The 115343-nt window shown below is 42.6% G+C and carries 107 protein-coding genes and 1 pseudogene (2 of these 108 cut by a window edge); 92 read left to right on the plus strand and 16 right to left on the minus strand.

Annotated elements, in window-relative coordinates:
• The 5 genes from OW255_RS04680 to argH all read left to right on the plus strand — a co-directional run.
• Positions 1–735, plus strand: partial view of a sirohydrochlorin cobaltochelatase gene (locus OW255_RS04680; RefSeq protein WP_268115788.1) — the 3' portion only. 63 nt of this gene lie to the left of the window's left edge; only the last 735 of its 798 coding nucleotides appear in the window; the start codon falls outside the window, past its left edge; the stop codon is at positions 733–735.
• A complete protein-coding gene (locus OW255_RS04685) occupies positions 732–1733 on the plus strand; it encodes an FAD:protein FMN transferase (RefSeq protein ID WP_268115789.1) in 1002 nt (333 codons plus the stop codon). The genes OW255_RS04680 and OW255_RS04685 overlap by 4 nt, the downstream gene beginning before the upstream one ends.
• Before the next feature lie 67 nt (positions 1734–1800).
• Positions 1801–2226, plus strand: a complete 426-nt coding sequence (locus tag OW255_RS04690) for a GtrA family protein (RefSeq protein WP_268115790.1) — start codon at positions 1801–1803, stop codon at positions 2224–2226.
• 15 nt (positions 2227–2241) lie between these two features.
• Entirely contained in the window at positions 2242–5145 is a 2904-nt protein-coding gene (locus OW255_RS04695) for a YfhO family protein (RefSeq protein ID WP_268115791.1), read from the plus strand.
• Positions 5146–5168: 23 nt separating this feature from the next.
• A complete protein-coding gene (argH, locus tag OW255_RS04700; RefSeq protein ID WP_268115792.1) occupies positions 5169–6542 on the plus strand; it encodes an argininosuccinate lyase in 1374 nt (457 codons plus the stop codon).
• 350 nt (positions 6543–6892) lie between these two features.
• Here argH and sdaAA read toward each other — a convergent pair whose 3' ends face one another.
• The 3 genes from sdaAA to OW255_RS04715 are packed head-to-tail and all read right to left on the minus strand — an operon-like array spanning position 6893 to position 9311.
• Positions 6893–7771 (minus strand): L-serine ammonia-lyase, iron-sulfur-dependent, subunit alpha, encoded by an 879-nt coding sequence (gene sdaAA, locus OW255_RS04705; RefSeq protein ID WP_268115793.1) that lies wholly within the window; start codon positions 7769–7771, stop codon positions 6893–6895.
• Between the two features lie 52 nt (positions 7772–7823).
• Positions 7824–8483 (minus strand): L-serine ammonia-lyase, iron-sulfur-dependent subunit beta, encoded by a 660-nt coding sequence (gene sdaAB / locus OW255_RS04710; protein ID WP_268115794.1) that lies wholly within the window; start codon positions 8481–8483, stop codon positions 7824–7826.
• 30 nt (positions 8484–8513) lie between these two features.
• Positions 8514–9311, minus strand: coding sequence for a histidinol-phosphatase HisJ family protein (locus tag OW255_RS04715; RefSeq protein ID WP_268115796.1), 798 nt, complete (start codon positions 9309–9311; stop codon positions 8514–8516).
• A 422-nt stretch (positions 9312–9733) separates the two neighbouring features.
• Between OW255_RS04715 and gap the strand changes: the two genes are divergently transcribed.
• The 11 genes from gap (at position 9734) to holA (ending at position 24507) form a co-directional block, all read left to right on the plus strand.
• Positions 9734–10765: a type I glyceraldehyde-3-phosphate dehydrogenase gene (gap, locus tag OW255_RS04720; RefSeq protein ID WP_026890611.1), complete on the plus strand. Its 1032-nt coding sequence runs from the start codon at positions 9734–9736 to the stop codon at positions 10763–10765.
• Between the two features lie 93 nt (positions 10766–10858).
• Positions 10859–12070 (plus strand): phosphoglycerate kinase, encoded by a 1212-nt coding sequence (locus tag OW255_RS04725; RefSeq protein ID WP_024837056.1) that lies wholly within the window; start codon positions 10859–10861, stop codon positions 12068–12070.
• A 65-nt stretch (positions 12071–12135) separates the two neighbouring features.
• On the plus strand, positions 12136–12888 hold the full coding sequence (gene tpiA, locus OW255_RS04730; protein ID WP_024837055.1) for a triose-phosphate isomerase: 753 nt from the start codon (positions 12136–12138) through the stop codon (positions 12886–12888).
• A 95-nt stretch (positions 12889–12983) separates the two neighbouring features.
• Positions 12984–14522 carry a 2,3-bisphosphoglycerate-independent phosphoglycerate mutase gene (gene gpmI / locus OW255_RS04735; protein ID WP_268115799.1) on the plus strand — a complete coding sequence of 513 codons (1539 nt, stop codon included), beginning with the start codon at positions 12984–12986 and terminating at the stop codon, positions 14520–14522.
• Between the two features lie 150 nt (positions 14523–14672).
• Positions 14673–15917, plus strand: coding sequence for a hypothetical protein (locus OW255_RS04740; RefSeq protein ID WP_268115801.1), 1245 nt, complete (start codon positions 14673–14675; stop codon positions 15915–15917).
• A gap of 8 nt (positions 15918–15925) precedes the next feature.
• Positions 15926–17707, plus strand: coding sequence for an ABC transporter ATP-binding protein (locus OW255_RS04745; protein WP_024837052.1), 1782 nt, complete (start codon positions 15926–15928; stop codon positions 17705–17707).
• Between the two features lie 12 nt (positions 17708–17719).
• Positions 17720–18586: a DegV family protein gene (locus tag OW255_RS04750; RefSeq protein WP_024837051.1), complete on the plus strand. Its 867-nt coding sequence runs from the start codon at positions 17720–17722 to the stop codon at positions 18584–18586.
• Between the two features lie 28 nt (positions 18587–18614).
• The gene (locus OW255_RS04755; RefSeq protein WP_026890604.1) at positions 18615–20057 is read left to right on the plus strand and encodes a sensor histidine kinase; all 1443 of its coding nucleotides are present in this window, start codon (positions 18615–18617) and stop codon (positions 20055–20057) included.
• A 16-nt stretch (positions 20058–20073) separates the two neighbouring features.
• On the plus strand, positions 20074–21078 hold the full coding sequence (locus OW255_RS04760; protein ID WP_268115802.1) for a GerMN domain-containing protein: 1005 nt from the start codon (positions 20074–20076) through the stop codon (positions 21076–21078).
• A gap of 53 nt (positions 21079–21131) precedes the next feature.
• Positions 21132–23492: a DNA internalization-related competence protein ComEC/Rec2 gene (locus OW255_RS04765; RefSeq protein ID WP_268115803.1), complete on the plus strand. Its 2361-nt coding sequence runs from the start codon at positions 21132–21134 to the stop codon at positions 23490–23492.
• A 43-nt stretch (positions 23493–23535) separates the two neighbouring features.
• Positions 23536–24507, plus strand: coding sequence for a DNA polymerase III subunit delta (holA, locus tag OW255_RS04770; RefSeq protein WP_268116574.1), 972 nt, complete (start codon positions 23536–23538; stop codon positions 24505–24507).
• Between the two features lie 147 nt (positions 24508–24654).
• Here holA and OW255_RS04775 read toward each other — a convergent pair whose 3' ends face one another.
• The 3 genes from OW255_RS04775 to OW255_RS04785 are packed head-to-tail and all read right to left on the minus strand — an operon-like array spanning position 24655 to position 25878.
• Complete coding sequence (locus OW255_RS04775; protein ID WP_024837046.1) at positions 24655–24855, minus strand: DUF6774 domain-containing protein; 201 nt, start codon at positions 24853–24855, stop codon at positions 24655–24657.
• Positions 24856–24914: 59 nt separating this feature from the next.
• Entirely contained in the window at positions 24915–25370 is a 456-nt protein-coding gene (locus tag OW255_RS04780) for an ImmA/IrrE family metallo-endopeptidase (protein ID WP_024837045.1), read from the minus strand.
• Between the two features lie 25 nt (positions 25371–25395).
• Complete coding sequence (locus OW255_RS04785) at positions 25396–25878, minus strand: helix-turn-helix domain-containing protein (protein WP_024837044.1); 483 nt, start codon at positions 25876–25878, stop codon at positions 25396–25398.
• A 136-nt stretch (positions 25879–26014) separates the two neighbouring features.
• On the opposite strand from OW255_RS04785, the gene OW255_RS04790 reads away from it, so the two are divergent.
• The 19 genes from OW255_RS04790 to OW255_RS04880 all read left to right on the plus strand — a co-directional run bounded on the left by OW255_RS04790 (position 26015) and on the right by OW255_RS04880 (position 40185).
• Positions 26015–26245, plus strand: coding sequence for a hypothetical protein (locus tag OW255_RS04790; protein ID WP_026890599.1), 231 nt, complete (start codon positions 26015–26017; stop codon positions 26243–26245).
• Positions 26246–26309: 64 nt separating this feature from the next.
• On the plus strand, positions 26310–26723 hold the full coding sequence (locus tag OW255_RS04795) for a phage tail terminator family protein (RefSeq protein WP_268115805.1): 414 nt from the start codon (positions 26310–26312) through the stop codon (positions 26721–26723).
• Positions 26724–26736: 13 nt separating this feature from the next.
• A complete protein-coding gene (locus tag OW255_RS04800) occupies positions 26737–26934 on the plus strand; it encodes a hypothetical protein (protein WP_024837041.1) in 198 nt (65 codons plus the stop codon).
• The gene (locus tag OW255_RS04805) at positions 26928–28226 is read left to right on the plus strand and encodes a phage tail sheath family protein (protein ID WP_268115806.1); all 1299 of its coding nucleotides are present in this window, start codon (positions 26928–26930) and stop codon (positions 28224–28226) included. Before OW255_RS04800 ends, OW255_RS04805 begins: the two co-directional genes overlap by 7 nt.
• Positions 28227–28243: 17 nt before the next feature.
• Complete coding sequence (locus tag OW255_RS04810) at positions 28244–28717, plus strand: phage tail tube protein (protein ID WP_024837039.1); 474 nt, start codon at positions 28244–28246, stop codon at positions 28715–28717.
• 21 nt (positions 28718–28738) lie between these two features.
• Positions 28739–29167 (plus strand): phage tail assembly chaperone, encoded by a 429-nt coding sequence (locus tag OW255_RS04815; RefSeq protein WP_024837038.1) that lies wholly within the window; start codon positions 28739–28741, stop codon positions 29165–29167.
• A gap of 14 nt (positions 29168–29181) precedes the next feature.
• Positions 29182–29349, plus strand: a complete 168-nt coding sequence (locus tag OW255_RS04820; RefSeq protein ID WP_166429795.1) for a hypothetical protein — start codon at positions 29182–29184, stop codon at positions 29347–29349.
• A 59-nt stretch (positions 29350–29408) separates the two neighbouring features.
• Positions 29409–31922 carry a phage tail tape measure protein gene (locus tag OW255_RS04825; protein ID WP_268115807.1) on the plus strand — a complete coding sequence of 838 codons (2514 nt, stop codon included), beginning with the start codon at positions 29409–29411 and terminating at the stop codon, positions 31920–31922.
• A complete protein-coding gene (locus tag OW255_RS04830; RefSeq protein ID WP_268115808.1) occupies positions 31922–32587 on the plus strand; it encodes a LysM peptidoglycan-binding domain-containing protein in 666 nt (221 codons plus the stop codon). Before OW255_RS04825 ends, OW255_RS04830 begins: the two co-directional genes overlap by 1 nt.
• A gap of 14 nt (positions 32588–32601) precedes the next feature.
• Entirely contained in the window at positions 32602–33558 is a 957-nt protein-coding gene (locus tag OW255_RS04835) for an XkdQ/YqbQ family protein (protein ID WP_268115809.1), read from the plus strand.
• On the plus strand, positions 33551–33865 hold the full coding sequence (locus OW255_RS04840) for a DUF2577 domain-containing protein (RefSeq protein ID WP_024837034.1): 315 nt from the start codon (positions 33551–33553) through the stop codon (positions 33863–33865). Before OW255_RS04835 ends, OW255_RS04840 begins: the two co-directional genes overlap by 8 nt.
• Positions 33866–33880: 15 nt before the next feature.
• Complete coding sequence (locus OW255_RS04845; protein WP_024837033.1) at positions 33881–34282, plus strand: DUF2634 domain-containing protein; 402 nt, start codon at positions 33881–33883, stop codon at positions 34280–34282.
• Positions 34282–35361, plus strand: coding sequence for a baseplate J/gp47 family protein (locus OW255_RS04850; RefSeq protein WP_268115810.1), 1080 nt, complete (start codon positions 34282–34284; stop codon positions 35359–35361). Before OW255_RS04845 ends, OW255_RS04850 begins: the two co-directional genes overlap by 1 nt.
• A complete protein-coding gene (locus OW255_RS04855) occupies positions 35345–35899 on the plus strand; it encodes a putative phage tail protein (protein ID WP_024837031.1) in 555 nt (184 codons plus the stop codon). Before OW255_RS04850 ends, OW255_RS04855 begins: the two co-directional genes overlap by 17 nt.
• Positions 35889–38042 carry a hypothetical protein gene (locus OW255_RS04860; RefSeq protein ID WP_268115812.1) on the plus strand — a complete coding sequence of 718 codons (2154 nt, stop codon included), beginning with the start codon at positions 35889–35891 and terminating at the stop codon, positions 38040–38042. The genes OW255_RS04855 and OW255_RS04860 overlap by 11 nt, the downstream gene beginning before the upstream one ends.
• Before the next feature lie 463 nt (positions 38043–38505).
• Positions 38506–38655, plus strand: a complete 150-nt coding sequence (locus OW255_RS04865) for an XkdX family protein (RefSeq protein ID WP_268115813.1) — start codon at positions 38506–38508, stop codon at positions 38653–38655.
• Between the two features lie 4 nt (positions 38656–38659).
• A complete protein-coding gene (locus tag OW255_RS04870; RefSeq protein ID WP_268115814.1) occupies positions 38660–39079 on the plus strand; it encodes a phage holin family protein in 420 nt (139 codons plus the stop codon).
• 142 nt (positions 39080–39221) lie between these two features.
• Positions 39222–39350 carry a hypothetical protein gene (locus OW255_RS04875; protein ID WP_268115815.1) on the plus strand — a complete coding sequence of 43 codons (129 nt, stop codon included), beginning with the start codon at positions 39222–39224 and terminating at the stop codon, positions 39348–39350.
• A 1-nt stretch (position 39351) separates the two neighbouring features.
• A complete protein-coding gene (locus tag OW255_RS04880) occupies positions 39352–40185 on the plus strand; it encodes a peptidoglycan recognition protein family protein (protein ID WP_268115816.1) in 834 nt (277 codons plus the stop codon).
• Between the two features lie 339 nt (positions 40186–40524).
• Here the strand turns inward: OW255_RS04880 and rpsT are convergent, their stop codons facing one another.
• Positions 40525–40788 carry a 30S ribosomal protein S20 gene (rpsT, locus tag OW255_RS04885; RefSeq protein WP_024837027.1) on the minus strand — a complete coding sequence of 88 codons (264 nt, stop codon included), beginning with the start codon at positions 40786–40788 and terminating at the stop codon, positions 40525–40527.
• 177 nt (positions 40789–40965) lie between these two features.
• On the opposite strand from rpsT, the gene gpr reads away from it, so the two are divergent.
• The 4 genes from gpr (at position 40966) to hemW (ending at position 47114) form a co-directional block, all read left to right on the plus strand.
• Positions 40966–41943, plus strand: coding sequence for a GPR endopeptidase (gene gpr, locus OW255_RS04890; protein ID WP_024837026.1), 978 nt, complete (start codon positions 40966–40968; stop codon positions 41941–41943).
• Positions 41944–41998: 55 nt separating this feature from the next.
• The gene (locus OW255_RS04895) at positions 41999–43408 is read left to right on the plus strand and encodes a stage II sporulation protein P (protein ID WP_268115817.1); all 1410 of its coding nucleotides are present in this window, start codon (positions 41999–42001) and stop codon (positions 43406–43408) included.
• 687 nt (positions 43409–44095) lie between these two features.
• Positions 44096–45910 (plus strand): translation elongation factor 4, encoded by a 1815-nt coding sequence (lepA, locus tag OW255_RS04900; protein WP_024837024.1) that lies wholly within the window; start codon positions 44096–44098, stop codon positions 45908–45910.
• A complete protein-coding gene (gene hemW / locus OW255_RS04905; RefSeq protein WP_268115818.1) occupies positions 45900–47114 on the plus strand; it encodes a radical SAM family heme chaperone HemW in 1215 nt (404 codons plus the stop codon). The genes lepA and hemW overlap by 11 nt, the downstream gene beginning before the upstream one ends.
• Positions 47115–47558: 444 nt before the next feature.
• Here hemW and OW255_RS04910 read toward each other — a convergent pair whose 3' ends face one another.
• Positions 47559–48269, minus strand: coding sequence for a 3D domain-containing protein (locus OW255_RS04910; protein WP_268115819.1), 711 nt, complete (start codon positions 48267–48269; stop codon positions 47559–47561).
• A 229-nt stretch (positions 48270–48498) separates the two neighbouring features.
• Entirely contained in the window at positions 48499–49056 is a 558-nt protein-coding gene (locus tag OW255_RS04915) for a 3D domain-containing protein (protein WP_268115820.1), read from the minus strand.
• Positions 49057–49333: 277 nt separating this feature from the next.
• Between OW255_RS04915 and hrcA the strand changes: the two genes are divergently transcribed.
• The 10 genes from hrcA to thiI all read left to right on the plus strand — a co-directional run bounded on the left by hrcA (position 49334) and on the right by thiI (position 60171).
• A complete protein-coding gene (gene hrcA / locus OW255_RS04920) occupies positions 49334–50383 on the plus strand; it encodes a heat-inducible transcriptional repressor HrcA (RefSeq protein ID WP_024837020.1) in 1050 nt (349 codons plus the stop codon).
• A 44-nt stretch (positions 50384–50427) separates the two neighbouring features.
• Positions 50428–51036, plus strand: coding sequence for a nucleotide exchange factor GrpE (gene grpE / locus OW255_RS04925; protein ID WP_416861717.1), 609 nt, complete (start codon positions 50428–50430; stop codon positions 51034–51036).
• 63 nt (positions 51037–51099) lie between these two features.
• Entirely contained in the window at positions 51100–52950 is a 1851-nt protein-coding gene (gene dnaK, locus OW255_RS04930) for a molecular chaperone DnaK (protein ID WP_024837018.1), read from the plus strand.
• A gap of 176 nt (positions 52951–53126) precedes the next feature.
• Positions 53127–54266, plus strand: a complete 1140-nt coding sequence (dnaJ, locus tag OW255_RS04935) for a molecular chaperone DnaJ (RefSeq protein ID WP_024837017.1) — start codon at positions 53127–53129, stop codon at positions 54264–54266.
• A gap of 36 nt (positions 54267–54302) precedes the next feature.
• A complete protein-coding gene (locus OW255_RS04940) occupies positions 54303–54863 on the plus strand; it encodes a glucan-binding protein (RefSeq protein ID WP_268115821.1) in 561 nt (186 codons plus the stop codon).
• Positions 54864–55275: 412 nt separating this feature from the next.
• On the plus strand, positions 55276–56019 hold the full coding sequence (locus OW255_RS04945) for a sulfite exporter TauE/SafE family protein (RefSeq protein WP_268115822.1): 744 nt from the start codon (positions 55276–55278) through the stop codon (positions 56017–56019).
• A gap of 12 nt (positions 56020–56031) precedes the next feature.
• The gene (gene prmA, locus OW255_RS04950) at positions 56032–56994 is read left to right on the plus strand and encodes a 50S ribosomal protein L11 methyltransferase (RefSeq protein WP_268115823.1); all 963 of its coding nucleotides are present in this window, start codon (positions 56032–56034) and stop codon (positions 56992–56994) included.
• Positions 56995–57007: 13 nt separating this feature from the next.
• A complete protein-coding gene (locus OW255_RS04955) occupies positions 57008–57745 on the plus strand; it encodes a 16S rRNA (uracil(1498)-N(3))-methyltransferase (protein ID WP_268115824.1) in 738 nt (245 codons plus the stop codon).
• Positions 57746–57800: 55 nt separating this feature from the next.
• The gene (locus tag OW255_RS04960) at positions 57801–58955 is read left to right on the plus strand and encodes a cysteine desulfurase family protein (protein WP_268115825.1); all 1155 of its coding nucleotides are present in this window, start codon (positions 57801–57803) and stop codon (positions 58953–58955) included.
• A gap of 37 nt (positions 58956–58992) precedes the next feature.
• Positions 58993–60171: a tRNA uracil 4-sulfurtransferase ThiI gene (gene thiI, locus OW255_RS04965; RefSeq protein WP_268115826.1), complete on the plus strand. Its 1179-nt coding sequence runs from the start codon at positions 58993–58995 to the stop codon at positions 60169–60171.
• 195 nt (positions 60172–60366) lie between these two features.
• On the opposite strand, the gene OW255_RS04970 is transcribed toward thiI, so the two are convergent.
• Positions 60367–60600 (minus strand): HPr family phosphocarrier protein, encoded by a 234-nt coding sequence (locus OW255_RS04970; protein ID WP_024837010.1) that lies wholly within the window; start codon positions 60598–60600, stop codon positions 60367–60369.
• A 147-nt stretch (positions 60601–60747) separates the two neighbouring features.
• Between OW255_RS04970 and mtaB the strand changes: the two genes are divergently transcribed.
• From mtaB to OW255_RS05115, 29 genes are all read left to right on the plus strand, one after another.
• Positions 60748–62079, plus strand: a complete 1332-nt coding sequence (gene mtaB / locus OW255_RS04975) for a tRNA (N(6)-L-threonylcarbamoyladenosine(37)-C(2))-methylthiotransferase MtaB (protein ID WP_268115829.1) — start codon at positions 60748–60750, stop codon at positions 62077–62079.
• A 67-nt stretch (positions 62080–62146) separates the two neighbouring features.
• Entirely contained in the window at positions 62147–62407 is a 261-nt protein-coding gene (locus tag OW255_RS04980; RefSeq protein WP_024837008.1) for an IreB family regulatory phosphoprotein, read from the plus strand.
• A gap of 127 nt (positions 62408–62534) precedes the next feature.
• Positions 62535–62969: a Holliday junction resolvase RuvX gene (gene ruvX, locus OW255_RS04985; RefSeq protein WP_024837007.1), complete on the plus strand. Its 435-nt coding sequence runs from the start codon at positions 62535–62537 to the stop codon at positions 62967–62969.
• Complete coding sequence (locus OW255_RS04990) at positions 62966–63247, plus strand: DUF1292 domain-containing protein (protein WP_024837006.1); 282 nt, start codon at positions 62966–62968, stop codon at positions 63245–63247. Before ruvX ends, OW255_RS04990 begins: the two co-directional genes overlap by 4 nt.
• A gap of 86 nt (positions 63248–63333) precedes the next feature.
• The gene (locus OW255_RS04995) at positions 63334–63462 is read left to right on the plus strand and encodes a hypothetical protein (RefSeq protein ID WP_268115832.1); all 129 of its coding nucleotides are present in this window, start codon (positions 63334–63336) and stop codon (positions 63460–63462) included.
• Positions 63463–63480: 18 nt separating this feature from the next.
• Entirely contained in the window at positions 63481–63669 is a 189-nt protein-coding gene (locus OW255_RS05000) for a hypothetical protein (RefSeq protein ID WP_024837005.1), read from the plus strand.
• Between the two features lie 18 nt (positions 63670–63687).
• Positions 63688–65355: a ribonuclease J gene (locus OW255_RS05005; protein ID WP_024837004.1), complete on the plus strand. Its 1668-nt coding sequence runs from the start codon at positions 63688–63690 to the stop codon at positions 65353–65355.
• A 49-nt stretch (positions 65356–65404) separates the two neighbouring features.
• Complete coding sequence (locus tag OW255_RS05010) at positions 65405–65809, plus strand: endolytic transglycosylase MltG (protein ID WP_024837003.1); 405 nt, start codon at positions 65405–65407, stop codon at positions 65807–65809.
• Positions 65796–66437 (plus strand): O-methyltransferase, encoded by a 642-nt coding sequence (locus tag OW255_RS05015; protein ID WP_024837002.1) that lies wholly within the window; start codon positions 65796–65798, stop codon positions 66435–66437. Before OW255_RS05010 ends, OW255_RS05015 begins: the two co-directional genes overlap by 14 nt.
• Positions 66438–66458: 21 nt before the next feature.
• Positions 66459–67688, plus strand: a complete 1230-nt coding sequence (locus OW255_RS05020) for a peptidase U32 family protein (protein WP_268115833.1) — start codon at positions 66459–66461, stop codon at positions 67686–67688.
• A gap of 180 nt (positions 67689–67868) precedes the next feature.
• The gene (locus OW255_RS05025) at positions 67869–68690 is read left to right on the plus strand and encodes a YdcF family protein (RefSeq protein ID WP_268115834.1); all 822 of its coding nucleotides are present in this window, start codon (positions 67869–67871) and stop codon (positions 68688–68690) included.
• 34 nt (positions 68691–68724) lie between these two features.
• Positions 68725–71649 carry an insulinase family protein gene (locus OW255_RS05030; RefSeq protein ID WP_268115835.1) on the plus strand — a complete coding sequence of 975 codons (2925 nt, stop codon included), beginning with the start codon at positions 68725–68727 and terminating at the stop codon, positions 71647–71649.
• Between the two features lie 16 nt (positions 71650–71665).
• Positions 71666–72571, plus strand: coding sequence for a GTPase Era (era, locus tag OW255_RS05035; RefSeq protein ID WP_268115837.1), 906 nt, complete (start codon positions 71666–71668; stop codon positions 72569–72571).
• A gap of 41 nt (positions 72572–72612) precedes the next feature.
• Entirely contained in the window at positions 72613–73233 is a 621-nt protein-coding gene (gene recO / locus OW255_RS05040; RefSeq protein ID WP_416861718.1) for a DNA repair protein RecO, read from the plus strand.
• 204 nt (positions 73234–73437) lie between these two features.
• Positions 73438–74061 (plus strand): hypothetical protein, encoded by a 624-nt coding sequence (locus tag OW255_RS05045; protein WP_024836995.1) that lies wholly within the window; start codon positions 73438–73440, stop codon positions 74059–74061.
• Between the two features lie 14 nt (positions 74062–74075).
• On the plus strand, positions 74076–75464 hold the full coding sequence (locus tag OW255_RS05050; protein WP_268115840.1) for a glycine--tRNA ligase: 1389 nt from the start codon (positions 74076–74078) through the stop codon (positions 75462–75464).
• 79 nt (positions 75465–75543) lie between these two features.
• Positions 75544–76431: a MurR/RpiR family transcriptional regulator gene (locus tag OW255_RS05055; RefSeq protein WP_024836993.1), complete on the plus strand. Its 888-nt coding sequence runs from the start codon at positions 75544–75546 to the stop codon at positions 76429–76431.
• Between the two features lie 151 nt (positions 76432–76582).
• Entirely contained in the window at positions 76583–78499 is a 1917-nt protein-coding gene (locus OW255_RS05060) for a beta-glucoside-specific PTS transporter subunit IIABC (RefSeq protein ID WP_268115841.1), read from the plus strand.
• Positions 78500–78510: 11 nt separating this feature from the next.
• Positions 78511–79917 carry a 6-phospho-beta-glucosidase gene (gene ascB / locus OW255_RS05065; RefSeq protein WP_268115842.1) on the plus strand — a complete coding sequence of 469 codons (1407 nt, stop codon included), beginning with the start codon at positions 78511–78513 and terminating at the stop codon, positions 79915–79917.
• A gap of 240 nt (positions 79918–80157) precedes the next feature.
• Positions 80158–80853: a FadR/GntR family transcriptional regulator gene (locus tag OW255_RS05070; protein ID WP_024836990.1), complete on the plus strand. Its 696-nt coding sequence runs from the start codon at positions 80158–80160 to the stop codon at positions 80851–80853.
• Between the two features lie 366 nt (positions 80854–81219).
• Positions 81220–82233: a sugar ABC transporter substrate-binding protein gene (locus OW255_RS05075; protein WP_268115843.1), complete on the plus strand. Its 1014-nt coding sequence runs from the start codon at positions 81220–81222 to the stop codon at positions 82231–82233.
• A 49-nt stretch (positions 82234–82282) separates the two neighbouring features.
• On the plus strand, positions 82283–83791 hold the full coding sequence (locus tag OW255_RS05080) for a sugar ABC transporter ATP-binding protein (protein WP_268115845.1): 1509 nt from the start codon (positions 82283–82285) through the stop codon (positions 83789–83791).
• Positions 83785–84792 carry an ABC transporter permease gene (locus OW255_RS05085; protein WP_024836987.1) on the plus strand — a complete coding sequence of 336 codons (1008 nt, stop codon included), beginning with the start codon at positions 83785–83787 and terminating at the stop codon, positions 84790–84792. The genes OW255_RS05080 and OW255_RS05085 overlap by 7 nt, the downstream gene beginning before the upstream one ends.
• A gap of 33 nt (positions 84793–84825) precedes the next feature.
• Positions 84826–85638: a transketolase gene (locus OW255_RS05090; protein WP_268116575.1), complete on the plus strand. Its 813-nt coding sequence runs from the start codon at positions 84826–84828 to the stop codon at positions 85636–85638.
• Between the two features lie 3 nt (positions 85639–85641).
• Entirely contained in the window at positions 85642–86577 is a 936-nt protein-coding gene (locus tag OW255_RS05095) for a transketolase family protein (protein ID WP_268115846.1), read from the plus strand.
• Entirely contained in the window at positions 86574–87212 is a 639-nt protein-coding gene (locus tag OW255_RS05100; protein ID WP_024836984.1) for an RpiB/LacA/LacB family sugar-phosphate isomerase, read from the plus strand. Before OW255_RS05095 ends, OW255_RS05100 begins: the two co-directional genes overlap by 4 nt.
• 10 nt (positions 87213–87222) lie before the next feature.
• Entirely contained in the window at positions 87223–87597 is a 375-nt protein-coding gene (locus tag OW255_RS05105) for a VOC family protein (RefSeq protein ID WP_268115847.1), read from the plus strand.
• Between the two features lie 34 nt (positions 87598–87631).
• Positions 87632–88285: a fructose-6-phosphate aldolase gene (gene fsa, locus OW255_RS05110; RefSeq protein ID WP_024836982.1), complete on the plus strand. Its 654-nt coding sequence runs from the start codon at positions 87632–87634 to the stop codon at positions 88283–88285.
• Between the two features lie 155 nt (positions 88286–88440).
• Positions 88441–89457 carry a LacI family DNA-binding transcriptional regulator gene (locus tag OW255_RS05115; protein WP_268115848.1) on the plus strand — a complete coding sequence of 339 codons (1017 nt, stop codon included), beginning with the start codon at positions 88441–88443 and terminating at the stop codon, positions 89455–89457.
• Here OW255_RS05115 and OW255_RS05120 read toward each other — a convergent pair.
• A complete protein-coding gene (locus OW255_RS05120; protein WP_024836980.1) occupies positions 89454–90344 on the minus strand; it encodes a helix-turn-helix transcriptional regulator in 891 nt (296 codons plus the stop codon). The genes OW255_RS05115 and OW255_RS05120 overlap by 4 nt on opposite strands.
• A gap of 311 nt (positions 90345–90655) precedes the next feature.
• On the opposite strand from OW255_RS05120, the gene OW255_RS05125 reads away from it, so the two are divergent.
• The 10 genes and pseudogenes from OW255_RS05125 (at position 90656) to OW255_RS05170 (ending at position 101978) form a co-directional block, all read left to right on the plus strand.
• Positions 90656–92038, plus strand: coding sequence for an ABC transporter substrate-binding protein (locus OW255_RS05125; RefSeq protein ID WP_051464629.1), 1383 nt, complete (start codon positions 90656–90658; stop codon positions 92036–92038).
• Between the two features lie 30 nt (positions 92039–92068).
• On the plus strand, positions 92069–93037 hold the full coding sequence (locus OW255_RS05130) for a carbohydrate ABC transporter permease (protein WP_035318197.1): 969 nt from the start codon (positions 92069–92071) through the stop codon (positions 93035–93037).
• Between the two features lie 56 nt (positions 93038–93093).
• Entirely contained in the window at positions 93094–93882 is a 789-nt protein-coding gene (locus OW255_RS05135) for a carbohydrate ABC transporter permease (RefSeq protein ID WP_416861719.1), read from the plus strand.
• Between the two features lie 9 nt (positions 93883–93891).
• On the plus strand, positions 93892–94905 hold the full coding sequence (locus OW255_RS05140; RefSeq protein WP_024836976.1) for a glycoside hydrolase family 130 protein: 1014 nt from the start codon (positions 93892–93894) through the stop codon (positions 94903–94905).
• A gap of 47 nt (positions 94906–94952) precedes the next feature.
• Positions 94953–95939, plus strand: a pseudogene (locus OW255_RS20955) (AGE family epimerase/isomerase); the annotation flags it as partial.
• A 162-nt stretch (positions 95940–96101) separates the two neighbouring features.
• Positions 96102–97274, plus strand: coding sequence for a glycoside hydrolase family 130 protein (locus OW255_RS20960; RefSeq protein WP_024836975.1), 1173 nt, complete (start codon positions 96102–96104; stop codon positions 97272–97274).
• Entirely contained in the window at positions 97267–98337 is a 1071-nt protein-coding gene (locus tag OW255_RS05155) for an SGNH/GDSL hydrolase family protein (protein WP_268115849.1), read from the plus strand. The genes OW255_RS20960 and OW255_RS05155 overlap by 8 nt, the downstream gene beginning before the upstream one ends.
• 24 nt (positions 98338–98361) lie before the next feature.
• The gene (locus OW255_RS05160; RefSeq protein WP_268115850.1) at positions 98362–100059 is read left to right on the plus strand and encodes a phospho-sugar mutase; all 1698 of its coding nucleotides are present in this window, start codon (positions 98362–98364) and stop codon (positions 100057–100059) included.
• Between the two features lie 13 nt (positions 100060–100072).
• Complete coding sequence (locus OW255_RS05165) at positions 100073–101224, plus strand: SGNH/GDSL hydrolase family protein (protein ID WP_024836972.1); 1152 nt, start codon at positions 100073–100075, stop codon at positions 101222–101224.
• A gap of 298 nt (positions 101225–101522) precedes the next feature.
• The gene (locus OW255_RS05170) at positions 101523–101978 is read left to right on the plus strand and encodes a hypothetical protein (protein ID WP_024836971.1); all 456 of its coding nucleotides are present in this window, start codon (positions 101523–101525) and stop codon (positions 101976–101978) included.
• Positions 101979–102083: 105 nt separating this feature from the next.
• Here the strand turns inward: OW255_RS05170 and OW255_RS05175 are convergent, their stop codons facing one another.
• The 4 genes from OW255_RS05175 to OW255_RS05190 form a co-directional block, all read right to left on the minus strand.
• A complete protein-coding gene (locus OW255_RS05175) occupies positions 102084–103037 on the minus strand; it encodes an ABC transporter permease (RefSeq protein ID WP_024836970.1) in 954 nt (317 codons plus the stop codon).
• Positions 103034–104143: an ABC transporter permease gene (locus tag OW255_RS05180; protein ID WP_024836969.1), complete on the minus strand. Its 1110-nt coding sequence runs from the start codon at positions 104141–104143 to the stop codon at positions 103034–103036. The genes OW255_RS05175 and OW255_RS05180 overlap by 4 nt, the downstream gene beginning before the upstream one ends.
• Positions 104140–105675 (minus strand): ABC transporter ATP-binding protein, encoded by a 1536-nt coding sequence (locus OW255_RS05185; protein WP_024836968.1) that lies wholly within the window; start codon positions 105673–105675, stop codon positions 104140–104142. The genes OW255_RS05180 and OW255_RS05185 overlap by 4 nt, the downstream gene beginning before the upstream one ends.
• A gap of 205 nt (positions 105676–105880) precedes the next feature.
• Complete coding sequence (locus OW255_RS05190; protein ID WP_024836967.1) at positions 105881–107044, minus strand: BMP family lipoprotein; 1164 nt, start codon at positions 107042–107044, stop codon at positions 105881–105883.
• Positions 107045–107488: 444 nt separating this feature from the next.
• On the opposite strand from OW255_RS05190, the gene ppdK reads away from it, so the two are divergent.
• On the plus strand, positions 107489–110113 hold the full coding sequence (ppdK, locus tag OW255_RS05195) for a pyruvate, phosphate dikinase (RefSeq protein ID WP_024836966.1): 2625 nt from the start codon (positions 107489–107491) through the stop codon (positions 110111–110113).
• Between the two features lie 78 nt (positions 110114–110191).
• On the opposite strand, the gene OW255_RS05200 is transcribed toward ppdK, so the two are convergent.
• Positions 110192–111076, minus strand: coding sequence for an AraC family transcriptional regulator (locus tag OW255_RS05200; protein WP_268115852.1), 885 nt, complete (start codon positions 111074–111076; stop codon positions 110192–110194).
• Positions 111077–111341: 265 nt separating this feature from the next.
• Here OW255_RS05200 and OW255_RS05205 point away from each other — a divergent pair, with 265 nt between their 5' ends.
• From OW255_RS05205 to OW255_RS05215, 3 genes are all read left to right on the plus strand, one after another.
• Entirely contained in the window at positions 111342–113339 is a 1998-nt protein-coding gene (locus OW255_RS05205) for a glycoside hydrolase family 31 protein (RefSeq protein WP_268115853.1), read from the plus strand.
• 415 nt (positions 113340–113754) lie between these two features.
• Positions 113755–114492, plus strand: a complete 738-nt coding sequence (locus tag OW255_RS05210; RefSeq protein ID WP_024836963.1) for a hypothetical protein — start codon at positions 113755–113757, stop codon at positions 114490–114492.
• A 587-nt stretch (positions 114493–115079) separates the two neighbouring features.
• Positions 115080–115343 carry the beginning of a sigma-70 family RNA polymerase sigma factor gene (locus tag OW255_RS05215; RefSeq protein WP_024836962.1) on the plus strand. Its footprint extends 276 nt past the window's final position, so only the first 264 of its 540 coding nucleotides appear in the window; the start codon lies at positions 115080–115082; its stop codon lies off the right edge, out of view.

The raw sequence follows: 115343 nt of genomic DNA on the forward strand, positions 1-115343 counted from the left end.
ATAGAGGCCATTGAACAGGCAATCAGAGATGAATTCAAAGACTTTGAAATACGCCGTGCATTTACCAGCCGGATTATTATCGGAATTCTTAAAAATAGAGACGGAATTGAAATAGACGGAGTTTCTGAAGCTCTTTTACAGTTGACAAAAGACGGCTATACCCATGTACTGGTTCAGCCTACCCTGGTTATGGGCGGAGAAGAAAATGACCGCATGCTTTCTGCTGTAGAGGAATATAAGGACCATTTTGATAAAATTGTTTGCGGACAGCCCCTTTTATCCTCAGAAGAGGATTATGAAAGGCTGACAAAAGTTCTTACTGAGGATACCAGGGAATATGATGAGGCTGGAACGGAAATCATATTTATGGGACATGGCACCGAGCATGTTGCCAATGAAGCATACCATCGTCTGGCAGGTGTTTTTTCCAGCCAGAATTTTGACCGTTACCATATTGGAACCGTAGAGGCAGAACCTACGTTTCAGGATATTATGGAAGAAGTAAAGAAAACAGATTCCACCCGTATTATCCTTCAGCCTCTGATGATCGTATGTGGAGATCACGCCCATAACGATATGGCAGGAGAAGAGGATGACTCCTGGAAAGCTCAGTTGGAGGAAGAGGGGTATGAGGTAATCTGCCGGTTAAAGGGCATGGGAGAATTAGATGGCGTGTGCCAGATTCTGGTAGACCATGCAAGGGAAGCCAAGGTTAAGATGGAGGAAATGGAATGATAAAAGGGAAAAAGCTCCTTTTTATTGCCGGATTAGCAGCGCTTTTGCTATCCGGCTGTGACCGGAAGATAGAACCTGTCAGCAAATCCGGTTTTTTACTGAATACGTATGTTACCGTTACCATCTATGACAACGATGATCCTAAGATATTAGACGGCTGCCTGGAATTATGCCGTTCCTATGAAAATATATTAAGTAAGACCATAGAAGGCAGCGAAGTTTACAAGCTGAATCACAGGCCAAAGGATCAGCAGACAATTACCGTGTCGGATGATATTAAAAATCTGATTACCAGAGCAGACTATCTTTCAAAGATATCAGGAGGAGGCTTTGATATTACCATAGAGCCCTTATCTTCCCTTTGGGACTTTACCTCTCAAAATCCTGTCGTTCCCCCTGAAAATGAGATCAAAGAAGATGTGAAAAAGGTAAATTATCATAACTTAAAGCTGGAAGGAAACAGTCTCACCTTTTTATCGCCGGATACCACTCTTGATTTTGGTGGAGTTGCAAAGGGATACATTGCTGACCGTTTAAAGGATTATTTAGTAGAAGAGGGCGTCAAAAGTGCTATTATCAATTTAGGCGGAAATGTCCTTTGTGTCGGTGAAAAACCAGATGGGACACCATTTAAAGTGGGTCTTCAAAAGCCTTTTGCAGATCGGAATGAGACCATAGAAACTCTTAATATAAATGATATGTCAGTGGTATCTTCCGGTGTTTATGAGCGTCATTTTATTAAAGATGGAATTAATTATCACCATCTGTTAGATCCTAAGACCGGATACCCTTACCGCAATGGTCTTGTTTCGGTCACTATTATAACAAAGATTTCCGGTGATGCCGATGGTCTTACTACCGCCTGTTTTTCCCAGGGACTGGAAGGAGGACTTAAATTAGTCAATTCCTTAGAGGGTGTTTATGGGATATTTATCACGGATGATTACGAGGTTTACTATTCTGATGGAGCCAAAGACTTTCTGGAAGTCAAGCCTTAGATTCCCTTTACAATTTTCCTTCCCTATAATACAATAGAGGAAATGTAATTTTACAGGAGAAAAAGAAATGTTAATGAAAATATGGCGTAAATTCATGAGCCGTGAAGTCATTTCTTATTTGATATTTGGAGTTTTGACAACCCTTGTGAACTGGGTAGTCTATGGCATGATGGTAAAGACCGGCGTAGATTATCGAATCGCAACAGCAGCAGCGTGGGTCATATCCGTTCTGTTTGCCTATGTTGTAAATAAAATTTTTGTTTTTCAAAGCTATGACATGCATCTTGGTTTTGTGATAAAGGAGGTCATATCCTTTACCACGTGCAGAGCAGCATCAGGCGTCATAGAAATGGTTCTGATGGTGATTATGGTTTCCTGGCTCAATATGGATGAATATGTAAGTAAAGTACTGGTATCCGTAGTTGTAGTGGTAGCAAACTATGTATTCAGCAAACTTTTCATATTCCGAAACAGTGAGGAAAAACCCCTGTAAAGAGAGGTAAATGAAATGGAACACGATGACGAGATTGAGAAAATATCAAAAGAACTTGAGAATATGCTAAAGATGACATCAGATGAAAAAGAAAATACAACAGGGGAAACAGATTTGAAAAAGAACGAGAACAACCAGGAGATGGAGCCAGAGCTTATAGATCCTCCCAAAATTCATTTGCTTGTGCCGGTGGAAGGCATGGAGGAATTGTATGAGGAAGGTCCATCAGAATCTGATGATAATGAAAACGATTTAAAAGATACGAAGAAGCCTTTGGCAGAATCAGAGGATCCTTTTGATGAGGATGCTTATGAAGAAGATATGACAGAGGATTTCTTAAAAGAGGACATTATAATAGAAGAAACGGATATGGATGATGAAGATCAGAGACCGGAGCGGAGAGGTCTGGTAAGGGAAAAACGGTCTAGTTCTACCCTGGTGCGGCCTGTGGATGGACTTTTGGCTGCCTTTTTTGTGCCCATGATCGTTATGGTCATCATATTTGCCCAGAGAGGGATTTTTCCTTTTGGAGAAGAAAGTTTTTTAAGAACGGATATGTATCACCAGTATGCGCCGTTTTTTTCTGAGTTCCGGTACAAGCTGACCCATGGAGGCAGTCTTTTATATAGCTGGGATATTGGAATGGGTGTGAATTTTGCAGCCCTGTATGCTTATTATCTGGCAAGCCCTTTAAACTGGCTGTTGGTATTCTGCCCGAAAAATTCGGTCATTGAGTTCATGACCTATATGATCGTACTAAAGATTGGTCTTTCCGGTTTAAGCTTTTCCTGGTATTTAAGAAAGCATTTTAAAACCAATGATTTTGGAATCGCATTCTTTGGTATTTTTTATGCTCTGTCCGGATATATGGCAGCTTACAGCTGGAATATTATGTGGCTGGACTGCATTCTTTTATTCCCCATCATTATGCTGGGACTTGAGAGACTGGTAAAAGAAAAGAAATGCTTCCTATATTGTATAACTCTTGGCTTATCAATTATATCGAATTATTACATATCGATTATGATATGTATTTTTATGGTCTTCTATTTTGTAGTTCTTCTTATTTTAGAAGGAAGACGGCCATGGAAGGAAGTCTTTGTTAACGCCTGTCATTTTGCCTTATTTTCTCTTCTGGCCGGAGGTCTTTCCGCAGCTGTCCTGCTGCCGGAGATTTATGCCCTTCAGATGACAGCTTCCAGTGACTTTAACTTCCCACAGACCATAAGTTCTTATTTCTCCATCTTTGATATGATTGCCAGACATCTGCCGGCAGTGGAAACGGAGATCGGACTGGATCACTGGCCCAATATTTACTGCGGCGTTGCGGTTCTTATGTTCTTTTTATTGTATCTGGGCAGTTCAAAAATCAAGAAAAAAGATAAGATTGTTATGTGCTCCCTCCTTCTTTTCTTTTTTGCAAGTTTTTCCGTCAATATATTGAACTTTATCTGGCATGGATTTCATTATCCCAACAGCCTTCCATGCAGACAGTCATTTATTTATATTTTTCTCATGCTGGCTGTGTGCTACCATGCTTATATCCACCTTCATGAGACACCGTGGAAGCATGTTGTGATATCATTCTTTGCTTCTGTAATCTTTGTGTTAATGGCTCAGAAGCTGATTACGGACGATGCCTTTCATTTTTCCATCTTCTACGTGGCTCTCTTATTCCTTGGGGCTTATGCAGGACTGATTCACCTCTACCAGAAAGGAATCAATCGTAATGTACTTGTTTTGGTAGCTCTTGGCGTGGTAGCTCTGGAAGCAGCGGTTAATACTACAGTAACCAGTGTGACAACCACCAGCCGGACCAGTTATGTAAAAGACAATGAGTCTTCCATGAAGCTGGCTGCAAGCTTAATGCCAAACGATACCTTTTACCGGGTGGAAAAAGTAAATCGTAAAACAAAGAATGACGGGGCCTGGCTTCACTTTCCTACGGTTTCCTTATTCTCCTCCACAGCCAACGCGGATTTATCCAAGTTCTTTAAAAAGATTGGCTGTGAAAGCTCCACCAATGCTTACAGTATTACGGGAAGTACCCCTTTAGTGGATGCCCTGTTTGCAGTTAAATATGCCCTCTATTCCGAAGAACCAGAGGAAGGAGATACCATCTCCACACCGGTTTCTAATGAAGAGGATATGTATTTGCGCCAGAATAATTATGCATTGTCCCTGGGCTTTATGATGCCTTATGATGTGGAAAATAACTGGCAGCTGAATCTCACCAATCCGGCAGAGGTTCAAAATGATCTCTCCGTGGTCTTGGGAGCCAGTCCTGTGCTGACAGAAGTACCGAGTGAGATTAAAGGAACCAGCTTCTCATTTACACCTGAGGAAGAGGGAGATTATTACGTTTACGTCAGCAATAAAAAAGTGGAAAAGGTAAATGCATTTATCGGTGAACGATCAAAGAGCTTTGATAATGTAAGCCGCGGATATCTTCTGGAGCTTGGAACTGCTAAGGCAGGAGAAAAGGTTACCATTAACAATGAAGATAATGAGCAGGATCTGATCGCTGTTGCCTATCGATTTAGTCCGGAGGGGCTTAAATCGGTTTACGATATTTTAAATAAGAATTCCCTAACCCTTACGAAATGGTCTGATACCCAGATTAAGGGAACTGTAAATGCTGACCGGGCAGGTCTTTTGTTCTTAAGCATTCCTTATGATAAGGGCTGGACCATATATCTGGATGGCAAGAAAGTGGATTCCTATAAAATGTTTGATACCTTTTTAAGTGTGCATATGACAGCTGGAACGCATGAAATCACACTGGAATATATGCCTCAGGGCTTAAAGCTTGGCGGAGCCATAACATTGGGAAGCATTCTGATTCTTCTCGTGATCTTAGGCATCTCCTTAAGAAAAAGGAAGAAACATCAGCCCATGCGGGTACATTCAATTAACTAACAGCGAAAAGAGGAGATTTGATTATGAAATTATGGGGCGGACGCTTCACAAAAGAAACCAATCAGCTGGTACACAACTTCAACGCATCCATATCCTTTGACCAGAAATTCTACCACCAGGATATTGAAGGAAGCATGGCACATGTGAAAATGCTTGCAAAGCAGGGAATCCTTACAGAGGAAGACAGGGATACCATTGTTAACGGGCTCATGGGAATTCGGCAAGACCTTGAAAATGGAACTCTTATTATTACAGCAGAGCATGAAGACATTCATTCTTTTGTGGAAGCTGTTTTAACAGAGCGAATCGGAGAAGCCGGAAAGCGCCTTCATACCGGTCGCAGCCGTAATGATCAGGTCGCACTTGATATGAAGCTCTACACCAGAGATGAGATCGATGAATTATCCGGCCTGGTAAAAGGCCTCTTAACAGAGCTTTTAAAGGTGATAGAAGAGCATATTGATACTTATATGCCTGGCTTCACCCACTTACAGAAAGCTCAGCCAATTACCCTTGCCCATCATATTGGTGCTTATTTTGAAATGTTCGACCGGGACTTCTCCCGTCTTTCTGATATCAGAAAGAGGATGAACTATTGTCCCTTAGGTTCTGGTGCCCTTGCAGGTACAACCTATCCCTTAGACCGGGAATATACGGCAGAGCTTCTTGGTTTTGACGGCCCTACCTTAAATAGTATGGATTCTGTTGCAGACAGGGATTATCTTATTGAGCTGTTAAGCGCTTTGTCTACCATTGCCATGCATTTAAGCAGATTTTGTGAGGAAATTATTATCTGGAATACCAATGAGTATCGGTTCGTGGAGATCGATGATTCCTACAGCACAGGCAGCAGTATTATGCCTCAGAAGAAGAATCCTGATATTGCAGAACTGATTCGTGGTAAGGCAGGTAGAGTGTATGGTGCTCTTGTTTCCATCCTTACTACCATGAAGGGAATTCCTCTTGCATACAACAAAGATATGCAGGAAGACAAGGAATTGACCTTTGATGCCATTGATACAGTAAAAGGCTGTCTTGCCCTGTTTACAGGCATGATTTCCTCCATGTCCTTCCGCAAAGATGTTATGGAAGCCAGTGCAAAGAATGGTTTTACCAATGCAACGGATGCAGCAGATTATCTGGTAAATCACGGCGTTGCTTTCCGGGATGCTCACGGAATCGTTGGTCAGCTGGTTCTTTTCTGTATTGAAAAAGGAATTGCGCTTGATGATATGACTCTGGAAGAATATAAGGCAATCAGCCCGGTATTTGAACAGGATATTTATGATGCAATCAGCTTAAAGACATGTGTGGAAAAGAGAATGACCATCGGCGCTCCTGGTCAGGAAGCAATGAAAAAGGTAATTGAAATCTATAAGAGAAAGCTGGAAGCGTAGAGAGTCAAAAAGCAGAAGATTCAATGAGTAGAGGATTAATAGAGTAGAAGATTAAAACTGTAAAAGAGGTATACGATATATGCGTTGGTACTTCTAAATAGCTTTTTAAATCTACATTTATAAGACAATACCAAATAATAAAGATAAGAGATAAAAGATAAGTAATAAAAGATAAGAAATAAAGTATTAGAAATAAAGGATTAGAGATAAAAGAGAAAGATATATGATAAAAGCCTGCTGAAATAAGGAATTTGAGCTGTACCACCACAAGTTAGACTTAAAATTAACTTGTTGGATGTAAGTTCAAAAATTTCTTTCCAGCAGGCTTTTTTGTATTGTATTAATAGCAATTAACCAAAAATCTTTTTACAAAGTCTGCATCCAGTAGGAGTGGCAGCAAGACCACCTTCTGCCGTTTCCCTAAGAGACGGTGACATTTGGTCTCCTACCTTTTTCATAGCCATGATAACTTCATCGGCTGGAATTACGCTTTTAATTCCGGCCAGCGCCAGCTCAGAGGCGGTAAAGGCATTGGCGACTCCCATGGCATTTCGTTTAATGCATGGAACCTCTACCAGTCCAGCCACCGGGTCACAGACAAGTCCCATGGTGTTTTTCAAAGCAATGGCACAGCTGTCGGAAACCATCTCCGGTGTTCCGTCGAAAATCTCTGTCAGGGCAGCCGCAGCCATGGCTGATGCAGAGCCTACCTCAGCCTGACAGCCTCCTTCCGCACCTGCTATGCTGGCACATTTGGCAATGACCATACCAATGGCAGAGGCAGTGAATAATCCCATGACAATATCACGTTTTGGAAGCTTATATTCCTCCAGAACAGAAATCAGAGCCGCTGGTATGACACCGCAGGAACCGGCAGTTGGTGCAGCCACAATCTGTCCCATACAGGAGTTGTATTCTGTTACGGCAAGAGCCATACTGATGGCATTTCCAAGGAGATGACCATAATGATTCCGGCCTTCATCCACTGCTTTTTTAAGTTTAGCAGCAGCTCCTCCCGATAATCCGCTGGGAGAGCGAAGATCAGCATCCATTCCATTTTCAACGGACTGCCTCATGACATCAAAGCTTTTTTCCATGGTCTCATAGACGGTTTCCTCGGAAAGCTCCATATCCTCCGCCTGTTCTGTAAGTACGATTTGTGATATTTTTTGGTTGGAAGAGAGTGCGGCGTTAACCAGTTCTTCCACAGAGTTGTATTTCAGTTTCATGAGTTTCTCCTAAATGACTGTGTCCCTGTTAGGTTTATTAAAGTAGCAGAGATTAATTTAATTTTAACAGTATGGTATTATATACAAAAGGAATGGCTTTCACCTGTTTGACCAGGGAACTATCGAAATCAGAGTCCATTTCAAGGGTCATAATGGCCAGGCCTCCTTTTTCTTCCCGGTTTAAGCGGAAATTGCAGATGTTGGCATTTCCTGCTGCCACCAGGTTGGTTACGTGAGCAATGATTCCGGGAACATCCTGGTGCATGACGATTAAGGTTGTCTTCTGCCCGGTAAAATAAACCTCCATATCATTTACCTTGGTGATGACAATGTTGCCTCCTCCAATGGAAGCCCCCTGTACGGATATGGTCTTTCCTTTCTCCGAGGTCAGGGTAATCAGGGCTGTGTTTGGGTGGGCATTTTCAATGGTTCCGGTCCGAAACATGATTTCAATGCCCATTTTTTCTGCGGTTTCTATGCTGGTTCTGATTCCCGGATCCCAGGGATCCAGTTTTAAAATACCGCCGACGATGGCTTTATCCGTACCGTGTCCCCTGTAGGTTTTAGCAAAAGAGCCGTGAAACAGGATATCCGCTTTGGCAATGGGGGCGCCTAAAAGCATAGCGGCTGTTTTTCCGATCCTGGCAGCACCCGCAGTATGGGAGCTGGAAGGGCCGATCATAACAGGACCAACGATGTCAAATACATTCATAATTTTTCTCCAATTCTGGTTCTCGTATGTTTATAAAGGCTTAAATTCCGGCCTGCGTTCTTTAAATTCCGTGTAATAGGTGAATCCGGCAGAACGCAGAAGCTCTTTTGCCCTGTGAAAATCTGCTCCTAAATCCTCCGGAATATGTGCGTCCGATCCGATGGTTATAATTTCTCCCCCCAGCTCCCGGTAGCGCTTTATAATTTCCGGTCCTGGATTTGGCTGGTTGATTCCTTTCCGGTATCCGGCTGTATTGCATTCAATTCCTCTGCCTTTTTTAATGATGGCTTTTAAAATCTCATCAAAAAGATCCTGATACGTATCATAGTTATAAAAATCAGCCTTATTAGGTCCATATCGAACAATATAATCCAAATGCCCTGCCACGTCAAACGTACTTAAATTCTTTACATTATCCAGTGTGACCTGGAAATAGTGAAGATATGCTTCTTCCTCTGTTCTTCCCTGGAAAAATTCGGGATAGACCGCGTCCTTTCGGTTGATGAAATGGGTGGAGCCGATGACAAAATCAAAAGGATAGGTTGACAGCAGATTTTTAAAATATTCTTCCAAATGAGTCTGGAGCCCAAGCTCGATGCCAATGCGAAGCTCCAGCTTGTTTTTATATTCCTCTTTTAACTGGATCATGGTTTCAAAGTACCGGTCTAAATCAAGGGTAAAATCTATGGGGGAATCCACATCATAATCATGATGGTCTGTAACACAAAGTGATTTCATTCCAAGTGAAATAGCCTGATTAAGCTGTTCCCTCACTGGTGTTTCGGAGTCTCCTGAAAAAATAGTATGAAAATGATAATCTGGCAGCATGAAGGTCTCCTTTCAAAAGTAAATTAATTATAATCAAATAAGGGTAGAAAAGCAACGGACAGAACCGTCTGTTTTATATAAATTAAGACAAAAGTTTACAAATATCGCAAAAATCAAAAGAAAATAATAGTTAGGCTAAAGGAATAAAAAATATGTGTTTTCATAATAATATGTATAATTAAGAAAAGCAGAATTATAATAGGATAAGATAAGTCTTTTTATCATATTTATCCATCACTTATGGGGATAAATGATCTTTTTACAAGGCTTTTTCCTCTATTTGGGAAGATAACAAACAGCACTTGAGGAAAAGAGAAAAATAAAAAAAGGACTTGCTATTTATTGGGATATTAGGTAAAATAAAAGGTAGTTGATTATTATTTAACAATCACATTAATTTTATTCTTAGGAGGAATTGAATTATGGCAGTAAAAGTTGCAATTAATGGTTTCGGACGTATTGGCCGTCTTGCTTTCAGACAGATGTTTGGCGCAGAAGGCTATGAAGTAGTAGCAATCAACGATTTAACAGATCCAAAGATGTTAGCACATTTATTAAAATATGACACTGCACAGGGTGGATACGCTGGATACTACGGCGAGAATGCTCATACAGTTGAAGCTTCTGAAGATTCTATCACTGTTGATGGTAAGAACATTAAAATTTACGCTGAGAAAGATGCTGCAAACCTTCCTTGGGGTAAAATTGGTGTAGATGTAGTTTTAGAGTGTACCGGTTTCTACTGCTCTAAAGCACAGTCTCAGGCTCATATCGATGCAGGCGCTAAGAAAGTTGTTATCTCTGCTCCAGCAGGCAACGATCTTCCTACCATCGTTTACAGCGTAAATGAGAACGTATTAACAGCTGATGACAAGATCATCTCTGCTGCTTCCTGTACAACAAACTGCTTAGCACCTATGGCTAAGGCTCTTAACGATTATGCACAGATCCAGTCTGGTATCATGAGCACCATTCATGCTTACACTGGTGATCAGATGATCCTTGACGGACCTCATAGAAAAGGCGACTTAAGAAGAGCAAGAGCAGGAGCTGCAAACATCGTTCCTAACTCTACTGGTGCTGCAAAAGCAATCGGTTTAGTTATTCCTGAGTTAAACGGCAAGTTAATCGGTTCCGCTCAGCGTGTTCCGGTTCCTACAGGTTCCACTACAATCTTAACAGCAGTTGTTAAGGGCGCAGATGTAACAAAAGACGGAATCAATGCAGCTATGAAGGCAGCAGCAAGCGAGTCCTTTGGCTACAACGAAGACGAGATCGTATCTTCTGATGTTATCGGTACAAGATTCGGTTCTCTGTTTGATTCCACACAGACAATGGTTTCCAAGATCGGTGATGATTTATATCAGGTACAGGTTGTTTCCTGGTATGACAACGAGAATTCCTATACAAGCCAGATGGTTCGTACAATTAAGTACTTTGCTGAATTAGGCTAATGATCCAAGAAGGGTCCGGTCGTTGAGGACCGGGCCCTTTTATTATTTTGTAATTATATTGTATACACCATAATGGAAAGGAGCATTATTAGCATGCTTAATAAGAAAACAGTTGACGATTTATCCGGATTACAGGGAAAGAAAGTATTAGTTCGTTGCGATTTTAATGTACCGTTAAAGGATGGAGTGATCCAGAACTTTAATCGTATTGACGGAGCCATTCCGACCATAAAGAAGTTATTAGACCAGGGCGCAAGAGTCATTCTCTGCTCTCATTTAGGGAAGCCAAAGGGCGAGCCACTTCCAGAGCTTTCATTAGAGCCAGTAGCTCCTGCATTAAGCGAGAGACTTGGCGTGACAGTTAAATTCGTAAACGATCCACAGGTAACAGGACCTGAGACACAGAAGGTCGCTGCTGAATTAAAGGACGGTGAAGTTCTTTTACTTCAGAATACCCGTTACAGAGTGGAAGAGACAAAATACGGCAAAGACGAGAATGCAGAAGCTTATGCAAAAGAGCTTGCAGCGCTCAGCGACGGCATTTTTGTTAACGATGCATTTGGTACCGCTCACAGAGCTCACTGCTCTAACGTAGGGGTAACAAAGTATACATCTACCAATGTAGTTGGTTACCTGATGGAAAAAGAGATCAAGTTCTTAGGTCAGGCAGTTGAGAATCCGGTACGTCCTTTCGTGGCTATCCTGGGAGGAGCTAAGGTTTCTGATAAGATCAACGTAATTAATAACCTGCTTGATAAGGTTGATACCTTAATCATCGGCGGCGGTATGGCTTATACCTTTGCAAAAGCTCAGGGCAAAGAAATCGGCAATTCTTTATGTGAAGAAGATAAGCTTGATTATGCATTAGAGATGATTGAAAAAGCGAAAGAAAAAGGCGTGAAGCTTCTTCTTCCGGTTGATAACGTAATTGGTAAGGAATTCTCTAACGATACAGAAAGAAAAGTGGTTGAGACCATTGAAGCAGGCTGGTCAGGCTTTGATATCGGACCAAAGTCCATCGAACTTTTTAAAGACGCTTTAGCAGGCGCAAAGACCGTTGTATGGAACGGACCGATGGGCGTTTTCGAGTTCTCCAATTTCGCAGAAGGTACTTTAGAGGTGTGCCGTGCTGTTGCAGCACTCAGCGATGCAACTACCGTAATCGGCGGTGGTGATTCTGTAAATGCAGTGAAGAGACTTGGATTTGCAGATAAGATGACTCATATCTCTACTGGTGGCGGTGCATCCTTAGAGTTCCTGGAAGGAAAAGAACTGCCAGGCGTAGCAGCAGCTGACAACAAATAAGAAAAGATACCGGCCCGGGCGGTGAGCGTCCGGGCTTTGAGTGTAGAAAAAGGAAGGGTAATCGTATGTCTAGAAAAAAAATCATAGCAGGAAACTGGAAGATGAATATGACGCCAACCGAGGCGGTTGAGCTTGTAAATACATTGAAACCTCTGGTAGCAAACGACGAGGTGGATGTTATTTTCTGTGTGCCGGCCATTGATATCATTCCGGCCATGGAAGCAGCAAAGGGTTCCAATATTAATATTGGTGCTGAAAACATGTATTATGAGGATAAGGGGGCTTATACCGGTGAGATCTCTCCTGCCATGTTAAAGGATGCAGGGGTTAAATACGTGGTAATCGGCCATTCCGAGCGAAGAGAATATTTTGCAGAATCCGATGAGACTGTGAATAAAAAAGTATTAAAGGCATTTGAATACGGCATTACCCCAATCGTATGCTGCGGAGAATCCTTAACTCAGAGAGAGCAGGGCATTACACTTGACTGGATCCGCCAGCAGATCAAGATTGCATTTTTAAATGTAACCGCAGATCAGGCAAAAGAAGCAGTCATCGCTTATGAGCCAATCTGGGCCATTGGTACCGGCAAGGTAGCAACGACTGAGCAGGCTCAGGAGGTCTGCAGTGCTATCCGTGTCTGCATCGGTGAAATCTATGACGAAGCAACCGCTGCTGCCATTCGCATTCAGTATGGCGGTTCCGTATCTGCAGCCAGCGCACCTGAGCTGTTTGCACAGCCTGACATTGACGGCGGTTTGGTTGGAGGGGCTTCCTTAAAGCCTGAGTTTGGTTCCATTGTTAATTATAACAAATAAAGAATGCTGCCGACTCCATATGATCATGCCATGAGTCGGCAGTTTTTTTCTCAACATCTGTTTTGTGAAAGCATAATGAAAAGGAGAAACTAGTTATGAGCAAAAAACCAGTTGTATTAATGATACTTGATGGTTATGGATTAAATGATAACTGTGACCATAATGCTGTCTGTGAAGCAAGAACTCCCATCATGGACCAGTTAATGAGCCAGTGTCCTTATGTAAAAGGATATGCAAGCGGTCTTTCTGTTGGACTTCCCGAAGGACAGATGGGCAACTCAGAGGTAGGACATTTAAATATGGGTGCCGGACGCATCGTATACCAGGAGCTGACAAGAATAACAAAATCCATTGCAGACGGCGATTTCTTTGAAATAAAGGAATTTTTACAGGCAGTTGAAAACTGTAAAAAGAATAACTCCGCTCTTCATATGTGGGGACTGGTATCAGACGGTGGTGTACACAGTCATAATACCCACATCTACGGCTTACTGGAGCTTGCAAAAAGAAGCGGACTTGAAAAAGTTTATGTACACTGCTTCTTAGATGGCCGTGATACTCCTCCTGCTTCCGGAAAAGGCTTTGTAGAGGCACTGGAAGCGAAGATGAAAGAGCTAGGAGTAGGCAAAGTAGCATCTGTATCCGGACGTTATTACGCCATGGACCGTGATAACCGCTGGGACCGTGTAGAACGTGCCTACCGTGCGCTCACGAAGGGAGAAGGAAACTATGCTGAATCTGCAGTAGCTGGAATCCAGGCATCTTATGATAAGGAAGTTTACGATGAATTTGTTGAGCCCCTTGTAGTAACAGAGGGTGGAAAGCCGCTGGCAGTGGTATCAGACCATGATTCTGTAATCTTCTTTAACTTCCGCCCTGACCGTGCAAGAGAGCTGACAAGAGCTTTCTGTGACGACGAATTTAAAGGATTTGAAAGAGAGAAGCGCCTCCATCTGACCTTTGTCTGCTTCACCAACTATGATGAGACCATTAAAAATAAGCTGGTGGCATTTAAGAAGGAATCCATTACCAATACCTTTGGACAATTCCTTGCTGACAATCATATGACTCAGGCTAGAATTGCAGAGACTGAGAAATATGCCCATGTAACCTTCTTCTTTAATGGCGGCGTAGAAGAGCCAAACGAAGGAGAAGACCGTATTTTAGTTCCGTCACCAAAGGTTGCTACCTATGATTTACAGCCTGAGATGAGCGCTCCTGTTGTCTGTGAAAAGCTTACAGGCGCCATTCGTTCCGGTAAATACGATGTAATCATTGTGAACTTTGCAAATCCTGATATGGTTGGTCATACAGGAATTGAGGCTGCTGCTATTAAGGCCATCGAAACCGTGGATGCATGCGTTGGCGAGACGGTTGATGCCATTAAAGAAACTGGCGGCGTATTATTTATCTGCGCGGACCATGGAAATGCAGAGCAGCTTCTGGATTATGAGACAGGAGAACCATTTACCGCTCATACTACAAATCCAGTTCCATTCATTTTGGTAAATGCGGATTCTTCTTATAAGCTGAGAGAAGGCGGATGCCTTGCAGATATTGCTCCGACTCTCATTGAGCTTTTGGGAATGAAGCAGCCAGAGGAGATGACAGGAAAATCATTGCTTGTAAAATAAAGCATAGTAAAACAGAGGGCTTTCCAGGGGGAATCTGGAGAGCCCTCCTTTCACTGCCTGGAAATTTATATCTGTCCAAACTCGTTTTGGGCTTCCATTTCTAACAGAAATACGATAGAATAGATAAAGATATGTTAGGAAGGGTTTCAGATGAGTATTCGTATCAGATTTACTTTGGAACCAAAGAAAAAAATATTTTCCGGGGTGAACTGGAATGCCCAAAATGCGGAGCGAATGACGAAAAGCCTGATAAAGGAAATGGGGTATCATTGCTATCGGATGGAAGGTTTTTTGCTGGTCCAGCTCTGTCCGGAAGGTTTCATCTGGTTTCAATGGAACAAGAATAAGCTGCAGGGAGAAAGCCAGACGAATATTGCCGGACCAGGCTTTCATGTTGCTGTCATAGAATTTCTGGAGCGGCTTGCAGGGAAAGAAAAACTTAAGCTTAAGGTTGAGGACCGTACGGGGTATTTTGTGAAAAGAGATTTTCTTGCCATGCGCCAGAAATATTTCTATCAGTGGTTTTCGGATCTGGTGGATCTTGTATCCGGCTGGAATGAAAACGAAGAATATATGTTTTGCTGGCCTGCGGTCTATTACATACCGGAGAGACAGGAAGAAAAGCTGATTACCCATATCCGGGCATTTTCATTCAAGGAATTAAAAGGCATGGCAAACTCCGGCCTAAGCGTTGCATTTGCCAGAGACTTTTTTGTGTGGAACGAAATAGAAAAGGATGCCTGGTTCTATCGAAACAGTGCACTGGTACTGCTTAACCAGTTTTGTTATTTCATGCCTTCTGAGCGCAGCAGGCTGGATAAACAGATTAACCGTGAGATTATAAAGCTTCTGGAAACAGCCAGATCCATGGACGATAAAATTCCATTTCCCAAAGAGGAATATTTAGAGGTATGCAGCCTTGATCACCATACGCCGGTGGAGGTTACGGATGCTGTACTTCTGTCTGAGGATTCCATTGGATGCAGGAAGCATATGGTTTACCGTAAGATTGGAAACATGACCTTTGGACTGCCTGGAAATTTCTTATACGATGAAGTGGATCAGGGAATCATGGATCATTATTATGATGGTCCTAAGTATGGGGGACATGATTATTATATTTATGCTGCCGTCTTTGAGGGACGGGAGGCGGAATTTAAAAAGCAGTGGTTTGAACAGGGGACGGTAGAAGAACTCATGGATTTTAAAGTGGGGGAAGCAAGAGCCCGTGCTGCATTTTATGAACCGGAGGATAAAAAGGGAGAAATTCTCTATGGGGTGTCAGCCCAGGTAATTTACGGGGATCAACGCATGAACATAAATATAATCAGCAGAAGCCCGGGAGAAAAGGATTGGGCTTTGAAACTGATTAATAGCATTCGAATTACAGAGTAGAGGATTATATGAAAGAAAAAGAGATGAAGACAGGCGTATTGCTGAAACGCTTTGTGCCTTACTATAAGAAATACACGAAAGTGATGATTATGGACTTGTTCTGTGCATCACTGACAACCATCTGCGAGATGGTATTACCGCTTATTTTACGTTACATTACAAATCAGGGACTTCGGGATCTGGCTTCTTTATCTGCTAAGACCATTGTGACCATTGGCCTCGTTTATTTTGGACTTAGAATCATTGATGGATTGGCCAGCTTTTATATGGCATATACGGGTCATGTGATGGGAGCCGCCATTGAAACGGACATGAGGCAGGATGCCTTTTCCCATTTGCAGAAGCTATCAGATAACTATTTTAATAATACGAAAATCGGACAGATCATGTCCAGAATCACCAGTGACTTATTTGAAGTAACAGAGTTTTCCCACCATTGTCCGGAAGAGTTTTTCATTGCATTTTTAAAGACAGTGGTATCGTTTATTATTTTATCAAGAATTAACCTGCCGCTGACTGTACTTATTTTCGTCCTGATTCCAGTCATGGGGGCTTCCTGTATCTACTTTAATCTTCAGGTAAAACGGGCCTTTAAACATCAGAGAAATCATATTGGTGAGTTGAATGCAAGAATTGAAGACAGTCTTCTAGGCAACCGGGTAGTCCGGGCATTTGCCAACGAAAAGATTGAGATAGAAAAGTTTACCCAGGACAATATGGAGTTTCTTAAAATCAAAAGGAAAACCTACAAATACATGGCTGCATTCCAGAATACCATTCGCATGTTTGACGGCCTGATGTATGTGGTAGTCATTGTAGCAGGCGGTCTTTTTATGATCAAGGGCCTGATTGAACCGGGAGATTTAGTGGCTTATACTCTTTACGTGACCGCTCTTCTTTCCACTATACGAAGAATCATTGAGTTTGCGGAGCAGTTCCAGAGAGGTATGACAGGTATTGAGCGGTTCATGGAGTTAATGGATGCAGATGTGGACATTTTTGATGAGGAAGGAGCTGTTCCTCTTCATGACGTAAAGGGCAGCATTGAATTTAAAAATGTCTCCTTTGAATATCCCGATGACCACAATCCGGTGCTGAGCCATATTAATCTGTCCATTAGACCAGGAGAAAAGGTCGCTTTGGTTGGCCCTTCCGGCGGTGGAAAGACAACATTATGCAACCTCCTTCCCCGCTTTTATGATCCAACAGAAGGAAGCATATGGATTGACGGTCAGGAGATAAAAACAGTGACGCTGGAGAGTCTGCGTAATGCTGTAGGTGTGGTCCAGCAGGATGTATACCTGTTCTCCGGTACTGTTTTTGAAAATATTGAATACGGTCACCCAGGTGCGTCCAGGGAAGCCGTGTATGAGGCAGCGAAGCTTGCCGGAGCTCATGAGTTCATTCTGGGCTTAAAAGATGGTTATGATACTTACGTAGGAGAACGAGGGGTTAAGCTCTCTGGAGGACAGAAGCAGAGAATCAGCATTGCCAGAGTATTTTTAAAGAATCCTCCGGTACTGATTCTTGATGAGGCTACTTCAGCTCTGGATAATGAAAGTGAGCACCTGGTATCTCAGTCCCTGGAGCGTTTGTCCTCAGGACGTACCACTCTTACCATTGCCCATCGTCTTACGACCATACAGAATGCTGACAGGATCCTGGTTCTGTCAGACAGCAGAATCATAGAAGAAGGAAGCCACGAAGAGCTTCTTGCCAAACAGGGCATGTATTATCAGCTTTATACCTCTGTTAAGGATACAGGGGCAGAAGCTGAGTTAGAGGAATAAAGGAGAACGGAAATGAAAGTAGCAATATTAACTGACAGCAACAGCGGAATCACCCAAAAGCAGGGAGAGGAAGCTGGAATTCATGTGATACCAATGCCTTTTATGATGGGCGGAGAGACATATTATGAAGATATCACATTAACTCAAGATGAATTTTATGAAAAGCTGGAGGAGGGAGTGGATATTTCCACCTCACAGCCGTCTCCTGCAGACCTTATGGATGTCTGGAATAAGCTTCTGGAAGACCACGATGAAGTGGTTCACATTCCCATGTCAAGCGGTTTAAGCAGCTCCTGCCAGACTGCTATGATGCTTGCGGAAGATTACGAGGGCAAGGTGTTTGTAGTCAACAACCAGAGAATCTCCGTTACATTAAGAGAGTCAGCCCTGGAGGCAAAAAGAATGGCAGATGCAGGTATGAGCGGCAGTGCCATTAAAGAAAAACTGGAAGAAACGAAGATGGATTCCACTATCTATATTACTCTGGATACCCTGGAATATTTAAAAAAGGGTGGAAGAATCACCCCGGCAGCCGCCCTTCTTGGTTCCTTTCTTAGAATCAAGCCAGTTCTTACCATTCAGGGAGAGAAGCTGGATGCCTTTGCAAAGGCAAGAACCACAAAGCAGGCTAAGAGCATGATGATTGCCGCTGCCAAAAAGGATATGGAAGAACGCTTTTCAGACCCCAAAGGGATTCGTACCAGTATAGCTGTAGTTCATTCCCATAATGAAGCAGCTGCCCTGGAATTTAAACAGGAGCTGGAAGAAATATTTCCAGAGACCGGTGAGATTTATGTGGATCATTTATCCTTAAGCATTTCCTGCCATATTGGCCCTGGTGCTCTTGCTATCACCTGTACAAAAAAGCTGGAACTATGACAGGAGATCATGTAGGAGGTGCGGGACGATGTTTCCGTTAAAGTTTTTTAAGATGAAACACACCATTAGCCTGAGAGCCACCTTAATTCTTGCTTTTTTGCTCATTGGCAGTATACCTGTATTTATTCAGAGTCCGGTGATGCTGGGCTCTTATAAGCAGAATCTCATTGATTCCAGAATGCAGGATATTCAAAACCAGTGCTGGATATTAAGCAATAAGATGACCAGGAGCGGATATCTTACCTCGGAACCAAAGGATCCTCTCCTGGATAATGAGATGTCTGTGAAAGCAGATATGTTTAATGGAAGAATCGTGATTGTAAACCGGAGCTTTCGGATCATTGGAGATACATTTTCCTTATCTCTTGGTAAGATAAATGTGTCAGAAGAGGTGATTCGGTGCTTTGGAGGGGAAAACAGCAATAAATACAATTCTGAAAAGCGATATTCTGCTCTTACCATTCCAATCTATTCCAACAGTCAGGATAAAGAGATTGACGGTGTCATGATAGTAACTGCTTCCACGGAAGATCTTCTTAACCGGGTTTCCCAGGTATCGGAAAAAGGATCCTTACTGAATATAATGATTATATCCATTCTGGCCATTATAGCGGTCATTTTGGCTAAGCTGGTCATGAAGCCATTTAGAGACCTTCAACGTCTGTTAAATCGTGCTTCCGAAGGAAATATGGATGAGCCAATCAGCTCTCATGCATACAAAGAGACCATGGAAATTACAGATTCCATCAATCAGACTTTAAAGAAGCTAAAAGCAGTGGACCAGTCCAGGGAAGAATTTGTATCTAACGTTTCCCATGAGCTTAAAACGCCTATTACCTCCATTCGGGTGCTTGCAGATTCTCTCATAGGGATGGAGGATGCTCCGGTGGAGCTTTACAGGGAATTCATGGGTGATATTTCTGTGGAAATCGAGCGGGAAAGCAAGATTATCGACGACCTGCTGGCTCTTGTTCGAATGGATAAGACATCTGGGGGCAATTTAAACATCGCCCAGGTGAATATCAATGGGCTTTTGGAGCTGATCTTAAAAAGGCTGAGACCCATTGCAGGAAAACGAAATGTGGAGCTGATTTTTGAGAGCATCCGAGAGGTGACGGCTGATGTAGATGAGATGAAGCTGTCCCTGGCTCTCAGTAATCTTGTGGAAAATGCTATTAAGTATAATATTGAAAGCGGCTGGGTTCGTGTAACCTTGGATGCAGACCACAAGTTTTTCTATGTTAAGGTGGCTGACTCCGGCATTGGTATCCCGGAGGAATTTCAGGAGCATGTATTTGAACGGTTCTACCGGGTAGATAAAGCGAGATCCAGAGAAACCGGCGGAACCGGCCTTGGCCTTTCTATTACAAAGAAGATTATATTAATGCACCAGGGAGCCTTAAAGCTTCAAAGCAAGGACGGAGAGGGAACAACCTTTACGGTGCGAATTCCTCTTACCTATATTTCATAGAAACAGGAGGAGTCATATGAAGAAACAAAAATTTATGGTATTTCTCCTCCTGGTCTGCCTTCTCTTCTTGACAGGATGCAAGGGAAGAAGGGATATAGGAGGAGATACAACTGGTAACGTATATAAGATTTATTACTTAAATTCGGCAATGACGAGACTGGAGCCTCAGGATTATACCATGCCTGAAAAAACGTCTGAAAGTGATGATACCCAGTTAGATTGGGAAATCGTAAAACTCATGGAACAGTTAAAAACGGTACCAAAGGATTTGGACCGTCAGGCCGCTGTTCCGGACAAGGTAGGATTTGAAAAATACAAGCTGGAGGATAAGGTCCTCTATCTGTATTTTGACAACAATTATTCCATGATGAACAGCACCAGGGAGATCCTTTGCAGAGCGTCCCTGGTAAGGACACTGACCCAGATCAAGGGAGTAGATTATGTTGCAGTCTACACCGCAGATCAGCCCCTTATGGATAGCGCAGGAAGTCCAGTAAGGCCCATGGCCAATTCAGATTTTATTGATAACATCAGCAACGTGAACTCCTATGAAAAGACAGAGCTTGTGCTGTATTTTGCAAATAGCACAGGGGATAAGCTGGAAAGGGAGACGAGAGAGGTGGTCCACAGCGTGAATACCTCTTTGGAGAAGCTGATTGTAGAACAGCTCATTGCCGGCCCCAGCCGTGTGGGAATGAATCCCACGCTGCCCAAAGAAACAAAGCTGTTAAATGTATCTGTAAACGATAATGTTTGTTATATCAATTTTGATTCCACATTTTTAAATAATACTCTGGAAGTAAAAGAGTACATTCCGATTTACTCCATCGTAAACTCTCTGGCTGCTGTGACCTCTATAAACAAGGTGCAGATTACGGTAAATGGCTCTCAGGAATTTATGTTCCGGGATTCCATTTCCTTAAATCAGCTGTTTGAGCGTAACCTTGATTATAACGCGGAGAATGCAGGAACAGAGAAAGAGGGAGAAACAGAAACCGAAACAGGAGGAAAACAACAATAAAACGCCCATTATGTCTGATTGCAGGGGGATTTGTACTTGGAGAGACTGCCGCTTTGCTGGCTCTGACATCATGGCTTTTGATTCCGGCTTTTTTTGCTGCCGGAATGATTCTTTATGGTTATTGGAGAGGCAAAGATACCCGTTGGGTGTTTGTGCCTCTCATTTTTTTCTATCTGGGTATGGCTTGGACTTGCAAATATGACAGAGACTGGACAAGGAGAGAGGAATGCGCCAAAAGCCTTTCGAAGGCATTTGTGGAAGCAGAGGGAAAAATTACAACTCTGGAAGAAAAAGATGGAACTTTAAAGATCATATGTAAGGACAATCAGGTCTGGAAGCTGGGAGATAAAGGGGAACGAAGCGGTGAGGGCTTATCCGTGAATGGCCTTATGGTGACGGTAAAGGATATCTCTGAGCGGGAGAAACGTGGCAATTCCGCTGGTCTTCAGACACTTTTAGTGGGGCAGAAGGTCTTGATTCGAGGTGAGGGAGAACTTTTTTCCAGAGCCAGAAATCCAGGTGAGTTTGATTCTAAATCCTTCTATCAGGTAATGGACCTGGATATGAAGCTATATGGCGAAGGAATTTTCATCCTGGATAGCCGGAAGGATCCTGTTCTTGAAGGAATCCGTCAGGTTAAGCTGTGGATTATAGGGATATTTTACAGGCTCACAGGGGAAAAGGAAGCCGGAATCTTTGTAGCCGCTGTCATTGGTGATAAGGAAGGAATACCAAAGGAGATCAATGATCTTTATCAGAAGAATGGCATTGCCCATCTTTTAGCTATCAGCGGAATGCATATGTCGGTAATCGGACTTTTCTTTTACCGGATACTTAGAAAAACTGGACTATCCTATGGTTTTGCAGGTGGGGTCAGTTCTGTGGCAGTCATTCTTTATGGAATCCTGACCGGAGGTTCACCGTCTGTTTTAAGAGCCGTAATTATGATGGTCATAGCATTTTTAGCCTCCTATCTTGGAAGGACTTATGATCTTCTTTGTTCCGCAGCCTTAGCCCTCCTTCTTTTAGGGCTTCAATCTCCACTAATCCTGATGCAGGGAGGTGTGCAGTTATCCTTTGGTGCCGTGTTTGCCATTGGAGGAATCATGCCAATGATGGTAAAGTGGGTGGGGGATGACAGACCACTTGTGAAGGGGATAGCCACATCCATTGCCATACAGTTAGCCACGCTTCCGGTTATTCTTTATCATTTCTATCAGCTGCCCCTTTACGGGATCTTACTAAATTTTATAGCCATACCTCTTATGGATGCGGTGGTATATTCTGGTTTGGCTGTCATATTTATTGGCAGTATCTGTCCGATTCTTGGAACAGCGGCAGCAGGTCTGGGAAATTACATTCTTATTTTCTATGAGTTTGCTTGCAGATGTATGGAAAAGCTTCCCTATTATAATCTGACCTTTGGAAGACCAGATTCTAAGCGGATTCTAGCCTATCTTTTCTTTTTATCAGCTCTTTTTATTCTCTTTTCTATCACAACGAATACAAATCCTGGGAAGAAGGAAGAAAAACCAGGGTTTCATTCTACCTCAATACGCCTGTTGCTTTTATTCTTTATCTATGGAAGCAGTATCCTGTTCTTTAAACCAGCGCCCGTAAATGGATTGGAAGCTACTTTCCTGGACGTAGGGCAGGGAGATGGAATTCTTCTTCGCACCGGAACCTCTTCCGTGCTCATAGATGGGGGAAGTTCATCAAAAAAGGCTCTTGGTCAATATACCCTGGAGCCGTGCCTTAAAAACCTGGGGGTTCCAGCCATTGACTATGCCTTTGTCAGCCATGGAGATCTAGATCATATCAGTGGTGTTCGTTTTCTGCTGGAAGAAAGCAAAGACGTATCCATAAAAACCATCCTGCTTCCTTACCACGGCAAAGAAGATGAAGCAATACAAAACCTTGAGTCACTGGCAAACAGGAGAGGAACGAAAGTAAGATATTTAGCTGCCGGAGAGACATTTCAAGTGGAAGGCTTAGAGATTTCATGCCTTTATCCAGAAATTAAGGATACTCCTGATAATGTAAATGAACAGTCTGAAGTTCTCAAAATGGACTTTGGAGATTGTCATATGTTATTTACCGGAGATATGGGAGAAAAAGGAGAGATGCAGCTTCTGGAGCGTTACAGGAGTCAGTTATCTCAGATCAATGTGCTGAAAACCGCTCACCATGGCTCTAAATATTCGTCCTGCGGGGCATTTCTTGATGTGGTTTCTCCCAGTTGGGCAGTCATCTCCTATGGGGAAAATAATACGTATGGACATCCTCATCAGGAAGTAATGGATCGATTGGAAGAGAGGCGGGTCCGTGTATTTGAAACAGCCAAAAGCGGTGCGATTCGTCTGTGGACTGACGGACAAGACATTCATTTTTCCGGCTTCGTTGACGAGGAGTGATTCTATGGGTATAATAATAGAAGGAAAGAAGAGAGGATATACCATGCAGACGTTAGCTCAGGATATAAAAGAAAACCGCTTTAAATCGGTTTATTTATTATATGGGGAAGAAGTATTTTTAAAGAACAGCTATAAAAATCAGCTGAAGGCTTCCATTACACAAGGCGATACCGTTAATTTCAACCAGTTTGAAGGAAAAGGAATTGATGTGAGGGAGCTTATCAGCTTGTCAGACACCATGCCGTTTTTCGCGGATAAGCGGTTGATTCTTGTTGAGGACAGCGGATTTTTCAAAAGTCCGTCAGAGGAACTGACTACTTATCTGCCTCAGGTTCCAGAAACCACCTGTATTATTTTTGTGGAATCAGAGGTGGACAAGCGGAGCAAGATGTTTAAAAAGGTGAAGGAAATCGGATATGCCTGTGAAATGGAGCGTCAGGATTTAAATCAGCTTGCCAAATGGGCTGGCACCCTTCTTGCCAGAGAAGGAAAAAAAATCACTGGAAATACCATGGAATTGTTTCTTCATAAAACCGGAGATGATATGGAAAATATCAAGATGGAATTAGAAAAGCTGATCAGCTATACCTTAGGACGTGAGGTCATCGAGGCGCGAGATGTGGAGACGATTTGTACCGAGCGGGTCACCAATAAGATTTTTGATATGGTGGCTGCCATTGTAAACAGACAGACAAGAAAAGCTATGGATTTATATGAGGATCTGCTGACCTTAAAAGAGCCTCCTATGAGGATTTTGTTTCTCATTGCAAGACAGTTCAATCAGTTACTACAGGTAAAGGAGCTGATGGGAAAAGGGATGGATAAAGCCGGTATTGCTTCCAAGCTTAAGATTCCTCCCTTTGCAGCAGGAAAGCTGATGCCTCAGGCAAGATCATTTTCCAAGGAAGATATACTTTCCTATGTTGATCTTTGCGTGGATGCAGAGGAATCGGTAAAAACCGGACGTTTGGGAGATCGAATGGCAGTGGAGCTATTGATTACCAAAAAGTATTAAGGAAGTTCACAAAAAATACGTCTTGAAAGTTCCTTTTCAAGGCGTATTTTTGCGTCATTTGTATTATTTTAAGTATTCCTTGCCATCACTATTTATTTTGTGACAGCTTCTTTTTGGGCGTGTTCTTATCGACACAAGCCTCTGGTCTTAATCTTCGCAACAGCATGGATCTTTATCATCATCGTCATCATCACAGCAGCATAACGCCTCCTGCGCGGAGATTGTTCCCAGGGTATCACCAAGCTGTGAAAAAATGCAGCTCAGCAGTGCGATTTCCTCATCGGTCTTATCTTTGGCAATGCAACACGCCAAAGAGGATATGAACAAGACAAGTTCACAGGACTGCATAAAGACATCACCTCGGGATAGTATATGTAACGAAACCCTGTGAGGAGAGAGAACATGCTTCAATCCATTAACTTATAAATATTAAATGGTTCAAAAAGAATCAGGTAATCGTCCTTTTGGAACCCCTTGCCGTACTTTGCCTGGTAGCAATGAATGGCTTCATATAAAAAATCTTCGGTTACATCTAAATATTCAGCAATTTCATAACCATTTCGGCATCCCGCATCCTTAGCCGCTACCAGTTTATCTAAGGTAATCATCTTATTATAGGCCCAAAGTCTTGCAGTTCGTTCCTGCTTCTGATTGGAAACTTCAGACTGATCTGAAATATCTCCTACGGTGGTGTAATAATGTCCAAGTTCCTCTGCCAGGACGCAGGCCTTTTTGCAGTCCGGCATATTCTGCCGGATCAGGATTTTCTCCCCCCTGATCCGACCATCATTGGCCTTAAGCGGCCTTTCTTTAATCGTAATTCCAACTAATTCAGCTTCTTCAATCAATGCTTCATAATTCAAAATAAATCACCCCAGCGAGTTAATTTTATTCATCAAAAAATGCATCATCGTGTCTCTTCATGTCTTCGGTCACTTCAATGTCCGTTCTTTCATGAGAGGCCACGGGTAAAAGATAAGACTTGTCCTTAGGACGAATGGTTCTTATATTACTTGGCTCTTTGATGTATTCAGGTATGTGTACCATTTCCCTGACACGCTTTAACGCTTCTTTTTGACCCTTTTCATTCATGCGGTTGAAATTCTGTAACATCTCCCCGGCATCAACACCAAAACAGTTATTGACATAATCGAACGCAGAAGCAGTATCATTCTCCCAGCCCATTAAATAAGTGGGGGTGGTCTTTAATGCTTTTGCAATCGCCTCTATCTTTGACTGGGGAAGCCCCCGGCCGTCAACCTCGATTTTATTAATGGAAGAGCGGGATTTGTAGCCTGCCTTTAACGCCAGTTCCTCCTGGGAAATGCCAAGCTCCTCCCGCCTCCGTTTAATGATCTGACCTATTTCCATAGGATCACCTCCATAATGATATTATACCACATTGTAGATAAAAGTTCAACAAATTTCGGAAAGTCTGTTGACAAAAGTGAAACATAGGAGTATGATAATGGTGTAGACAAAATGACTACAACAAGGGAGGGCAGGTATGACGGATACGGTTCGGCTGAAAGAGGAGATCAAACGATCCGGTTTGAAAAAAGGGTGGATAGCAGCGGAGCTGGGGTTATCCAGCTATGGTTTTCATCGGAAGATGAACAATGAAAGCCAATTTAAGGCCGGAGAGATTAAAAGCTTGTGCCAGCTTCTTAAGATTACGTCGTTGAAAAAGAAAGAGGAAATTTTTTTTACTGACGATGTAGACAATAAGACTACATGAATTTAAGAAGATGGAGAAAAAAAGGCCCGAATAACTGGTGGCGGCATGGCAAAGGAGGGCATACGTGTACAACGAAATTTTGGATGCAGTTATGAAAAAGCTTGGTGACTTATTCCCAGAAACAAAAGTCTCAGCAGACCCCTTGGGGGAGGGGGAGCTCAGTCCTTATTTTGAGGTAAGGATTACGGATTCAGAAGAAAAGCCGGTCAATGGAAACCGCTATTTGCGAAACATAAGCATTTCCATCATGTATCACCCCAAAGAGTCCCAAGATGCTTTCAGAGAAAGAAACAATGTACTGGATGCATTAATGGACAACTTAGAATACATAACAACAGCCGACGGTTCTTTAATCAGGGGAAGCATGAGAACAGCAAAAAATGAGGAAAAATACTTAAACTTCCTCACAGAGTATCATATACATGTCTTAAAATCTGCCAGGGCAGAAGAATCCATGGAAGACATAGAACTAAATTGAAAGAGGTGCAGTTTTGACTAAAAAACAAGTAAAAGCAGCAAATCAGACAGCCAGCGAACGTTATACCAAAAAACAGCTGGTCTGCTCCGAACGGTATTGCAATCAGAGTGATCTTTTATGCGCTTTGCTGGAAGATGGGAAGCTATATTCCCTGTCAGAAGCAGAAGAAATTATGAATCGATTTATGAAAGGAAGGGTGAAAGTATGTTAGGTGGAGGAAATTTTACAGTTCAGAATAAGGTGTTTCCAGGTGCGTATATCAATTTCGTAAACAGCGTTTCAGCCAGGGCTTCTTTAGGAAACAGAGGAGTAGCAGCGATTCCCATGATTCTTTCCTGGGGACCGGAAAAACAGGTATTTGAGGTGACCTCAGAAGAATTTCAGAAGAACGCAAAGGAGATCTTTGGTTTTTCTTCAGATGATGAAGCCATGCTTCCAGTCAGAGAACTTTTCAGAAATATGACAAAAGGAATCTTCTATCGTTTAAATGGAGGCGCTTATGGTTCTAATGACTATGCAACAGCCAAATATTCCGGAGATCGGGGCAACAGCCTTATGACTGTCATTACAAAAAATGTAGATGACGGAAAGAAATTTGATGTGAAAACATTATTTGACGGCAGAGAGGTAGATTCCCAGACCGTTTTAACCGCATCTGAATTAAAGGACAATTCCTATATCACCTTTAAAAAGGAAGCGTCTCTGGCCGAGACAGCCGGCAGTGCATTTGTCGGAGGCACCAATGGAAGCAATGTAACAGGAGAAGATTATGCAGCATTTCTTGAAACGATTGAAAGTACTTCCTTCCAGGTTCTTTGCTGCCCATCGACCGATGATAAAGTGAAAGCACTGTTTGCAGCCTTTACAGAACGTCTAAGAGATGAAGCCGGTATTAAATTCCAGACTGTGTTACATCAATATGCTAAGGCGGATCATGAAGGAATTATTTCTGTGGAAAATGAAACAGAGGAATCTGCATCCGGGCTTGTTTACTGGGTAACAGGTGCAGAAGCTGCCTGTGAAATCAACAAAACCAATGAGAACAGAATCTATGACGGTGAGTACAGCGTAAAGGTCCCTTATACACAGACTCAGCTTGCCAATGGTATGAAAGAAGGAAAATTCCTTTTCCACAGAGTCGGAACAGATATCAGGGTTCTCACTGATGTAAATACCCTGGTTACCTATACTGCGGAAAAAGGAGAGGATTTCTCCAATAACCAGACTATCAGAATTTTGGACCAGATTGGAAATGACATCGCTTCCTTATTTAATACCCGCTATCTTGGAAAAATCTCCAATGATGCAGCAGGAAGAGTAAGTCTTTGGAATGATATTGTTACATACGGAAAACAGTTGGCGGTCTTACGGGCCATTGAGGCTCTTGATTCAGAAGCAATTACTGTTGAAAAGGGAGAAGGCAGACGGTCCGTTGTTGTTAATTTCCCGGTTCAGCCGGTTAACTGTATGAGCATTTTATATATGACAGTCGTTGTATCTTAAGAAAGGGGTAATGGATTATGAGCAATATTACAATGAACGCATGGGACGCTATCAGCGCAGCGAAAGCAGAATGTTTTATCACAATTGAAAATGAGCGTTACAATTTTATGCAGGCTTTAAAGCTGGAGGCAAAAATTGAAAAGGTAAAATCCGAAATCCCGATTTTAGGACGGGCCATGAAAGGAAACAAAACGGTTGGAATGAAGGGGACTGGTTCCGCTACCTTCCATTATAACACCAGCATTTTCCGTGATATTTTATACAAGTATCAGCAGTCTGGAAAGGATGTTTATTTTGATATCCAGGTAACCAACGAAGATCCAACCTCCAGCGTAGGCAGACAGACCATTATATTAAAGGATTGTAACTTAAATGGCGGCCTATTAACTAAATTTGATGCTACCGGAGAATACCTGGAAGATGAATTTGAGTTTACTTTTGAAAGCTGGGAAATGCCAGAACGTTTCGGAAAAATCGCAGGAATGCAGTAAGAATAAAAGGAGAGTAAAGTTATGGGAGATTTAAGCTGTTTTTTAAGTCAGAATGCAGTAAAGGCAGATCGTGAAAAATATGTGGCATCCAAACGTTTTCTGGGAGCGGATAAGAAGCCGGTAGAATGGGAAATCAAGGCTATTACCTCTAAGGAAGATGAGGATTTAAGAAAAGAATGTACAAAAAGAGTTCCCGTATCCGGCAAAAAAGGCCAGTACACTCAGGAAACAGACTTTAACTTATATCTTGGAAAGCTGGCATCAGAATGTACCGTTTATCCAAATTTAAATGATAAAGCATTACAGGATTCTTACCACGTCATGGGCGCTGATGCGCTGTTAAAGGCTATGCTGACAGCCGGAGAGTACGCTGGCTATCTGGAGAAAATCCAGCAGGTCAACGGCTTTGACAGCACCATGGAAGAACAGGTAGAAGAAGCAAAAAACTAATTGAAGGAGGCGATATGGAGGCCAATGTAGCCTACTATTGCCTTCATAAAATCCACAAATGGCCTCACGAATTTTTGAGTCTTGACCGATATGAACGTGCTTTTGTCATTGCAGCTGTGCAGTTAAAGCTTGAGCATGATAAGAAAGAAGCGGATAAGGCAAAGGCAGGTAAATACAGGTAACAAGGAAGAACGTCTATGGGGACGTTCTTCCTATCATAATAGGAAAGGAGGAGATAGGTTTGGCTTCAGTAAAAAAATCTCTTGCCATTCAAGAGGGTATGGTCACTGCATTAAACTCTATTGACAAAACCATTCAAAAAACAACTACATCACTTATGGTTTTTCAAAAATTATCTGCCATGTCCTTAAACATTTCAGAGTTTGAAAAAATGGGTAGGAAATTAAATATCATTGATGATGACTACAAAGACATATGGAAAACGGCTGCAGAGGTTGAGAAGAAGCAGAAGGATATGAGTGCAGCTACCCAAGATAATGAGAAAAAGCTAAAAAAGCTAAAGGACGCTTGGAAAACCTTTATAGGCGGTCTGGATAAGATGGGAATTGATCATAATCCGCTGGATATTTTGACAAGAGCAGATAATATAAATACTTCTGGCAATATCATACAGGCTCAAACCGGAATGAAGGGCCAGGATCTTGAACTTGCGAAAGAAAGCACCAAAAGTCTATTTGCTGATAATATGAGCAAAAGCCCTCAGGAGGCGGCACAAAGTCTGTCAGCTGTAAACCAGTTAACGGGGCTGACAGGTGATGGCCTGGAGTCAGTTACCCGGGCAGGTCTGCTTTTACAGGACACCTTTGGTTATGGTCTGACAGACAGCATTAAATCAGCAGGAACACTGCAACAGCAATTTGGTCTTCAGGGAGCAGAAGCATTTGATTTAATCATACAGGCGACTCAGGCAGGGCTTAATAAAAATGGAGATTTGCTGGAAACCATAAATGCCAGCAGTGACAAATTTAAGTCTCTTGGAATTGGCGGGCAGGAAATGTTTAATATGCTGGTAAACGGGGCACAAAACGGAAATGTTTCCATCAGTTCATTAGGCAATGCTGTCAACGAATTTTCAAAGAAGGCTGTAGGTGGAGGAAAAGATGCATCTGAAGGATTTGCTGCTCTGGGTCTCGATGCCGGAAAAATGAAAGATTCATTCAGCAGTGGAGGAGAAGCCGCCAAGCAGGCATTTCTGGAAACGGTAAACGCTCTAAATACAATGGATGATCCGGTGAGTAAAAATATTGCTGGAACTAAATTATTTGGGGATTCATGGGGAGAATTAGGGCAGCAAGGCTTAGCCGCATTGTCTGAGCTAAATGGATCGGTCAGCTTATCATCTCAACACTTAGAAGAATTAAATCAGCTAAAGTTTGGCAGCGCAAGCAGTGCGATATCTTCACTTGCTAATACGATAAATACAGGCCTGGCTGGACCTATGACTGGGGCAGTCACATTTGTTACGAATATAATTAATGACTTTACAACAGGTCTACAAGGAAAAGTGGATGAAATCAACGGAATATTTGGCATGTTAGGACTTGGTATCGGGATTGTAGGAGGTTTTATCTCTGACAATTGGGCAATCATTGAACCAATTATTTTGGGTATTATTGCTGCATTAACTGCGTTGCAAATATATGAATTGGCTGGTGCTGCTGTAAAGCTGATTTTTGCGACTGCAACAGGAATACTAACGGCAGCGCAAACGGCTTTAAATGCTGTATTTTTGGCTTCACCAATCGGTCTCATTATTATAGCTGTGATAGCTTTAGTTGCTGCTTTTTATTCAGCTATAGCAATGGTTAATAAGTTTACAGGAACCTCTTTAAGTGCAACGGGACTAATCTGCGGATTTTTTGGTGCAGTAGGAGCCGTTATTCAAAATATTTTTAGTTTTATTGGTATTGTTGTTTTTACATCTATAGTTACTCTTTTACATTTGTTTGATAAATTTGCTAATTTTTTAAGTAACTTATTCACTAATCCAATTGGTACTGTTATACACTTATTTTTTACGATGACTGACACTATCCTAGGCGCACTTCAACAAGTTGCTAAAACCCTAGATTCAATCTTTGGTACTAAATTTGAATCCTTAATTATAACGGGAAAAGAAAAGCTTTCTATTTTGCAGAAAAATATTGAAGATAAGCTAGGGGATAAAAAATATGATGAGAATAAGGTTGAAAAAAGATTTGAAAATTTAGATGTTAAAACTGCGATGGATCTTTATGGTTTTAAACCCGAATTTAAGGACGTGAGAGAGTCAATTATGCAAAGCTATAAATCCGGCGATGATTTTTCGAACAACCCCTTCGAGAAAATGGGAAATATTTTTAATGGGGAGAATAACCCACTTAACCCCAACAATTTTGGAGGTGATTTAGGCGAAGACAATCAACCTGATACATCAGCGCTATTAAACAACCTAAACAACAACGCAACTGGCGGAGCTTCCGGATACCAGGATATTGCAAAAAATACCGGAGATACCGCAATGAACACAGCGGCCATGTCAAACTCTCTGGATTCCATGGATGAAGAATTAAAATACATGAGAGATGTGGCAGAGCAGGAAGTGATCAACCGATTTACCCTTGCTGATCTAAAACTGGATATTAACAATAATAACACAATCCGAAGCGTTGCAGATGCAGATATGGTCTCCAACATGTTAAAAGATTCAACATCCGAAGCACTGTTTGCCTTTGCGGAAGGAGTGATTGGATAATGGCTTATGAGGTATACATAGATGACATGCGGCTCCCATTACCACCAGAGAAAATCCCTGTAAAATACAGTGGCCAGAACAAAACAGCCAACTTAATAAATGGGGAAGAGATCAATCTTTTAAAGCCCTCCGGACTGGCAGAAATCAGTATCGATGTGACCATTCCTCAAATGGATTATCCATCAGCTGTGTGGGACGGAAGTATTGAAAATGCGGAAGATTTTCTTAGCAAGCTGGATGCCTTAAAGAAGGGAAAAAAACCTTTTGAATTTACCGTTGTCCGAGAAGACTTTGGCGGAGACAGCCTGTTTGATACAAGCCTTGATGTGACTCTGGAAGACTATAAGGTGTCAGATGATGTCAGCCAGGGGCTTGATCTTCTTGTATCCATTTCTCTGAAAGAATACAGGCACTACGGAACCTACATCATGAACTTTGTTCTGGTGGATAAGGAAGAAGCTGAGGCAGAACAAGCAGAAGGCGAGCGTGAGGGAGAAGCACCGAAAGAAAAAAGCTATACCGTAGTAAAAGGCGATTGTCTTTGGTCCATTGCTAAAAAACAGCTTGGTAATGGCAGCAGATGGCCGGAAATTCATCAGCTGAACAAAGATAAAATAAAGAATCCGAATCTGATTTATCCAGGGCAGATTCTTGCACTGCCATAAAAGGGAGGGGAAAAGTGGAAGCTCATTTATATATTCAAAATGGCAAGACCGTTTACGAACCAGTCGTCCAGGGAAGTATCACCTGGGAAACACAGCGCAGCGGTCAGCCAGGAAAATGTACGTTTACGCTGATCCCTGACAACATCCTGAACATTGAGGAGGGCAATGCCCTCCGACTGGATGTGGATGGGACTCCAGTCTTCTTTGGTTTTATATTTGAACGAAGCTGGAACAGCAACGGCCAGGTAAAGGTTACAGCCTATGACCAGCTGAGGTATTTAAAAAATAAGGACAGCTACAATTACGTTGATTTAACCGCTGGTGACTTAATTAAAATGATAGCCGGAGATTATAACCTGAATGTTGGAGAGTTAGAAGACACCGGTGAGAAGCTTACCAGAAATGAAAAAGACAAAAGCTTATTTGACATTATTAAAAACAATCTGGATCTTACTATGATAAAGAAGAAAAAGATATTTGTATTTTACGACGATGCAGGAAAGCTTGCTTTAAAGGATGTAGAGAACATGAAGTTAAATGTGGTCATTGATAACAAAACAGCTCTTGACTATGACTATAAGATCAGCATTGACAGCAACACTTACAATCAGATCAAGCTATATCGCGACGATAAGAATACACAGAAACGAGAGGTTTTTCTAACAAAGAGTACAGAAAACATAAATAGATGGGGCATTTTGCAAAAGGATGAATCCATTGATGAAGGGGCTGATGGCCAGTCCATTGCAGAGAATTATTTAAATCTGTATAACCGTCCTTCCAGAAGTCTGTCTATCAAGGATGCCTTTGGAGATATCAGGGTACGTGCAGGCTGCATTCTTCCTGTTATCATGGATACCAATGACATTGAGCTTAAAAATTTTCTGCTGGTAGAAACAGTGACCCACAAGATTGATACGGGAACTCATACCATGGATTTAACGTTGAGAGGAGCAAATATTTATGGCTGATGTTGAGTGGATTGATAATATAAAAAGAATCGTAATTCAGGCGATAGAAGCCGGAGATCCTTGTGATGTCATTCCTGGTACCGTAGTCAGTGAATCACCAGTTGAAATACGAATCAGTGAGAAGATCGTTTTGTTCCCCTCTCAGATCCTAATTCCAGACCAATTAAAAGACCACAACAGAATGATGAATATTCCCGGGGTAGGGGAAGTTACGGTTTTAGTAAAAGGTGAAATAAAAGCAGGAAAAAAAGTGCTTCTTCTTCAAAAACGGGGTGGACAGCAGTATGTAGTCATAGGCACTTGGTAAGAAAGGAGGAATTTGATGCTTCCCACGACAGGTGATATTTTACAGAAGAATCTAAAAATTGTACAGAAACCATCAAAAACATTTAAGTTGGATGTGGAAAATAAAAGAATCATTGATATGGTAGATGGCTTGGAAGCAGTGAAACAATCCGTATATTGTATTTTGAATACGGAGCGGTTTGAATGGCTCATCTACAGTTGGAATTATGGTTCAGAATTAAAGGACCTATTTGGAAAGTCATCGGGGCTTGTTAAGGCTAAAATTAAAAAGCGAATACGGGAAGCCTTAATTCAAGATGACAGGATTTCCGATGTGGATTCCTTTTTCTTTGATATAAATGAGCGTAAGCTCCATGTAACATTTACCGTACATACCCAATGGGGGGAAATTGAGGCAGAGAAAGAGGTGAGTATTTAATGTATGAAGACATGACTTATGAAGTCATTATAAAGCGAATGCTGGACCGTGTTCCCAAAGGTCTTGATAAAAGAGAAGGATCTCTCATCTATACAGCACTTTCCGCTGCGGCTGCAGAAATGCAGGTTATGTACATAGAGTTTGATACTATTTTAAAAGAAACATTTGCCCAGACTGCTTCCAGAGAAAACTTAATCCGCAGGGCAGCAGAACGGGGAATGGAGCCAAGACCTGCAACAAAAGCGGTGATAAAGGCAAAAGCAACACCCTCTGAGGTTACTATTTTATCAGGGCAGCGTTTCCGGTTGGGTATTTATTATTATACCGTCACTAAAATTGTTGGAGATGGAGTGTTTCATCTAGAAAGTGAAACAGCAGGAGAGGCAGGTAATAGGGGGTCAGGCCGTTTGATTCCTATCGAGAGTATTACTGGACTTACCTCAATGGAAGTTACTGATCTGCTGATTCCGGGAGAAAATGAAGAGGATACAGATGCATTTCGTGCTATTTATATGAGCTCCTTTAGTGAAAAGACATTTAGTGGAAATCGAAAGGATTATCTAATCAAAACAAATGGAATTCCTGGAGTAGGGGCCACAAAGATTACAAGGGCATGGAATGGCCCATCTACAGTTAAGCTGACTATTCTGGATTCTAATTATAATAAGGCATCAGACCTGCTTATTCAGATGGTACAGGAAACCATAGATCCCTCTGGCACCGGAAAGGGAGATGGCCTTGCTCCCATCGATCACGTTGTCACGGTAGACACAGCAGAAGAAGTAAAAGTGCAGATAGCTTGTACTCTGGAATATGAAGAAGGTTATGAGGCTGAGACACTGAAATCTATGATAAAAAATGCAGCGGAAGCCTACTTAAAAGAATTGAGGGCGTCCTGGGAAGGTCTTGGAGAGCGTGGATGTATTGTAAGAATTTCTCAAATGGAAGCCAGGATTCTTGCGTTGGAAGGAATCTACGATATAAAAAATACTCTTATAAATGGAGCAGCAGAAAATCTGGAATTAAATGAATATCAGATTCCAGTGTATGGGGGTGCTGAAATTGATTCGAGAAGTTGATTTACTGTCCTATATTCCTGATTTTCTAAAGGAATACGAAGAAATGAGAGTCATTCAGGAAGTCCTGCAGACGGAAATCCAGCACATGGAAAATGAAACAGAGGCGCTGTTTGACAATCAGTTTATCATGAGCTCCGATTTAGGAAACATCCGCCGATATGAGCAAATGCTGCGTTTACAGGCCTCCTCCAGAGATACGCTGGCAGACCGTAGATTTAAGGTTCTTTCCAAATGGAACCGGATTATTCCTTATACAAAGGTGACATTAAGGCAGAGGCTTGCTGTGTTATGCGGGGAAGACGGATATACACTGGAGATTGACCCGGAAAAGAAAATCATCGTGAGGGTAGCCTTAAAGAGTAAACGGAATCTAAATGAGGTGAAACGTATGCTGGAGGAATTTGTACCTTGTAACATGGTAATTGATTTAGATCTTCTTTATAATCAGCATCATTTACTTAACGAGTACACACACAAACAATTAGGAGCCTGGACTCACAGGCATATAAGAAATGAGGTGCTTATCAGTGGCAAATAAAACCAACAATTATAAGCTTCCTAAGCCGGAGGTTGATGATTTTTACGATATATCAGAGTATAACAAGACCATGGATATGTTAGATGATTCACTGACGGAAATGGATGAAAAGAAGCTGGATAAGAATGGGGATGCTTCGGAGGCGGTAACGGAATTTGAACAGGAGATTTTAAGGGAAAATATTGAGTCTGGGGAGACACTGTCATCTACTTTTGGGAAGGTGAAGAAATGGTTTTCAGAGATGAAAGATGTTGCATTTTCAGGCCATGCGAAAGATGTCGCGACAGATGCGGCACATCGGTTTGTTAGTGATGCGGAGAAGAGTAGTTGGAATGGGAAGGTTGGGGCTTCTGGTGGGGATATTTCAGAGACCGTTATTGGGACCTTGGAATCCATTGATTCAAAATATCCGGTGCCGGCTTATGGAGAGACGGCAAAGGTTTTCATGGGTAAGGTTAAGAAATTTATAAATGATACAAAGCCACTTAATGCCGAAATGTTTGTGGAAGTGGCTAACTCAGGCAGTGATACTACTGGAGATGGTACATTAAGCAAGCCCTATAGAACTATACAATATGCTCTCAATACAATTCCAAAAGACCTCAATGGATACAGAGTTACCATTAGGGTGGGGGATGGAACATATAATGAGGAGGTGCATTTATCAGGGTACAAGAGTGGTTCAATAATAATACGTAGGAGTGGACCTATTATATTGAACGCTATTTGTAATATTCAAAGTATATATGTATCGGATTGCCATTCGGTATCAATACAAGGGATCAATCTTACATCGACTGGGCGTGATTGTGTGATGTTCTATAAATGTGATTACGCTGAGGCAATCTCATGTAAATCCATAGAAAATGGTTCAGGGTACACCTCATACACATTTGACAATGTGAATAATGGTAAAATTGTAGGGTGTATGTCAAAGAATTATGATATATGTCTAAAGATTACGGGATCTAATGTATTTTCCAATAGCTGGGATCAATATGCATTGGGTAATAACTTTGGGATCATAGTCAAGGACGGTGGTACACTGGTTAAGGGTGAGGGGTATCAGCCACCCGGACAGATTCAAGATGAATTTATTCAGTCAACCGCTGGGATTATACTGAATCGGTTTGGTGCCAGTATTGGTACATTGTTAAGTGATTTATCATTGTATGTCTCACCTACTGGATCAGATATTACTGGTGTAGGTACGAAACAGAGACCATTTAAGACAATCCAACGTGCTGTAAATTCTTTACCTAAAGATTTAGGAGGATTTATGGCATCTATTGTCATATCAGATGGCACTTACGTAGAAGATGTATTAGTATCGAACTTCTATAATGGATATGTAATTATACAAAGAAATATAAGTAATCAAGTTATAAATAACCTATGTAATGTTAGAAGTGTACGAGTTAAATATTGTACTGCAATGGTTGACATACAGGGTATGAACATTACAGCGGGTAACATTGAAGGAGTTTCTATCAGTTTTTCTAGCTTAGTTACTATTTTCAGATGTCAATCCATAGTTGATGATGGTTCGATTAATTCTGCGGCGTTTAAATTCGAATATTGTACTAAAGGTAGAGTGGTTCAGTGCCATACACAGAATAAAAATACAGCAATAATTGCAAGAAATACTGAGGTGTTGTCTGATACTTGGGATAACTCATCTAGCACCAAAGGTACAGCTTTAATTAGTGTAGAGGCAGCAAGCATAATTACAACTGGAACCCAGCCTAGCAGTCCAAGTAAAAATACTGTTCAATATTCAGGTGGAAGTTTTGTAAAAGACAATGGTACACAAATATCAGGAATTATTTCTTCTGGATTATCTTGTACTTGGGGAATAATAACAGGCGGATATGTAAGGCATGGCAACTTGAATGGCGTAGCAATGGTCACAATCTGTACTAGGGTTATAACGACAGTTCAGCTAAGTGCATACACTAATTATGTCATTCATGGCTATCCCAAGCCTATGAATATAAATCATTGTGTATCCACCAATCTACCTTCTGCTACCAGAAATTGTTATTTGAGTACGGATAATGGTTCATTAGTCGTTCAAATGACAATGGCAGTTGTCGCATCAGATGTACTTGAGTTTAATTGTACTTACATAACAAATTCTTAAGAAGACATATTTTAAAAAATGAAAGAATTAAGGTAGGATATACTACCTATAGCATTGAAAACGGCAGTTGTATCCTAAATGGTTTAAGCGGATACCCCCCAAGGTTGCAATAATTATAGGATTAAAATAATTTTAGGATATACATAAAAACCTATTAGAAAATACCACTGTAATAAAATACGATGCAGACGAAGTGGAATAATATACACAGGACAATCTTGTGTATACTAGGTAGCTAATCTTTAACCCATCTTTCCGAATTGGTATTGAGTAAGTTCAGACTGGCCCAGACGAGAAGGGAAAACCAATTTACAAACGTGAGGAAGTTACGGATGCAATCCTTATAGCAGAGTAAAGAACTCCCAATTTACAAAATGATGTAAAAACGCAGAAGGAGTACAACAAAGGCTTAAAGGCTTAGGTTACGTACTAACGCTATCAGGAGTCGAAACGGAGGAAGGTCATGAGTATGCGTAATGAAAAAGTAAAGAACTATCATGATAGAAAAGACAGGCCATTAAACTGGGTGATTAATGCAGTGGGTAAATGGATCGCTGCGGAGGAGTACTGGGATATTACAGGGGAAGAATTCAAAAAGAAAGTTGAGGAATAAGCGTTTGAAAAACATAATATGCACAACAACAGGCCTAACAGGCAGCATCATAGCATCACTATTCGGAGGGTGGGACACAGGTATCGCAACACTAATCCTTTTCATGGGCATCGATTTTCTCTCCGGTTTAGCAGTCGCCGGAATATTTAAAAACAGCAGTAAAACAGAAACCGGCGCATTGGAATCGAGAGCTGGCTGGAAGGGGCTTTGCAGAAAAAGCATGACTCTGCTCTTTGTCCTGATCGCCCATCGTCTCGACCTATCCATCGGGACAAACTACATAAGAGATACCGTAGTCATTGGCTTTATGGCAAACGAATTAATATCCATCGTGGAAAATGCAGGCCTAATGGGTCTGCCGCTCCCAGCCGTATTATCCAAGGCTATCGATATCCTAAACCAGAAATCAGAACCATCAAAATAACATCGCTATTACCATCACTCTAGCCAGCCCACCCACCAATCCCCACCCGGGACATTCTACCTTGCCCTTTCATATCATAAAATGTAATAGATATAGAAAGGACAAGGTGAAGGGTATGGTAAAAAGCGAAGCAACGAAAGATATGTCGCGTCTGGAGCTCATAGGAATCCAGGAAAACCTGGAGGATGCCGATTACACAGAAATCAAACGTTTCCGGGAATCCTTTGACCCGGATGATATGGGTTTTTCAGGCAGAAGGGAAGGAATCTAATATGGAAATCCATCAATTGTTAACACCATATAACTATTCAAACGGCGAGATCAGCCGTATTAAATATATCGTAATCCATTATGTAGGAGCCCTTGGCGGAGCAGAAGCCAACTGTAAATACTATGCCTCACAATATATTGGAGCCAGCGCCCATTATTTTGTAGGCTTTAGCGGTGAAATCTGGCAGTCCGTAGAAGACAAAAACATTGCTTGGCATTGCGGTGCCAAAACCTACAAACACCCGGAATGCCGTAACAGCAATAGCCTGGGAATCGAGCTGTGTGTCAGAAACAAAGGCGTACAGTCAGATACCAGCCGCGATTGGTATTTTGAAGATGCAACGGTAAGAGAAGCTCAGAAGCTTACTAAAATGCTGATGGAAAAATACGGAGTCCAGGAAGATCATATTATTCGCCACTACGACGTCACCGGAAAAATCTGCCCCAATCCTTATGTATATAACCACACCAAACATACCTGGCAGGACTTTAAAAACAGTCTGGTAACAGCAGCTGAAATAAAGTCAGGCTGGGTAGAAGATGAAAACGGATGGAAATTCTATCTGGGAGATACAGGCAACCCTGTAAGAAACGACTGGTACAAAGACGGTGAAAAATGGTACTGGTTTGATGACGCAGGCTATATGGTAAAAGACACCTGGAAAACCGGTTCTGATGGAAAATGGTACTACCTGACCAGTGACGGGTCCATGGCAAAAGATCAGTGGGTCATTTGGAAAGATGAGCTATATCGGGCCACAGAAGACGGTAGTATGCTGGAAGGAACCATTTCCTTAAGTACTGATGACAAAGGTGCATTAAAAATAGAATCATGAATTGCAAAGATACGCAGATGTACTCTCGCATATAAATAATTCAAAAGATAATTCTAAAGAATAATTTATATTTCATGGATACGGTTATATAAAAAATGAGTATAACAATAAAAGATAATATAGATGATAAAAAATAAATTTCATCAACACTATATACAAAAGGCGGGAGTCTGATTTGGAATCACTCCCCCTGTCAAGTGAGCAGGGGGAGCAGATATCTAAAACAGCCCCGCCTATTTTAATTCCTCAATTAAATAGAATCAAAAAAAGAAAATAAACCACAACAAAAAATCCCACTCAGCGGGTTAGTCTGAATGGGATCACGTACTATTCTATAATTTAAGCCATTGCGTTAACAGCTTTAGAGATTCTGGATACTTTTCTGGAAGCGTTGTTCTTATGATAAACGCCTTTAGTTGTAGCCTTGTCGATCTCTGTGATAGCGCTGATTAAAGATGCCTGGGCAGCAGCCTTGTCACCGGCAATAATAGCAGCGTCTACCTTCTTAATAGATGTCTTCACTTTGGATCTGATCGCTTTGTTTCTTGCAGCCTTAGTCTCGTTAACTAAGATTCTTTTTTTTGCAGATTTAATGTTAGCCAATCTGTACACCTCCAATATACTGATATATGATTATTCTTTGTTTTGCATCAAAGTCTGGACACGGACAGTTCAATGTAAACATACCTTTGTATTCTAACGAATTTCGTCCCATATGTCAATACATAATTCCTGCTTTTTTGCAGAAAATACCCTATAAAAGCTGGAAAGGAGGAAAAAATGGAAAACACATTTGAAGTGCGCACAGACCTCGCGGTGGAGGAGAAGGAAAGCTTTCCTGGTGACGGCGGAGAAATATCCGGCGTTTCTTTGCGGGAATGGCACAGATCCGGCAGCCGAATTAAAATGACAGAGGTAAAAATTTTAGACAAAAAAGGCGAAAAAGCAATGGGAAAGCCCATTGGCACCTACATTACTCTGGAGGCAGACGAGCTCTCCATGAAAGATGAAGATTATCACAGGGAGGTGTCCGAGGAGCTGGCCTCTCAAATCGAACATCTTCTGGAGGGGAAAAAATACAGGAAACCAGATTTTCATGTCCTGGTAGCAGGACTTGGAAATTCTTCCGTAACACCAGATTCCTTAGGACCAAGAGTTCTTAATAATCTGCAGGTAACAAGACATTTGAAGGTCCAGTATGGTGATGAATTTCTAAAAGGAAGAAGCATGCCGATCATCAGCGGCATTGTACCAGGCGTTATGGCTCAAACGGGCATGGAAAGTGCTGAGATATTAAAAGGAATCATCAAAGAGACAAAACCCGATTTAATTATTGCCATTGATGCCCTGGCAGCCAGGAGCGTCAAACGCCTTGGAACCACCATACAGCTTACGGACACAGGCATTCATCCTGGCTCTGGAGTTGGTAATCACAGGCACAGCCTGACGAAAGACAGCCTTGGTATCCCAGTCATGGCAATCGGTGTTCCTACAGTCGTGGGAGCCGCAGCCATTGTTCACGATACCGTCTCCGCAATGATCGGAGCATTATCAGAAAGCATGGAAACAAAGGGCATGGGAGATTTTATAGGAAAGTTAAGCTCCGATGAACAATATAATCTCATTAAAGAGCTGCTGGAACCAGAATTTGGCCCACTTTATGTAACACCGCCTGACATTGATGAAACAGTCAAGGAACTGAGCTTTACCATTTCAGAAGGAATCCATCTGGCATTTTTGGGACAGGAAGATTCGTAGTAAAAGCCAGGCTTTCTGCATAGGATATTAAGAATGATAATGCAGGAAGGCGGCTATGAATAGAAGAAACAGTTTCCTAAACCGGATAATCAAAAACATGATGATCGCAGTAATCTTAATTCTGGCTGTTTTCTTAGGCATAAAAGAAGCTGCCGAAGTTGGAAAAAAGGCAGATTTAAGTAAAGCAGAGTCGCTGGTAAAAGAGGGCGCTGGCTTTGGTGTCTCCTATATCTGGAGACACCAGTATCCTGCGGTCGTGTGGGACGAAGAAAATAGTAATGGCAGTTTAGATAAAAAAAATGAATCCATAGGAAGTGCGCTGTTTCATTTTTTAGTTAGCCAGTCTCCTCTTTACCGCTACTCCGGTGATACGAAAAAGGGAGACATTGACTATGAAGAAGCGGATCCATCCTATCGAGGCTATATAGAAAGCAGTAAATTTTATGAAGAGCATGGTTTTCTTCTTTATGACGGAGGAGAGGAAAGTGGAGAAGACGGATCTGTAAATCCCGGAATCCCGGCTGCCAATGCAGGAGGAGAACATGCAAATGCAGGTGATAACAGTGGAGGAGCTGATCAGGCAGCCGCTTCCCAGGAACCAGCTGGAAACACTGGTCCGGTGAAGGAGCATAACTCTTCGGTAACGAAAAATGACACATTAACCTGCGCTTCCAGCAGCATCTGGCCCATTGTAGGAACTACATATTTAAAAGAACAGCTGGTTGATTATGATTATATGATGAAGCATTTTTATAGCGTTCATACTTCCACCACGGCAGGCAGGGACTTAATGAAGGCCGATCAATTCCTGGCAGAGGATTTTACCTTAAAGGGGGGGAATGACAAACCCCAGATTCTCATCTATCACACCCATTCCCAAGAGGAATATGCGGACCATGGGCCATCAAAACCAGATGCAACGGTTGTGGGGCTAGGCAACTATTTAACAAAGCTTCTCACAGATAAGGGTTATAATGTCATTCACGATACCACAGTCTACGATTTGCAAAATGGAAAACTGGACCGAAATAAAGCCTATACCTATGCCCTGGACGGAATCACAGGAATCCTTCAGAAAAATCCTTCTATAGAAGTGGTTCTCGATGTTCACAGAGATGGAGTAAATGAAAGCCTTCATATGGTCAATCAGGTCAATGGAAAGCCCACAGCTCCCCTGATGTTCTTTAACGGTGTCAGCCAGACGCCGGAAGGCCCAATCGAATACCTGGCAAACCCATATCGGGAACAAAATCTGGCTTTCAGCTTCCAGATGCAGCTGGATGCAGCCGCTTATTTTCCAAATCTAACAAGAAAGATATACATAAAGGGACTTCGCTATAACCAGCATTTAAGGGCAAGGTCTGCGTTAATAGAAGTAGGGGCCCAGACTAATACATATCAGGAAGCCCTAAATGCCATGGACCCATTAGCAGAAATTTTGGATATGGTACTACAGGGAAACTAGAATATGGAATAAATATGGTAAGGCCGGAAATCTGTATTCTATCAGGTTTCCGGCCTTTTTATAATCGCTGATTTATGACATTTCTATCTGAAAATTAAGATGCCAAAATTTTGGCTATTTCATTTGTAAATAATAATTGCACTTGAAAATGGGATATGTTACCATAATCTTATGGAACAATCGTGTCACTGCGAGGGTGTTGGCCTTCCATCACTACATAGATGGGAGGTGGTGCGTATGAAATATGACTTTAAAGACATTATGGCTTTTGGTTCTTTCATTTTAGCATTGCTTACCTTTATTTTTTATAATTGTAAGTAGAGTTTTTCAAAAAGTCCTGGTAACAGGCAAAGAAAAACCACCCTTGTAAACTTTGCCGAGTCATAAGGATGGGATTTCTATTCTTCGTATTTGGTCAACCCCTTGTGTTGGGGCGGTTGTTCCTTTACTATTATTCTAATACATAATTATTGTATTTGCAAGCGAAAATAGTGGTATGATGTGTATACAAACAATCGTCCTTATTTTTCCAAGGGAATTGCAGGGTGTTTCAATGCTTTCACAGTGGACAATCCGTGATTTTAATGGTATATTTTTAAGGATATCATAGGTTTTAGGCGGTTTGACTCTTAAATCATTAAGAGCGCCGGGACCAGACAGAAACATCAGAAAAGAGGAGTTTACTTTATGGCAGCTGCCCAGCAGAATAAGATTCGCAATTTTTGTATAATCGCTCATATTGATCACGGGAAGTCAACCCTTGCAGACAGAATTATAGAGAAAACCGGACTGCTCACCAGCAGAGAGATGCAGGCTCAGGTCCTTGACAACATGGATTTGGAACGAGAGAGAGGAATCACCATCAAGGCCCAGTCCGTTCGTACCGTATACAAAGCTAAAGATGGAGAAGAGTACGTTTTTAACATGATTGACACACCAGGTCATGTGGATTTCAACTACGAGGTCTCCAGAAGCCTTGCGGCCTGTGACGGCGCAATTTTAGTCGTAGATGCATCCCAGGGAATAGAAGCCCAGACCCTTGCCAATGTATATATGGCTCTGGACCATGACTTAGATGTGTTCCCTGTCCTTAATAAAATTGACCTTCCAAGCGCAGACCCGGAACGTGTCGTACAGGAAATCGAAGATGTCATCGGCATAGAAGCTCATGACGCACCCCGCATTTCTGCAAAAACAGGACTGAATGTGGAAGATGTTCTGGAAGCGATTGTTGAAAAGATTCCTGCCCCCGAGGGAGATCCGGAGGCACCTTTAAGAGCCCTGATTTTTGACTCTTTATATGATTCTTATAAAGGAGTCATCGTATTCTTCCGAGTAAAAGAAGGAACCGTTAAAAAAGGCGATAAAGTACGCATGATGGCTACAGGAGCCGTGGAAGACGTGGTTGAGGTAGGATATTTTGGTGCCGGACAGTTTATTCCATGTGACCAGTTAAGCGCAGGCATGGTAGGTTATCTCACCGCCAGCATTAAGAATGTAAAAGACACTGCAGTAGGTGATACCATCACTCATGCGGCAAGACCTTGTACTGAGGCGCTTCCGGGATATAAAAAAGTAACCTCCATGGTTTATTGCGGTTTATACCCTGCAGACGGTGCCCGTTATAATGACCTTCGTGAGGCACTGGAAAAGCTTCAGCTAAATGATGCATCTCTTTTCTTTGAGCCAGAGACATCTCTTGCCCTTGGATTTGGTTTTCGATGCGGATTTTTAGGACTGCTTCATCTGGAGGTAATTCAGGAACGTCTGGAACGGGAATATAACCTAGACCTTGTAACCACAGCCCCAGGCGTAGTTTACCGGGTTTATAAAAGAAATGGGGAGAAGCTGGAGCTTACAAACCCATCAAACCTTCCGGATCCAACCGAAATCGATTATATGGAAGAGCCCATTGTCAGCGCAGAAATCATGGTGACCACAGAATTCGTTGGAGCCATTATGTCACTTTGTCAGGAACGCCGCGGGGTCTACCTTGGCATGGAATATATGGAGACTACAAGAGCTTTATTAAAATATGAACTACCATTAAATGAAATCATTTACGATTTCTTTGACGCATTAAAGTCCCGTTCCAAAGGTTACGCTTCCTTTGATTATGAATTAAAGGGCTATGAGCGTTCTGAGCTAGTGAAGCTGGACATTTTAGTCAACAAAGAAGAAGTAGATGCTCTTTCCTTTATTGTTCATGCAGAATCAGCCTACGATAGAGGCAGAAGAATGTGTGAGAAGTTAAAAGATGAGATACCAAGACAGCTTTTTGAAATTCCCATTCAGGCTGCTATCGGCGGTAAGATCATAGCCCGCGAGACCGTTAAGGCCATGCGAAAAGACGTTCTTGCCAAATGCTATGGCGGTGATATTTCACGTAAGAAAAAACTTCTGGAAAAACAGAAAGAAGGTAAAAAACGTATGCGCCAGGTCGGTAACGTTGAGATACCGCAGAAGGCATTTATGAGCGTACTAAAATTAGATGATGAATAAAAAAAGTTTGGAGATTTACGTGCATATCCCATTTTGCTCCCGCAAATGTGCGTACTGCGATTTTCTTTCCTTTCCGGGAAATGAACGGACACAGAGGGATTACACGGAGAAATTAATAGAAGAAATAGATTACCAGAGTGCCTTTGCGAAAGAATACCAGGTAGTCAGTGTATTCATAGGAGGAGGCACTCCTTCTATATTAAAGACAGAAGATATGGAAGCTGTCTTAAACGCCTTAAATAGCCATTTTGACATTCTTCCCGATGCAGAGATTACCATGGAGACCAATCCAGGCACCGTGACTCAGGAAGCGCTTTTAAGCTACCGCAAAGCCGGAGTCAACCGCATCAGCATGGGCCTTCAATCCGCAGATGACAAAGAGCTTCGTTATCTTGGCAGAATTCATACCTATGATGAGTTCTTAAAAAGCTTTCAGAGAGTGCGGATGGCAGGCTTTGATAACGTGAACGTGGATCTGATTTCAGCCATTCCAGGGCAAACGGTGGATTCCTGGAAGAATACCTTAAAAAAGGTCACCATGTTAAAGCCGGAGCACATTTCTGCTTACAGCCTTATTATAGAAGAGGGGACTCCCTATTATGACAGATACGGCGATCATGTGGAAATGGAAAGCTATTCCATGACAAAGGAAGAGCGGAAACGTCTGATGGCATTGCCGGACCTTCCTGATGAGGATTCGGAAAGGGAGATGTATTATCTCACCCAGGAATTCTTAATGGAGCAGGGATACGAACGGTACGAAATTTCCAATTACTCTAAAAAAGGGTATGAATGCCGCCACAACATTGGCTACTGGACCGGAATTGAATACCTTGGTCTTGGACTTGGTGCATCTTCCTATATGAATGGCTGCCGCTTTCACAATACCACGGATTTAAGTGATTACCGCAATGCCAGCTTTGATCAGGACGAGGGATTTACCCAGGCACTGAGACAGGAATTGGAACGTCTTTCCATAGAGGAAAAGATGGAAGAGTACATGTTCCTGGGGCTTAGGCTGACCAATGGGGTATCTGCCCATGACTTTGTCAGTAATTTCGGTCAGAATATCCGTAATGTCTATGGTCAGGTGCTGGATAAGCTGGAGCGGGAGGGGCTGATGGAATTTAAAGATGGTTATTACAAACTGACTTCCCACGGAATTGATGTCAGCAATTATGCGATGAGTCAGTTCCTGTTATAAGCTTTAAACTGGTCGTTAATCCATATAAGAGCTGGAACGCGTTGCATGTACATGTAAATCATGTGCAAATACAAATGCATATGTACGTTTAAATGTATATGTATAACACATACTTGTATTGATCTTCTAGAATATTAAAAATATTTCAATGGATTTTTAGTCTGCAAGCAGCAGCCAGGTATCAATACGTATTTCATGTATTTGTATATGAGATATGAGCGTGCAGCGTATGGGAGTGGATAACTTCTCATAAAACGGAAAAGCTGTAGAGCGATTTGGTGATACATTCTTATTTGTAAGAATAGAGAAAGGGCACAGAACGCAAAGAGAAACCATTCTTTGTGTTCTGTGCCTTTTCATAACCTCATTGTATACTCAGGTAATGTAGGTTAATACCTCACAATTGCTTACAGCTTATTCTAAAAATATGGTGTTACTTCTATTCTACTGGACTATAAAGACCTCCATGCTTCTCGTGCCATAAAAACGGGTCTCTCCGTGGGTATTAAAGAAAATATCAATATGTCTTCCCTTAACGCCGCCACCGCAGTCCTCCGCGGTATAAATAACACCGCCTATCATGAGTTTGCTTCCATAAGGAATGACTCTTGGGTCCACAGAGATGGTATGATTGGCAGCAGCAATGGTTCCTGTGCTGGTGCGGCCGCCCCATTTGCCGGAGCACTGCCTGCAGGGACAGTAGGCGGTTGTTTTAAACGTACCGATGGAGCGGAGATTAACAGCAGGAACCGCAGTGCCAACGCCGTATACCTTGGTGCCGGATAGCTTCTGCCCTGATGCGTAGGCTTCAATGAGATAAGTGCCATTTTCGTAGGTATCCCAGGGAACGTTCACTTCAAATCCATAATTACCGGTACCGCTTCCCTGCGCGGCTAAATCCTCCCGGTGTTTGGAAGCAGTGGTTTCAAGCTCAGCCGTCACCTGACCGCTTGTTTGGTTGGTGATAATGACTCTTACAGGCAAGGTGGATTCTCGTTCTGAGCTGTTAAATGCCCAGCCCCGGACATTTTTATCATCCGCACCGTCGATAATACCGGTTACCGGATTACCATAGGCTTTTAATGTGTTTATTAAAACAAAGATTGTCATCAGTAAAATTCCAGAAATGTGGTGAAGGTTCTTCCTATTTTGCATATTACAAATACTTCCTTTCTTTTTTACAAACTGTAATATAAATTAACACTCTTATAATTATATGTAACAGTTTTGTAATAAATGAGGTACAAGTATTCATTTTACATATTTTTCCAGAAAAGTCAAGGCTAACTTATTTCATACTATTAGGGGAGAGAATTTTGGACATCAAAAAAGCACCTCAGAAAGCGAAATTAAATCGCTTATCTGGGCGCCATTTGGACATGTATTATTTTACATTCACTGCAAAAATCTCTTTTGTCTGTCTGCCGAAGTTTAGGGCCTCTTCCCGGCTTCCAAAGTAGATATCAACCTTATTTCCTCTGATTCCGCTTCCAGTATCCTCCACAGTATAGATGACGTCATCGATCATGACCATAGTGCCGATTGGCAAAATTGTAAGATCCGCAGACAAGGTATGCTGTGCTCTTGGTGTAGTACCGGAGTAGGTCCGGCCGATTTTTCCGCTTTTGCTGGGGCAATATGCAGTTGCAGAAAAAAGTCCCAGTGATGCTCCTTTTTCAAAAACAGGTCCAGTTGGCTCTGTCTCTTGCGGTTCTGTTTCTTTTTTAATACCAGGTCCGATTTCCTCTGAGTTTTTTGTGTCCTCAGTACCACTCTCGGATTTGGCATCACTTTTTATCGTTTGGACACTCCCGGACTGTGCATCCGCTGTAGTCTGTTCTTTACCAGCAGCTTCATCTGCCATTGCAGACGTAGATAACAGCAGAATACAAAGGATTGTCAGGAGTCCTGTGATTCGTAGCTTACCTGAAAAACGCTTCATGATTTACCTCGCAATCGTGTTGTTATGGTGTATCATTTACTATTATATTACAAAAGTGTTAAAAGTCAAGAAAAAAATGTCAACACCTTTGTAATATATGCTTGTACTATGTTTAAAAATGTAGAAAGTGGTCATAAAAACTTAACGTATTTTTTTTATAGGAATGTATTGACAAATGTAGAAAAAAAGCATATATTATGAAAAGAAGATGTTAGCACTCCCAAACGTTGAGTGCTAACAAAGCACTAATAAAGCATTAAGAAAGGAGAGTGGCAGTTTGAAGGATAAAGATCAGCTGGATGAGCGGAAGATAACCATATTAAAGGCCATCATTAAAACTTATCTGGAAACCGGAGAACCGGTTGGATCCCGAACCATATCAAAGTATACGGATTTGAATTTAAGCTCCGCCACAATCCGTAATGAGATGTCTGATTTAGAGGAACTGGGCTACATTGTTCAGCCTCATACTTCAGCAGGAAGAATTCCTTCCGACAGGGGATACCGATTCTATGTGGATCAGATCATGCTGGAAAAGGAAGAAGAAGTAACAGAAATCAAAGATATGATGCTAAAGAGAGTAGACCGTGTAGAGCTTATGTTAAAGCAGATGGCAAAGCTTCTGGCTCAGAATACCAACTATGCGGCTATGATCAGCGCTCCTCAGTATCAACGAAATAAGCTAAAGTTTATCCAGCTGTCAAAGGTAGATGAAGGAAAGCTTCTGGTGGTGATTGTCATTGAAGGCAATATTATTAAGAACACCATGATTCCCATTGATAAGGAACTGGATGACGAAGGATTGTTAAATCTAAACATTCTTTTAAATAGTGCCTTAAACGGACTGACCATAGAAGAGATTAATCTGGAAGTGATCAGCAGGTTAAAGGTTCAGGCAGGCCATCACAGTGAAGTGGTTGACCGGGTACTGACCGAGGTGGCAGCAGCCATTCGGGCAGATGATGAGGATTTACAGATTTATACCAGCGGAACTACTAATATTTTTAAATATCCGGAGCTGAGCGAGGGAGATAAGGCAAGCAGACTTCTTGGAACTCTGGAGCAAAAGGAGCTTTTGCAGGAGCTGGTTGATGATGTCAATGACTCGGAAAGCAATTCCGGTATCCAGGTTTATATCGGAGATGAAGCACCGGTTAAGGATATGAAGGACTGCAGCATTGTAACAGCCAATTACGAGCTTGGGGAAGGGTTACGAGGAACCATTGGAATCATCGGCCCTAAGCGAATGGATTATGAGAAGGTTCTCAGTACTCTGCGCAATTTAATGACGCAGCTTGATGTGATATTGAAAAAAGATGAAAGGTAAGGGTAAGAACATTGAGCATGGAAGATGTGAAAACAGAGGAAAAACTGGCAGATGAGATTTTGAATGAGGAAGATGCCGTTTCCGCTGAAAATGAGATAGAAGGCACAGAGCCCACAGCAGAAGAGACTGCATCTGAGAACGGGCAGAACGAAGAAGGAAGCACAAAAGGCGATACTGCAAAGAAAGGCTTCTTTGGTAAGAAAAAAGATAAGCCGGATCCAAAGGATGAAAAAATCGAGGAACTGACAGACCGTCTCCAGAGAAGTATGGCAGAATTTGATAACTTCAGAAAGAGAACAGAAAAAGAAAAGTCAGCCATGTTTGAAATCGGGGCAAAGGATATCATTGAACGAATCCTTCCCGTTGTTGACAATTTTGAACGAGGCCTTGCAGCCATTCCGGAAGAGGAAAAGGGATCTGCATTTGCTGAAGGCATGGAAAAGATTTACAAACAGCTTATGAAATCTCTGGAAGAAGCAGGAGTAAAGCCAATTGAAGCAGTTGGCCAGCCATTTGATCCAGATTTCCATAATGCAGTGATGCACATGGAAGATGAATCTCTGGGAGAGAATGTAGTTGCACAGGAACTTTTAAAAGGTTATACCTACCGGGATACTGTGGTGAGACATTCCATGGTACAGGTAGCTAATTAATAATAAAATATAAAAATCTGAAAACATGTTACATTTGTTTCATAAATTAGGAGGAAGAAAACTATGGGCAAGATCATTGGTATTGACTTAGGTACAACAAATAGCTGTGTAGCCGTTATGGAAGGCGGTAAGCCAGTTGTTATCCCTAACAGCGAAGGAGTAAGAACAACTCCATCTATCGTAGCATTTACAAAGAACGGTGAAAGATTAGTAGGTGAGCCTGCAAAGCGTCAGGCAGTAACAAATGCAGACCGTACCATCTCTTCCATCAAGAGACATATGGGTACCGATTACAAGGTAACCATTGACGGCAAGAACTACAGCCCTCAGGAAATCTCTGCTATGATTCTTCAGAAATTAAAAGCAGATGCAGAGGCTTACTTAGGTGAGAAGGTTACAGAAGCTGTTATTACCGTACCAGCTTACTTTAACGATGCTCAGCGTCAGGCAACCAAGGATGCTGGTAAGATCGCTGGTCTTGATGTAAAGCGTATCATCAATGAGCCGACAGCAGCAGCTTTGGCATACGGCCTTGACAACGAGCATGAGCAGAAGATCATGGTATACGACTTAGGCGGTGGTACCTTCGACGTATCTGCAATTGAAATCGGTGACGGCGTAATTGAAGTACTTTCCACCAACGGTGATACCCGCTTAGGTGGTGACGATTTCGATAACCGTATCACACAGTGGATGGTCGACGAATTCAAGAAAGCAGAAGGCGTTGATTTATCTGGTGATAAGATGGCTATGCAGAGATTAAAAGAAGCAGCAGAGAAGGCAAAGAAAGAACTGTCTTCCTCTACAACTACAAACATTAACCTGCCATTTATTACAGCAACAGCTGAAGGCCCGAAGCATTTAGATATGAACTTAACAAGAGCTAAATTTGACGAGCTTACCTTAGATTTAGTAGAGCGTACAGCAGTTCCAGTTCAGAATGCATTAAAAGATGCAGGCATTACATCTGCTGAATTAGGAAAAGTACTTTTAGTTGGTGGTTCTACCCGTATGTTAGCAGCTCAGGAAAAAGTAAAACAGCTGACAGGCAAAGAGCCTTCCAAGTCTTTAAATCCAGACGAGTGCGTAGCGATTGGTGCCAGCATTCAGGGTGGTAAGCTTGCAGGCGATGAAGGCGCAGGCGATATCCTTTTACTTGATGTTACTCCACTTTCCTTATCCATCGAGACTATGGGTGGCGTAGCAACAAGATTAATTGAGAGAAATACTACCATTCCGACAAAGAAGAGCCAGGTATTCTCCACAGCAGCTGACAACCAGACCGCTGTAGATATCCACGTTGTTCAGGGTGAGAGACAGTTTGCAAGAGATAACAAGACCTTAGGCCAGTTCCGTCTTGATGGAATTCCACCAGCAAGAAGAGGCGTTCCTCAGATCGAAGTTACCTTTGATATTGATGCCAATGGTATCGTTAACGTGTCCGCTAAGGATTTAGGAACAGGTAAGGAACAGCACATCACCATTACTTCCGGCTCCAACATGTCTGATTCTGATATCGACAAGGCTGTGAAGGAAGCGGCTGAATACGAGGCACAGGATAAGAAGCGTAAAGAAGGCATTGATGCAAGAAACGATGCTGACTCCATGGTATTCCAGACAGAGAAAGCTCTTCAGGAAGTTGGAGATAAGATCGACGCTAACGATAAAGCAGTAGTAGAAGCGGATTTAAATGCATTAAAAGAAGCCATCAACAGAGCTCCAATCGACGAGATGACAGATGCTCAGATCGAAGATATCAAGGCAGGCAAAGAAAAACTGATGACAGGTGCACAGGCTTTATTTGCTAAGGTTTATGAGCAGGCTCAGGGACAGGGTGCAGGTCCTGACATGAGTGCAGCAGGTGCTTCCTATGAAGACGGCGACGTAGTTGACGGAGAGTACAAAGAAGTGTAAAATAGTCTGGTCAGTTGACAGGGCTTTGGAGAAAGTGTTGTAGCGATACAGCACTTTTTCCGCAGGCATGAGTTCTTTTGTATAGCCCGGTAAAAACGTAGCTTACAGTTTGGGCTCTTATGTTCGGCAGGAGATGTCCTGCCGGGCTTCCTTAGTTTATGAAAGGTAGACCTAAGATGGCAGAGAGTAAAAAAGATTATTATGAGACCCTTGGCGTTCCAAGAGATGCAGATGATGCAGCAATTAAGAAGGCTTACAGGGCATTGGCTAAGAAATACCATCCGGATACAAATTCCGGGGACGCTGTGGCAGCAGAGAAGTTTAAACAGGCTTCTGAGGCTTACAGTGTATTAAGCGATCCTGATAAGAGACGTCAGTATGACCAGTTTGGATCAGCAGCATTTGATGGCAGCGGTGGACCTGGCGGTTTCGGTGGCTTTGATTTTGGCGGAGCAGATATGGGAGATATCTTTGGAGATATTTTCGGGGATATCTTTGGCGGCGGCCGTTCCAGAGGCGGCGCTGCGTACAATGGTCCGGCCAGAGGAGCCAATGTAAGAACCAGCGTCCGTATTACCTTTGAAGAGGCGATTTTTGGCTGCGAAAAAGAGATTGAAATTAATTTCAAAGAGGAATGTAATACTTGTCACGGAAGCGGCGCAAAGGCAGGAACATCCCCCATTACCTGTACCAAGTGTAACGGTAAAGGTAAGATCATGTACACCCAGCAGTCCTTCTTCGGTCAGGTTCAGAGTGTTCAGACCTGTCCCGATTGTGGCGGTACTGGTAAGGTAATCAAGGAGAAATGTCCCGATTGTTATGGAACTGGTTTTATAACAAAAAGAAAGAAAATCAGTGTTGCAGTTCCCGCAGGAATTGATAACGGCCAATCCATTCGTTTACAGAGCAAAGGAGAGCCAGGCACTAATGGAGGAGAAAGAGGCGATCTTTTAGTAGAGGTTGTTGTGTCCAATCACCCTATCTTTAAGCGTCAGGATACCAGCATTTTCTCAACCGTACCGATTTCCTTTGTCAATGCAGCATTAGGCGGTACCATTAAGATCAAGACCGTTGATGGCGACATGGATTACGAGATCAAACCAGGAACTCAGACCGATACCAAGGTTCGATTAAAAGGAAAGGGAGTTCCTTCCTTAAGAAACAGAGCGGTCCGCGGTGATCATTATGTAACTCTGGTAGTACAGGTTCCAGAGCGCCTCACAGAAGCTCAAAAAGATGCCCTTAAGAATTTCCAGGATGCCATGAATGGAACCACGGATGGGGAAAAACATAAAAAAAAGGGAATCTTTAAATAGGTTTTCAGGGGATACATGTAAAGGGGAAGGTTAGGAATGAAGAAGATTCAGGGAAAGTTTATGCTTTTATTATGCTTCCTGCTTCTTTCCGGAATGTTTCCGGGGCGTGCTGCAGCCGATGAGACACAGGCAGTAAGAAAATATCCAGGCTTTCACGGTTCCGGAACCAGTTTTCAGGGACCGGTGGAAGGACCGAATCATTATGACTGCTGGGACGATGACGAAGATGACGACGATGGCCCAGACAGCCGCAGCTATGAAAGAGGCTGGCGTTACAGTCCGGCAGGCTGGTGGTATCAGTATGGAGATGGTACCTGGCCTTCTGACAGCTGGAAATACATTGACAGCAGATGGTACCGCTTCGATCAGGGCGGCCATCTGCTTATGGGATGGTATGTGGACCAGAATGGGAACCGGTACTATTTAAATCCAGTGGATGACGGTACCTTAGGGTCTATGCGGATTGGCTGGCAGATCATAGACGGAAAAGCATATTACTTTCATACCATGTCAGACGGCTCTTTGGGCCGGCTGTTAATCAACACCGTTACGCCCGATGGTTACTCTGTAGGAGCGGACGGTGCCTTAAAGCAGTAAGATTTAAGAAAATGGGTTGGAATATAAAAAAGCAGAAAACAGATCTGAACATGGATTGATTCCAATTATCAGATCTGTCTTCTGCTTTTTTTGTTGCATGTTGTGAAAATAGATTCTGCTTCATTACCAGGCATTCAGGCGGGTGTGATGGGGTGTAATGCATCAAGGAATTTCGTTTACTTGATATGTTTTTTGCCTTAGTTCCGGGAATGAAACAGAAGTCCTTTTCATCCGTTCAATTAGTTAATGCACTAGGAAGGTTTTTTATTGCATCTTTTTTTAAAAATTTTAAAATATTTTTTTTAAGCCGGAAATTCTTCCATAAATCCATGTTTTTATAAGCTTGCAACCCATTTCATTGTATGTTATGATATCATGTGGTTTAGTTTTGACAGAAGAAAGGAACCCTCATATGTACCAATATTTGATCATATGTCCCCTCGTTTTCCTGGCTGGATTTGTAGATTCCATCGCTGGAGGCGGAGGACTGATTTCTCTGCCGGCTTATCTGGCAGCAGGGGTACCGCCACATATTGCACTTGGAACCAATAAGATGAGTTCTACTCTCGGTACGGTTATTTCAACGGCCCGATATGCAAAGAATGGATTTATCAATGTGAAGCTGTCTTTTTTGTCTGCTTTATGTGCTATCATTGGTTCTATCATAGGAGCACACCTTTCCTTGCTGGCCAGTGAGCAGGTATTAAAGACCATGATGTTGGTGGTCTTACCCATAGTAGCATTTTATGTGTTTAAGAATAAGAATTTAGGCGATACAAAGGAAGAAAGTCTTCCGGAGCGAAAGACTCTTCTTATTAGTATGGGAGCAGCGTTGGTGGTAGGCTGCTACGATGGATTTTACGGGCCTGGTACCGGCACCTTTTTGCTGCTGTTACTGACTGGTCTTGCAAAGATGAATGTAAGAAATGCATCTGGAACGACAAAAGTAATCAATCTGTCATCAAACATCGCAGCATTGGTGACATTTTTAATAAATGGTAAGGTCTTGATTCCTCTTGGACTTGCATCCGGAATCTTCTGTATTGCAGGTCATTACATTGGTTCAGGCCTTGTCCTAAAGAACGGCTTGAAGATTGTGCGCCCGGTTGTTTTTGTGGTGCTTCTCTGCCTGTTTATAAAAATTATAAAAGGATAGGTAAATAAAAGCATGAGATGGAAAAAATTTACACTCACTACCACAACGGAAGCTGTTGATTTAATCAGCAGCGCATTTGATGAGATAGGAATAGAAGGAATTGAAATTGAAGACAATACGCCTCTTACAGAAGCTGAGACAAAAGGCATGTTTATTGACATTCTGCCAGAGCTTCCTCCAGATGAGGGTATTGCCAGAGTAAGCTTTTATTTAGACCCAGATTCTGATGTTGACATTGATGAGATGTTAAAACGTGTGGATGAAAGTCTTGATGAGTTAGCTATGTTTACGGATCTTGGTGCCCGCACCATTGAATCCAGCGAGACAGAGGACAAGGACTGGATTAATAACTGGAAACAGTATTTTAAGCCATTTACCGTGGATGATATTTTAATTAAGCCAACCTGGGAAGAAATTCCAGTGGAGCATAAGGAAAAGCTTTTAATTGAAATCGATCCAGGGACTGCTTTCGGAACCGGACAGCATGAGACAACTCAGCTTTGCATCCGCCAGCTTAAAAAGTACGTGACTCCGGAAACCAGAATTCTTGACGTAGGAACCGGCAGCGGAATTCTTGGAATCACTGCTTTAAAGCTGGGAGCAAAGGAAGTATTCGGAACCGATCTTGATGAGAATGCCATCGTAGCGGTAAAAGAGAATATGGAAGCCAATGATATTGCTCCGGAAAAATTCAAGGTTTTAAAGGGCAATATTATCGACGATGAAGCGGTAAAGGCAGAAGTTGGTTTTGAAGCCTATGATCTGGTGGTAGCTAACATCTTAGCCGATATCATAATCCTGCTTCAAAAAGAGATTCCGGTTCATATGAAAAAAGGTGCCATCTTTATCACTTCCGGTATCATTAATATGAAAGAAGAAGCAGTAAAGAAAGTATTTGCAGAAAATGATGCCTTTGAGCTGGTGGAAATTACCTATCAGGGTGAGTGGGTTTCTGTAACGGTGAGGAAAAAGTAGAAAGAGGGATAGAATGTATCACTTTTTTATCAACCAGGATCAGGTAGAAGACGATCATATCAGGATTATTGGACCTGACGTGAACCATATAAAGAATGTTCTGCGCATGGGTGCAGGAGAAGAAGTGCTCATAAGCAATGGAGTGGATAAAGACTACTTATGTGAGGTCACATCAGTGACATCCCAGGAGGTTACCGCAAAAATCTTGACTGTGGAAGAGGGAGGGCGTGAGCTTCCAGCCAGGATTACCCTATTTCAGGGGCTGCCAAAAGGTGATAAGATGGAATTGATCATACAAAAGGCGGTAGAGCTTGGTGCCTATGAGATCGTGCCGGTAGAAACAAAACGTACGGTAGTCAAACTGGATAAGAAAAAGGAAGAAGCTAAGCTGCGCCGCTGGAATGCGGTCTCAGAAAGTGCTGCCAAGCAGTCGAAGCGGCTCATTGTTCCGGAAGTGACAGGTGTTAAGAGTTTAAAAGAGGCACTTGTCTTTTCCAAAGAGTTTGATGTGACCGTGATTCCCTTTGAGAATGCAAAAGGCATGGAACGGACCAGGGAGATACTTTCCCAGGTAAAGCCTGGCATGAACGTAGGGATTTTTATAGGACCGGAAGGCGGCTTTGAGGATTCGGAAATAGAACTTTCTGAAAGCTTTGGGGCTAAGACAGTTACCTTGGGGAAACGGATTTTAAGAACCGAAACTGCAGGGCTTTCGGTCTTATCGGTCTTGTCCTATTTACTGGAACCATAGAGAAAGCTTCCTCGTTCCGGGGGATCCCGTTTTTAGAGGAATAGGAGAAACACACATGGAAGTTTATTTTGATAATGCGGCGTCAACCAAAGTGCTGGAGCCGGTAAAAGACATCGTCCTTAAGGTTATGACAGAGGATTACGGAAATCCCTCTGCAAAGCATAGAAAAGGGATGATTGCAGAGCAGTATGTAAAAGAGGCGGCAGAAATTATAGCCGACACCTTAAAGGTTGCCCCAAAGGATATCTTATTTACCTCAGGTGGCTCTGAGTCCAACAATATGGCTCTTATTGGGACTGCCATGGCCAATAAGCGGTCTGGAAACCACATTATAAGCACAGGGATTGAACACCCTTCCGTATATAATCCTTTGGCATATTTAGAGGAACAGGGATTTACCGTTACTTATCTTTCTGTCGATGGCAATGGAAATATATCCTTAGAGGAGCTGGAACAGGCTATCCGTCCGGAGACTATATTGGTTTCTGTCATGTACGTGAACAATGAAATTGGTGCGGTAGCACCTGTGGAAGCCATATCAAAGGTAATCAAAAAGAAGAATCCAGCCATTCTTTTTCATGTGGATGCCATACAGGCATATGGAAAGTTTGTTATCCGGCCGAAACGGCAGGGAATTGATTTATTGTCTGTTAGTTCCCATAAGATTCACGGACCAAAAGGAATTGGTTTTTTATACATTGACCCAAGAGTTAAAATCCGTCCATTGATTTACGGAGGCGGTCAGCAAAGAGGGTTACGGGCAGGAACAGAGAATGTTCCTGGAGTAGCTGGATTTGGTGTGGCAGCCAAATTCATGTATACAGACCATGAGAAAAAGATGAGCGCCATGACTGAATTAAAGGATTATATGATAGAACGGCTTCAGGAAATTGATGGAGTTACTGTCAATAGTCAAAAAGGAAACTTATCATCCCCTCAGATCGTCAGTGCCAGCTTTCTTGGGATACGAAGCGAGGTTCTCCTTCATGCACTGGAAGATAAGGGGATTTATGTTTCCTCAGGATCTGCCTGCTCTTCCAATCATCCGGGAGTCAGCGGAACTCTGGTGGGAATCGGTGTGAAAAAAGAGCTTCTTGATTCCACCCTACGATTCAGCTTCGGAGTTTTTAGCACAAAGGATGAGGTTGATACCTGTATCGATACACTAAAAGAACTGCTTCCGATTCTCAGACGCTACCAGAGAGGGTAATGTCTTGCCATCACGAAGTTATAAGAAAGGACAACAGATGCAATACAAATCATTTTTAATAAAATACGCAGAAATTGGAGTAAAGGGAAAGAACCGTTACGTTTTTGAAGATGCCCTGGTAACCAACATCCGCCATTCCTTAAAGAGAGTGGATGGAGATTTTGAAGTTGCCAAGGAATCCGGCAGAATTTATGCCACAGCACAATCTGACTATGACTTTGACGAAGTAGTAGAAGCGTTAAAGTGTATTTTTGGAATCGCAGCGATCTGCCCTATGGTTCAGGTAGAGGATTTAGGTTACGAGGACTTAAAAAAGCAGGTCATATCCTATGTTGATGAGTTTTACGAGGAGAAAAGCTTTACCTTTAAAGTCAACACAAGAAGAGGAAATAAAAAGTATCCGGTCAATTCCGAGCAGATCAACCGGGATCTTGGAGAAGTGATATTACATACATTTCCAGAGACTAAGGTTGATGTTCATAAGCCGGAAGTTATGCTTCATGTGGAAGTAAGAAATAAAATTAATATATATTCCCATATCATTCCAGGTCCAGGCGGTATGCCGGTTGGAACCAATGGGAAAGCCATGCTTCTCTTATCCGGCGGCATTGACAGCCCGGTAGCAGGCTATATGATTGCTAAGAGAGGCGTTAGAATTGATGCGGTATATTTCCATGCGCCGCCATACACCAGTGACCGTGCAAAACAGAAGGTTGTGGATCTTGCAAAGCTTGTTTCCAGATATTCTGGAGCCATCCGCCTTCATATCGTAAACTTTACGGATATCCAGCTCTATATCTATGAAAAATGTCCTCACGAGGAGCTTACCATCATCATGAGACGATACATGATGCGGATTGCAGAACGTCTGGCTGCAGAGAGCGGTGCTCAGGCACTGATTACAGGAGAGAGCATCGGACAGGTGGCTTCTCAGACCATGCAGTCCCTTGCAGCAACCGATGCATCAGCAACCATTCCGGTATTCCGTCCGGTCATCGGCTTTGATAAACAGGAAATTGTTCATGTAGCAGAAAAAATCGGAACCTATGAAACTTCCGTCCTTCCTTTCGAAGACTGCTGTACCATCTTTGTGGCAAAGCATCCCGTAACAAAGCCAGTTATAAAGCTGATTGAACGTTCTGAGGAAAATTTGGCAGAAAAGATTGATGAGCTGGTAGAAACGGCAATTAATACGGTTGAAAAAGTTTGGTGTTAATAAAACAAGAAAGAGTCTGACTTGTCAGACTTTGGCGCTGACGCGCCGTCACTTTAGTGACATTTTCCTTTTAAGCGTCATGTGCATCCTTCACGGAGTGCTTTTTATTATATGGGGGAGTTCGTAGAACTTTCCTGTACAATAAAAAAGGGGACCAGCAACAAAGGCCGGTCCCCATTTTCAAACTGATTTTTCTTATTCTACGATGTATGGAGCTAAAATGTTTAAGATTTCCTCGACATCGCTTTCGGAATGAATGTTTAAATCGATTGGTTTGGATAAATCCAGACTGAAAATACCCATAATGGATTTCGCGTCGATAACGTATCTTCCAGATACAAGATCGAAGTCTGTGTCAAATTTTGTTAAATCATTTACGAAAGATTTTACTTTGTCGATAGAGTTTAATGATATACGAACTGTTTTCATGGGAAAACCTCCTTTAGCGGCTCTTTATTATAATTGGGGATCGTCCCCTTTTCCCTTACATACTACTGGCATATAATGTAAATGTCAATGGTAATTTTAGATGAAAAAAATCATTATAAACGGATAAATTAGATAGGAGAAAATAAAATGAGAAAGGCAGCCCTGCATAACCTTGGCTGTAAGGTTAATTCATACGAAACAGAGGCCATGCAGCAGCTTCTGGAGAATGCTGGATATGAGATCGTCCCCTTTACAGAAGAGGCTGATGTTTATATTATAAATACATGTTCTGTCACAAACATTGCAGACAAAAAATCAAGGCAGATGCTTCACCGGGCCAAGAACATGAACCCGGATTCCGTTGTCGTTGCAGCCGGATGTTATGTTCAGGCAGCCGGAGAAGAACTGAAAAAAGATGTAGCCGTGGATCTGATTATCGGTAATAATAAAAAGACGGAACTTGTGTCCATTCTCGATGATTATTTTTCAGACCGGGAAGAGGCATTAGAGGAGACCGTCATCGATATCCGTGGGACAAGAGAATACGAAAGTCTCTCCATTGATAAAATCGCAGATCATACGAGAGCCTTTATTAAGATACAGGATGGATGCAACCAGTTTTGCAGCTACTGCATTATCCCTTATACCAGAGGACAGGTTCGAAGCCGTAAGCCAGAAGAGGTCGTGGAAGAAATAAAGCGTCTGACTGCTACCGGTTTTAAAGAGGTGGTGCTCACTGGAATCCATTTAAGTTCTTATGGGAAAGACTTTCCGGTGGAAGAGAGAATCACTCTTTTGGATCTCATTATAAAGATTCATGAGGTGGAAGGGCTTAAGAGAATCCGGTTAGGTTCCCTGGAGCCAAGAATTGTAACAGAGGAATTTGCAAAGGAATTATCAAAGCTTTCCAAAATCTGTCCTCATTTCCATTTATCCTTACAAAGCGGCTGTGATGCCACCTTAAAGCGCATGAACCGCCATTATTCTGCAAAAGAGTTTTATCACTGCTGTGATATTTTAAGAGAGGCGTTTCCTAATCCAGCCATTACCACCGATGTGATCGTGGGCTTTCCAGGAGAGACGGAAGAAGAATTTGCCATTACAAGAGAATACTTGGAAAAAGTTCGTTTTTATGAAATGCATGTATTTAAATATTCAAAGAGAAACGGCACAAAGGCAGCCGATATGCCGGATCAGGTACCGGAACAGGTGAAGTCAGTAAGAAGCAATGAGCTTTTGACATTGGAAAAGAAGATGTCTCATGACTACCGGAAATCCTACCTTGGCAGCACCACAGAGGTTCTTATGGAAGAAGCCTATGAGTGGAATGGGACAAGATACATGATCGGTCACACCAGAGAATACGTGAAGGCAGCAGTGCCTTTTGAAGAGGGCTTAAAGGGAGCATTGCTTACCGGAACCCTTACCGAAATGCTCAATGATGAGGTGTTATTATTAAACCTTAACGGACAAAATTAATTTAAGTCTTGCCGAAATTATGATTATGGTTTAGAATATAGGAGAACAGTTAAAGGACGTGAGAAACATGGGCGATATTCATAACACACAATTTTTCAAAGCGGTGCAGGAAAATAAAATGGACGTAAGCCAGGTACTGGAACAAGTTTATATTGCCCTCACAGAGAAGGGCTATAATCCGGTCAACCAGATCGTGGGCTATATTATGTCAGGAGATCCTACTTATATTACCAGCCATAAGAACGCCAGAAGTCTGATCATGAAAGTAGAACGTGATGAGATTCTGGAAGAATTGATGCGGGTATATATTGATACGATGTTAAAGTAACGACGTGGATAATCTTAAGTCTAGCTGTCAGATGAAGTGAATGGGCGGAGTCTGGCAGTTTGTTTTTATACAGTTGGCTGCGGACCAGCTTTGTTTTGTTGCATAAATTTGACGTGGAGAATAAAATATGAGAATCATGGGACTGGATTTTGGTTCTAAAACTGTAGGAGTTGCAGTTTCTGACCTGCTGGGTATAACTGCTCAGGGCGTGGAGACAATTACCAGAGAAGACGAAAACAAATTACGAAAAACCTGTGCCCGGATCGAGGAACTGATTCGGGAATTTGAGATTGAAACCATAGTTTTGGGTTATCCTAAGAATATGAACAATACTATCGGTGACCGTGCTTTAAAAACAGAAGAATTTATGGAAATGTTAAAAAGACGGACCGGGCTTCCTGTCATCCTGTGGGATGAAAGAATGACTACCCTGGCATCGGAGCGCATCTTAATGGAAAGCGGCGTAAGACGGGAGAATAGAAAGGCTGTTATCGATAAGGTGGCAGCAGGACTGATTTTGCAAGGTTATCTGGATAGCTTAACAACAGGAGATAAAGAATGAACAACGAAGAAAAGAAAATTACCCTGACTACTGAGGAAGGGGATCGTGTGGATTTTTACGTTCTGGAAGAGACCAGAATCAATAGCATGAATTATCTGTTAGTTACCGATGCGGCAGATGAGGATGAAGAAGGTGAATGTTACATCTTAAAAGATTTATCAAAGCAGGATGAATCCGAGGCTTTGTATGAGTTTGTGGAAGATGATAACGAGATAGATTATTTATTTAAAATATTTTCCGAACTGCTTGACGGAGCGGATGTAGATATCGAAAAATAATGGTGAGCATTGGATAGGCTTTGTACGAAGCGTATGCTGGTACGAAAGCTCTTGACTGGCACCCCGGATAACAACTGGCGGCAGAGGTGATCTGTGATCAGGCCAGACAGAAGTGTCCGGAGACAGGGCTTGTCACGACCTTTTGGACGTTGCAGGAGCAGGTGGATGAAGCAATCATTGACAAGGAATGCTATAACGACTTAGGTGCCCGCTGAAAGCTGGGGGCTTTGGTCGTGAGTCCTGAATCATCATTTAAAGATATGAAACCGGTGCGGAAACGTATTTTCTTAAAAAGCATACCAAATACACAGAAGCAGACTCTTTTTGAAATGCCCGGGATTTATGGCTCATCAGGAAGTAAGGCTCTGTCAGTATTTCAGGGAATGCAGGGAAAAGTGAAAAAAGAACAGAACGGAAAATGATAAAATGGAGGTAAAAGATTGAAAAAACAAGACAGCAATGCGAAAGTTAAAATTATTCCCTTAGGCGGATTGGAACAGATCGGTATGAATATCACTGCGTTCGAATTCGAAGACAGCATCATAGTGGTAGACTGCGGTCTGGCATTCCCTACCGATGACATGCTGGGAATCGACCTGGTTATTCCAGATGTTTCTTATTTGAAACAAAATATTGAAAAGGTGAAGGGCTTTGTCATTACCCATGGTCATGAGGACCATATTGGTGCCCTTCCTTATATTTTAAAAGAGATCAATGTGCCGGTTTACGGAACAAAGCTTACCATCGGCCTCATTGACAACAAATTAAAAGAACATAATCTTTTAAAGAATACAAAGAGAAAAGTAATCAAGCACGGACAGTCCATTAACCTTGGCTGCTTCCGTATCGAATTTATTAAAACGAACCACAGCATCGCCGATGCTTCTGCTCTTGCCATTTTCTCACCGGCAGGAGTCATTATTCACACAGGTGACTTTAAGATAGACTATACTCCTGTATTTGGAGAGATAGCAGATCTGGAACGTTTTGCAGAGCTTGGCAAAAAAGGAGTGCTTGCACTTTTATGTGACAGTACCAATGCAGTAAGGCCTGGATTTACACCATCAGAGAAGACCGTAGGCAAAGCCTTTGATAATATATTTGCAGATCATAAGAATAACAGAATCATCGTAGCCACCTTTGCATCAAACGTAGACCGTGTGCAGCAGGTCATCAACTCCGCTGCCAAATACGGACGTAAGGTAGTTGTCGAGGGACGAAGCATGGTCAATGTAATCGGCACTGCAAGCGAGCTCGGCTACATCAGTATTCCGGAAGGAACTTTAATTGATATCGATCAGTTAAAGAATTATCCTGACGAACAGACCGTGTTAATTACTACAGGAAGCCAGGGAGAATCCATGGCAGCTCTTTCCCGTATGGCAAGCAGCACCCATAAAAAGGTTTCCATTAAGCCTAACGATGTCATCATCTTAAGCTCCAACCCGATTCCAGGCAATGAAAAGGCAGTTTCCAAAGTAATCAATGAACTGTCCATGAAGGGTGCTGAAGTAATCTGTGAAGATACTCATGTATCCGGTCATGCTTGTCAGGAAGAAATTAAGCTGATGTATGCTCTCATTCGTCCGAAATATTCCATTCCGGTTCATGGTGAGTACCGTCACCTTATGGCACAGAAGAGTCTGGTTCAGGCAATGGGAATGCCAAAAGAAAACATTATCATCATGTCCTCTGGCGATGTAGTGGAAGTAGGCCAGGAATCCTGTAAGATCGTAGATCACGTACAGTCCGGGGCTATCTTAGTAGATGGTCTTGGAGTTGGTGATGTTGGAAATATCGTATTACGAGACAGACAGAACCTTGCTCAAAATGGTATCATTGTAGTCGTTCTTACCCTGGAGAAGTTCTCAAATCAGTTACTGGCAGGACCGGACATCGTATCCCGTGGTTTTGTATATGTAAGGGAATCCGAGGACCTGATGGAAGAGGCAAGAAGAATTGTAAGCGATGCCGTTCAGGATTGTCTGGACCGTAAAATTAATGACTGGGGTAAAATCAAGAACATTATCAGGGACAGCTTAAGTGACTTCCTCTGGAAGAGAATGAAACGTAACCCTATGATTCTTCCAATCATTATGGAAGTATAGCAGAAAGCTGAAAATAACCGTACCTTTAACAAGAGAGGAATGGAAATTTATGAGCCGAACAACCAAGGAAATCAATAAAGTAACGGGAGCGGTCATTGCCATATCCATAAGGCTTATCCTTCTTGCCCTTATTGTACTCCTTCTTTATGAAGGGGTTACAAAGGGCTATGAGTTCGGCCATGATATTTTCTATGCGTCAGCCATGGAGGCAGAGCCTGGACAGGATAAGGAAATCAAGGTGGAAAAGGGAACCTCCATTGCCGGCGTGGCTAAGCGTCTAAAGGAGAAAGGCCTGATTGCCAATGAGTATTCTTTCATCATACAGGCTAAATTTTTTAAATATCAGGCGAATCCGGGAAGCTATACCTTAAATACTTCCATGACCTCCAGGGATATCCTTCAGATGATGAATGAGAATACAGAGGAAAAGGAAAGTAAAGATGATAGTAAATGACCGAATTACAGATTATATTAAATCTCTGGAGCCGGATGAGAGCCCTCTCATCTATGAGATTGGAAATAAGGCAAGAGAGAACGGAGTTCCTGTCATCAGGGAAGAGACGGCTGCCTTTTTAAAGACCATGACAGCAGCCATGAATCCAAAAGCCATTTTAGAAGTGGGAACAGCCGTGGGCTACTCCACCCTTTTGATGGCGGAGGTAATGGCACCTGATTGTCAGATTACTACCATAGAAAAATATGAAAAAAGGATTCCGGTAGCCAGGCAGAATTTTGAAGAAGCAGGAAAGACAGAATGCATCACCCTGTTAGAGGGAGATGCCGGGGAATTATTAAAGGGGCTGACTGGCCCCTTTGACCTTGTCTTCATGGATGCGGCAAAAGGACAGTATCTGGCCTGGCTTCCGGAAATTTTAAGAGTGATGAGGGTTGGCGGAATGCTGATATCGGATAATGTTCTCCAGGATGGAGATATCATTGAATCCAGATATGCAGTCGAGAGGCGAAACCGCACCATTCACGCAAGGATGCGGGAGTATCTTTACGAATTAAAACATTCTGACCATCTGGTCACCACCATTGTACCGATTGGTGACGGTATGACCGTCAGCATTCGAAGATAAAGAACCAAAGAGAGGAGCTTCATGAGAAAGACGGAACTTTTAATCCCGGCAGGCAGCTTAGATACCTTAAAGACCGCAGTCATTTACGGTGCAGATGCTGTTTATCTGGGAGGAGAAGCCTTCGGACTTCGTGCCAAGGCGAAAAATTTTACACAGGATGAGATTCGGCAGGGGATTGCCTTTGCCCACGAGCATGGAGTTAAAGTGTACATTACAGCCAATATTCTGGCTCACAATGAGGATCTTAACGGAGTTGAGGAATACTTTAAGGAATTAAAGGAAATCTGTCCTGACGCCGTAATCATTTCAGACCCTGGTGTATTTGCCATTGCAAAACAAATCATGCCTGAGATGGAAATTCACATCAGCACCCAGGCTAACAATACCAATTACGGAACCTTTTTATTCTGGCATCAGCTTGGAGCAAAGCGTGTGGTTACGGCCAGAGAACTTTCCCTGGCTGAGATTAAGGAGATCCGCAGCCGTATCCCAGAGGATTTAGAGATTGAAAGCTTTATCCATGGAGCCATGTGCATGTCCTATTCCGGCCGCTGTCTCTTAAGCAACTACATGACAGGCAGAGATGCAAACCAAGGCGCCTGCTCTCACCCATGCCGTTGGAAATACTCCATCGTAGAGGAAAAACGTCCCGGGGAGTATATGCAGGTCTATGAAAATGAGCGTGGAACCTATATCTTTAATTCCAAGGATTTATGCATGATCGAGTACATTCCGGAGATGATTGATGCTGGTATTGACAGCTTTAAAATCGAAGGGCGTATGAAAACCGCTCTTTATGCGGCTACTGTTACAAGAACTTACCGGAAAGCCATTGACGATTATTTAAAGGATCCAAAGATATATGAGGCTAATTTAGACTGGTATCGTTCTGAAATCGGGAAATGTACTTACCGGGAATTCACCACTGGGTTCTATTTTGGTAAGCCAGATTCCACCACTCAGATCTATGATAACAATACTTATGTAAAAAATTACACGTATCTTGGAACCGTAGAAGCGGTAGATGAGAGAGGGTATTCGAAAATAGAGCAGAAAAATAAATTTTCAGTGGGTGAGACTATTGAGATTATGAAGCCGGACGGACGCAATCTTGACGCAGTTGTAAAAGGAATTTACAATGAAGAGGGAGCTCCTCAGGAGAGCGCACCTCATTCCAGACAAATACTTTTTGTTGATTTGAGCGTGGAGATGGATCCTTATGACATTCTCCGCCGCAGCGAGATGTCTTAACTCATAAAATAGAAGCGTGCAGAGTATTACGGAGATCCGTGTACTCTGCACGTTTTTCTTTGGAAATTGCAGTATCATGGGTGACAGTTGTAGAAATGGTCATCTTGTAGTATACTATAGAAGAATTATACCCAGAAATTACCTGGATTTAGAGGGAACAAAAATGGAGGCTTGCCTATTATGTGGATTTTATGGCTGATAGCAGTTTTATGTGTGATCTATTACGTCATAATCGTTACTTATTCGGGACTATCTACTTCCTTTTCCATTATCTGGCTTTTTTTTGCGGCGGTCTGTATTTTATTCGGTTTAGGCTGGGATACTTATATAAGACAAAAAGACAGGATTCCCTTATGGCTTCCGGTCTCTATGGTTACCATATGCTGTACAGGACTCCTGGTATTTACGATTGTGGAGATTTTGGTTTTCACGGGAGTTGCAGCCAGGGATACGTCAAAGCTTGATTATGTCATAGTCTTAGGAGCCAGGGTAAAGGAAGATGGAATCAGCAAATCATTAAAAAAACGTTTGGATAAGGCCATAGATTATCTGGATGAGAATCCTGGAACCATTCTCGTTCTTTCTGGTGCCCAAGGAATGGATGAGCCGGTCAGTGAGGCTTTGGCTATGAAAGAATATCTGGTCTTTAATGGAGTTAAGGAAGAACAGCTGATTTTAGAGACACGTTCCTACAGTACGGTGGAGAACATTGCATACAGCCGTGTGGCAATTGAAGAGGATCAGGAAAGAAAGAAGGCTAAGAGCCAGGAAAGTCCCATTATTATGGTGCCAGGAACGTATGTAGAGGTTCCGGATAAACCCATTAAGATTGGTGTACTGACCAGTGATTTCCACGTGTTCCGCGCTCAGCAGATAGCAAAAAAGTGGGGAATACCGGATATTTACAGCATATCCTGTGATTCAGATCCGGTTCTTTTCATACACTTTTGCGTCAGGGAGTGTGCAGCGATATTAAAAGACAAATTAGTGGGCAATATGTAAGTAATAATGATTATGCAGGAGGAACAAAGATAGAATGTATGATTTGAAAAACTTGAATGCTTATGAGTTAGTAGAAGAAAAAGAAATAAAAGAAATTCAGGCAAAGGGAAGTGTCCTTCGCCATAAGAAAAGCGGGGCCAGAATCTTTTTAGTGGAGTGTGAGGATGACAATAAGGTCTTCTCCATTGGTTTTCGTACACCGCCGTCAGACAGCACCGGTGTGGCCCATATTCTGGAACACAGTGTGCTTTGTGGCTCGGACAAGTTCCCGGTAAAGGATCCTTTTGTGGAACTGGTAAAGGGCTCTTTGAATACCTTTTTAAATGCCATGACTTATCCGGATAAAACCGTATATCCGATTGCAAGCTGCAATGAAAAGGACTTTCAGAATTTAATGAACGTCTATATGGATGCCGTGCTCCATCCAAATATCTATAAAGAGCAGAAGATCTTTATGCAGGAGGGGTGGCATTATGAGATGGAAACCCCGGAATCTGATGTAATCTACAATGGTGTTGTATACAATGAGATGAAGGGGGCTTTTTCATCCCCGGAAGAAGTCTTAGACCGTTTTACAAGAAAAGTGTTGTTCCCTGACAGCTGTTACGGCCAGGAATCCGGTGGTGATCCATCCTTTATTCCTGATCTGACCTATAATGATTTTCTGGATTTCCACAGAAGGTATTATCATCCTTCCAACAGCTATATCTATCTATACGGCGATATGAATATGGAAGAGAAGCTTACATGGCTTGATGAGGAATATTTAAGCCATTATGATGAAATTTCCATTGATTCCAGAATCAGAAGCCAAAAGCCATTTGAAAAGCCTGTAGAAGCTGAGACCTTCTATTCGATTACAGAGGGAGAATCTCTGGATAATGCCACCTATCTTTCCATTAATACCGTAATAGGAAACAATTTAGACCCCAAACATTATGTTGCATTTCAAATTTTGGAATATACCCTTCTTGATGCACCAGGAGCCCCTCTTAAGCAGGCTCTCATCGATGCTGGAATCGGTCAGGATATACTGGGCGGTTATGACAGCGGAATCTTACAGCCTTATTTCTCTGTCATTGCAAAGAATGCCAATGGGGACCAGAAGGGCGAGTTCCTTGCAGTGGTAAAAGGAACCTTAAGAAAGCTTGCAGATGAAGGAATCAACCGCAAGAGCTTAAAAGCCGGAATGAACTATTATGAATTCCGTTATCGTGAGGCTGATTACGGTTCCGCTCCTAAGGGACTGATGTATGGACTCCAGTGTATGGACAGCTGGCTTTATGACGGTGATCCTATGATGCATCTGGAGTATCAGGAGACCTTTGATTATTTAAAGAAGGTAGTGGATGACGGATACTTTGAAGAGCTCATCCGGGAATATTTGCTGGATAATCCTTTTGAAGCATATTTGACCGTAAGTCCGAAAAAGAATCTGACTGCAATGGAAGAAGAGAAAACCGCCAAAAAGCTGGCGGTCTACAAGGCATCTTTAACACAGGATGAGATTACCCGTCTTGTGGAACAGACTCATGCCTTAAGAGAGTATCAGGAAACACCGTCCGATCAGAAAAATTTAGAAAAGATTCCTATGCTTAAAAGGGAAGACATCACCAGGGAGCCAGAAGAGATTATCTGGGAAGAGAAGGAAGCCCATGGTGTTAAGGTAATCCACCATAACATGTTTACCTCAGGCATCGGATATTTAAAGGTCTTATTTGATACCTCAGCCGTTCCTACAGAGGATCTGCCCTACGTTGGATTTTTGAAATCCCTTTTAGGCTATGTGGATACAGAGAATTTCACGTACAGTGACTTGACCAGTGAGATCCATCTAAACAGCGGCGGCGTGGGCTTTAGCGTCACCTCTTATCCGGATCTGAAAAACCAGGGACAGTTTAAGGGGTATTTTATGGCAAGCGCCAGAGTCATGTATGATAAGCTGGACTTTGGATTTTCCATTCTTGCTGAGATTTTAACCCGTTCTGTTCTCGACGATGAAAAGCGTATGGGAGAAGTAATCAGCGAAACAAGATCAAGGGCCAGAATGAAGCTGGAAGGCGCCTGCCATTCAGCAGCAGTTGCCAGAGCTACTTCTTATTTTTCTGCCGCTTCCTCTTACAATGATATGACCGGAGGAATCGGATACTATGAATTCCTGGAACAGCTGGAAAAGGATTTTGCCAATGACAAGCAGGCAGTGATTGCCAGACTGAAAGCAGTGATTAAGAAGCTGTTTAACACCGGGAATATGCTGGTCAGCTATACTGCTGATGAGGAAGGCTATAAGCTTCTTCCAGAGGCAATGAAGCAGCTTACCTCTGTTCTTCCTGAGGGCGGCAGTACCAGTTACCCATTTGATTATCAGAGCGGAAACAGAAACGAAGGCTTTGCGACTGCCTCCCAGGTAAACTACGTGGCCAGATGCGGAAGCTTTTTAGACAGTGGTCTTACGTATACAGGAGCTTTAAAGATATTAAAGGTTATTTTAAGCTATGATTATCTATGGATCAATATCAGGGTAAAGGGCGGTGCCTATGGCTGTATGAGCGGCTTTGGCCGTTCCGGGGAAGGATATTTTGCTTCCTACCGTGACCCGAATTTAAAAGAGACGAACCAGATCTATGAAGGTGTGGTAGATTATTTAGAGAAATTCCAGGTCGAGGACAGGGACATGACCAAATATGTCATCGGAACCGTCAGCGACATGGATGTGCCATATCCACCGTCAACAAAAGGAAACAGAGGCCTTTCTGCCTACCTGTCCGGCGTTGACCAGGAGATGATGAAACGGGAGCGTGAGGAGGTTTTAAATGCCACTCAGGAAGATATCCGGAAACTGGCACCTATTGTAAAAGCCGTTTTAAGTACCAACAGCCTCTGCGTCATCGGCAATGAAGACAGAATCGCAGCGGATAAGGATTTCTTTGGAGAGACAAAGAACTTATTCCACTCATAACACAAAGGAGAACCATATGGAAACCAATTATAAATCAGGCTTTGTAACCCTGATCGGACGCCCAAACGTAGGGAAGTCCACCCTGATGAACCATCTGATCGGCCAGAAGATTGCAATCACCTCTGATAAGCCCCAGACCACAAGAAACCGGATACAGACTGTTTATACAGACGACAGAGGGCAGATTATATTTCTGGACACACCTGGTATTCATAAGGCCAAGAACAAGCTTGGGGAATATATGGTAAGCGTGGCAGAGCACACCTTAAAAGAGGTAGATGTAGTGTTATGGCTGGTGGAGCCTACCACTTATATCGGAGCAGGAGAGCAGTATATCGCTGAGCAGCTTTCCAATGTGAAAACTCCGATCATTCTGGTCATTAATAAGATTGATACGGTAAAGAATCAGGAAGACATTCTTACGTTCATCAGTACCTATAAGGATATCTGTAATTTTGCTGAAATCGTACCTGTTTCTGCATTAAAGGATAAAAATACAGATCTGATGCTGGAGCTGATCTACAAATATCTTCCTTATGGTCCTCAGTATTATGATGAGGATACGGTCACAGACCAGCCTATGCGCCAGATTGCAGCAGAGCTGATCCGGGAGAAAGCCCTTCGTCTCTTAAAGGATGAGATTCCTCATGGAATCGCAGTAACCGTAGAGAAGATGACAGAGCGTCAGAACGGAATCATGGATGTGGAAGCCAATATCGTTTGCGAACGGGATTCTCATAAGGGAATTATCATCGGAAAAGGCGGCTCCATGTTAAAGAAGATCGGAACCCAGGCACGTAAGGAGATTGAAAATCTTATGGATACGAAGGTAAATCTCCAGCTGTGGGTTAAGGTCCGGAAAGAGTGGCGTGACAGTGAGCTTTATATGAAGAATTATGGATACAATCAAAAAGATATCTAAAACGGTGGCAGGAATTGAAGGATGTTGAAAAGCTGACAGGGATGGTGATCAAAGCAGCCCCTGTAGGAGAAATGGATAAACGCCTTGTGATACTCACCAGGGAAAGAGGAAAGATCACTGCATTTGCCAGAGGAGCAAGAAGGCCCGGCAATCAGTTGATGGGACTTAGCCGTCCCTTTGCCTTCGGACAGTTTTCGCTGTACGAAGGCAGGGATTCCTACTCCCTGCGTTCGGCGGAGATAACCAATTATTTTGAAGATCTGGCTCAGGATATGGAAGGAACCTGTTATGGTTCTTATTTTCTTGAGCTGGCTGATTATTATGCCCGTGAAAATGAGGACGCGACCGGCCTGTTAAAGCTTTTGTATCAGTCGGTACGGGCCCTTTTAAAGCCTGCCTTAAAAAATGAGCTGGTTCAGAGAATCTTTGAATTAAAGACCATGGTCATAAACGGAGAGTACACCGAAGCACCTCCCCGACCTGCCAGTGATTCCGCAAACTATGCCTGGGAGTATGTAATCGCATCTCCGGTGGAACATCTTTATACCTTCACTCTGACGGAGCCGGTCTTAGAAGAATTCGCCCGCTGCGTGGAAATGAATAAAAAACGATTTATAGACAGGGAATTTCACTCCCTGGATATTTTGCACACCATGATGTAATGCAAAGTATTGAAATGAAGGATATGATTTGGTATAATCCACGTAAGCGATGAGAAGTGCGAATGGGAATACAGAAAAAATTTTGTTGTGCTTGCACATAAAAAATTTTTCCTGTATTCTGATTCATAGGGCGAATGCCCGTGAGGGGGAAATCCTCAAGATTTCCCCCTCCAGCACCGCGGATTCAATGCAGGAGGAAGATGGATGAAAAAAAAGAAAGCAGCTTTGGCAGCTCTCATTGTTGCGGGAATGCTGACTGGCTGTCTTGGAAGAACCGGCACCAACGCCCAGAATGCAGAGAGCAGCAGAATTTTTGTAACAGGGACCGGAGGGCTTCAGACAGCAACGGTAGAAACCTATGTACAACAGGATTATTATAATGCGGATGAACTAAAAGCGTATCTGGAAGAGACGGCCACGTCATACAATCAGGCCAATGGAGAAGGCGCTGTGAAGCTTGAGTCCTGCACCATGGAAAAAGGAATTGCCAGAATGGTGTTTCAGTATAACTCCAGCAAGGATCTGGTAAGCTTTGCATCTCAGTATGAGGATAAGGATAACCAGGTGGACTCCCTTTCCGTCACCAATTTTTCAGAAGTATCCGGTCAGGCGGAATCAGAGGGCGTGGAGTTTTTAAAGGCTTCTGACGGGAAAAAGGCGGAGAAAAAAGCGTTAAAGGGCGAAAGCCACGCGGTTGTGGTAGAGACGAAAAAGCCGGTTACCATACAGACAGAGGGCAAGCTGTTATTCGTATCAAAGAACGTTGTCATTAAGGATCAACATACAGTACAGACGTCAGAGGGAAAAAATTACATCATTTTTAAATAAGAGAGGTTAAGATCATGGAAAAGACAATGGAAAAGATAGTGGGACTTGCAAAATCAAGAGGATTTGTATATCCTGGTTCGGAGATTTACGGCGGTCTTGCCAATACATGGGATTACGGAAACTTAGGTGTGGAACTTAAGAACAACGTAAAAAAAGCATGGTGGCTGAAGTTCATTCAGGAGAGTCCTTATAACGTAGGCGTGGACTGCGCGATTTTAATGAATTCCCAGACCTGGATCGCATCCGGACATTTGGGCGGCTTCTCCGACCCTCTGATGGACTGCAAAGCCTGCAAGGAGCGTTTCCGTGCAGATAAGATCATTGAAGATTACATGGCTGAGAACGGCATTACCATCGAAGGATCTGTTGATGCCTGGTCTCAGGAAGAGATGAAGAAGTATATCGATGAGAAGAATATCTGCTGTCCAAGCTGCGGCAAACATGATTTTACCGATATCCGTCAGTTCAACTTAATGTTCAAGACCTTCCAGGGCGTAACTGAAGACGCAAAGAATACGGTATACTTAAGACCTGAGACTGCTCAGGGTATTTTCGTAAACTTTAAAAACGTTCAGAGAACCTCCAGAAAGAAAATTCCTTTTGGTATCGGTCAGGTAGGTAAATCCTTCCGTAATGAGATCACACCAGGAAACTTCACCTTCCGTACCAGAGAGTTTGAGCAGATGGAGCTGGAATTCTTCTGTGAGCCGGATACTGATTTAGAATGGTTCGCATACTGGAAAGAATTCTGCATCACCTGGTTAAAGGACCTTGGCATCAAAGATGACGAGATGCGTGTAAGAGACCATGATAAGGAAGAGCTTTCCTTCTACAGCAAGGCTACCTCTGATATCGAGTTCTTATTCCCATTTGGCTGGGGAGAGTTATGGGGAATTGCTGACAGAACCGATTACGATCTGACTCAGCATCAGAATACCTCTGGCCAGGATCTGACTTATTTTGATGATGAAAAGAAAGAACGCTACATTCCATATGTAATTGAGCCATCTCTTGGTGCAGACCGTGTAACTCTGGCTTTCTTATGTGCGGCCTACGATGAAGAAGAGATTGCAGAAGGAGACGTTCGTACTGTTCTTCATTTCCATCCTGCCATCGCTCCGGTTAAGATCGGTGTGCTTCCTCTTTCCAAGAAGCTGAATGAAGGGGCTGAAAAGGTATTTGAGGAACTTCGCAAGCACTATAACTGTGAGTTTGACGACAGAGGAAATATTGGAAAGCGTTACAGAAGACAGGATGAAATCGGTACTCCGTTCTGCATTACCTATGATTTTGATTCCGAGGAAGATCACGCAGTGACCGTTCGTGACCGTGATACCATGGATCAGGTAAGAGTTCCGATTGCAGAGCTGAAAGATTATTTCGAAGATAAATTCCGTTTCTAGGAACTTTTAAAGGTGCAGTGTAAGGCGGGGAATGCCTTTGCCTGCACCTTTTTCCTTTCTAGGGGATAAGGAGAACAACATGATTTTAGAGAATCTGTCCAGGATGGAGTCTTTTACCCATCAGGAAAAGGCAGCGGCAAGGTATATCCTGGATCACGTGGAGCTGATTCAAAAGATGTCGGCAGAGGAGCTTGCAAAGGCCTCCTTTACCAGCAAGGCTACGGTAGCAAGACTATGCAAGAAGCTTGGGATGGAAGGGTATCAGGAATTAAAGCTTAAGCTTGTTTCTGAAATGGTAGAAAACATCAGGGTGAATCAGCTCTTAAGCAAAGAGCCGATTACGGAAAAAAGCAGCTACAGCGATATCATAGCCACTCTTCCAAAGCTTTACGACAAAGCCATTACAGATACCAGGCTTTGTATGGATAAGAATGTGATGCTTCGGATTGCAAACAGGATTCGCCAGACGGAGCGCCTTGATATCTATGGAAGCGGAATCAGCTACATTCTTGCCCAGTCAGCTGCCTTTAAGTTTTCAACTCTGGGCATGGAATGTACGGCCTATGAAAGTGTCAATGCCCATTATCTCATGGCCCGTAAGAAGAAAAAGTCAGTTTCCTTTGTCATCACCTTTACCGGTGCCAATCTGGATATGATCGGTGTTGCCAGATATCTAAAAGAAGTGACCGGGTCTTATGTGGTTGGGATTGTAGGACGTCATAACGATGAAATAAGAAAATGGTGTGATGAAATTGTGGAGATTCCATCCAGAGATTCTCTTTTAAGTCTTAAAGTGGTGACCTCTTTTACTGCCACCACCTATGTTCTAGATATATTTTTCTCCCTGTTTCTTTCTCAGACCTATGAAGAGCACGTAAAATCCTCTCTTGAAATGGTATGTCATGAATCCTTAAGAACTGGCGTGGATTATTGGAGCTTAAAGGAGCTTCCTGAGGAAGAAGAATAAAACAAAATATGTAATTTTTGAACCGCTGTTTCAATTTCAGCGGTTTTTTTATTGGATTATTGAAACCATGTTTCAATCTTATCTTTTAATAATGATGGAAACGGGGATACTATGGTAAAATATCAGAACCAAAAGAAAGGGGGCTATGGCCATGAATTATCAAAATCTTGCAAAAGAAATATTAGAAAAAGTCGGCGGAGAAAGTAACATTTCAGGGCTGACTCATTGTGCGACCAGGCTGCGCTTTAATTTAAAAGATGAAAACAAAGCCCAGACAGAAGCATTAAAAAAAGTAAACGGAGTTATGGGTGTTGTAAATAAAGGAGGCCAGTATCAGGTTGTCATCGGAAGTGATGTAGCTAACGTATACCGACCCATTACAGAGATGACAAATATCAGCACAGACGAAGGTGGAAAACCGGAAAAGGAGAACAAAAAGGTTCTTGAGAAGCTGATTGATACGTTATCCGGTATCTTTACCCCGATTCTTCCGGCAATTACGGCTGCCGGTATGATTAAGGCTGTATTATCTCTTTTACTTGCCTTTGGTCTTGTAAGCAAGGAAGGGTCCACGTATCAGGTACTTAACTTTATGGCTGATGCGGCCTTTTATTTCCTACCCATTCTTCTTGCCAGTTCAGCCGCTAAAAAGTTTAAATGCAATCCTTATCTGGCAATGATGTTAGGTGGAATTTTACTTCACCCCAATTTTGTAGCTATGGTAACCGCAGCAAAGGAAAGTCATGAGGCAATCCGGGTATTTGGTATCCCGATTACCAATGCTAGTTATTCTTCCTCTGTATTGCCGATTATATTAATCGTATGGTTTTTATCTTACGTAGAGCCCATTGCTGACCGGATATCACCAAAGCCCATTAAGTTCTTTACCAAGCCTCTGATTTCCATTATTGTGACAGGATTCGTGGGACTGGTTGTCATTGGACCAATCGGAACCATTATCAGTAATTTGATTGCATCCGGAGTTCATACATTGAACCAGTATGCAAGCTGGCTGGTACCTGCTTTAGTTGGTACTTTAACACCTCTTCTTGTTATGACAGGAACTCATTATGGACTTGTTCCTATTGGTATCAATAACCGAATGACCATTGGATACGATACCTTGATCTATCCTGGTATGCTTGGTTCCAACGTGGCTCAGGGTGGTGCGGCTCTTGCCGTTGCCTTTAAGAGCAAAAAGTCTGAGATCAAGCAGCTTGCTTCTTCCGCCGGTATTACAGGTGTGTGCGGAATTACAGAGCCGGCATTGTATGGTGTAAACTTACGTTATAAAACACCTCTCTATGCAGCCATGCTGGGAGGCGGTATCAGTGGATTTATCATGGGCCTTTTAAATGTAAAAAATTATACCGGAGGTTCACCAGGTTTTCTGACCCTTCCAAGCTACCTGGGCGGAGATTCCTTAAATGACTTTTACTTTGCCTGCATGGGAGCAGGAATCAGTCTTGTTATTTCATTTGTTGCGTCCTACATTCTTTACAAGGATCCGGTAGAGGAATCCAATGAGATATTAAAGGCCACTGAGACAACGTCAGTGGAAACAGCACCAGCAGAAGCGGTATCAGCAGATATTAAGGCTGGTAAGTCTGACGCTACTGATATCATCATTCAGTCTCCTATGTCAGGAGTTGCAGTACCATTAAATCAGGTTAATGACCCTACCTTTGCAGAAGGAATCCTTGGAAAGGGAATTGCCATTGAACCAGAAAGCGGAAGAGTATTGTCTCCAGTAAATGGAACCATCCGCACCATTTTCGAGACAGGTCATGCCGTTGGTCTGGAATCCGAGGAAGGAGCAGAGGTCCTGATTCACGTAGGGCTTGACACGGTTAATTTAAAGGGAAAACATTTTGATGTGAAAATGAAGGCAGGCGATGAGGTCAAGGTTGGAGACTGCATCCTGGAATTTGATTTAGAGGCCATAAGAGACGAAGGCTATGATGTGATCACTCCCATTATTATCTCCAATTATGGCAACTATGAGGCCGTGGAGGCAGCCGCTTCTGGTCCTGTGACCTTTGGTTCCCCGTTGTTGACAATTCGTTAGTGGAGGTATCTATGCGGAAATTTCCAGAAAATTTTCTTTGGGGCGGAGCTGTGGCAGCCAATCAGTGTGAGGGAGCGTACAAGGAAGACGGCAAAGGTCTTTCTGTACAGGATGTACTGCCCGGCGGCCTTCGAGGGGAGCGGACAAAACAACCTACAGAAGATAATTTAAAGCTTGAGGGCATTGATTTTTACCATCGGTATCAAGAGGATATCCGTCTGTTTGCGGAGATGGGCTTTAAGGTGTTTCGCACCTCCATCGCCTGGTCCAGAATCTTTCCAAAGGGCGATGAAGATATGCCCAATGAAATGGGACTGAAATATTATGATGATCTTTTTGATGAATGCTTAAAATACGGCATCGAACCTTTGGTGACTATCTCCCATTATGAAACACCCCTGTGGCTGGCTGAGAAATACGATGGCTGGAGAAGCCGCAAGCTGATTGGTTTCTTTGAGCGGTATGTAAGAACCATCTTTACCAGATACGGAAACAAGGTAAAATACTGGCTGACCTTTAATGAAATCAACTCCCTTCTTCACGCTCCTTTTATGAGCGGAGGGATTATGACTCCTGCAGATCAGCTGACAGAACAGGATTTATATCAGGCGGTACATCATGAGCTGGTGGCAAGTGCCCTGGCCGTGAAAATTGGTCATGAGCTGATGCCTGACGCAAAGATCGGCTGTATGATTCTTGGAATCACAGTTTATCCCCTGACACCGGATCCAGAAGACATGATTGCAGTCATGGAAAAGGATCGGGAGACCATGCTGTTTGCCGATATCCATGCCAGAGGTCGTTATCCCAAATATCTCCTGAATTATTTTGAAGAACATGGAATTCAGATTCAGATGGAGCCAGAGGATCATGAGATATTAAAGCATACCGTGGACTTTATCTCCTTTAGCTACTATTCCAGTATTTGTGAAACCGTTCACAAAGAACTTGGAACATCTACCGGAGGGAATCTATCAAGAGGCTTTAAGAACCCGTATTTAAAGGCTTCGGATTGGGGCTGGCAGATTGACCCAAGGGGACTTCGGTATACCTTAAATAAGCTTTACGACCGGTATCAGCTTCCCTTGTTCATTGTTGAAAATGGACTTGGGGCAGCAGATGAACTGGTGACCTTGGAATCAGGTGAGAAAACTGTATTGGATGATTATCGGATCCAGTATTTAAGGGAGCATCTCATTCAGCTTAGAGAAGCCATACACGACGGCGTTGAGGTGATGGGGTATACTTCCTGGGGGTGCATTGACCTAGTCAGTGCGTCTACTGCTGAGATGAAAAAGCGATACGGATATATTTATGTGGACCGAAACGATGACGGCACCGGAACACTGGAGCGTTACCGGAAGAAATCCTTTTGGTGGTATAAAGAAGTGATTGAATCAAACGGAGCATGTTTATGATTGGATAGAGTAAATATAAAATAATACATGGACAGCCAGATATTCCTATTTCCAGTTATTCCCACATGGGAGACTAATAGGAGACATACTGGCTGTCTTTTTTTGTCGAAATTGTCCGATGAGTCAGGGCAAAATAACATAAAATACGTTTCTGTTTGCAGTTTTACGGAAATGTGGTACAATAATTGTATGACATCGTAATAACTTTACGAAAGATAGGAAGAAAGAGGGGGCAAAAGCATGGCAGAGTTTTCCAGGGTCCCGATCGTGCAGCAGGTAGTAAACAGTATGAAAGATTACGTTGCATCTGATGAAACAGAGGTGGGACAAAAATTACCTACAGAAAAAGAATGGTGCGAAAAGCTTTCCGTAGGCAGGGGGACTGTCAGGGAAGCATTCCGCATTCTGGAAGCAAGGGGACTGGTCGAAATAAAGCCGGGCCGGGGAGCATTTCTGGTAAGTAAAAAAGAACTTGGACAGGAAGAGCTGGCAGAGTGGTTTCTGAAAAATGAAGTGGAATTAAAGGATTATATAGAAGTGAGAAGTGCCGTGGAGCCTTTGTGTGCCAGACTGGTCGCAAGGCGTGCTACGGATTCCGAGTTAGAGCAGCTGGAGCGGATTCATCAGCGTTTTATCCGAGCTGTGGAGGAGGAAGACTTTGCGGGTATGGCAAAGTACGATGAGCGGTTTCATAAGCACATTGTGGAATGCAGCCGAAATAAGATGTTGATTTTTATTAGTAAAAAAATCGATGAATGCATCAGAGATTTCCGGTTAAAGACATTTCAGGTTCCTCCAAATGCAGCCAATGCCATAAAAGCGCATCAGGATATTGTTGATGCCATAAAGGCAAGAGATGAGGAAGTGGCAGAGCTTTATGCCAAGCGCCATATCTCACTGATCAATATTGATATGGATGTAATTATAAAGCGATAACAGGACAGGATATTGTTATATCATAATGTGAATACAGGCAAAATTGTATGATGTTAAGAGAATATGATGGAAATTTATAAGGACCGGAAGCCGGTGATGAAGGCTTTCTGGTCCTTTTTGTGTGGAAAGATTTTAGTATATTGTGTAATTTGCATATTTTTAAATTTATGATTGACATTTTTTAAGTAAAGATGTATCATGAGGATGCTAAGATTGTATGACAGCATACAATAATACATACCCGGGAACGTATTCAGAATGATATCATACAATGAACTTGGCATCAGAGATAAAACTTAGGGGATAAATACAGGGTATATGAAAAAAATATACCATGTGATTACAAATGTTGAGAGGTGGATTATTATGAGAAAAATTGCAGCAATCGCTTTATCTGTTCTTATGGCATTTTCTTTATCAGCTTGTGGAACTGCAGAGAATGAAACAAAACCATCATCAGGTGCAGCTGAGACAACGGCAGCAGCAGCTACTACGAAAGCTGGGGCAGAGACAGGAAAAACAGGGGAGTCAAAAGATGGAAAAGGAATTAAAATCGGTGTTTCCGCGCCAGATCTTACAAACGTATTCTTTATTCAGATTAAAGAAGCCATGCAGAAAGCTTTAACAGGCCTTAATGATGAATTAATTATTCAGGACGCTGCCGGAGATCAGAACAAACAGATGAATGACGTTGCAGATATGATCAACCAGGGGTGTGATGTTATCTGTATCTCAGCCATCAACTCCGAAGGCGTAAGGGCAACGTTAGAGGCCTGTAAAGAAGCTGGAATTCCAGTCATCGCTTTTAATACTGCAGTAAAGAATCCGGAGCTGGTTCAGTGTACCGTAGTATCTGACAACAAAGCCGCTGGTAAGCTTTGTGCTCAGGCACTGGCAGAAGCCTTGGGTGGAAAAGGCAAGGTAGTTGAGATTACTTATAGTATTACAGAAGTATGCTATGACCGTCAGATCGGTTTTGAAGAAGAGTTAAAGAAATATCCTGACATTCAGATTATTCAGACAAAAGACGTGGAGAAACCAAAGTCTGACTATTCCCAGCCAATCATGGTAGATTTTATCAATGCAAATCCAGAGATTGACGGTGTATTCACCATCAACGACCCAACCGCCAGAGGAGCCATCGCGGCACTGAAGGAAGCCGGAAGATTAGAAAACACCAAAGTAGTTTCCATCGACGGCTCTGATGAAGGAAAGGGCTTTATCCGCTCCGGCGAGATGGTTGCTTCCGCAGCTCAGGATCCGGCAGGAATCGGAACCACCTGTATTGAAACTGCTTACAGTCTGCTTACCGGAAAGACCATTGAGGAAAAGGTAGTTGTACCAATGTCTATTATCACAAAGGATAATGTAGACAAATAATCCGTAAGGTGTGTGACTTGAGGCAAGAATGCAGAACAGGAGTGAAAACATGTCAGTGGAATATGTTTTTGAAATGAAAGATATTACCAAGGCGTTTGGCCGCAATGTTGTACTTGACGGAGTGAGTATTTCCATAAGGCCCGGAGAAGTCCGGGCCCTGATGGGAGAAAATGGAGCGGGAAAATCAACTCTCATGAAGATTCTTGGGGGAATTTTCAGCTCAGATTCAGGTACTATTTTTATGGAAGGCCAGGAGGCTGCCATACGGAATGTAGATGATGCCAGAAAATACGGAGTCAGCTTCATTCATCAGGAGATTACCAATGTGCCGGAGATGACCATAGCAGAGAATATCTTTCTGGGGCGGGAGCCAAAGAACCATCTAAAGATGGTGGACTATCGGAAGATGAAGCAGGAAGCGCAAAAGGCACTTGATGAACTGGGACTTATGCTGGATGCCGGTATGCTGATCCGGGGATTATCCGTAGCTCAGCAGCAGATGATCGAAATTGCAAGGGCAGTCAATGAAGGGGCAAAGATTCTGATTCTTGACGAGCCTACGGCTTCCTTATCTCACAGCGAGACAGAAAATCTATTTGCTCAGATCGAACGTCTGAAAAAGGCCGGAGTAGCCATGATCTATATTTCCCATCGTATGGAGGAAACCTTTAAAGTCTGTGATTCCGTTACGGTCTTACGGGATGGTAAATTTATCGGAACCAGAAATACAGAGGAAACCACAGAAAATGAATTAATCAGCATGATGGTAGGCCGTGAATTTAACAATATCTATGGAAATAAGCGGGTAGTAGGCGGCGATGTCATCATGGAAGTGAAAAATCTGACAACCCAAAAGGTATCAAACATCAGCTTTACCTTAAAAAAAGGAGAAATTCTTGGATTTTCCGGTCTGGTGGGGGCGGGAAGAACCGAGCTTGCTCTTGCTCTCTTTGGCATTGATTCCATCGTGTCAGGTGAGGTATGGCTGGAAGGAAAGCAGCTTTCCATCACAAAGCCACGAGATGCCATAAACGCTGGTATCGCTCTTGTACCGGAAGAACGGAAAGAGCAGGGACTGTTTTTAGGACACAGCATAGGGACCAACTTAACCTTCCAGGTGCTCTCTGAATTCATAAAGAGCCTGCGGGTGGACAAGAGGAAAGAGTCAGAAATCGTCGACGAGTTTAAGCAGAAGCTTTCCATCAAAATGGCTTCTACCGAACAGACAGCAGGAGAGCTTTCCGGTGGAAACCAGCAGAAAATCGTTATATCAAAATGGCTGGCAGCAAAGCCAAAGGTGTTAATTCTTGATGAGCCGACCAGGGGCATTGACGTTGGAGCAAAGGCTGAAATCTATAAGCTGATGCACACACTGGCAGAAGAAGGAGTTTCCATTATCATGATATCTTCAGAATTACCTGAGATCATCAATAACTCCAGCCGGATTGCAATTATGAGGGAAGGCTGCCTGGCAGGAATCCTGGATCAGCAGGAAACAGAAATTTCCCAGGAAACGATCATGTCATATGCAGTAGGAGGAGAACATTCAGTATGTTAAACAGGAAAAGTCAAGTAGAGACACCCCAGTTAGAGGCTAAAAGCCTGTGGACTACCAATCCATTTTTTATCTGGCTGAAACGCAACATGGCAGCTATGATCGCATTGGTATTCCTTTGCATTGTTTTATCCATAACCACCGAAACATTTCTTGTTAAAAATAACTTATTCAGCGTATTGCGCCAGGTATGTGTGAACTGCTTTATTGCATTTGGTATTACCTGTGTCTTAATCTGCGGAGGCATTGACTTATCCGTGGGTTCTGTGGTTGCAGCAGCAGGTGTTATCGCAGTAAGATGCGGCAACGCAGGTCTTCCTTTAATCGTCTGCATTCTCATTCCCCTTATATTTGGTGCAGTCATAGGATTTTTCAATGGATTTGTTATTTCCCATACCACACTTCCTCCCTTTATCGTAACCCTTTCCACACAGATTATTGTGCGGGGGATCAGTTACATCTTAACAGGAGGACAGCCTGCCCAATCAAACAACGAAGTATTTAACAACATGGGCGTAGGTAATATTTTAGGAATTCCCATTCCAGTTGTATTTGTAATTGGAGCGTTTATCATACTTTATTTCATTATGAACCGTACCTCCTTTGGCCGTCACGTATATGCTACCGGAGGAAATAAGGAGGCAGCGAAATACGCAGGCGTTGACACCAAATGGATTCAGGTAAGAGTATTTATTATCAGTGGAGTGATGGCAGCCCTTGCCGGAGTCGTACTGGCAGCGAGATTGTATTCCGGTCAGCCATCGGTAGGAGAAGGCTTTGAGCGTGATGCCATCGCGGCTTCCGTTCTCGGTGGTACCAGCTTTAACGGAGGATTAGGTACCTTGGGCGGTACTGTAATCGGCGTACTGATCATCGGAGTATTAAACAACGGAATGAACCTGCTTAAGATAAACAGCTACTGGCAGTTCGTAGTAAAAGGACTGGTTATCCTTGGAGCAGTCTATGTAGATTACTTAAAAAAGAGAGGCTCACTGAAAAAGTGATCGTTCATAAATAAGACGGAGGCACAATAAATGATGGACATAATGGAACTAAAAAAGAAATGCAGTGATATGCGGAAAGATATCATTAACATGACAGCAGATGCAGCCAGCGGTCACCCAGGCGGTTCCCTTTCTGCGGTAGAATTAATGGCGGCTCTCTTCTATACCCAGATGCGGATCGATCCTAAAAACCCTGACAAGGAAGACCGTGACCGTTTCGTGTTAAGCAAAGGACATGCAGCTCCCTGCTATTATGCAGTATTAGGAGAGATGGGATTTTTCGATAAATCAGAATTTAAGAATTTCAGACAGCTTCACAGCATCCTTCAGGGACATCCGGATGCAAAAAAGGTTCCCGGTGTGGATGCCTCCACTGGCTCCTTAGGACAGGGAATCTCCATCGCAGTTGGCATGGCTCTTGGGGCAAAGGCTCAGAATAAGGACACCAAGGTCTACACTCTTTTGGGAGATGGTGAGCTTCAGGAAGGACAGGTCTGGGAGGCCTGCATGGCAGCAGCCAATTATCACCTGGATAACCTTACGATTATCATTGATAATAACGGTCTTCAGATTGACGGAAGCAATGAACAGGTCATGTCACTGGGAGACCTTCATTCCAAATTTAAGGCATTTGGCTTTCACGTACTGGAGCTGCCTGACGGTAATAATTTAGAAGAAGTTCTTGCTGCTTATTCCATCAGCACCATGGAAGGCAAACCAAAATGCATCCTGGCACACACCGTAAAAGGTAAAGGCATTTCCTTTATGGAAAACCAGGTTGGCTGGCATGGAAAGGCACCAAGTGAAGACGAGAGACAGCAGGCATTAAAGGAACTGGAGGGTTAAGACATGAGCGAATTAAAGGCAATCAGAGTGGCATACGGGGAAGCTTTGGCTGAGCTTGGAGAAGAGAATGAAAAAGTAGTGGTGATGGATGCGGATCTTGCCCATGCCACCATGACAGCAACCTTTGGAGCAAAATTTCCGGAGCGGTTCTTTAATGCAGGAATTGCAGAGGCCAATATGGTGGATATGAGCGCAGGACTTTCTACCATGGGATACATACCATTTTGCAGCACCTTTGCTATCTTTGGCGCAGGCCGTGCCTATGAGCAGGTGCGAAACGGCGTAGCGTATCCCAATTTCAATGTTAAGCTTGGCATGACCCATTCCGGCATTACCCTTGGGGAAGACGGCGGAAGCCATCAGGCTATTGAGGATTTGGCCCTCATGCGTGTTATTCCGGGAATGACAGTCGTGGTTCCCTGTGATGCCAGTGAAACACACCGCGCTGTGAAAGCAGTGGCAGAGATGAAAGGACCGGCTTATCTGCGTCTTGCCAGACTTCCAAGTCCTGTATTTGAAGAGGAGATGCCCTTTGTCATTGGAAAAGCCAATGTATTAAAAGAAGGCGGGAATGTGGTTGTATTTGCCTGTGGCATCATGGTCTCCACCGTTTTGGAATGTGCGAAGAAGCTTTTACAGGAAGGAACGTCCATTACCGTTGTAAATATGCATACCATAAAGCCAATTGATAAAGAATGCATCTTGACATATGCCTCAAAATGCAGCAAAGTAGTAACTGTAGAGGAACACAGCACCATCGGCGGACTTGGCGATGCAGTAGGTGAGGTTCTTTTAGAAAATAAATGTAACGTAACATTTAAAAAGATTGGCGTTCAGGACCGGTTTGGACAATCTGGTAAGCCGGAAGAGCTTTTAGAAGAATACGGGCTGAGCGAAAATCAAGTATACCATCAGATTAAAGGAGTGTTGGAATCATGAGAATAGCATTAATTAATGAGAACAGCCAGGCGGCTAAAAATGAACTGATTTATAACAGCTTAAAGAAGGTAGCAGATCAAAAAGGCTACGAAGTTGATAACTACGGAATGTATTCCCCAGAGGATGCCTGTTCCCTTACTTATGTACAGAACGGAATTCTTGCAGCCATCCTTTTAAATTCCGGCGCAGCAGATTATGTAATTACCGGATGCGGAACGGGTGAAGGTGCTATGCTTGCATGCAACAGCTTCCCAGGAGTTATCTGCGGCCATGTATGTGATCCCAGCGACGGATATATGTTTGCACAGATCAATGACGGCAATGCCATTTCCATGCCATTTGCAAAAGGCTTTGGCTGGGGAGCAGAGCTTAACCTGGAATATACCTTTGAGAAATTATTCTCAGAAGCGAGCGGTCAGGGCTACCCAAGAGAGCGTGCAGTTCCAGAGCAGAGAAATAAAAAGATCCTTGATGTGGTAAGAGAAAACAACTTAAAGGATATCTTAACCTGCTTAAAAGGACTTGACCAGGAGCTGGTGAAAGGCTCGATCGGCGGTGAAAAATTCAGTGAGCTGTTCTTTGCAAACTGCAAGGATGAGAAAATAGCAGAGTATGTAAAGAGTCTGCTGGCTTAGGAGGCATTGCATGCTTAAAAATAAACCATCAGGAATTGCCCATGTGGCAATTCCTACCGATGACCCGGAAGCCACAAAAGCATTTTATGAAAATCTGGGATTTACCCGGCTGGTGGATGGGGGCATCAGGGGGATGCTTCAATGCGGAACCTGCGTCATAGAATTTTACCCCAGACGCCAGGATGAAAAGCCCATCGGTAACATCGACCATATTGCCCTGACCTGTGAGAATCTGGAAGAGGCTTATGAAGAGATTGTATCCCAGGGTCATACTCTTATCTCCAATGGGATTGAATCCAATGAAATGTTTGCCCCTCGTACCAATCGTTTCTTTCTCTTTCAGGGACCAAACGGGGAAAAAATTGAATTCTGTAAGGTAAGCTAGTTTCAAAATAATGAAATAGACGAAGGAGAACTAGATGAGATTTTTTGTAGATACAGCAAATACGGAAGACGTGAAAAAAGCAAGTGATATGGGCATTATCTGTGGAGTTACCACCAATCCCTCCCTGATTGCCAAGGAAGGCCGTGATTTTAATGAAGTTATCAAAGAAATCACCTCCATCGTTGACGGTCCCATCAGCGGTGAGGTGAAAGCCTCCACCGAATTTGCGGAAGGCATGATCGCAGAAGGAAGAGAGATCGCAGCCATTCACCCTAATATGGTAGTAAAGATTCCTATGACAGCAGAAGGCTTAAAGGCTGTGAAGGTATTAACTGCCGAGGGAATAAAGACCAACGTGACCCTGGTATTTTCCGCGGCTCAGGCACTCTTAGCTGCAAGAGCAGGAGCTACCTATGTTTCCCCTTTCTTAGGCCGTCTTGATGATATTTCCATGCCTGGCATTGATTTGATCCGTGATATTACTGAAATTTTTGAGATACATGGAATCGAGACAGAGATCATTGCAGCCAGCATCAGAAATCCAATCCATATCATTGACTGCGCAAAAGCAGGAGCAGACATAGCAACCGTTCCATACGGCGTGCTGATGCAGATGACAAAGCATCCCCTCACTGACCAGGGAATTGAAAAGTTTAAGGCAGATGAGAAGGAAGCATTTGGGAAGTAAGATTAAATAAAACCAGAGTATTGGAAGATGAAATAATTTATCTTTCGATGCTCTGTTTTTTTAGTGGACACCTCTTTTTTTATCCGTTAAGTTTACATTGACAAAATATTTAAGTTAAAATATACTTACATTAACTTAAATTACAGGGGGATATTATGTCAAAAGCAGTTACATTGTCCCATATCGCCAAAATCGTGGGTGTCAGCACCGTTACCGTTTCCAAGGCAATGTCTGATAAAAGCGGTGTCAGTGAGGATATGAGAAATAAGATCAAAGAAGTTGCATCCCAGCTGGGATATCAGATGGTTACTTCCACCAAGAAAGTACGGCCCGAGGGAACCGGGAATCTGGGAATTTTAATTCCAGCCGGATTTTTAGATAGAGTCAATTCCTTTTACTGGAACATGTATCAGTTTGTAGTGACTTCTGCCTCAGAACGGGGATATTACTGTATCCTTGAAATCGTGAACCAGGAGGAGGAAGCCTCTCTTACCATGCCAAAGATGATTTTAGACGGTAAGGTGGACGGCGTTATTTTAATCGGTCAGCCAAGCCAGGAGTATTCCAGTTTTTTATGGAGAAATCCCCATGTCCCCGTTGTTTTTATGGATTTTTATGAGGCAAATCAGGAATATGACTGCGTCATATCCGATGGTTTTTATGGGATGTATCTCCTTACGGATTATTTAATCAAATGCGGTCATCAAAAGATTGCCTTTGTTGGAACCCCCATGTCCACCAGCAGCATTACTGACCGGTATTTTGGATACAGGAAAGCTCTTATGGAGCAGGAAATCTCTTTTAAACAGGAATGGGTCATTCAGGACAGGAGCTTATGCGGTAGCCATAGAGCTTATGAGTCTATTCCACTACCGGATGAGATGCCGACCGCATTTGCATGCAGCAGCGACTATACGGCAGATGTACTGATCAATGGGCTTAGGGAAGCTGGTTACCGGGTGCCGGAGGATATTTCGGTTGTTGGATTTGATAATTGTGAATGGGACAAAGTAGTAAAGGTCCCCATTACCAGCTATGATGTACACAAAGACAGAATGGCTGAGCTGGCAGTGGGAAATCTGGTAAGTAAGATTAAAAAGGAACCTTATGCTTCTGGAATTCAGATCGTAGCAGGAGGACTGGTGAAGAAGAAAAGTGTATCAGAAATCTAAGTGGGCAGGGAATTTTTGTAATTGGCAGGTGTTGTTCCTGTGTATTTGCGAAAGATACGGATAAAATGAGTGGTGTTTTCCATTCCCACCCGCCGGCCTGCTTCGTATACGGTGATGGCTGGGTCCTGAAGCAGTTTTTTTGCTTCTTCAATTCTCCGCCTGTTTAAATACTGCAAAGGCGGGACCTGATAAAGCTCGTGAAATTCTCTGGACAGCCGGTATCTGCTGATTCCCAGTGTCTGCTCAAATTGAGTGAGGCTGTGGGAAGAGGCGTACCGGGTGTCCATTATTTTTTTCATTTCCCTCAAATAAGGAGGGGCCACATCAGACTGGGAGGCAAAAGGAGGCAGGACAGCAGCCGTAAGCAGGTCTGTAAGAAGCCTGTGATTGATAATTAAGTTGTCCCTGCTTAGGAATTCAGGAATCTCAGTAAGGCGGGAAAAAAGAGACAGGATGTATGGGGTGGATGGAATGATAGCAAGATTGCCCCACGTTTTCACAAACTCTCTAAAAAAGAATAAGCATTTTGATTTTTCTATAAACAGCTGGTAATAATTCCAGCTGTTTTTTTCTGTGTAAATTTTATGCCGGATAGAACCATCGATAAAAAGAAAGGTTTCGGGTGAAAGGGAAAGCCTCTTATCACCAGTTTCGTATACACCGCTTCCTGATAAGGTATACAGAATACAAAGACAGGGAAGATCTGTGATTTCGTAACGGTACGGGTAACAGGTATTCATATATCCGGCTGCCATCAGGGAAAGGAGGGAATCCCCCTCTTCTGGTGTTAGGGGATATTCAGGTGGCAGGCACTGGCAGGCACTGAAAGCAGAAGTTAGCTTGTTGTTACTTAATAAATGAGCTAAAAAAAGTTTGTTGAATTCCAAAACGCACCTCTTTTCATCTGTTTTTTTATAGTCTAGCATAATAAACCATATAATTAAAGTTAAAAAGAAAATAAAAAAATGATTTATATCGAAAGTTACTCGCTGAAATCCAAGATAAATATAACAAAATAAACAAAAAAAACGAAATAAATGATATAAAACAGAGGTAGTGCATAAAAATAAACAAGGATTCATGATAAGTCGCAAGAATGGTCGATGATTATGGATTAACTTTAAAATATACTTAATTTAACTTAAAATAAATTAATAAAATCCTGGATTTAATAGGATTAAATAATGAAGGAGGAAGCATGATGAAGGTTTGGAAACGAATTGGGGCGGTAGGACTGGCGGTAGTGATGGGTGTTTCCCTGGCAGGATGCGGCGGCGCAAAAGCCACAGCAACCCAGGCAGCCAAAGAAGAGAAGGCAGATGAGCTGCCTAAATTTACAGATTTGAAGGTGGGAGAAGATTATAAGGATATCAAAGCAGATTTAAGATTTATCACACACAAGACAGATATTATTGATACGGTCTTTCAGGATTACATAAAAGAATTTCAGAAGATGTATCCAGGCGTAACAATTACATACGAAGGAATCACCAGTTATGCGGATGACATTATTACCAGACTTACTACAGGAGATTGGGGCGATATCTGCATGGTTCCTACTCAGATCGATAAGAATGAACTTAAAAATTATTTTCTTCCTTTTGGAGATATCACAGAACTGGAAAAGAAGTACGTTATGCTGAATAACTATTCCTATAAAAATGTGGTCTATGGAATTCCGTCTATGGGAAATGTGCAGGGAATTGTATATAACAAAAAGGTTTTTACAGATGCAGGGATTACGGAGCTTCCCAAAACGCCCGACGATTTTCTGGCTGCCTTACAGAAAATCAAGGACAATACAGACGCGATTCCCATGTATACCAATTTCGCAGCAAACTGGACGATGACGGCCTGGGATGCCTATATTACAGGATCTGCCACTGGAGATCCGGACTTTGCCAACACCGAACTGCTTCACAGCAAAAATCCATTTGAAAAGCGGGCGGATATGACAGGACCTTATGCGGTTTATTACGTTTTATATGAGGCTGTGAAACGGGGACTGACGGAAGAAGATCCAACCACAACGGACTGGGAGGGAAGCAAGGGCATGATGAACAGCGGTAAGATCGCGACCATGGCACTGGGCTCCTGGTCTGTAGTCCAGATGCAGGGGGCGGGAGATCATGGGGATGATATCGGGTATATGCCATTTCCTATCACGGTGAATGGAAAACAATATGTTTCTGCAGCTCCTGATTATAATTATGGGATTAATGTAAACAGCAGCCAGGATAATCAGATTGCTTCCATGCTTTACATCAAATGGCTTACGGAAAAATCCAAGTTTGCCTACGACCAGGGCGGAATTCCTATTTGCGTAGGAGAAAAGTATCCTGACGTCTATAAGATGTTTGATGGAATTGAATTAGTCATCGATAACCCGGCTCCAGAGGGAGAGGAGACACTGTACAATGATATCAACAATGATTCTGAAGTAGGACTTAACGTATCTCCCGATGGAGTTTCTAAAATCCTGGAAGCAGCCACAACCGGTTCTCCGACTCTTGATGAGATTATGGCTGACTGGAATGCCAGATGGACTGCTTCCCAGAAAAAGTTCGGAGCGATCCAATAGGAGGAGACAGCTTTGGGTAAAAAATCGAACATGGCGGCCCATGTGGTGAAATGGCTCCAAAAGGGGAAAGTGAACCGGTGGCTTGTCATCCTGACATTTATGTTTATACCTGTATTCCTGCTTTTGGTATTTACCTATATTCCTTTTGTGAAAATGATGGGCTTTAGCTTTTTCGATATGAAGTACATTGGAAAAAGGGAATATGTAGGAATACAAAATTACCTGGATGTGTTCCAAAGAGATGATTGCTTTAAAGCATTGAGACTGAGCTTTTACTACATAGGGGCATGCTTTGTTCAGATGTCCCTGGCTCTTTACTTTGCATCGGTACTCAGTACTAATATCCGGTGTGGTAATTTGTTTAAGGGGTTTATGTTTTTTCCATATCTCATCTGTGGAATCGCAGTCGGTTTTATTTTTAAGTTTTTCTATACCAGAGGGTTTGTTTTCGATACCGTCCTTTCCTGGTTCGGCTTTACACAGGATCAGTTGCCTTACTGGCTGAAAGATACGCGGATCAATAATATTTCCATAGCGGCTACCTCGATATGGCGGTACATGGGGCAGAACATGGTTTTATTTATCGGTGCCATTATGTCTGTGGATTCCACCATGTATGAGGCGGCTGCCATTGACGGGGCAGATGAATGGAAAAAATTCCGGTATATCGTATTTCCAAGCATTAAAACTGTAATTGTCCTCAATCTGATTCTATCTATTACTGGTTCCTTAAGCGCATTTGAACCGCCCTATGTCATCACCAACGGAAGCTTTGGAACCGCAACTTATTTTGTGGTCATGAATAAACTGGCTCATGAAAATCAAAAGGTAGGCCTGGCCTCTGCAATGGCTGTGATTTTACTTGTAATCATTTTGGCAGCTACTCTGTTCCAGAAACTTATTTTTAGATATTTCTTCGGAGAGGGAGAAGAGGAGTCCTGGCGGGAAAAGAGGATGAGGAGAAAAAGAGAAATGATCTCCCGAAAGGAGGGGGCTTAGTGAATCGTCATAAAGTAAAAAAACGATTATGGAAGGTCTTTCAATATCTGACTCTTATGGCGGGCGCTTTTGTATCCGTGACTCCTGTGGTGGTATGCGTCATAACTGCATGTAAGACAGAAAAAGAATATGCTTCCACCAATGTCATGACCCTTCCCGAAAACTGGCTGTATGGAGGGAATTTCATTCAGGCCTGGAATCAGGCAAACATGGCAACTGCATTTCGCAATTCCCTTGTGATTTTAGTATTTGTTCTCCTTGGTTCCGTGCTCACAGGTTCCATGCTTGCATACATATTGAACCGTTTTAAGTTTCTTGGAAATGGACTCATCAGGAATCTCTTTCTATTTGCCGCCATGCTTCCAGGAATCGCCATGCAGGTATCAGTCTATCAGCTGATGTATGAATTTCACTTAATTAATACGCTTACAGGGTACATTATTCTGATGATGGGAACCGATGTAATCTCCATCTACATCTTCATTCAGTTTTTTGAAAACATCCCCTTATCCTTAGATGAGTCTGCAATTATGGACGGCTGTACGTATTTCGGTGTATTTTTCCGGGTATTAATGCCCCTTTTAAAACCAGCCATCATAACGGTGATGATATTAAAAGGCGTTGGAACTTATAACGAATACTATATGGCAAACTTATATCTCCAGGATAAGAATCGTCTGGTAACCGTGGCTACGTCTCTGTATAAATTTACAGGGCCCCTGGGAAGCCAGTATAACTATATCTGCGCAGGTGTGATCATTACCTTGCTGCCGGCACTTTTTGTATTTATATTCTGTCAGAAACAAATATACAGCGGACTGACTCAGGGAGCAGTCAAAGGTTAGGAGGAAACCATGAAATTATATACACCTAAAATAAAGGCAATGCCATGGCAGGAGCCAGCAGGAACATGTACAGGAGCGCCAATCTGGCGCTATACGGAAAATCCTATTATCGGAAGAAATCCCATAGATCATGTGGCCAGGATATTTAATTCTGCCGTGATTCCCTATGAAAACAGCTTTATCGGTGTGTTTCGGGGAGAGCAGAACAATGGAATTCCCTATATTTATCTTGGCAGAAGCAATGACGGGATTCATTGGGAGTTTGAGGAAGAAAAGATTACCTTTGTGGATGAGGAGGGCCTTGAGTTCATGCCCAGATATGCCTATGATCCCCGTCTGGTGAAGGTGGAAGATACCTACTATATCATATGGTGTCAGGATTTTTACGGAGCTTCCATTGGTATGGCGAAAACACAGGATTTTAAGACATTTGTCAGGCTTGAAAATCCCTTTCTTCCATTTAACCGGAATGCCGTCTTATTTCCCAGAAAGGTAAACGGGAATTTTATGATGCTTTCCCGTCCCAGTGACAGCGGTCATACCCCTTTTGGAGATATCTTTCTAAGCGAGAGCCCGGATCTTGTTTACTGGGGAAAACACCGCCACGTAATGGGAAAGGGCAAGGAATGGTGGCAATCCTTAAAGATTGGTGGAGGTGCAGCTCCTATTGAGACCAATGAGGGCTGGCTCTTATTTTACCATGGGGTTTCCGGCACCTGCAATGGGTTCGTATACAGCATTGGAGGAGCTATTTTAGATATTGACAATCCTTCCGTGGTCAAATACCGATGTGAAAATTTCCTTCTTACCCCTGAAACCTGGTATGAGGAACGGGGATTTGTGCCCAATGTCTGCTTCCCCTGTGCCACAATCTGTGACCCGGAGGATGGAAGAATAGCCATCTATTACGGCGCGGCAGACAGCTACGTGGCCCTGGCCTTTACAAGGGCAGAGGAAATAGTCACTTACATAAAAGAACATAGTGTTTTAACAGAAGAGGACCAGGAACCAGGAAGACGATAGCTGGGGCAGAAAGGGAGTAATACATGAAGGAAACGATGGCAGAAGAAATGAAGGAGCATCTGGAGACAAAGCTGCTCCCATTCTGGGAAGGGTTAAAGGATGAGGTGTATGGCGGCTATTACGGCTACGTGGGCCATGACCTTAAGGTGGATGAAAAGGCAGATAAGGGAGTTATCTTAAACAGCAGGATATTATGGTTCTTTTCCAATGCTTCTATGACTTTAAAGCGAAAAGACCTTCTGGAATATGCGGATCATAGTTTTCGGTTCCTAAAAAATTTCTGTCTGGACCGGGCAGAAGGAGGGGTGTACTGGTCGGTATCCTACGATGGAAAGCCGGTGGACCGGACAAAACACACCTATAATCAGGCATTTGCCGTCTACGCCCTTTCCTCCTATTATGATGCCTCTGGGCAGCCAGAGGCGTTGGGCCTTGCTTACGATCTTTTTGACCAGATCGAGCATTCCTTCCGGTCTTTAGATGGTTATGGGGAAGCTTACGATGCTTCCTTCCACCCTATCAGTAATGATAAGCTTTCAGAGCACGGAGTTATGGCAGAAAGAACCATGAACACGCTGCTTCATCTGCTGGAGGCGTATACAGAGCTTTACCGTGTAGACCATGCTCCCAGAGTGGCAAAAACCCTAAGGCATCTTTTAGATGTATTTGAAAGCCATGTGTTTCATTCCGAAAAAAAGAGGCTGGAGGTATTTTTTGACAATGACTGGAAATCTCTTTTAGATCTTCATTCCTATGGTCATGACATAGAGGCTTCCTGGCTCATTGACCGTTGTACTGAAATGCTGGGAGATTTGGAGTATCAAAAGAGAATGGAGCCATTGACCAGAATGCTGGCAGAACAGGTCTATGAGCTGGCTTATAAAGACCATAGCCTATTAAATGAATGTGAAAATGGCAGAGCGGATGAAGACCGGATCTGGTGGGTTCAGGCAGAGGGCGTGGTGGGATTTTTAAATGCCTCTAAGAAGCAGCCGGAGGATTCCAGGTTTCTTAAAGCCGCAGAGGATATGTGGAGCTACATAAAGAACCGGCTGGTGGACCAAAGACCTGGGTCAGAATGGTTTTACCGGATTTGTGGAGGGGAAGCACCTTCCGGTGACGATCCTCTGGTGGAGCCTTGGAAATGCCCTTACCACAATGGAAGGATGTGCATGGAAGCCATAAAGAGACTTGGCATCCTTCACCCGCGGTATGAAGTGGAAAAAAACAGACAGGAGCAGTTAATTGGCAGGAGGAATGAAAAGACGGATTGGTATAATGGCATCTTAGACCGGTATAAATACCCGGTCCTGACCAGGGACCATGTGCCTCTTACCTGGAGATATGATGTTAACTGGAACACCAATCCTTATTTCATGGAGCGTCTCGGTATCAATGCAGTGATGAATGCGGGGGCCATTGAATTAAATGGAATGTATTATCTCATTGCAAGGGTGGAAGGAAATGACCGGAAGTCATTTTTTGCGGTAGCAGAAAGCAAGAATGGAATTGATGGTTTCCGTTTCTTAGAAGAACCGGTCACCCTTCCTGACACTTGCCCGGAAGAAACTAATGTGTATGATATGAGGCTGACAAAGCATGAGGACGGCTGGATTTACGGAGTATTCTGCTCAGAAAGCCACGACTCGACTTCTTCTGATTTATCAAGAGCAGTGGCCCAGGCAGGTATTGTCAGAACAAAGGATTTAAAAACCTGGGAGCGGCTTGATAATCTTAAAACGCTTCGTTCCCCCCAGCAGCGCAATGTCATGCTCCACCCTGAGTTTGTAGAGGGCTGTTACGGGTTTTATACAAGACCCATGGATGACTTTATTGAGACTGGAAGCGGCGGTGGAATTGGCTTTGGCCTTTGCAAAGATATCTGCCACGGAGTGATAGACGAAGAGATTATCACCAGCAGACGCCGTTATCATACTATAACAGAAGCAAAAAATGGAGCAGGGGCTGTTCCCATAAAAACACCGGCAGGCTGGATCCATATCGCTCACGGCGTCAGGAATACGGCAGCAGGGCTCAGATATGTTCTCTATGCCTTTGCAACGGATTTAAAAGAGCCATCTAAAGTCATAGCAGAGCCATCTGGCCTTCTACTTGGACCAAGAGGAGAGGAACGGGTAGGAGATGTCTCCAATGTGGTATTTACCAATGGGGCAATTGTTCGTGAAAATGGAGAAGTATATCTTTATTATGCCTCTTCAGATACCAGAATCCATGTGGCTGTCACCACTGTGGAGAAGCTAATGGATTATGTGTTTTCTACGCCTTTGGACCCTTTAAGGAGTGCGGATTGTGTGAGGCAGAGAATTGCCCTGATTCACAAAAATAAGGAGCTGATTAGGTATGAATGAGAAGCTGTTTCTAAAAGCGGACCACCCCTTTTTACAGTACTGCGGCAGAATCGGAAGGGATGACAAGGGGCGGCCGGAATTTATTTATCCCTGCAGTTTTGTAAGGCTGGAATTTATAGGAGCCTCTGTTGAAGTGGAACTGGAGAACCATTCCGTATACTGGGATAATTACATTGGCTGGATTCTAGATGGAGACCAACAAAAAGCAAAACTTCCCAGGGAAGGAAAAACCAGTCTGTGTCTGGGAAAGGAACTGGGAGAGGGCAGGCACAGCCTGTTGCTGTTCAAGCGTCAGGATTCCTGCCATACCATTTCCTTAGAGGGGTTCCTACTGCCAGAGGGTGGTTTTCTCGTGGAACCAGAGCCTCTGCCCAAACGGAGAATTGAGGTTTACGGGGATTCTGTCAGTGCAGGAGAAGTATCAGAGGCCACTGATTATGTGGGAAAAGCAGATCCGGTTCATCAGGGAGAGTACTCCAATAGCTGGTACTCTTATGCCTGGATGACGGCAAGAAAGCTTCATGCCTTGATCCATAACATCTCCCAGGGCGGAATTGCCCTTAGAAATGGAACTGGCTGGTTTGAAGCTCCAAGGCCCATTGGTATGGAGTGGGTCTATGATAAGGTTCAATACCAACCGACCATAGGAAGAACCAGCCTATGGGATTTTAAGGCCTATCAACCTCATGTGGTCATCATCGCTCTGGGACAAAATGACAGCCACCCAATGGATTTTATGAAGGAAGATTATGATGGTCAGAAAGCAATGGAATGGAAGGCCCACTACACCTGTTTCATTCAGAAGTTAAGAGAGCTCTATCCACAGGCATATCTAATCCTGACCACAACCATACTCTGCCATCACCATAACTGGGACAGGGCAATAGAAGAGGTATGGGGCACACTTAAGGATGACCGTGTATCTCATTTTCTTTATAAGAGAAACGGTTGTGGAACTCAGGGACATATCAGGATTCCGGAATCAGAGGAAATGGCCGGAGAGCTGTCGGAGTATATCAATGGTTTAGGAGAAGAAATCTGGCGGGATGAATCTCAGGTTTGATGGTCATTTGATGGAGAGCAGATTATGACATATATAGATCAGTATGAATATTGGTGTACCAGTCCTTTGTTTTCCCATGAAATAAAAAAAGAGCTGGAAGCGATCAGAAATAAGAAAGAAGAAATCAGGAATCGCTTTTCAAAGGAATTGGAATTTGGCACCGGAGGAATCAGAGGAGTTATGGGGGCCGGAACCAACCGGATGAACCGGTATACGGTGGCGAGGGTGACTCAGGGACTAGCCAATTATCTTAAAGAGAATGGAAAATGGGAAAAGGGCGTTGGTATCGCCTATGATTCCAGACATATGTCCAGGGAATTTGCCGAGGAGACAGCCAGATGCCTGGCTGGAAACCAGATTCCGGTCTACTTGTTTTCCAGACTGACGCCTACTCCCTTACTTTCATTTTCTATTTTAAGCCTTTCTCTTGCCGCTGGTATTGTGATCACAGCCAGCCATAATCCACCGGAATACAACGGATATAAGGTATACTGGGACGATGGGGCCCAGATTACTTATCCAAAGGACGAGGAAATAGGACGATGTATCACCGGGATAAAGGATTACGGTTCCATCAAGAGACTTTCAATGGAAGAGGCAGAAGAAAAGGGACTGCTTCATTGGCTGGGAGATGAGCTGGAGGATGAGTATATAAAGGAAATGGAAGAATGGGTATCATCTCCCAAGGCTTTATTACAGGCCGCAAGTAAAGTGAATATTGTATACACGCCTCTTCATGGCACCGGGAATCTGCCGGTACGGCGATTGTTATCCCATCTGGGATTTACCAATGTGTTTACTGTTGAGGAGCAGATGGAACCAGACGGTGATTTTAAAACAGTAAAGACCCCGAACCCGGAAGAAGAAAGTGCCTTTGTGCTGGCTCTTAAGCTTGCAAAAAAAGCAGACGCTGATCTTGTTCTGGCTACGGACCCTGATGGAGACCGTATGGGTGTTTATGTAAGGGATGACCAAACCGGTAAGTACTGCCGTTTGACCGGGAATATGACCGGAATACTCATATGCAATTATCTTCTCTCAAGGAGAAAGGAAACAGGAAACCTCCCTTTAAACGGTGCCGTAATAAAAACCATTGTAACCACACAAATGGCAAGACCTCTGGCAGAGAAGTATAAAATGAAGCTGATTGAGGTTTTAACCGGGTTTAAGTACATAGGAGAGCAGATAAAATTCTTTGAAGAATCTGAGGAATTTACCTACCAGTTTGGCTTTGAGGAAAGCTGCGGCTGCCTGGTGGAGACCTGTGTCAGAGATAAGGACGCCATTTCAGCGGTCATGGTCTTGTGCGAGGCCGCGGCCTATTATAAGACAAAGGGCAGTTCTCTCTGGGAAGAATTAAATCAGCTATATGAAGAATTTGGCTATTATCAGGAGTGTCTGGAATCTGTAACCTTAAAAGGAGAAGATGGTCTGGCTCAAATGAATAAAATCATGGAGACCTTCCGAATCCATTCACCCGTTAGAGCAGGCGGATTTAAAATAATAAAAAAGGAAGATTATGAAACAGGAGAAGGGATATCAGAACGGTTCCCCAAGTCAAATGTATTACGCTTCCTCTTATCGGAGGATGCCTGGTTTGCCATCAGACCTTCTGGAACGGAGCCTAAAATCAAGTTTTATTTTGGAGTAAAAGGAAAATCATTTCAGGATGCAGACGAAAAGCTAAAAAGATTAAAGAAAGATATTTTAACCAGCATATAAAAGGGGGAGAAGGATGACATTACGTGGGATTCACTTGGAGAATCCAAGAGATATCATTCAGGCTGTTAAAAGGGTAAAAGAGGAAAAGCATGGGGTGCTGGCATTTCTTGGCGGTTCCATTACTCAGGGTTCCTTAGCCACAAAACCAGAAACCTGTTATGCTTATCTTGTATATGAGTGGTGGAAGAAAACATATCCTGATGCAAGTTTTACCTACATCAATGCTGGAATTGGGGGGACCAATTCCTTATTCGGTGCAGCCAGAGTTGAGGAAGATGTCCTTTCCTGTAATCCGGATTTTCTGATTCTTGATTTTTCGGTCAATGATGACAATACGGATTTTTTCATGGAAACATATGAAAGCCTGATTGTGCGTATTTTATCCCACTCTAAAAGGCCTGGAGTCATGGCTTTGTGCAATGCCTTTTATGAAGATGGAAGCTCGGCATTTGAGCGTCATAAGAAAGTGCTGGACCACTATTCCATCCCTTATGTTTCCGTAAGGGAAACTCTTTATCAGGATATATTAGACGGTAAGACAGCCATAAAAGATATAACTCCCGACGGGCTTCATCCCAATGACGAGGGACATAAAAAAATCGCTGATTTAATCACCATGGCGTTGGAGGAAATAAAAGGAATGGAGCCTGTATCCTCAGAGGAAACAGGTCAAGCCAATATACCAGTACCCCTAACTCCGTGCAGCTACCAATATGCCAGCCGAATCCAAAACAACATAACTCCGTTTCAGTGCAGGGGCTTTCTACCCGATGATTCTGTTAAATGCGGGGTAACCGATGTCTTTAAAAGAGGCTGGATCAGCCGACGCATGGGGGATCGTATTGTTTTTGAGACGGAAGGCAGCTGTCTTTTGGTACAATACCGAAGAACCATAAAGAGACCTGCGCCAGTGGCAGCAGCCTATGTTGATGGAGACAGGGATCATGGCGTGATTCTGGATGGAAACTTCGATGAGGAGTGGGGAGACTGTCTGGCTCTGACCACTCTCCTTCATCACGGAAAGCCGGGAAAGCATCTAGTAGAAATTAAGATTCTAAAAGGAGTGGAGGAAGAGGAAACGCTATTTTATCTGGTATCCATCATACAGTCTGGATCGGAACTTGAATTAAATACGCCCATGGACAGACACTCCCCGATGCAGTAAGATGGCAGTTCAGGCAGCACTTCAAATTGATGTTGCACTTTCAGGTAAGGCACCTGACGGAACGGTGAATCAGCCGGGATCGGGTAACTGATAAAATTTGATTGGTGAAATTGTGAAATTTATTTGTCAATCAGAAAAGTATTTACAGTTTTCTTACGGTTTCCCGGTTTCATTGCCAATTTTTTACAATTAATTTACATATCTTTACGGATACCTAAACTTTGTTGACTTGAAACCGATCCAGTTATATACTCTAGGCAAATCCAAATGCTAATGCATTGATAAGGAGGTCAAACCTATGAAAAAAAAGTATTTAGTAGTTACAGCACTATCTATGGCTTTATCGATAGGAAGCGCGATGTCTTCATTTGCGGCAGGATTTGTCACCACACCACAGGGAGTAAAGTACCAGTGGGGATCAGGGGATTATTGTACCAATAACTGGGTCAATTATAAAAGCCATTGGTTTTTCTTTGGCAATGACCAGCTTATGCGTACCGGGTGGATTCAAAGAGATAATACCTGGTATTATGCGTCTGATACCGGAGAGCTTCAGGGCGGAATTATGAAGATCAATGACAATGTCTATTACTTCAACACCAGTACCCTAAAAATGATGACTGGTCTAATTGATTACAACGGCAGTACACATTATTTTACGGAAAATGGAACCACAGACGGTGGTCCATACGTCTACACAGAATGGAACAGTGACGGATCCATCAGACGAGGTAAGAAGTTCCCTGTTCGTTAAACGGGACGCAAAGCCTCTTCATATAATTTGTTAAAGTAGATGCAAAAAAAGAACCTTGGTCTGTCTTTAAAGACATTTCCAAGGTTCTTTCCCTATTATAATTTACTATCTTTGTCCTTTATCATAAGGAATACCCTCTGCCTTAGGAGCCTGAGAGTTTCTGGAGGTAAAGATCAGTACGATCAGTGTAATGATATATGGCACCATCTTGTAGAAGTAGCTTGGAATGCCCAGGGAATGTAAAAATGGGATTCCGGAGTAAGCAGATGCCACAGCCTTCATCAGTCCAAAGAACAGGGAGGCAAACATAATGTTTACCGGCTTCCACTGTCCGAAGATGAGTACAGCCAGTGCCAGGAAGCCGTAACCGGCCACATCGGCGTTAAAGTTGGTGGAGGTGGGAACTACAAAGACAAGTCCTCCAAGTCCGCCCAGAGCGCCAGATATGAGTACTCCGGCATACTGCATATGGTACACGTTGATTCCTGCTGCATCAGCCGCCTGAGGGTGCTCACCGCAGGAACGAAGGCGAAGTCCAAATCTTGTCTTATAAAGCACCACATAAGAGAGAATAAAGATAGCAATTCCAATATAAGTGGTAATGTATGCATTCTGGAACAGGAGAGGTCCGATAAACGGAATCTTACCTAACACTGGAACAGAGACGATACGGAAGGTGTTGCTAAAAGGTACCTGCTGAACGCCCTGAATGACACGTGCTACGAAGATAGCGAATGCGGGAGCGAACATATTAAGAGCAGTACCACTGATAACCTGATCGGATTTCATGTTAATGGAAGCATAGGCATGGAACAGAGAAAATACCATTCCAGTTGCCATGGAGATCACTGCAGCGATGATAAGCTGGCTCTGACCGCTCATGCTGGACCCTGTAAGGCTTAAAAACAGAACTCCTGTAAATGCGCCCATGGTCATAATTCCTTCCAAAGCGATGTTAATGATACCGCTTCGCTCAGAGAACATGGCACCTAAGGCAACGATCATAAGAGGGATCATGAAATACATGGTCTGCTGAAAGATAAAGTAAACTACATTCATGATTTCTTTCCTCCTTCCCTGGACTGTTCTGAGGTGGTTGTTTTTCTGCCGCTTAGTTTGCTGATCAGCAGCTTGACCATTAAGGCAAAGGCACTGAAGTAGATAATAACGGCTACGATGATATCAATAATTTCGGTTGAAAATTCAAATAGCTGGAGATAAAATCCCCCGGCTGTTAAGTAAGCAATAAAGATACCGGAGAAAAGGATTCCGATGGGGTTATTAAGAGCAAGAAGAGCAACAGAGATTCCGGTAAAGCCTTCAGAAGGCAGTACATCCTTAATCTCAATATGCTTACCGGTTCCTGCCAGATATAATAATCCGCCTGCCAGTCCTGCAATGGCACCTGCGATCATCATGGAAAGGATAATGCTCTTTTTCTCGTTAATACCCGCATATTTGCTGGCATCCCGGTTAAAGCCTACTGCCTTTAGCTCATAGCCGAAGGTTGTCTTATTTAAGATCAGCCAGATTAATATAACGACTAAGATTGCAATGATAATGCCTCCGTTTACACTGGAGCCCGGGAAAATCTTATCAAGACCCATCTTAGGAATGTTGGCTGTGACTGCAACATTACGGGATTCGTTCCTCAGATTGTTAAACAGCGGCTTATAGCTTTTTACGATCCAGTTTACCAGATACATTCCGGTGTAGTTCATCATAATAGAAGCAATTACTTCATTCACATTGAAATAAGCTTTTAAAAGACCTGGCACCAGTCCCCATAAAGCGCCAAATAAAACGCTGGTCAAAAGGGCTGCGATCCAGTGAACCGGACCTAATGAGGTGAACATGATTCCAACGTATACCGCACCAAAGGCGCCCATGATAAACTGTCCGGGGGTTCCAATATTAAAGAGTCCTGTTTTAAAGGCGAACCCTACGGAAAGACCGGTTAAGATAATGGGAGTGGCATAGTAAAAGACCTGACCAACTCCTTTTGCACCATGGGTAAATGCACCGGTTAAAATGGTAGCAAAGCCCGGAAGTGCCTGTTTTGAATTACAGAAGAACAGGACAATAAGACCTACAATAAGTCCTAAAACAATGGCAAAAATGGAAGAGAGTATGCCTGTGTAATTCTTGGTTGATTTCTGTTTCATGACCGCTCACCTTCTTTCTTTGCGCCTGCCATGTAAAGACCCAGTTCCTGAACCGTAACATTCTTAGGATCTAAGTCAGCGACAATCTCGCCTTCAAACATGACTAAAATACGGTCGCTTAAATTCATAACTTCATCTAATTCCAGAGAAACCAATAGGATAGCTGCGCCAGCATCTCTCTGTTTGATTAGCTGATTGTGGATGTACTCTATGGCACCTACATCAAGACCTCTGGTAGGCTGAACTGCCAAAAGGATGTCAGGGGATTTGGAAATTTCTCTGGCAACAATTGCTTTTTGCTGGTTGCCGCCTGACATGCTGCGGGTGATGGTAAATGGGCCTTCGCTGCTTCTGATATCGTAATCCCCAATTAGCTTTTCCGCATATTCATAAATCTTATCATTCTTTAAAAATGTACCGCTTTGGAAACCGGATTCAAAATATTGCTGTAAAATCATGTTGTAAGCCAGGTTATATTCCAGAACGAGGCCATGTTTATGACGGTCTTCCGGTATGTGGGACAAGCCATGGGTATTTTTATAGCGGATGCTTTTTTTTGTCATGTCTTCCCCGTTAATAGAAACGGTACCGGAACTCATATCAGAGATACCGGTGATCGCATGTATAAGCTCTGTCTGGCCGTTTCCGTCGATTCCTGCGATGCAGACGATTTCGCCTCTTTTTACCTGGAAATTAACGTCATGGACCAGCTTCTTTTTCTGTCCTTCCCGTTTGGCTTCTACAGAAAGGTTTTTGATTTCCAGTACCACTTCACCGGGAGCTGCCTGCTTTTTATCAACCGTCAGATTTACCTTACGGCCTACCATCATCTCAGACATTTCCTCTGCTGTGGTATCTGCTACGTCTACAGTTCCAATATATTTACCGCGGCGCAGTACACTGCAACGGTCTGCAACCGCCTTGATTTCATTGAGCTTGTGAGTGATGAACAGTATGGATTTACCTTCTTTTACCAGGTCTCTCATGATCTGCATCAGTTCATCGATCTCCTGAGGGGTCAAAACCGCTGTGGGTTCGTCAAAAATCATTATTTCGTTATCACGGTAAAGCATTTTAAGAATCTCGACCCTTTGCTGCATGCCCACCGTAATATCCGATATGAGGGCATCCGGGTTTACGAACAATTTGTATTTTTCACTTAATTCCATTACTTTTTTGCGGGCGTCGTCCATTTTTAAAAAGCCCCGCTTCGTTGTTTCCATACCAAGAACAATGTTCTGCAGTACGGTAAAATTCTCCACCAGCTTAAAATGCTGATGAACCATACCGATTCCCAGGGTATTGGCATCCAGTGGTCCGGTAATCTTTTCTTCCTTACCGCGAACCTTAATCACACCTTTTTCCGGCTGGTACAGACCAAATAAAACACTCATAAGAGTGGATTTCCCTGCGCCGTTTTCACCAAGCAGGGCGTGTATCTCGCCTTTCTTTAACTGCAGTGTAATGTCATCATTGGCGATGATACCGGGAAATTCTTTTGTGATGTGAAGCATCTCAATAATATAGTCCATAAAATCCCCCTAACTACGGTACCTGACTATGGGACCCGGTACCAATTCTTCAAAATATGCCTTAGATTATTTTTCTTATAAATAGAGAAAGGAGATGCCGTAAGAAACCATGTCTTGTTTGACTGGTGAGCAAACGGCATCTCCTTTCCTCCTATCTGCTCCAATAAGGAGCATCGTGGTATGCCCGCAGGGCTATTTTTGCAGATTATTCTACAAAATTGATTTTTGTTTTTTCAAGCTTTAAGTCAACGTTAGGATTGTTGTTATCCTGAGAAGGCTGAACGAGTGTTACTTTACCTTCTTTTAATACGCCGTAGATCTTATCGTAGTCTTCTTTTGTAAACTTTGTAAATTTAGAAGTTTCCATTGGAAGGCCGATACCGTCGTTCTTTGCGGTAAAGATGCTTGTCTTACCGCCTGGGAACTGATTGTCATAGTAAGCCTTTACGCCATCATATACAGAAACGGAAAGCTGTTTCATAGCAGAGGTAATAACAGATGGTGACTCGAAGCTCTGGTCAACGTCAACACCGATCATCTTACCGCCTTTTTCTTCTGCAGCAGCCATTACGGAGTTACCAACCGCACCACCGCAGCCGAAGATAACCTGAGTTCCGTTCTGGAACCAGGAAGCAGCCATGGACTGTGCTTCTGGTGTAGCAGCAAATGCACCAGTGTAGTTGTACATAATTTCAATGTTATCAATGCCTAATTCTTTTGCAGCGTAGTCAGCGCCCTCTGCAAAACCGTATCCGAAACGAACAACTGCAGGAACAGCCATTCCGCCTAAGAAGCCAAGCTTTGTATTGCCGTCTTTAACAGCAGCGTAGCCGGCTAAGAAACCAGGCTCGTCCTCCTGGAAAAGGATAGGCATAACATTTTTCTCAATTCTCTTTTCAGAATAGTCAGCATTGTGTGGCTCTCCGTCGAGAAGGATAAAGCTAACATCTTTGTACTGATCCTGAGCCATGAAAACAGGCTCTTCAAATAAGAAACCAGGGCAGACAACTAACTTAGCTCCGCCTTCCACTGCAAGACCAATGGTCTCAAGATAGGAATCAGTGGTTCCTTCCTGTGGCTGATAGTACTTGTAGGAGATCCCTTTTTCCTCCGCGTATTTCTTCATTCCTTCCCAGGCACCCTGGTTAAATGATTTGTCGTCGATGGTTCCTAAGTCTGTAACCAGCGCGATCTCGTATCCGGTGGAAGAGTCAGTCTTTTTGGAAGTATCCCCCTTGGATTCTGCAGCAGCAGTCGTTGTTTCCGCAGACGCAGCAGTTGTAGATGTGCCGGAATTGGAAGAACCACATGCGCTTAAGGAAGCAGTCATTAAAACTGCCATAGCCAATGCTAATGCTCTCTTTTTCATAATGCTTTTTTCCTCCTATTATTCATTGTTTTTCAGAGATAACAATAATGTATCATATTTTTGTTTCTTAGACAATCTTATTTGATGTTATTTTACCGAAAATCCATGGCAAATAAACGCGGTTTTATATCTCCCAGTTTATTATACGGTTTTTACCAATTTTGTCACTTCCAATTACTGGAAGCTTCCTAAATAAAGAGGAAAAAAATGTAGTTTGTCCCATAAATTCGCATATACGACCCATAATCGCATATAAGAAAAAGACAGATTATAAGCGCGAATAAAGTATAATTGTATCGAAAAATGACGAAATTTTATATAAAAAACTGGGAAAAGCTATTTACTAGCCGTCTATTTATGTTATAATATTTGCATGACTTTTCCGATTAGGAATATAGTGGAAGAGTAAACTAACCAACACATTTTTGAGGAGGAACTTTACTTATGGCAAAAAAATGGGTTTATCTGTTTACCGAGGGCAATGCTGAGATGAAGAATCTCTTAGGGGGCAAGGGGGCCAATCTGGCAGAGATGACGAATCTGGGTCTTCCAGTACCTCAGGGGTTTACCATTACAACAGAAGCCTGTACCCAGTATTATGAAGACGGCGAAAAAATCAATGATGAGATCATGGGTCAAATCATGGAATACATCGTTAAGATGGAGGAGATTGCAGGGAAAAAATTTGGTGACAAAGAAAATCCTCTCCTGGTTTCTGTTCGTTCCGGTGCAAGAGCGTCCATGCCGGGAATGATGGACACCATCTTAAATCTAGGCTTAAATGAAGAGGTAGTTGAGGTTCTGGCTGCAAAATCATCAAATCCAAGATGGGCCTGGGACTGCTACCGTAGATTTATCCAGATGTTTTCTGACGTTGTTATGGAAGTCGGAAAGAAATATTTTGAAGAATTAATCGACAAGGTGAAAAAGGAAAAAGGAATCACAGAAGACGTTGATTTAACGGCTGAGGACTTAAAGAGACTGGCTTACTTATTCCGTGATGAGTACAAAGCAAAAATCGGTGAGGATTTCCCCGATGATCCAAAAACTCAGCTTATGGAAGCAGTAAAAGCAGTATTCCGTTCCTGGGATAATCCGCGGGCCAACATTTACAGGCGCGACAATGATATTCCATATTCATGGGGAACTGCAGTCAATGTTCAGATGATGGTATTTGGAAATATGGGCGAGACATCAGGAACTGGTGTTGCATTTACCCGTAACCCGGCGACCGGAGAAAAGCACCTTATGGGTGAGTTCTTAATGAATGCTCAGGGTGAGGACGTAGTTGCAGGTGTCCGTACTCCAAGAAAGATCGATCAGTTGAAAGATGAATTGCCGGAAGCTTACGACAAATTCGTAGAAATCTGTAACAAGCTGGAAGACCATTACCGCGACATGCAGGACATGGAATTCACCATTGAAGATAAGAAATTATATATGCTTCAGACCAGAAACGGAAAGCGGACCGCTAAGGCTGCTTTAACCATTGCCTGTGATCTGGTTGATGAAGGAATGATTTCAGAGGAAAAGGCAGTCAAGATGATTGACCCAAGAAACTTAGATACCCTTCTCCACCCACAATTTGACAGCGAGGCATTAAAGAGTACAGAGCCAATCGGGAAAGCTCTTGCAGCATCTCCCGGAGCCGCTTGCGGTAAGATTGTATTCACTGCCGATGATGCAAAGGAATGGAAAGAAAAAGGTGAGAAGGTTATTTTGGTGCGTCTTGAGACATCACCAGAAGATATCGAAGGCATGAAGGCAGCTCAGGGTATCTTAACGGTACGAGGCGGTATGACCTCTCATGCAGCCGTTGTTGCCCGTGGAATGGGAACCTGCTGTGTTTCCGGCTGTTCTGAAATCGCTATGGACGAAGAAAATAAGAAATTTACACTGGCAGGCAAAGAGTTCCATGAAGGCGACTGGTTATCCATTGACGGATCTACCGGTAAGATCTATGACGGAATCATTCCAACCATGGATGCAGCCATTGTAGGTGAGTTCGGAAGAATCATGGCATGGGCCGACAAATATAGAAAATTGAAAGTAAGAACCAATGCAGATACTCCATCTGATGCCAGAAAGGCAAGAGAGCTTGGAGCAGAGGGCATCGGTCTTTGCAGAACCGAGCACATGTTCTTTGAAGGTGACAGAATTGATGCATTCCGTGAGATGATCTGTTCTGATACCGTAGAGGAAAGAGAAGCAGCACTTGAAAAAATCCTTCCGGTTCAGCAGGGAGATTTTGAAGCACTGTATGAGGCATTGGAAGGAAACCCTGTTACCATTCGTTTCCTGGATCCACCTCTTCATGAGTTCGTTCCAACGGATGAAGATGATATTAAAAAGCTTGCCGATGCTCAGGGTAAAACCGTGGCACAGATTAAGAATATTATCAATTCCCTCCATGAGTTCAACCCAATGATGGGACACAGAGGCTGCCGTTTGACCGTTACATATCCTGAAATCGCAAGAATGCAGACAAAAGCAGTCATCCGTGCTGCCATCAATGTTCAGAAGTCTCATCCAGACTGGAACGTTTGCCCTGAAATTATGATTCCACTTATCTGTGATGAAAAAGAGCTTAAGTTTGTTAAGAACATTGTTGTGGAAACAGCGGATGCAGAGATTGCAGCAGCAGGAAGCAGCTTAAAATATGAAGTAGGTACTATGATCGAGATTCCAAGAGCTGCTCTTATGGCAGATGACATTGCAAAGGATGCAGAGTTCTTCTGCTTTGGAACTAACGATTTAACTCAGATGACCTATGGCTTCTCCAGAGATGATGCCGGCAAATTCTTAAATGCTTATTATAACACAAAGATTTTTGAGAATGACCCATTTGCAAAACTGGATCAGATTGGTGTAGGTAAGCTGATGGAGACTGCTGTAAAGCTAGGTAAATCAGTACGTCCTGATATGCATGTAGGTATCTGCGGCGAGCACGGTGGAGATCCTTCCTCTGTGGAGTTCTGCCATAAGATTGGTCTGGATTACGTTTCCTGTTCTCCATTCCGTGTACCTATTGCCAGACTGGCAGCAGCACAGGCAGCATTGAATAATTAATGTTAAACAAAATTTATTATTAAATAAATTGGCACCCTATCAAAATTGGTAGGGTGCTTTTTTGCTTTCACAGAGTGATTAAGCTCCACATTTGCGAAACTTGGAAGGGGTCATGTGCATATATTTTCTAAATATTTTATTGTAGTAGCTAATGTTATTAAAGCCTGTCATTCTGGCAATTTCGCCGATGTCACGGCCTGTTTCTCTTAGAAGTTCTGCACTGACGCTGATACGGTAGTAATTGATATATTCTACAATGGACATTTTTGTCATGGATTTAAAAAAACGACAGAGATGACCTTCGCTCATATTAAATTTTTTGGACAGCTCTTCTAAGGAAATACAGCTGTCATAATGTTCTTTTATATACTTAATGATTGATTTGGTTAATTCCATTTTATAGTCTGCATGTTTAGGGGAGGGGGTACCTTTTTCTTCAGAATGAACATAAAGCAGATGCCAGATGGCATACAGCTTAGTCTTTATATCAAGCTCAAATGCGGTTTCCTTTTTGTTAAATATCTCCTGTATTTCTAAAAGCAAGGAAAGGATTTTTTGCTCCCATTCTAATTCTGGTGAAATAAATTCTGGAAACACGGTCTCTTCCCGTGTGACACTGTTGAAGTATTTTTGCTGGATAACATCATTGACAAAGCTGTTTAAAAAAGTTTGATGGAATACTACAGCGAAAAAATTAAAGGGCATACCAATTTCACTGGTTATGGAATGGAGATGATTGGACGGAATGATGACTATACTGTCTTTCCTTAAAGGATAACTGCGGTTATCTATATGAAATTCACCCAGTCCTTTTGTTACGATAAGAATCTCAACTTCATCATGCCAGTGGCAGCTTACTCGTTCTTTAAAACTACAGTCTGACTTAATCTCATGAACCATAAGTGGAAACATGGCGTTTCCATGAGGAAGCTGCTCTCTTAGCAGCTTATATTTTTCATTCATGTTTGGCTCCCGTCTACTAGCTTTTTTGTATATAAATTATGAAAAGCAGTTCTGTTATGCAGGTACGAAGATGCCTCCTTTGATGTTAAGCCCCTGAGTTTCTCTTTTATTAATATATGTGAAAATAATGTTATTTTTCATCATATTAATTAAAGATTTCCATTGGATTTATCACTATATTATTAGTATAAGAAATTTTTACCAAAGTTTCAAGTTTGAAATGTTACCTATAAAACCTGTATGCAGTTACATGAAAGGAGGAACTATGAATTATTCGAATGTTAACAATTCTCTGGTAATCCGTCATCAAACGGAACAACTTTGCATTGAGCCCTGGGGGAAGGATTCTCTTCGTGTGAGAGCAACCCGGTACATGAACTTTACCGGACGCAATTGGGCTCTTAGTGAAGAGGTATCAACAAAACAGAGTTCCGTTGAAATTACAATCAATGGGAATGAATCTGCGACGATTCAAAATGGCAGGATTCGTGCAAAAGTAAATGCAGCCGGAGTCCTTTCGTTTTTTCGGGATGATAAGCTTTTTCTTCGGGAATATTATCGGAATTATTTTGGGACGGAGTGCGGGGAAAGCTGTTGCTTAAAGATTGTAGGGAGAGATTACAAGCCAATTATAGGGGGAGATTATGCACTCACTGTCCGTTTTGAAAGTAACGACGGTGAAAAGCTTTTTGGCATGGGGCAATATCAGCAGGCCTACTTAGATTTAAAGGGCTGTATTTTAGAGCTTGCACAGCGTAATTCCCAAGTATCAATTCCGTTTGCAATCTCAAGCCTTGGGTATGGATTTCTTTGGAATAACCCGGCAATTGGTAAGGCTTCCTTTGGAAAAAATTATACCGAGTGGCGTGCAGAGGCTGCGAAAGAGATGGATTATTGGATTACGGTGGGAGATACTCCCGCTCAGATCGTAGAACATTACACGGCTGTAACAGGCCATGCGCCAGCCTTGCCTCAGGGTCTGTTAGGACTTTGGCAGTGCAAATTACGATATCGGACCCAAGAGGAAGTTTTGACCGTGGCGAGAAAGTATCAAGAACTTGGGATTCCCCTTGATGTGATTGTGATCGACTTTTTCCATTGGACCAGGCAGGGAGACTGGAAATTTGATTCGGAATACTGGCCGGATCCTAAGGCCATGTGTGATGAGCTTCATTCCATGGGGATTAAAGTAGTAGTATCCGTATGGCCGACTGTGGATCGAAAAAGTGAAAATTTCAATGAAATGTTTGAACGAGGGCTTCTTATCTGTACGGAACGAGGCAGTATTCAGACCTATGATTTTCAGGGAGACTGCCTGACCATAGATGTTACGAACCCGGAAGCAAGAGAATATATATGGGAGAAATGCCAAAAGAATTATTGTGACTATGGGATTGATATGTTTTGGCTGGACAATGCAGAACCTGATTATGCAGTGTATGATTTTGATAATTACCGGTATGCTTTGGGGTGTGCTCTAGAGGTGAACAATATCTACCCCCAGATGTATGCGAAGGCATTTTGTGACGGATTAACCAAACTGGGACGGGAAAAGGAGATGCTTCACCTGGTACGCAGCGCCTGGGCAGGAAGTCAAAAATACTCCACTCTGGTTTGGTCCGGCGATGTACCCAGTACCTTCGAGTCACTCCGTGATCAATTATACGGTGGCTTAAATATCGGTCTGGCGGGTATTCCCTGGTGGACTACGGACATCGGTGGTTTTATGACAGACGATGTAGATGACCCGGCCTTTAAAGAACTGCTGGTGCGCTGGTTTGAATTTGCAGTCTATTGCCCGATTCTAAGAATGCACGGTGACCGTGGCCCTCATAACATTCCGCCTCTTTCCAATAAAGAATACGGCGGGGGAAGCCTGTTTACTGGCCAGCCTAATGAACTGTGGAGCTATGGGGAGATGGCATTTACCATTATGAAAAAGCAATTAGACATAAGACTGTCCTTAAAGCCATACATAGAGAAGCTTATGATAGAAGCGAGTGAGAATGGTGCCCCGCTCATGCGTACCATGTTCTATGAATTTCCCGAGGATGAAAGATGTTGGGAATTAATGGATCAGTATATGTTTGGCGGGGAGTATCTGGTCGCTCCAATTTTATACCCGGGTAAATTCGAGAGAAATGTCTATCTGCCAGCCGGAACCTGGAAAAACTTGATTGATCATAAAGAATACTCTGGTGGGCAGACCATGAACTGTCAGGCTCCCCTGGAGGCAATTCCAGTGTTTCAAAGAATGAATTAGTATGTTTACCAAAAGAGGGGCATAACTTACAGCCTCTCTTTTTTCTTTCACCCAAAGTGCATTTCCATGGATCATGATTAATTTTTTTTGATTATGTTTAATTCTAAGCTCATTCAATAAATAATTCTTATATATATAGTGGATTCACCAGATTTTTTAATCATGTATCAAGGTACTGTTTTAGCCCGATATTTGAAGTAACAATTAATTGATAATTACTACGGAATAATTGCAACCAAATAATTACAGCCAAATAATTACAATAAAGTACGGTTTAATTACACGAAATAAATATCAAGTAGGATTTTTGCTATAATATTAAGTTAGTTCGTACTTTAATTTTTTAAAGCAGTTTTTAAAAGGTTAAAATGGAACAACAATAGATTTGGGGGGCAGAGAATTGAGAAGGAGATTCATGTTACTTGCAATATCATTTTTTACAATATCGGGGATAGCAGGCTGTCGGACCGCCAAGGTTCAAAGTGATAATGTGAAACTTGAAAGTCAAAGTCATATTCAAAAGGATGCAAAGGAAGAAACAATGGAATCCGACGATAAAAAATCGGAGAAATCTTCGGTTGATAATGGCTGGCAACAATCGTATAAAGACATAATAACTTATGCAAAAGAATATTTAGTCGATCCATATGGCTTAAGGGAAGGAAATGGTTCTGACCGTTGGGCCTACGTAAGCCTTCACGATTTTAATAATGACGGCATACCGGAATTAATATTAGGTGATTCCGTATCTATTAGTATATTTACATATCAAAATAACAAGGCTGAAAAGGTGATTGATTTATATGAGCCGGAAGGCTGGTATTCCATTAATAATATATATTATAGAAGAAACAGCCTCTTTCTAGTCAGCAATGGAACCAGTGGGTCCGGGTATGTATGCTTAACCTATAAGGATGGTAAATACGTGACAGGCTTCTACGATGATTATAATCCTACCATGGCAGCCGTCAATGAAGAAGATACCACTTACAGAGAGTTTGGAAAGATTTTTAATATATCTGATCTGTCAGAAAATGAAAAAGTCCCCTTGGTCATGTTGGATGCCAATTATGAGGATATCACTATACGAATCAAGGAGGGGGAACCAAACATTCCACTGAGTAAAATCGATCTGTCAAAATTGTCATTATAATATCAAAGTTAGACATAAAAATATAAAGAAATACAAATAAAGAGTGCAGTTTTTGTTGTAAGAACTGGTTCTATCTATCCGCTGCTGTTCAAGCAGCCAACTAAAAGACTTATTAAAAATTATCTGTGAATCAGTGATGTTACAGGTGATGGGCCCCCATTTGGTGGTCCATTTTTTCTTTTCACTTCTTATGTTGCATTCCCAAATATATCCCCAATTATTCGGATTACTCACCTGTCTTTTCTTAATATAACCAGTTTACAAGTGAATTTTCAGATTACAGCACAGTATAACTGTATATATGAATAGTTAAATATAGATTGTTATTAGATAATAATAAAGTTTTGAACACTTTGTTAAAAATTTATTTATTGTATTCTGATTTACATATAATACCGGACAATAACTCTTGAAACACTGAATAAGAAGATTTTTCTTCCTCTTGTTCAGTGTTTTTAACGTGTTTTATAAAAGTGATAGTTTTTTAACTAAAATCAATTAGTAAGAACAAAAAAACATTTTATCTGTAAAAAATCTAGTTTACAATTTTACCCTTTTTTTCTTTTTACCTTTTAGGAGGGAAGAAAATGGGAGATAGTATTCAAAAACTAATAAAGGAATATAAAGATGGGAACAAAGAGAAATTCTTACTGATTGCAGATAAAATGGAACCGCTTATAAGCAAATATGTTCGTCTTTTGTATAAGGACGAAAAAGAGGACATGCATTCAGAATTCGTACTTTGTCTTTTGGAGGCAGTTAATTCCATGGGGTATTATCAGGAAGAGGGGCAATGTATTTACTTTCTAAGCAGAGCATTGAAGAACAGATTTTTAGAATTGTACAAAAAG

Source organism: Lacrimispora xylanolytica (assembly GCF_026723765.1).
In the GTDB taxonomy this organism is placed as follows: Bacteria; Bacillota; Clostridia; order Lachnospirales; family Lachnospiraceae; genus Lacrimispora; species Lacrimispora xylanolytica.

Coding starts and splice junctions, on each gene's coding strand:
- OW255_RS04685 (WP_268115789.1), top strand. CDS start 732: ATGATAAAAGGGAAAAAGCTCCTTTTTATTGCCGGATTAGCAGCGCTT.
- OW255_RS04690 (WP_268115790.1), top strand. CDS start 1,801: ATGTTAATGAAAATATGGCGTAAATTCATGAGCCGTGAAGTCATTTCT.
- OW255_RS04695 (WP_268115791.1), top strand. CDS start 2,242: ATGGAACACGATGACGAGATTGAGAAAATATCAAAAGAACTTGAGAAT.
- argH (WP_268115792.1), top strand. CDS start 5,169: ATGAAATTATGGGGCGGACGCTTCACAAAAGAAACCAATCAGCTGGTA.
- sdaAA (WP_268115793.1), bottom strand. CDS start 7,771: ATGAAACTGAAATACAACTCTGTGGAAGAACTGGTTAACGCCGCACTC.
- sdaAB (WP_268115794.1), bottom strand. CDS start 8,483: ATGAATGTATTTGACATCGTTGGTCCTGTTATGATCGGCCCTTCCAGC.
- OW255_RS04715 (WP_268115796.1), bottom strand. CDS start 9,311: ATGCTGCCAGATTATCATTTTCATACTATTTTTTCAGGAGACTCCGAA.
- gap (WP_026890611.1), top strand. CDS start 9,734: ATGGCAGTAAAAGTTGCAATTAATGGTTTCGGACGTATTGGCCGTCTT.
- OW255_RS04725 (WP_024837056.1), top strand. CDS start 10,859: ATGCTTAATAAGAAAACAGTTGACGATTTATCCGGATTACAGGGAAAG.
- tpiA (WP_024837055.1), top strand. CDS start 12,136: ATGTCTAGAAAAAAAATCATAGCAGGAAACTGGAAGATGAATATGACG.
- gpmI (WP_268115799.1), top strand. CDS start 12,984: ATGAGCAAAAAACCAGTTGTATTAATGATACTTGATGGTTATGGATTA.
- OW255_RS04740 (WP_268115801.1), top strand. CDS start 14,673: ATGAGTATTCGTATCAGATTTACTTTGGAACCAAAGAAAAAAATATTT.
- OW255_RS04745 (WP_024837052.1), top strand. CDS start 15,926: ATGAAAGAAAAAGAGATGAAGACAGGCGTATTGCTGAAACGCTTTGTG.
- OW255_RS04750 (WP_024837051.1), top strand. CDS start 17,720: ATGAAAGTAGCAATATTAACTGACAGCAACAGCGGAATCACCCAAAAG.
- OW255_RS04755 (WP_026890604.1), top strand. CDS start 18,615: ATGTTTCCGTTAAAGTTTTTTAAGATGAAACACACCATTAGCCTGAGA.
- OW255_RS04760 (WP_268115802.1), top strand. CDS start 20,074: ATGAAGAAACAAAAATTTATGGTATTTCTCCTCCTGGTCTGCCTTCTC.
- holA (WP_268116574.1), top strand. CDS start 23,536: ATGCAGACGTTAGCTCAGGATATAAAAGAAAACCGCTTTAAATCGGTT.
- OW255_RS04775 (WP_024837046.1), bottom strand. CDS start 24,855: ATGCAGTCCTGTGAACTTGTCTTGTTCATATCCTCTTTGGCGTGTTGC.
- OW255_RS04785 (WP_024837044.1), bottom strand. CDS start 25,878: ATGGAAATAGGTCAGATCATTAAACGGAGGCGGGAGGAGCTTGGCATT.
- OW255_RS04790 (WP_026890599.1), top strand. CDS start 26,015: ATGACGGATACGGTTCGGCTGAAAGAGGAGATCAAACGATCCGGTTTG.
- OW255_RS04805 (WP_268115806.1), top strand. CDS start 26,928: ATGTTAGGTGGAGGAAATTTTACAGTTCAGAATAAGGTGTTTCCAGGT.
- OW255_RS04810 (WP_024837039.1), top strand. CDS start 28,244: ATGAGCAATATTACAATGAACGCATGGGACGCTATCAGCGCAGCGAAA.
- OW255_RS04815 (WP_024837038.1), top strand. CDS start 28,739: ATGGGAGATTTAAGCTGTTTTTTAAGTCAGAATGCAGTAAAGGCAGAT.
- OW255_RS04820 (WP_166429795.1), top strand. CDS start 29,182: ATGGAGGCCAATGTAGCCTACTATTGCCTTCATAAAATCCACAAATGG.
- OW255_RS04830 (WP_268115808.1), top strand. CDS start 31,922: ATGGCTTATGAGGTATACATAGATGACATGCGGCTCCCATTACCACCA.
- OW255_RS04840 (WP_024837034.1), top strand. CDS start 33,551: ATGGCTGATGTTGAGTGGATTGATAATATAAAAAGAATCGTAATTCAG.
- OW255_RS04845 (WP_024837033.1), top strand. CDS start 33,881: ATGCTTCCCACGACAGGTGATATTTTACAGAAGAATCTAAAAATTGTA.
- OW255_RS04850 (WP_268115810.1), top strand. CDS start 34,282: ATGTATGAAGACATGACTTATGAAGTCATTATAAAGCGAATGCTGGAC.
- OW255_RS04865 (WP_268115813.1), top strand. CDS start 38,506: ATGAGTATGCGTAATGAAAAAGTAAAGAACTATCATGATAGAAAAGAC.
- OW255_RS04875 (WP_268115815.1), top strand. CDS start 39,222: ATGTCGCGTCTGGAGCTCATAGGAATCCAGGAAAACCTGGAGGATGCC.
- OW255_RS04880 (WP_268115816.1), top strand. CDS start 39,352: ATGGAAATCCATCAATTGTTAACACCATATAACTATTCAAACGGCGAG.
- gpr (WP_024837026.1), top strand. CDS start 40,966: ATGGAAAACACATTTGAAGTGCGCACAGACCTCGCGGTGGAGGAGAAG.
- OW255_RS04895 (WP_268115817.1), top strand. CDS start 41,999: ATGAATAGAAGAAACAGTTTCCTAAACCGGATAATCAAAAACATGATG.
- lepA (WP_024837024.1), top strand. CDS start 44,096: ATGGCAGCTGCCCAGCAGAATAAGATTCGCAATTTTTGTATAATCGCT.
- hemW (WP_268115818.1), top strand. CDS start 45,900: ATGATGAATAAAAAAAGTTTGGAGATTTACGTGCATATCCCATTTTGC.
- OW255_RS04910 (WP_268115819.1), bottom strand. CDS start 48,269: ATGCAAAATAGGAAGAACCTTCACCACATTTCTGGAATTTTACTGATG.
- OW255_RS04915 (WP_268115820.1), bottom strand. CDS start 49,056: ATGAAGCGTTTTTCAGGTAAGCTACGAATCACAGGACTCCTGACAATC.
- dnaK (WP_024837018.1), top strand. CDS start 51,100: ATGGGCAAGATCATTGGTATTGACTTAGGTACAACAAATAGCTGTGTA.
- dnaJ (WP_024837017.1), top strand. CDS start 53,127: ATGGCAGAGAGTAAAAAAGATTATTATGAGACCCTTGGCGTTCCAAGA.
- OW255_RS04940 (WP_268115821.1), top strand. CDS start 54,303: ATGAAGAAGATTCAGGGAAAGTTTATGCTTTTATTATGCTTCCTGCTT.
- OW255_RS04945 (WP_268115822.1), top strand. CDS start 55,276: ATGTACCAATATTTGATCATATGTCCCCTCGTTTTCCTGGCTGGATTT.
- prmA (WP_268115823.1), top strand. CDS start 56,032: ATGAGATGGAAAAAATTTACACTCACTACCACAACGGAAGCTGTTGAT.
- OW255_RS04955 (WP_268115824.1), top strand. CDS start 57,008: ATGTATCACTTTTTTATCAACCAGGATCAGGTAGAAGACGATCATATC.
- OW255_RS04960 (WP_268115825.1), top strand. CDS start 57,801: ATGGAAGTTTATTTTGATAATGCGGCGTCAACCAAAGTGCTGGAGCCG.
- thiI (WP_268115826.1), top strand. CDS start 58,993: ATGCAATACAAATCATTTTTAATAAAATACGCAGAAATTGGAGTAAAG.
- OW255_RS04970 (WP_024837010.1), bottom strand. CDS start 60,600: ATGAAAACAGTTCGTATATCATTAAACTCTATCGACAAAGTAAAATCT.
- mtaB (WP_268115829.1), top strand. CDS start 60,748: ATGAGAAAGGCAGCCCTGCATAACCTTGGCTGTAAGGTTAATTCATAC.
- OW255_RS04980 (WP_024837008.1), top strand. CDS start 62,147: ATGGGCGATATTCATAACACACAATTTTTCAAAGCGGTGCAGGAAAAT.
- ruvX (WP_024837007.1), top strand. CDS start 62,535: ATGAGAATCATGGGACTGGATTTTGGTTCTAAAACTGTAGGAGTTGCA.
- OW255_RS04990 (WP_024837006.1), top strand. CDS start 62,966: ATGAACAACGAAGAAAAGAAAATTACCCTGACTACTGAGGAAGGGGAT.
- OW255_RS05010 (WP_024837003.1), top strand. CDS start 65,405: ATGAGCCGAACAACCAAGGAAATCAATAAAGTAACGGGAGCGGTCATT.
- OW255_RS05015 (WP_024837002.1), top strand. CDS start 65,796: ATGATAGTAAATGACCGAATTACAGATTATATTAAATCTCTGGAGCCG.
- OW255_RS05020 (WP_268115833.1), top strand. CDS start 66,459: ATGAGAAAGACGGAACTTTTAATCCCGGCAGGCAGCTTAGATACCTTA.
- OW255_RS05025 (WP_268115834.1), top strand. CDS start 67,869: ATGTGGATTTTATGGCTGATAGCAGTTTTATGTGTGATCTATTACGTC.
- OW255_RS05030 (WP_268115835.1), top strand. CDS start 68,725: ATGTATGATTTGAAAAACTTGAATGCTTATGAGTTAGTAGAAGAAAAA.
- era (WP_268115837.1), top strand. CDS start 71,666: ATGGAAACCAATTATAAATCAGGCTTTGTAACCCTGATCGGACGCCCA.
- recO (WP_416861718.1), top strand. CDS start 72,613: ATGGTGATCAAAGCAGCCCCTGTAGGAGAAATGGATAAACGCCTTGTG.
- OW255_RS05045 (WP_024836995.1), top strand. CDS start 73,438: ATGAAAAAAAAGAAAGCAGCTTTGGCAGCTCTCATTGTTGCGGGAATG.
- OW255_RS05050 (WP_268115840.1), top strand. CDS start 74,076: ATGGAAAAGACAATGGAAAAGATAGTGGGACTTGCAAAATCAAGAGGA.
- OW255_RS05055 (WP_024836993.1), top strand. CDS start 75,544: ATGATTTTAGAGAATCTGTCCAGGATGGAGTCTTTTACCCATCAGGAA.
- OW255_RS05060 (WP_268115841.1), top strand. CDS start 76,583: ATGAATTATCAAAATCTTGCAAAAGAAATATTAGAAAAAGTCGGCGGA.
- ascB (WP_268115842.1), top strand. CDS start 78,511: ATGCGGAAATTTCCAGAAAATTTTCTTTGGGGCGGAGCTGTGGCAGCC.
- OW255_RS05070 (WP_024836990.1), top strand. CDS start 80,158: ATGGCAGAGTTTTCCAGGGTCCCGATCGTGCAGCAGGTAGTAAACAGT.
- OW255_RS05075 (WP_268115843.1), top strand. CDS start 81,220: ATGAGAAAAATTGCAGCAATCGCTTTATCTGTTCTTATGGCATTTTCT.
- OW255_RS05080 (WP_268115845.1), top strand. CDS start 82,283: ATGTCAGTGGAATATGTTTTTGAAATGAAAGATATTACCAAGGCGTTT.
- OW255_RS05085 (WP_024836987.1), top strand. CDS start 83,785: ATGTTAAACAGGAAAAGTCAAGTAGAGACACCCCAGTTAGAGGCTAAA.
- OW255_RS05090 (WP_268116575.1), top strand. CDS start 84,826: ATGGACATAATGGAACTAAAAAAGAAATGCAGTGATATGCGGAAAGAT.
- OW255_RS05095 (WP_268115846.1), top strand. CDS start 85,642: ATGAGCGAATTAAAGGCAATCAGAGTGGCATACGGGGAAGCTTTGGCT.
- OW255_RS05100 (WP_024836984.1), top strand. CDS start 86,574: ATGAGAATAGCATTAATTAATGAGAACAGCCAGGCGGCTAAAAATGAA.
- OW255_RS05105 (WP_268115847.1), top strand. CDS start 87,223: ATGCTTAAAAATAAACCATCAGGAATTGCCCATGTGGCAATTCCTACC.
- fsa (WP_024836982.1), top strand. CDS start 87,632: ATGAGATTTTTTGTAGATACAGCAAATACGGAAGACGTGAAAAAAGCA.
- OW255_RS05115 (WP_268115848.1), top strand. CDS start 88,441: ATGTCAAAAGCAGTTACATTGTCCCATATCGCCAAAATCGTGGGTGTC.
- OW255_RS05125 (WP_051464629.1), top strand. CDS start 90,656: ATGATGAAGGTTTGGAAACGAATTGGGGCGGTAGGACTGGCGGTAGTG.
- OW255_RS05130 (WP_035318197.1), top strand. CDS start 92,069: ATGGCGGCCCATGTGGTGAAATGGCTCCAAAAGGGGAAAGTGAACCGG.
- OW255_RS05135 (WP_416861719.1), top strand. CDS start 93,094: ATGGCGGGCGCTTTTGTATCCGTGACTCCTGTGGTGGTATGCGTCATA.
- OW255_RS05140 (WP_024836976.1), top strand. CDS start 93,892: ATGAAATTATATACACCTAAAATAAAGGCAATGCCATGGCAGGAGCCA.
- OW255_RS05155 (WP_268115849.1), top strand. CDS start 97,267: ATGAATGAGAAGCTGTTTCTAAAAGCGGACCACCCCTTTTTACAGTAC.
- OW255_RS05160 (WP_268115850.1), top strand. CDS start 98,362: ATGACATATATAGATCAGTATGAATATTGGTGTACCAGTCCTTTGTTT.
- OW255_RS05165 (WP_024836972.1), top strand. CDS start 100,073: ATGACATTACGTGGGATTCACTTGGAGAATCCAAGAGATATCATTCAG.
- OW255_RS05170 (WP_024836971.1), top strand. CDS start 101,523: ATGAAAAAAAAGTATTTAGTAGTTACAGCACTATCTATGGCTTTATCG.
- OW255_RS05175 (WP_024836970.1), bottom strand. CDS start 103,037: ATGAATGTAGTTTACTTTATCTTTCAGCAGACCATGTATTTCATGATC.
- OW255_RS05180 (WP_024836969.1), bottom strand. CDS start 104,143: ATGAAACAGAAATCAACCAAGAATTACACAGGCATACTCTCTTCCATT.
- OW255_RS05185 (WP_024836968.1), bottom strand. CDS start 105,675: ATGGACTATATTATTGAGATGCTTCACATCACAAAAGAATTTCCCGGT.
- OW255_RS05190 (WP_024836967.1), bottom strand. CDS start 107,044: ATGAAAAAGAGAGCATTAGCATTGGCTATGGCAGTTTTAATGACTGCT.
- ppdK (WP_024836966.1), top strand. CDS start 107,489: ATGGCAAAAAAATGGGTTTATCTGTTTACCGAGGGCAATGCTGAGATG.
- OW255_RS05200 (WP_268115852.1), bottom strand. CDS start 111,076: ATGAATGAAAAATATAAGCTGCTAAGAGAGCAGCTTCCTCATGGAAAC.
- OW255_RS05205 (WP_268115853.1), top strand. CDS start 111,342: ATGAATTATTCGAATGTTAACAATTCTCTGGTAATCCGTCATCAAACG.
- OW255_RS05210 (WP_024836963.1), top strand. CDS start 113,755: ATGTTACTTGCAATATCATTTTTTACAATATCGGGGATAGCAGGCTGT.